111 protein-coding genes (2 of these 111 cut by a window edge) are annotated in these 111191 nt (G+C 74.3%); 65 read left to right on the forward strand and 46 right to left on the reverse strand.

All coding sequences use genetic code 11. The features are described from left to right. From RMN56_RS25515 to RMN56_RS25530, 4 genes are all read right to left on the reverse strand, one after another. Positions 1–647: the 5' portion of an ATP-binding protein gene (locus RMN56_RS25515; protein ID WP_313720106.1), read on the reverse strand. The gene continues 4813 nt to the left of window position 1, outside the view; the window shows 647 of its 5460 coding nt (coding positions 1–647); its start codon is at positions 645–647; its stop codon lies beyond the left edge, outside the window. A 156-nt stretch (positions 648–803) separates the two neighbouring features. Beyond that, positions 804–1604, reverse strand: coding sequence for an ABC transporter permease (locus RMN56_RS25520; protein WP_313720107.1), 801 nt, complete (start codon positions 1602–1604; stop codon positions 804–806). Next, positions 1601–3106 carry a DUF1349 domain-containing protein gene (locus RMN56_RS25525; protein WP_313720108.1) on the reverse strand — a complete coding sequence of 502 codons (1506 nt, stop codon included), beginning with the start codon at positions 3104–3106 and terminating at the stop codon, positions 1601–1603. Before RMN56_RS25525 ends, RMN56_RS25520 begins: the two co-directional genes overlap by 4 nt. Further along, entirely contained in the window at positions 3103–4047 is a 945-nt protein-coding gene (locus tag RMN56_RS25530; RefSeq protein ID WP_313720109.1) for an ATP-binding cassette domain-containing protein, read from the reverse strand. The genes RMN56_RS25525 and RMN56_RS25530 overlap by 4 nt, the downstream gene beginning before the upstream one ends. A 135-nt stretch (positions 4048–4182) precedes the next feature. On the opposite strand from RMN56_RS25530, the gene RMN56_RS25535 reads away from it, so the two are divergent. Together RMN56_RS25535 and RMN56_RS25540 are read left to right on the forward strand one after the other, a co-directional pair. Then, entirely contained in the window at positions 4183–5313 is a 1131-nt protein-coding gene (locus RMN56_RS25535; protein ID WP_313724856.1) for a sensor histidine kinase, read from the forward strand. Beyond that, the gene (locus RMN56_RS25540) at positions 5310–5975 is read left to right on the forward strand and encodes a response regulator (protein ID WP_313720110.1); all 666 of its coding nucleotides are present in this window, start codon (positions 5310–5312) and stop codon (positions 5973–5975) included. The genes RMN56_RS25535 and RMN56_RS25540 overlap by 4 nt, the downstream gene beginning before the upstream one ends. Before the next feature lie 3 nt (positions 5976–5978). Here RMN56_RS25540 and RMN56_RS25545 read toward each other — a convergent pair whose 3' ends face one another. Beyond that, the gene (locus tag RMN56_RS25545; protein ID WP_313724857.1) at positions 5979–7028 is read right to left on the reverse strand and encodes an LLM class flavin-dependent oxidoreductase; all 1050 of its coding nucleotides are present in this window, start codon (positions 7026–7028) and stop codon (positions 5979–5981) included. Positions 7029–7122: 94 nt separating this feature from the next. Between RMN56_RS25545 and RMN56_RS25550 the strand changes: the two genes are divergently transcribed. Beyond that, on the forward strand, positions 7123–7836 hold the full coding sequence (locus RMN56_RS25550; protein ID WP_313720111.1) for an NADPH-dependent F420 reductase: 714 nt from the start codon (positions 7123–7125) through the stop codon (positions 7834–7836). Then, complete coding sequence (locus tag RMN56_RS25555) at positions 7833–8879, forward strand: LLM class flavin-dependent oxidoreductase (protein WP_313720112.1); 1047 nt, start codon at positions 7833–7835, stop codon at positions 8877–8879. The genes RMN56_RS25550 and RMN56_RS25555 overlap by 4 nt, the downstream gene beginning before the upstream one ends. A gap of 76 nt (positions 8880–8955) precedes the next feature. On the opposite strand, the gene RMN56_RS25560 is transcribed toward RMN56_RS25555, so the two are convergent. After that, the gene (locus RMN56_RS25560; protein WP_313720113.1) at positions 8956–9420 is read right to left on the reverse strand and encodes a MarR family winged helix-turn-helix transcriptional regulator; all 465 of its coding nucleotides are present in this window, start codon (positions 9418–9420) and stop codon (positions 8956–8958) included. Between the two features lie 138 nt (positions 9421–9558). Between RMN56_RS25560 and RMN56_RS25565 the strand changes: the two genes are divergently transcribed. Continuing rightward, positions 9559–10119 (forward strand): NADPH-dependent FMN reductase, encoded by a 561-nt coding sequence (locus tag RMN56_RS25565; protein ID WP_313720114.1) that lies wholly within the window; start codon positions 9559–9561, stop codon positions 10117–10119. A 91-nt stretch (positions 10120–10210) separates the two neighbouring features. Here RMN56_RS25565 and RMN56_RS25570 read toward each other — a convergent pair whose 3' ends face one another. Beyond that, positions 10211–10966: a GAF and ANTAR domain-containing protein gene (locus tag RMN56_RS25570; protein ID WP_313720115.1), complete on the reverse strand. Its 756-nt coding sequence runs from the start codon at positions 10964–10966 to the stop codon at positions 10211–10213. Between the two features lie 220 nt (positions 10967–11186). On the opposite strand from RMN56_RS25570, the gene RMN56_RS25575 reads away from it, so the two are divergent. Beyond that, on the forward strand, positions 11187–11549 hold the full coding sequence (locus RMN56_RS25575; protein WP_313720116.1) for an STAS domain-containing protein: 363 nt from the start codon (positions 11187–11189) through the stop codon (positions 11547–11549). A gap of 87 nt (positions 11550–11636) precedes the next feature. Here RMN56_RS25575 and RMN56_RS25580 read toward each other — a convergent pair whose 3' ends face one another. The 8 genes from RMN56_RS25580 to RMN56_RS25615 are packed head-to-tail and all read right to left on the reverse strand — an operon-like array spanning position 11637 to position 19020. Continuing rightward, positions 11637–12932 carry a MalY/PatB family protein gene (locus tag RMN56_RS25580; protein ID WP_313720117.1) on the reverse strand — a complete coding sequence of 432 codons (1296 nt, stop codon included), beginning with the start codon at positions 12930–12932 and terminating at the stop codon, positions 11637–11639. Between the two features lie 10 nt (positions 12933–12942). Beyond that, a complete protein-coding gene (locus tag RMN56_RS25585) occupies positions 12943–14193 on the reverse strand; it encodes an acyl-CoA dehydrogenase family protein (protein ID WP_313720118.1) in 1251 nt (416 codons plus the stop codon). Continuing rightward, positions 14193–15221, reverse strand: coding sequence for a phosphotransferase family protein (locus tag RMN56_RS25590; protein ID WP_313720119.1), 1029 nt, complete (start codon positions 15219–15221; stop codon positions 14193–14195). Before RMN56_RS25590 ends, RMN56_RS25585 begins: the two co-directional genes overlap by 1 nt. Continuing rightward, on the reverse strand, positions 15218–15670 hold the full coding sequence (locus tag RMN56_RS25595; RefSeq protein ID WP_313720120.1) for a MaoC family dehydratase: 453 nt from the start codon (positions 15668–15670) through the stop codon (positions 15218–15220). The genes RMN56_RS25590 and RMN56_RS25595 overlap by 4 nt, the downstream gene beginning before the upstream one ends. A gap of 15 nt (positions 15671–15685) precedes the next feature. Then, on the reverse strand, positions 15686–16441 hold the full coding sequence (gene fabG, locus RMN56_RS25600; protein WP_313720121.1) for a 3-oxoacyl-ACP reductase FabG: 756 nt from the start codon (positions 16439–16441) through the stop codon (positions 15686–15688). A gap of 52 nt (positions 16442–16493) precedes the next feature. Then, entirely contained in the window at positions 16494–17477 is a 984-nt protein-coding gene (locus RMN56_RS25605; RefSeq protein WP_313720122.1) for an NADPH:quinone oxidoreductase family protein, read from the reverse strand. Beyond that, positions 17474–18256, reverse strand: a complete 783-nt coding sequence (locus RMN56_RS25610) for an SDR family oxidoreductase (RefSeq protein WP_313720123.1) — start codon at positions 18254–18256, stop codon at positions 17474–17476. Before RMN56_RS25610 ends, RMN56_RS25605 begins: the two co-directional genes overlap by 4 nt. Further along, positions 18256–19020: an SDR family oxidoreductase gene (locus RMN56_RS25615; protein ID WP_313720124.1), complete on the reverse strand. Its 765-nt coding sequence runs from the start codon at positions 19018–19020 to the stop codon at positions 18256–18258. Before RMN56_RS25615 ends, RMN56_RS25610 begins: the two co-directional genes overlap by 1 nt. 145 nt (positions 19021–19165) lie before the next feature. On the opposite strand from RMN56_RS25615, the gene RMN56_RS25620 reads away from it, so the two are divergent. Further along, positions 19166–19762 (forward strand): TetR-type transcription factor C-terminal domain-containing protein, encoded by a 597-nt coding sequence (locus tag RMN56_RS25620; RefSeq protein ID WP_313720125.1) that lies wholly within the window; start codon positions 19166–19168, stop codon positions 19760–19762. Between the two features lie 6 nt (positions 19763–19768). On the opposite strand, the gene RMN56_RS25625 is transcribed toward RMN56_RS25620, so the two are convergent. Next, positions 19769–20584 carry a hypothetical protein gene (locus tag RMN56_RS25625; RefSeq protein ID WP_313720126.1) on the reverse strand — a complete coding sequence of 272 codons (816 nt, stop codon included), beginning with the start codon at positions 20582–20584 and terminating at the stop codon, positions 19769–19771. A gap of 102 nt (positions 20585–20686) precedes the next feature. Between RMN56_RS25625 and RMN56_RS25630 the strand changes: the two genes are divergently transcribed. Further along, on the forward strand, positions 20687–20992 hold the full coding sequence (locus RMN56_RS25630) for a hypothetical protein (protein WP_313720127.1): 306 nt from the start codon (positions 20687–20689) through the stop codon (positions 20990–20992). Then, entirely contained in the window at positions 20986–21288 is a 303-nt protein-coding gene (locus RMN56_RS25635; protein ID WP_313720128.1) for a hypothetical protein, read from the forward strand. Before RMN56_RS25630 ends, RMN56_RS25635 begins: the two co-directional genes overlap by 7 nt. A gap of 13 nt (positions 21289–21301) precedes the next feature. Here the strand turns inward: RMN56_RS25635 and RMN56_RS25640 are convergent, their stop codons facing one another. Both RMN56_RS25640 and RMN56_RS25645 read right to left on the reverse strand, forming a co-directional pair. Beyond that, positions 21302–22930: an isovaleryl-CoA dehydrogenase gene (locus RMN56_RS25640; RefSeq protein ID WP_313720129.1), complete on the reverse strand. Its 1629-nt coding sequence runs from the start codon at positions 22928–22930 to the stop codon at positions 21302–21304. After that, complete coding sequence (locus RMN56_RS25645; RefSeq protein ID WP_313720130.1) at positions 22927–23526, reverse strand: TetR/AcrR family transcriptional regulator; 600 nt, start codon at positions 23524–23526, stop codon at positions 22927–22929. The genes RMN56_RS25640 and RMN56_RS25645 overlap by 4 nt, the downstream gene beginning before the upstream one ends. A gap of 213 nt (positions 23527–23739) precedes the next feature. Here RMN56_RS25645 and RMN56_RS25650 point away from each other — a divergent pair, with 213 nt between their 5' ends. From RMN56_RS25650 to RMN56_RS25665, 4 genes are all read left to right on the forward strand, one after another. Further along, positions 23740–24558 (forward strand): basic amino acid ABC transporter substrate-binding protein, encoded by an 819-nt coding sequence (locus RMN56_RS25650; protein WP_313720131.1) that lies wholly within the window; start codon positions 23740–23742, stop codon positions 24556–24558. A 79-nt stretch (positions 24559–24637) separates the two neighbouring features. Then, positions 24638–25432, forward strand: coding sequence for an amino acid ABC transporter permease (locus tag RMN56_RS25655; RefSeq protein WP_262281892.1), 795 nt, complete (start codon positions 24638–24640; stop codon positions 25430–25432). A gap of 4 nt (positions 25433–25436) precedes the next feature. Next, entirely contained in the window at positions 25437–26276 is an 840-nt protein-coding gene (locus RMN56_RS25660; RefSeq protein ID WP_313720132.1) for an amino acid ABC transporter ATP-binding protein, read from the forward strand. Between the two features lie 40 nt (positions 26277–26316). Beyond that, entirely contained in the window at positions 26317–26739 is a 423-nt protein-coding gene (locus tag RMN56_RS25665; RefSeq protein ID WP_313720133.1) for an acyl-CoA thioesterase, read from the forward strand. Between the two features lie 5 nt (positions 26740–26744). Here the strand turns inward: RMN56_RS25665 and RMN56_RS25670 are convergent, their stop codons facing one another. Both RMN56_RS25670 and RMN56_RS25675 read right to left on the reverse strand, forming a co-directional pair. Continuing rightward, the gene (locus RMN56_RS25670) at positions 26745–27404 is read right to left on the reverse strand and encodes a response regulator transcription factor (RefSeq protein WP_313720134.1); all 660 of its coding nucleotides are present in this window, start codon (positions 27402–27404) and stop codon (positions 26745–26747) included. Continuing rightward, positions 27392–28681, reverse strand: a complete 1290-nt coding sequence (locus RMN56_RS25675; protein WP_313720135.1) for a sensor histidine kinase — start codon at positions 28679–28681, stop codon at positions 27392–27394. The genes RMN56_RS25670 and RMN56_RS25675 overlap by 13 nt, the downstream gene beginning before the upstream one ends. 133 nt (positions 28682–28814) lie before the next feature. On the opposite strand from RMN56_RS25675, the gene RMN56_RS25680 reads away from it, so the two are divergent. The 6 genes from RMN56_RS25680 to RMN56_RS25705 all read left to right on the forward strand — a co-directional run bounded on the left by RMN56_RS25680 (position 28815) and on the right by RMN56_RS25705 (position 34382). Beyond that, a complete protein-coding gene (locus tag RMN56_RS25680; RefSeq protein WP_313720136.1) occupies positions 28815–29462 on the forward strand; it encodes a DUF998 domain-containing protein in 648 nt (215 codons plus the stop codon). A 4-nt stretch (positions 29463–29466) separates the two neighbouring features. Then, positions 29467–29754, forward strand: coding sequence for a DUF1905 domain-containing protein (locus RMN56_RS25685; protein ID WP_262281886.1), 288 nt, complete (start codon positions 29467–29469; stop codon positions 29752–29754). 87 nt (positions 29755–29841) lie between these two features. After that, positions 29842–30999, forward strand: a complete 1158-nt coding sequence (locus RMN56_RS25690; protein WP_313720137.1) for a low temperature requirement protein A — start codon at positions 29842–29844, stop codon at positions 30997–30999. Positions 31000–31150: 151 nt separating this feature from the next. Then, positions 31151–32503 (forward strand): type 2 periplasmic-binding domain-containing protein, encoded by a 1353-nt coding sequence (locus tag RMN56_RS25695; RefSeq protein WP_313720139.1) that lies wholly within the window; start codon positions 31151–31153, stop codon positions 32501–32503. An 8-nt stretch (positions 32504–32511) separates the two neighbouring features. Continuing rightward, positions 32512–33462: a carbohydrate ABC transporter permease gene (locus tag RMN56_RS25700; RefSeq protein WP_313720141.1), complete on the forward strand. Its 951-nt coding sequence runs from the start codon at positions 32512–32514 to the stop codon at positions 33460–33462. Beyond that, entirely contained in the window at positions 33459–34382 is a 924-nt protein-coding gene (locus RMN56_RS25705; protein ID WP_313720142.1) for a carbohydrate ABC transporter permease, read from the forward strand. Before RMN56_RS25700 ends, RMN56_RS25705 begins: the two co-directional genes overlap by 4 nt. Before the next feature lie 6 nt (positions 34383–34388). On the opposite strand, the gene RMN56_RS25710 is transcribed toward RMN56_RS25705, so the two are convergent. Further along, the gene (locus tag RMN56_RS25710; protein ID WP_313724858.1) at positions 34389–35186 is read right to left on the reverse strand and encodes an alpha/beta fold hydrolase; all 798 of its coding nucleotides are present in this window, start codon (positions 35184–35186) and stop codon (positions 34389–34391) included. Positions 35187–35344: 158 nt separating this feature from the next. Then, the gene (locus RMN56_RS25715; protein WP_313720143.1) at positions 35345–36109 is read right to left on the reverse strand and encodes a DUF427 domain-containing protein; all 765 of its coding nucleotides are present in this window, start codon (positions 36107–36109) and stop codon (positions 35345–35347) included. Between the two features lie 167 nt (positions 36110–36276). On the opposite strand from RMN56_RS25715, the gene RMN56_RS25720 reads away from it, so the two are divergent. Next, positions 36277–37500: a multidrug effflux MFS transporter gene (locus tag RMN56_RS25720; RefSeq protein WP_313724859.1), complete on the forward strand. Its 1224-nt coding sequence runs from the start codon at positions 36277–36279 to the stop codon at positions 37498–37500. 60 nt (positions 37501–37560) lie between these two features. After that, on the forward strand, positions 37561–38490 hold the full coding sequence (locus RMN56_RS25725) for a diacylglycerol/lipid kinase family protein (protein WP_313720144.1): 930 nt from the start codon (positions 37561–37563) through the stop codon (positions 38488–38490). Between the two features lie 4 nt (positions 38491–38494). Here RMN56_RS25725 and RMN56_RS25730 read toward each other — a convergent pair whose 3' ends face one another. From RMN56_RS25730 to RMN56_RS25745, 4 genes are all read right to left on the reverse strand, one after another. Continuing rightward, complete coding sequence (locus RMN56_RS25730; protein WP_313720145.1) at positions 38495–38764, reverse strand: hypothetical protein; 270 nt, start codon at positions 38762–38764, stop codon at positions 38495–38497. Positions 38765–38780: 16 nt separating this feature from the next. After that, a complete protein-coding gene (locus tag RMN56_RS25735) occupies positions 38781–39179 on the reverse strand; it encodes a DUF2267 domain-containing protein (protein WP_313720146.1) in 399 nt (132 codons plus the stop codon). Between the two features lie 101 nt (positions 39180–39280). Continuing rightward, entirely contained in the window at positions 39281–39985 is a 705-nt protein-coding gene (locus RMN56_RS25740; RefSeq protein ID WP_313720148.1) for a L,D-transpeptidase family protein, read from the reverse strand. A 126-nt stretch (positions 39986–40111) separates the two neighbouring features. Next, positions 40112–40444, reverse strand: a complete 333-nt coding sequence (locus tag RMN56_RS25745; protein ID WP_313720149.1) for a hypothetical protein — start codon at positions 40442–40444, stop codon at positions 40112–40114. 128 nt (positions 40445–40572) lie between these two features. Here RMN56_RS25745 and RMN56_RS25750 point away from each other — a divergent pair, with 128 nt between their 5' ends. The 4 genes from RMN56_RS25750 to RMN56_RS25765 all read left to right on the forward strand — a co-directional run bounded on the left by RMN56_RS25750 (position 40573) and on the right by RMN56_RS25765 (position 44198). Beyond that, entirely contained in the window at positions 40573–41325 is a 753-nt protein-coding gene (locus RMN56_RS25750) for a dienelactone hydrolase family protein (RefSeq protein WP_313720150.1), read from the forward strand. Between the two features lie 44 nt (positions 41326–41369). Continuing rightward, positions 41370–42005 (forward strand): maleylpyruvate isomerase family mycothiol-dependent enzyme, encoded by a 636-nt coding sequence (locus RMN56_RS25755; protein ID WP_313720152.1) that lies wholly within the window; start codon positions 41370–41372, stop codon positions 42003–42005. A 79-nt stretch (positions 42006–42084) separates the two neighbouring features. Next, positions 42085–43404: an FUSC family protein gene (locus RMN56_RS25760; protein WP_313720154.1), complete on the forward strand. Its 1320-nt coding sequence runs from the start codon at positions 42085–42087 to the stop codon at positions 43402–43404. A gap of 80 nt (positions 43405–43484) precedes the next feature. Continuing rightward, on the forward strand, positions 43485–44198 hold the full coding sequence (locus RMN56_RS25765; RefSeq protein WP_313720156.1) for an RraA family protein: 714 nt from the start codon (positions 43485–43487) through the stop codon (positions 44196–44198). Between the two features lie 13 nt (positions 44199–44211). Here RMN56_RS25765 and RMN56_RS25770 read toward each other — a convergent pair whose 3' ends face one another. From RMN56_RS25770 to RMN56_RS25835, 14 genes are all read right to left on the reverse strand, one after another. Then, positions 44212–44838 (reverse strand): response regulator, encoded by a 627-nt coding sequence (locus tag RMN56_RS25770; protein ID WP_313720157.1) that lies wholly within the window; start codon positions 44836–44838, stop codon positions 44212–44214. After that, the gene (locus tag RMN56_RS25775) at positions 44835–46097 is read right to left on the reverse strand and encodes a sensor histidine kinase (RefSeq protein WP_313720159.1); all 1263 of its coding nucleotides are present in this window, start codon (positions 46095–46097) and stop codon (positions 44835–44837) included. The genes RMN56_RS25770 and RMN56_RS25775 overlap by 4 nt, the downstream gene beginning before the upstream one ends. Before the next feature lie 95 nt (positions 46098–46192). Continuing rightward, on the reverse strand, positions 46193–47128 hold the full coding sequence (locus RMN56_RS25780; RefSeq protein WP_313720161.1) for a hypothetical protein: 936 nt from the start codon (positions 47126–47128) through the stop codon (positions 46193–46195). An 82-nt stretch (positions 47129–47210) separates the two neighbouring features. Continuing rightward, positions 47211–48020, reverse strand: coding sequence for a TIGR02452 family protein (locus RMN56_RS25785; RefSeq protein WP_313720163.1), 810 nt, complete (start codon positions 48018–48020; stop codon positions 47211–47213). After that, entirely contained in the window at positions 48017–48412 is a 396-nt protein-coding gene (locus RMN56_RS25790) for a VOC family protein (protein WP_313724860.1), read from the reverse strand. Before RMN56_RS25790 ends, RMN56_RS25785 begins: the two co-directional genes overlap by 4 nt. Before the next feature lie 21 nt (positions 48413–48433). Further along, on the reverse strand, positions 48434–49621 hold the full coding sequence (dinB, locus tag RMN56_RS25795) for a DNA polymerase IV (protein ID WP_313720165.1): 1188 nt from the start codon (positions 49619–49621) through the stop codon (positions 48434–48436). 38 nt (positions 49622–49659) lie between these two features. Then, a complete protein-coding gene (locus RMN56_RS25800) occupies positions 49660–50577 on the reverse strand; it encodes an NADP-dependent oxidoreductase (RefSeq protein ID WP_313720167.1) in 918 nt (305 codons plus the stop codon). Between the two features lie 99 nt (positions 50578–50676). After that, entirely contained in the window at positions 50677–51171 is a 495-nt protein-coding gene (locus RMN56_RS25805) for a DUF2231 domain-containing protein (RefSeq protein WP_313720169.1), read from the reverse strand. 54 nt (positions 51172–51225) lie between these two features. Next, complete coding sequence (locus tag RMN56_RS25810; RefSeq protein WP_313720171.1) at positions 51226–53376, reverse strand: amylo-alpha-1,6-glucosidase; 2151 nt, start codon at positions 53374–53376, stop codon at positions 51226–51228. 41 nt (positions 53377–53417) lie between these two features. After that, the gene (locus RMN56_RS25815; protein WP_313720173.1) at positions 53418–54164 is read right to left on the reverse strand and encodes an ABC transporter permease; all 747 of its coding nucleotides are present in this window, start codon (positions 54162–54164) and stop codon (positions 53418–53420) included. Between the two features lie 61 nt (positions 54165–54225). Next, positions 54226–57420, reverse strand: coding sequence for a penicillin acylase family protein (locus tag RMN56_RS25820; RefSeq protein WP_313720174.1), 3195 nt, complete (start codon positions 57418–57420; stop codon positions 54226–54228). 196 nt (positions 57421–57616) lie between these two features. Further along, positions 57617–58702, reverse strand: a complete 1086-nt coding sequence (locus tag RMN56_RS25825) for an endonuclease/exonuclease/phosphatase family protein (RefSeq protein ID WP_313720175.1) — start codon at positions 58700–58702, stop codon at positions 57617–57619. Positions 58703–58799: 97 nt separating this feature from the next. Then, a complete protein-coding gene (locus RMN56_RS25830) occupies positions 58800–59213 on the reverse strand; it encodes a VOC family protein (RefSeq protein ID WP_313720176.1) in 414 nt (137 codons plus the stop codon). Between the two features lie 154 nt (positions 59214–59367). Continuing rightward, complete coding sequence (locus RMN56_RS25835) at positions 59368–60501, reverse strand: peptidoglycan recognition protein family protein (RefSeq protein WP_313720177.1); 1134 nt, start codon at positions 60499–60501, stop codon at positions 59368–59370. Positions 60502–60777: 276 nt separating this feature from the next. Between RMN56_RS25835 and RMN56_RS25840 the strand changes: the two genes are divergently transcribed. The 11 genes from RMN56_RS25840 to RMN56_RS25890 are packed head-to-tail and all read left to right on the forward strand — an operon-like array spanning position 60778 to position 74550. Continuing rightward, positions 60778–61878, forward strand: a complete 1101-nt coding sequence (locus tag RMN56_RS25840; RefSeq protein ID WP_313720179.1) for a LacI family DNA-binding transcriptional regulator — start codon at positions 60778–60780, stop codon at positions 61876–61878. After that, positions 61875–62807, forward strand: a complete 933-nt coding sequence (locus RMN56_RS25845; protein ID WP_313720180.1) for a carbohydrate ABC transporter permease — start codon at positions 61875–61877, stop codon at positions 62805–62807. The genes RMN56_RS25840 and RMN56_RS25845 overlap by 4 nt, the downstream gene beginning before the upstream one ends. 1 nt (position 62808) lies before the next feature. Next, positions 62809–63648, forward strand: a complete 840-nt coding sequence (locus RMN56_RS25850) for a carbohydrate ABC transporter permease (RefSeq protein ID WP_254339735.1) — start codon at positions 62809–62811, stop codon at positions 63646–63648. Positions 63649–63688: 40 nt separating this feature from the next. Next, complete coding sequence (locus RMN56_RS25855; protein ID WP_313720182.1) at positions 63689–64984, forward strand: ABC transporter substrate-binding protein; 1296 nt, start codon at positions 63689–63691, stop codon at positions 64982–64984. A gap of 2 nt (positions 64985–64986) precedes the next feature. Further along, positions 64987–66120 (forward strand): ADP-ribosylglycohydrolase family protein, encoded by a 1134-nt coding sequence (locus RMN56_RS25860; RefSeq protein ID WP_313720184.1) that lies wholly within the window; start codon positions 64987–64989, stop codon positions 66118–66120. Further along, positions 66117–67520 carry an ADP-ribosylglycohydrolase family protein gene (locus RMN56_RS25865; RefSeq protein ID WP_313720186.1) on the forward strand — a complete coding sequence of 468 codons (1404 nt, stop codon included), beginning with the start codon at positions 66117–66119 and terminating at the stop codon, positions 67518–67520. The genes RMN56_RS25860 and RMN56_RS25865 overlap by 4 nt, the downstream gene beginning before the upstream one ends. Next, positions 67517–68449, forward strand: a complete 933-nt coding sequence (locus tag RMN56_RS25870) for a PfkB family carbohydrate kinase (protein ID WP_313720188.1) — start codon at positions 67517–67519, stop codon at positions 68447–68449. Before RMN56_RS25865 ends, RMN56_RS25870 begins: the two co-directional genes overlap by 4 nt. Beyond that, positions 68446–70395 (forward strand): SUMF1/EgtB/PvdO family nonheme iron enzyme, encoded by a 1950-nt coding sequence (locus RMN56_RS25875; protein ID WP_313720190.1) that lies wholly within the window; start codon positions 68446–68448, stop codon positions 70393–70395. The genes RMN56_RS25870 and RMN56_RS25875 overlap by 4 nt, the downstream gene beginning before the upstream one ends. Further along, positions 70392–72539, forward strand: a complete 2148-nt coding sequence (locus tag RMN56_RS25880; RefSeq protein WP_313720192.1) for an alpha/beta hydrolase-fold protein — start codon at positions 70392–70394, stop codon at positions 72537–72539. Before RMN56_RS25875 ends, RMN56_RS25880 begins: the two co-directional genes overlap by 4 nt. Next, a complete protein-coding gene (locus tag RMN56_RS25885; protein ID WP_313720194.1) occupies positions 72536–73729 on the forward strand; it encodes a CaiB/BaiF CoA transferase family protein in 1194 nt (397 codons plus the stop codon). The genes RMN56_RS25880 and RMN56_RS25885 overlap by 4 nt, the downstream gene beginning before the upstream one ends. Continuing rightward, on the forward strand, positions 73729–74550 hold the full coding sequence (locus tag RMN56_RS25890) for an HpcH/HpaI aldolase/citrate lyase family protein (RefSeq protein WP_313720196.1): 822 nt from the start codon (positions 73729–73731) through the stop codon (positions 74548–74550). Before RMN56_RS25885 ends, RMN56_RS25890 begins: the two co-directional genes overlap by 1 nt. Positions 74551–74570: 20 nt before the next feature. Here RMN56_RS25890 and RMN56_RS25895 read toward each other — a convergent pair whose 3' ends face one another. After that, positions 74571–74969, reverse strand: coding sequence for a nuclear transport factor 2 family protein (locus RMN56_RS25895; protein WP_313720198.1), 399 nt, complete (start codon positions 74967–74969; stop codon positions 74571–74573). A gap of 71 nt (positions 74970–75040) precedes the next feature. Here RMN56_RS25895 and RMN56_RS25900 point away from each other — a divergent pair, with 71 nt between their 5' ends. The 5 genes from RMN56_RS25900 to RMN56_RS25920 all read left to right on the forward strand — a co-directional run bounded on the left by RMN56_RS25900 (position 75041) and on the right by RMN56_RS25920 (position 80050). Then, entirely contained in the window at positions 75041–75631 is a 591-nt protein-coding gene (locus RMN56_RS25900; RefSeq protein WP_313720200.1) for a TetR/AcrR family transcriptional regulator, read from the forward strand. A gap of 87 nt (positions 75632–75718) precedes the next feature. Beyond that, positions 75719–77497 carry a hypothetical protein gene (locus RMN56_RS25905; RefSeq protein ID WP_313720202.1) on the forward strand — a complete coding sequence of 593 codons (1779 nt, stop codon included), beginning with the start codon at positions 75719–75721 and terminating at the stop codon, positions 77495–77497. Between the two features lie 175 nt (positions 77498–77672). Continuing rightward, positions 77673–78587 (forward strand): SPFH domain-containing protein, encoded by a 915-nt coding sequence (locus RMN56_RS25910; RefSeq protein WP_313720204.1) that lies wholly within the window; start codon positions 77673–77675, stop codon positions 78585–78587. A 42-nt stretch (positions 78588–78629) separates the two neighbouring features. Next, positions 78630–78977, forward strand: a complete 348-nt coding sequence (locus RMN56_RS25915) for a PadR family transcriptional regulator (RefSeq protein ID WP_313720206.1) — start codon at positions 78630–78632, stop codon at positions 78975–78977. Further along, entirely contained in the window at positions 78974–80050 is a 1077-nt protein-coding gene (locus RMN56_RS25920) for a hypothetical protein (protein WP_313720208.1), read from the forward strand. The genes RMN56_RS25915 and RMN56_RS25920 overlap by 4 nt, the downstream gene beginning before the upstream one ends. A 22-nt stretch (positions 80051–80072) precedes the next feature. Here the strand turns inward: RMN56_RS25920 and RMN56_RS25925 are convergent, their stop codons facing one another. From RMN56_RS25925 to shbA, 3 genes are read right to left on the reverse strand one after another with little or no spacing between them, the layout of a single operon-like run. Next, positions 80073–81683: a sensor histidine kinase gene (locus RMN56_RS25925; RefSeq protein WP_313720210.1), complete on the reverse strand. Its 1611-nt coding sequence runs from the start codon at positions 81681–81683 to the stop codon at positions 80073–80075. A gap of 32 nt (positions 81684–81715) precedes the next feature. Further along, the gene (locus RMN56_RS25930) at positions 81716–82552 is read right to left on the reverse strand and encodes an anti-sigma-D factor RsdA (RefSeq protein WP_313720212.1); all 837 of its coding nucleotides are present in this window, start codon (positions 82550–82552) and stop codon (positions 81716–81718) included. Then, positions 82549–83127, reverse strand: coding sequence for an RNA polymerase sigma factor ShbA (gene shbA / locus RMN56_RS25935; RefSeq protein WP_262281841.1), 579 nt, complete (start codon positions 83125–83127; stop codon positions 82549–82551). Before shbA ends, RMN56_RS25930 begins: the two co-directional genes overlap by 4 nt. A 165-nt stretch (positions 83128–83292) precedes the next feature. Between shbA and RMN56_RS25940 the strand changes: the two genes are divergently transcribed. The 18 genes from RMN56_RS25940 to RMN56_RS26025 all read left to right on the forward strand — a co-directional run bounded on the left by RMN56_RS25940 (position 83293) and on the right by RMN56_RS26025 (position 104256). Further along, positions 83293–84264: an ABC transporter ATP-binding protein gene (locus RMN56_RS25940; protein WP_313720213.1), complete on the forward strand. Its 972-nt coding sequence runs from the start codon at positions 83293–83295 to the stop codon at positions 84262–84264. Beyond that, positions 84261–85031 carry an MlaE family ABC transporter permease gene (locus RMN56_RS25945; protein ID WP_313720214.1) on the forward strand — a complete coding sequence of 257 codons (771 nt, stop codon included), beginning with the start codon at positions 84261–84263 and terminating at the stop codon, positions 85029–85031. The genes RMN56_RS25940 and RMN56_RS25945 overlap by 4 nt, the downstream gene beginning before the upstream one ends. Position 85032: 1 nt before the next feature. Beyond that, on the forward strand, positions 85033–85836 hold the full coding sequence (locus RMN56_RS25950; RefSeq protein ID WP_446685805.1) for an MlaE family ABC transporter permease: 804 nt from the start codon (positions 85033–85035) through the stop codon (positions 85834–85836). Between the two features lie 2 nt (positions 85837–85838). Then, positions 85839–87128 (forward strand): MCE family protein, encoded by a 1290-nt coding sequence (locus tag RMN56_RS25955; RefSeq protein ID WP_313720216.1) that lies wholly within the window; start codon positions 85839–85841, stop codon positions 87126–87128. Next, a complete protein-coding gene (locus RMN56_RS25960) occupies positions 87125–88159 on the forward strand; it encodes an MCE family protein (RefSeq protein ID WP_313720218.1) in 1035 nt (344 codons plus the stop codon). The genes RMN56_RS25955 and RMN56_RS25960 overlap by 4 nt, the downstream gene beginning before the upstream one ends. Beyond that, positions 88156–89142 carry an MCE family protein gene (locus RMN56_RS25965; RefSeq protein ID WP_313720220.1) on the forward strand — a complete coding sequence of 329 codons (987 nt, stop codon included), beginning with the start codon at positions 88156–88158 and terminating at the stop codon, positions 89140–89142. The genes RMN56_RS25960 and RMN56_RS25965 overlap by 4 nt, the downstream gene beginning before the upstream one ends. Continuing rightward, positions 89142–90386: an MCE family protein gene (locus RMN56_RS25970; RefSeq protein ID WP_313720222.1), complete on the forward strand. Its 1245-nt coding sequence runs from the start codon at positions 89142–89144 to the stop codon at positions 90384–90386. Before RMN56_RS25965 ends, RMN56_RS25970 begins: the two co-directional genes overlap by 1 nt. Beyond that, positions 90383–91825, forward strand: coding sequence for an MCE family protein (locus tag RMN56_RS25975; protein ID WP_313720224.1), 1443 nt, complete (start codon positions 90383–90385; stop codon positions 91823–91825). The genes RMN56_RS25970 and RMN56_RS25975 overlap by 4 nt, the downstream gene beginning before the upstream one ends. Beyond that, positions 91822–93060 carry an MCE family protein gene (locus RMN56_RS25980; RefSeq protein WP_313720226.1) on the forward strand — a complete coding sequence of 413 codons (1239 nt, stop codon included), beginning with the start codon at positions 91822–91824 and terminating at the stop codon, positions 93058–93060. The genes RMN56_RS25975 and RMN56_RS25980 overlap by 4 nt, the downstream gene beginning before the upstream one ends. Next, a complete protein-coding gene (locus RMN56_RS25985) occupies positions 93057–93851 on the forward strand; it encodes an Rv1363c family protein (RefSeq protein WP_313720228.1) in 795 nt (264 codons plus the stop codon). The genes RMN56_RS25980 and RMN56_RS25985 overlap by 4 nt, the downstream gene beginning before the upstream one ends. 17 nt (positions 93852–93868) lie before the next feature. Then, positions 93869–94369: a hypothetical protein gene (locus RMN56_RS25990; protein ID WP_313720230.1), complete on the forward strand. Its 501-nt coding sequence runs from the start codon at positions 93869–93871 to the stop codon at positions 94367–94369. Between the two features lie 115 nt (positions 94370–94484). Beyond that, positions 94485–95315 (forward strand): cupin domain-containing protein, encoded by an 831-nt coding sequence (locus RMN56_RS25995; RefSeq protein WP_313720231.1) that lies wholly within the window; start codon positions 94485–94487, stop codon positions 95313–95315. Positions 95316–95376: 61 nt separating this feature from the next. Continuing rightward, positions 95377–96699, forward strand: a complete 1323-nt coding sequence (locus RMN56_RS26000; protein ID WP_313720232.1) for a sugar phosphate isomerase/epimerase family protein — start codon at positions 95377–95379, stop codon at positions 96697–96699. 298 nt (positions 96700–96997) lie between these two features. Continuing rightward, the gene (locus RMN56_RS26005) at positions 96998–98638 is read left to right on the forward strand and encodes a serine/threonine-protein kinase (RefSeq protein ID WP_313720233.1); all 1641 of its coding nucleotides are present in this window, start codon (positions 96998–97000) and stop codon (positions 98636–98638) included. Between the two features lie 55 nt (positions 98639–98693). Continuing rightward, complete coding sequence (locus RMN56_RS26010) at positions 98694–99668, forward strand: hypothetical protein (RefSeq protein ID WP_313720234.1); 975 nt, start codon at positions 98694–98696, stop codon at positions 99666–99668. 73 nt (positions 99669–99741) lie between these two features. Then, positions 99742–100743, forward strand: coding sequence for a mechanosensitive ion channel family protein (locus tag RMN56_RS26015; protein ID WP_313720235.1), 1002 nt, complete (start codon positions 99742–99744; stop codon positions 100741–100743). 197 nt (positions 100744–100940) lie between these two features. Next, the gene (locus RMN56_RS26020; RefSeq protein ID WP_376787229.1) at positions 100941–102308 is read left to right on the forward strand and encodes an MFS transporter; all 1368 of its coding nucleotides are present in this window, start codon (positions 100941–100943) and stop codon (positions 102306–102308) included. 94 nt (positions 102309–102402) lie between these two features. Then, positions 102403–104256 (forward strand): transketolase, encoded by a 1854-nt coding sequence (locus RMN56_RS26025; RefSeq protein WP_313724862.1) that lies wholly within the window; start codon positions 102403–102405, stop codon positions 104254–104256. 40 nt (positions 104257–104296) lie between these two features. Here the strand turns inward: RMN56_RS26025 and ligD are convergent, their stop codons facing one another. Continuing rightward, entirely contained in the window at positions 104297–105250 is a 954-nt protein-coding gene (gene ligD / locus RMN56_RS26030; protein ID WP_313724863.1) for a non-homologous end-joining DNA ligase, read from the reverse strand. Positions 105251–105384: 134 nt separating this feature from the next. Between ligD and RMN56_RS26035 the strand changes: the two genes are divergently transcribed. Then, the gene (locus RMN56_RS26035) at positions 105385–105774 is read left to right on the forward strand and encodes a DUF2267 domain-containing protein (protein WP_313720237.1); all 390 of its coding nucleotides are present in this window, start codon (positions 105385–105387) and stop codon (positions 105772–105774) included. Positions 105775–105847: 73 nt separating this feature from the next. Then, positions 105848–106642, forward strand: a complete 795-nt coding sequence (locus tag RMN56_RS26040) for a maleylpyruvate isomerase family mycothiol-dependent enzyme (protein ID WP_313720238.1) — start codon at positions 105848–105850, stop codon at positions 106640–106642. A gap of 19 nt (positions 106643–106661) precedes the next feature. On the opposite strand, the gene RMN56_RS26045 is transcribed toward RMN56_RS26040, so the two are convergent. Beyond that, positions 106662–107396 (reverse strand): FadR/GntR family transcriptional regulator, encoded by a 735-nt coding sequence (locus tag RMN56_RS26045; protein ID WP_313720239.1) that lies wholly within the window; start codon positions 107394–107396, stop codon positions 106662–106664. A 185-nt stretch (positions 107397–107581) separates the two neighbouring features. Here RMN56_RS26045 and RMN56_RS26050 point away from each other — a divergent pair, with 185 nt between their 5' ends. From RMN56_RS26050 to dgoD, 4 genes are all read left to right on the forward strand, one after another. After that, positions 107582–108823, forward strand: a complete 1242-nt coding sequence (locus RMN56_RS26050) for an ABC transporter substrate-binding protein (protein WP_313720240.1) — start codon at positions 107582–107584, stop codon at positions 108821–108823. Between the two features lie 74 nt (positions 108824–108897). Further along, complete coding sequence (locus RMN56_RS26055) at positions 108898–109845, forward strand: carbohydrate ABC transporter permease (protein WP_313720242.1); 948 nt, start codon at positions 108898–108900, stop codon at positions 109843–109845. Then, complete coding sequence (locus tag RMN56_RS26060; protein WP_313720244.1) at positions 109842–110657, forward strand: carbohydrate ABC transporter permease; 816 nt, start codon at positions 109842–109844, stop codon at positions 110655–110657. Before RMN56_RS26055 ends, RMN56_RS26060 begins: the two co-directional genes overlap by 4 nt. 5 nt (positions 110658–110662) lie before the next feature. Next, on the forward strand, positions 110663–111191 hold the 5' portion of the coding sequence (gene dgoD, locus RMN56_RS26065; protein ID WP_313720246.1) for a galactonate dehydratase. It continues 620 nt past the right edge of the window; the window shows 529 of its 1149 coding nt (coding positions 1–529); the start codon lies at positions 110663–110665; its stop codon lies beyond the right edge, outside the window.

Consider the following 111191-nt stretch of genomic DNA (forward strand, 5'->3'; position numbering starts at 1 on the left):
ACCTCGACGTGCCGGGCGCCGGTGACCAGGCGCTCCAGGAACACGATGCCGCTGCCGAACGCCCGCGCCGCCTCCTGGCTGGTGCGCTCGTACGCGTCGACCAGCTCGGCCTCGTTCGTGACCACGCGGATGCCGCGCCCGCCGCCGCCGGCGGTGGCCTTCAGCATCAGCGGGTAGCCGATCTCGGCCGCCGCCGTCCGGGCGGCGTCCAGGGTCTCCACCGCGCCGCGGCTCCACGGCGCGACCGGCACGCCGACCTCCTCGGCGATCAGCTTCGCACCGATCTTGTCGCCGAGCTGGCGCATGGCGTCCGGGCTCGGCCCGACGAAGGTGACCCCGACCTTCTCGCACAGCTCGGCGAACGCCGGGTCCTCGGCCACGAAGCCCCAGCCGACCCAGGCGGCGTCCGCCCGGGTCTCCACCAACGCGCGCTCCAGCACCGTCAGGTTCAGGTACGGGCGCGCGGACGCGGGACCGAGATCGTAGGCGAGGTCCGCCTCCCGCACGAACGTGGCGTCCCGGTCGACGTCGGTGTGCAGGGCGACGGTCTCGATCCGGGTCCCGGTCTCCGCGGCCAGCTCCCGGACGGCGTGGATGAGCCGCATCGCGGCCTCCCCACGGTTGACGATGGCGATACGGCTGAACACCCGACCGACCCCTCCGTTGGACCCACGATGTACGCGCCGCGAGGCGACGGCCCCCGGCAGTGATCACCTTTCCGTCTGCGGGCGGGCGGCGCCATGTCGTAACCGCCGAAGCCTGGGCGGCGCCAGTTGTAGGAACCGAACAAAAGTTTTTGGCGGTCAGGGGGTGTCGCGGCGCTGGAACATCATCAACCCGGCGACGACCGCCGCGGCGGCGTACAGGGACAGGACGCCGAGCCCGGCCCAGGGACCGATGTGCGCGGCGGCGAGGTCGCGCGTCGACTGGATGCTCAGGCCGGCGTCCATGGGGGCGAACCGGTGGATGCGGTGCTGCCAGGTCGGGTCGGTGACGAACATGGCGACAACGGGCGAGCCGTAGAGCAGGGCCAGCGCCGCCGTCAGCGCACCGGCGGTGTCGCGCAGGAGCAGCCCGAGCCCCGCCGCCAGCAGGGTGACGAGCCCGGTGTAGAGCACCGTGCCGAGGGCCGCCCGCCGGGTGAGGTCGTCGGCCAGCGACAGCGCCGGGAAGCCGTGCGCCGGGTCGAACCCGTTGCCGGGCAGCATCGTCCGGCCGGCCGCCAGGGACCCGGCGGCCAGCAGCGCCCCGGCGGTCGTCCCGAGGACGGCCAGGGCGCCGAGCTTGCCCAGCACCACCAGGAACCGGCGTGGCACGGCCGTGAGCGTCGGCTGGATCGTCCCCGTGCTGTACTCCGCCGTCACCGCCAGGACCGCGAGGACCACGATCCCCACCTGGCCAAGGCGGACGCCCCCCAGCGCCAGCTTCGTGAGGTCGGGGGCGCAGGGCGGACCGCAGTGCGCGTGGTCCAGCGATCCGGTGACCGCGAACCCGACGCCCACCGTGCCGGCGACGGTGAGCAGCACCAGCCAGCCGGTGCTCGGCAGGGTCCTCAGCTTCGTCCACTCCGCCCGCAGGGCCCGGAGGGGCCGCCCCGCCGTCACGCGTCCCGCCGGCGCAGCTGCCACCAGGCGAGCCCGAGGGTGAGAGCGACCCACGCCGCGACCACACCGATCCCGGCCCACGGCCCGATCAGGGCCCACGGCTCGGCGAGCGTGACCGTCGGCGGTTTCGCCCGTTGGGTGGCCATGCCGCCCGCCAGCGTCGTGTACATGAGCCATCTCGGTGAGGTGCCCGGCAGGATCATGCCGACGATCAGCGGTCCGAGCACGAGGAGGACCGTGATCGTGATCGCGGCAGCGCTGTGCCGCAGCAGCACGCCGACGGCGAGGCCGACCACGGCGACACCGGCCAGGAACGCGGCGGTCAGCAGCAGCGCCCGCAGCACCGGAGGGTCGGTGAGGGACGGCCGGGGGAAGGCCGGCGTCGTGAAGCCGTGCTCGCGCAGGGCCGGGACGGCGAGCACGAACGAGCCGACCGCGCCCACCAGCCCCACGAGGAACGAGGTGGCGCCGAGGACGATCGCCTTCGCGGCGAGCACCCGGCCCCGGCGCGGGGTCGCGGCGAACGTCGTCCGGATCATGCCCCGCCGGTACTCCGACGTGGCGCAGAGGACCCCGATCGCGATGAGGGCCATGAGCCCGGCGATGACGCCGACCAGCGCGATCTCGACCATGTCGTCGTCCGGCGGGCGCGGGCCGACGGTGCCGGTGCCCACCACGGTGTAGCCGCCGCCGGTCTCGGTGACCTGGCCGCCGGCGCGGACGCCGCCCTTCCCGTCGAGCCGGTCCGCGCGGCCGACCGCCTCGCCGTGCCAGGTGCCCTCCGAGCTGAGCCGCACGTTGTCGAACGAGGCCCGGGCGCTGGTCGGGCGATCGCCGACCGACGAGCTGCCGCCGCCGCGCGACGTGTACACGGCCGCCGGCGACGAGACGTAGAAGCCGATCTCGACGGTGGACGGGAGGTTCTTCGGTGTCGCCGTACCGATCTTCTGCCACGTCGCGCCGTCGGCGGACTCGTACCCGGTGATCGCGGTGCCCGAGCGCACCAGTCGCAACCATCGGGCCCCGCCGGCCGCGCTGCCCCTGCGGTCCGCGTCGAAGTCCCACTGCAGGTGTACGCCCTGGCCGGCGGTCAGCATCAGCGAGGCGTACGACGAGCCGGGCCGGGTGCCGTCCTTGATCATGATGCCGGCCGCGGGCTGGGCGAACGGGCTCGGATCCGCGAGCCTGGTCATCCCGTCCAGGCCCGTCACCTCGCGCCCGAACGGTTCCGGTGCCAGCGAGGCGACCCGCACGGTGAGCGTCGCGTCGCCCGTGACCGGTTGGTGCACGAAGTAGAAGTCGTCGGCGACCGGCCCACCGTGCGGCCCGCTCACGAACTCGGCGTGCTCGTTGATGTTCGTCCTGCTGCTCGACGCGGCCAGGTAACTCAGGCCGACGGTCAACGCGGCCGCGCCGAGCAGCGTGACGACCCAGCGCCGCACCGAGCGCAGCTTGGTCCACTCGGCCAGTAGCAGGCCGGGGAACGACTCGCGGGCGGTCACCGCACGCTCCCCTCGGTCGTCGGCGCCCCGGTTTCCGGCGCGAACTCGATGGCGCCGCGCGTCAGGTCCATGTACGCCTCCTCCAGGGAGGCCCGGTGCCGGCGCAGCTCCGAGAACGCAACGGCGGACCCGGTCAGCAGCGCCGCCACCCGGTCGCCGGCCAGCCCGTCGACGACGACGGTGTCCGGACCGGCCACGGTGACGGTCGCGCCGCCGTTGGCCAGCACGGTCGTCGCCTCGGCCCGCTGCGTGGTGGTGACCTCGACGCGGTCCCGGGACGCGGCGGCCAGCAGGGCGGCCACGCTCGTGTCGGCGATCAGGCGGCCGCGGCCGACCGCGATCAGATGGTCGGCGGTGTCCTCCAGCTCGCTCATCAGGTGACTGGAGACCAGGACCGCCCGTCCCTCGGCGGCCAGGGACCGCATCAGGCCCCGGATCCACACGATGCCGTCCGGATCGAGGCCGTTGACCGGCTCGTCGAACATCAGCACCGGCGGGTCGCCGAGCAGGGCGGCGGCGATGCCCAGCCGCTGCCGCATGCCCAGCGAGAACCCCCCGGCCCGGCGGCGGGCGGCCGAGGCCAGGCCCACCTGGTCGAGCACCTCGGCGACCCGGCGCCGGCCGATGCCGTTGCTGTGGGCCAGCCAGAGCAGGTGGTCGCGGGCGCGCCGGCCGGGGTGCACCGCCGAGGCGTCGAGGAGCGCACCGACCTGGGTCAGCGGCGTCCGCAGCGACCGGTAGGGACGGCCGCTGACCAGGGCCTTGCCCCCGTCCGGCGCGTCGAGTCCGAGGATCAGCCGCATCGTCGTCGACTTCCCGGCCCCGTTCGGCCCGACGAAACCGGTCACCTCGCCCGCCCGGACGGTGAACGACAGCCCGTCCACCGCGACGGTGGCGCGGTAGCGCTTCTGGAGGGCGCGTACCTCGATCGTGGGTTCCATGCCAGGGACGCTAGGCGGCGGTGACCGCCCGGCGCGTCACGGCGCCGAGGGGTTTTCGGCCGGTGCCCGCCTCCCTCGTGCGGGGGAGGCCGGGTCCCCGCCGGGGGGACGACACCGGGGTCGCGGCCGGTGAGAATGGCGGGCGTGAAGGGGATCGGGCCGGCCTCCGCCACGGCCGCCCTCGGCGCCGTGGCGGTGCTCGAGGCGATGGCGGGCGCCTACCACCGCCGGCCGACCGCGATCGCGGTTCTCCTCGCGCTCGCCGTGGTCGCCCCCGTCGCCCTGGTCCGGCTCTGGCCCGCGACGGCGGCCGTCCTGTCCGCCGCGGCGGCGCTCTCCGGCCTGCTGATCTCCTATCCGGTCACCGTGGCCGGGGCCACCGCGCTGGCGGTGCTCTACGGGATCGCCGGCCACCGGCGTCCACTGAGCACGGTCGGCGCCCTGGTCCTTCCCCTCGCCGCGTACGCGGCCGCGCCGCTGTCGGGCGACCGGCCGGGCGGGCGGTCCCTGGCCCTGCTCCTGCTGGCCGTCGCGGTGGTGGCGACGGCCACCGGGGCGGCGGTGCGACTGCGGGACGAGCGGCGTCGCCGCCGGGCCGACGAGCAGTCGTCGGCGGCGACGCTGATGGAGTACGCGGCCCGCGGTGAACGGGCCCGCATCGCGCGGGAACTCCACGACGTGGTGGCGCACCACATCACCATGATCGCCCTGCAGGCCGAGGCGGCCCGCCTCGCGACACCGGGTCTGCCCCCGGAGGGGGCCCGACGGCTGACCGCCATCGGGGACACCGCGCGGGTCGCGCTGACGGAGATGCGGCGTCTGCTGGGCGTGCTCCGGGAGGACGTGGACGCCGAGCCGACCCGTCGCCCTCAACCCGGGCTCCGCGAGCTCAACGCCCTCCTCGACGAGGTACGCGACGCGGCGGTGGGCAGTGGCGTACGCCTGATCGTGAGCGGCTCGGTCGAGCCCCTCGATCCCGGCGTCGAGTTGACGGCGTACCGCATCGTGCAGGAGGCGCTGACGAACGCCCGCCGCCACGCCCCCGGCGCGGCCGTCGACGTCGAGCTGCACTACCGCGGCGAGGACCTCAGCGTGCGGGTCTACGACAACGGCCCCGGCCCCGCCCCGGCCGGCGACCGCGGGCACGGGCTGGCCGGGATGCGGGAACGGGCGGCCATGGTCGGTGGCCAGGTCACGGCCGGCGCCGCACCGGGCGCCGGATTCCTCGTCGAGGCCGTCCTGCCGACGAAGGGAGCCGTGCCGTGACGGCCACCCGGATCGTCGTGGTCGACGACCAGGACGTCGTGCGTGCCGCCTTCGAGGTCCTGCTGGCGACCCAGCCCGACTTCACGGTCGTCGGCTCGGCCGCCGACGGCGGGCAGGCCGTGCGGATCTGCCGGCAGGTGCGCCCCGACGTGGTGCTCATGGACATCCGGATGCCGGGGATGGACGGCATCGAGGCCACCCGGCGGCTGCTCGCCGACCCGGAGCCGCCCCGGGTGCTGATGCTGACGACGTTCGACCTCGACGAGCACGTGTACGACGCGCTCGGCGCCGGGGCGAGCGGTTTCCTCCTGAAGGACGCGACCGCGGAGCGCCTGTTCGACGCCGTCCGGATCGTCGCCGCGGGGGGGGCGCTGCTCGCCCCGACGGTGACCCGGCGGCTCGTCGCCGAGTTCGCCCGGCTGCGGGTACGCCGCCGGGAACCGGACGCGGCGCTCCGCACGCTCACCTCCCGGGAGACCGAGGTGCTGCGGCTGATCGCCGAGGGACTGTCGAACCCGGAGATCGCCGCCCGGCTGGTCGTGGGGGAGGAGACGGTGAAGTCCCACGTCAGCCGGGTGCTGGCCAAGCTCGGCCTGCGCGACCGCACCCAGGCCGTCGTCGTGGCGTACGAGTCCGGCCTGGTCGTCCCCGGGGACCGGTGACGGTCAGCGGGCGGCCAGGTGCTCGCGCACCCGTGGCGCGACCTCGGTGCCGAGCAGGCGGATGTTCTCCATGAGCACGGCGTGCGGCATGGGCCCCATGCCGTACTTCACGTCGAAGCGGGTGGCGTCGAGGGTGGTCATGGTCCGCGCGATGCGCGGGGCCACCGTGTCGGGCGAGCCCACGTAGAGCGAGCCGTACTCGACCTCGTGGTCGAAGTACGCGCGGGTGATCTCCGGGAAGCCCCGCTGCCGGCGGGCGTCCAGCATGAACGTCCGGTAGGTGGGCCAGTACTCCTCCCGGGCCTGCTCGTCGGTCGCCGCGACGTGCCCGGGGGAGTGCACCCCGATCGGCAGCGGACCGTGGCCCGCCTGCTCGGTGGCCGCCCGGTAGAGCGTGGAGAGGCGGGCGAAGCGCGCCGGATTGCCGCCGATGATGGCGAGCATCAGTCCGAGGCCGTGCCGGGCGGCCCGCACGACCGAGGCCGGGTTCCCGCCGACGCCCACCCAGGTCGGCAACGCGCCGCCGGCCGTACGCGGATAGACCGGCAGCCCCGGCAGGGCCGCCCGGGTGGTTCCGGACCAGGTGACCGGCTCCTCCGCGCGCAGCCGCGCGAACAGCTCCAGCTTCTCCTCGAACAGCCGGTCGTAGTCGGCCAGGTCGAACCCGAACAGCGGGAACGACTCGGTGCTGGAGCCGCGGCCCAGGATCACCTCGGCCCGGCCGGCGGAGAGCGCGTCCAGGGTCGCGTACCGCTGGTAGACGCGCACCGGGTCGTCCGAGCTCAGCACCGTGACGGCGGACCCCAGCCGGATCCGGGTGGTACGGGCGGCGATCGCGGCCAGCACCAGGTCGGGCGCGGACAGCGGCATCTCCTCGATGTGGTGCTCGCCCAGCCCGAAGAAGTCGAGCCCCGACTCCTCCGCGAGCACCCCCTCCGCGACCAGTTCGCGGATGTTCTGCGGCTGGCTCAGGAGCCGGCCGTCCGCGCCCAGCGTCATCTCGCCGAAGCTGTCGACCCCGATGACCGCCGGCCGCCCGTCGCGCATCTCCATCGTCACCACGCCCCCGAGACCGTGTGATCGAGATTTCCTTGACCAGTCAAGCATAGGAGATATGTTTGACCGGTCAAGGAAATGAGGTGCAGGTATGCGTGACGACGATCTCGCCGCGGCGGGCGTCGCCCCGGCAGCGACGACGTTGTCGTCCCGGCCGCGGGTGGCCGTGCTCGGCGCCGGGCACACCGGACCGGTGATCGCCCGGGTGGCGATGGCCGCCGGGTACCCGGTGACGATCGCGGCCTCCGGGGACCCTGCGAACATCGCCCTGATCACCGATGTGCTGGCTCCCGGCGCCGAGGCGCGCTGGGCGGCCGACGCCGTCGCGGACGCCGGGATCGTCGTGCTGGCCATACCGCTGCACCGGTTCCCGGACCTCGATCCCGCCCTGCTCGCCGGCCGGCTCGTCGTCGACACGATGAACTACTGGCCGCCCGTCGACGGCGTCCAGGAGATGTTCGACGACCCGGCGTACGGCAGCAGCGAGATCGTCCAGCGGCGGCTCGCCCGGTCGAGGGTCGTGAAGACCTTGAACCACATCGGCTACCACGAGCTCGAGGACGACCGCCGCCCGCCCGGAGCACCGGACCGCCGCGCGCTCGGCGTCGCCGGGGACGACCCCGCCGCCGTGCGGACCGTGGCCGACCTCATCGAACGCATCGGCTACGACGCCGTCCCGCTGGACGGCCTGCGCGTCGGCCGCCTGCTCCAACCCGGCGGCCCGGTCTTCGGCGTGTCCCTGGGCCGGACCGAGTTCACGCGGGCGCTCGCCCGCACCGACCACACAGACAGAGGCTCATCGTGACCACAGCGCCCGCCTTTCCCCTCGTGCTCGGCCTGGACACCTTCGGCGACGTCACCCACGACGCCGACGACCGGCCGCTCTCGCACGCCCGCACCATCCGCGACATCGTCGAGCAGGGCGTCCTCGCGGACCAGGTCGGCGTGGACTTCTTCGGCATCGGCGAGCACCACACCGACGACTTCCCGCTGTCCGCCGCCGACGTGGTGCTGGGCGCGATCGCCGCCCGCACCAGCCGGATCCGGCTCGGCTCGGCGGTCACGGTGCTCAGCTCCGACGACCCGGTACGGGTCTTCCAGCGCTACTCCACCCTCGACGCGGTCTCCGGCGGACGGGCCGAGGTGATCCTCGGCCGCGGGTCCAGCATCGACTCGTTCCCGCTGTTCGGCTACGACCTGGCCGACTACGAGCAGCTCTTCGAGGAGAAGGCGCAGCTCTTCGCCGAGCTGCGCAAGGGTGGACCGGTGACCTGGAAGGGCACCATGCGGGCGGCGCTGCACGAGCAGGACGTCGTGCCGCACACCGAATCCGGACCCTTCCCGGCCTGGATCGGCGTGGGCGGCAACCCGCAGTCGGTGATCCGGGCCGCCCGGTACGACTACGGCCTGATGCTCGCGATCATCGGCGGGTCGCCGGCCCGCTTCGCGCCCTTCTCCCGGCTGTTCCACCAGGCGCTCACGCAGCTCGGCAAGGATCCCCTGCCGATCGGCGTGCACTCGCCCGGGCACGTCGCCGCGACCGACGAGCAGGCCCGGGAGGAGTTCTTCCCCCGCTACCAGGAGATGATCCGCCGGGTGGCTCGGACCCGCGGCTTCGCCGTACCGACCCGGGAGTCCTTCCTGCGCGAGGTCGGGCCGCACGGCGCGCTGTACGTGGGGTCGCCCGAGACCGTCGCCCGGAAGATCGCCGCGAACCTCGTCGTGCTCGGCGCGAACCGCTTCGAGATGAAGTACGGCATGGGTGGGCTGTCGCACGAGGCCCTGATGACCGGCATCGAGCTCTACGGCACGCGGGTCGTCCCGCGCGTCCGGGAGCTGCTGAGCTGACCAACGCCCGGTCCGGCCGCCCGCGTCCGGTGGGCGGCCGGACCGGTCCGGGGCGCCGTGGTGGCCGCCCGTGGGCTCAGTCGGCGGTCCCGACGCGCCGGAACGCGCGGGCCAGTTGGACGAGGTCGATGCCCTCGAAGTGGTCGAGGAACCGCCGCCGCACGCTGGCCAGGTGACTCGGCCAGGACTCCTGGAGCCGGGCGAGACCGGCATCGGTGAGCACGGCGTTCCACCCGCGCGCGTCCTCGGCGCACTTGACCCGCTCGACCAGGCCCTGCGTCTCCAGCCGGCCGATGGTGCGGGTCATCCCGCTCAGGGAGAGCTGGCACGCCGCGGCGAGGTCGCTCATCCGCATCCGCCGGTCGTGCGCCTCGGAGAGGTGCATGAGCGCCGTGTACTCGGTGAGGGGCAGCTGGCGGTCGCCGACCATGTCGGCGTCGATGGCGCGGGGCAGCACGTGCATGATCCGGCCCAGCGAGCGGACCAGCGCCTCCTCCTCGGCGTCGAGGGGGCGCGGGGACTTCGGCGCGGCGGCGGACATGCCCCCAATCCTACTTGCTTGACCGAGCAATGACATCTCGGCACGGTGACCACCGCCACGGGCCCAGAGATTGCTTGACGAAGCAACAAACGGCTAGCTTACCTTGACCAGGCAAGTACTTTGGAAGGGCTTCCCGACATGACCAGGATCGGAATCATCCTCGGCAGCACCCGCCCGGGTCGCAACGGCGAGGCGGTCGCCCGCTGGGTGTTCGACGTCGCCAAGCAGCGCGGAGACGCGGAGTTCGAGCTCATCGACCTGCTCGACCACCAGCTGCCGCACCTGGACGAGGCGTACCCGCCGGCGATGGGCCAGTACACCCAGCCGCACACGCTGCGCTGGGCCAGCACCATCGCGTCGTTCGACGGGTTCGTGATGGTCACCCCGGAGTACAACCACTCCACCTCCGGCGCCCTGAAGAACGCCATCGACTTCCTCTACGCCGAGTGGAACAACAAGGCCGTCGGGTTCGTCAGCTACGGCTCCGCGGGCGGCACCCGGGCCGTGGAGCACCTGCGGCTGATCGCCGGCGAGCTGCAGATGGCCGACGTGCGGTCCCAGGTGGCGCTGTCGCTGTTCACCGACTTCGAGAACTTCAGCGTCTTCAAGCCCAGCCAGTTCCAGCGCGACGCGCTCACCACCACCCTCGACCAGGTCGTCGCCTGGAGCACGGCGCTCGCCCCGCTGCGCAATCGCTGAACACCCTCCGACACGGCGACGGCCGCGGGCATGGTCCGCGGCCGTCGCCGTACCCGGCGCCGGCCGGGCCGCGTCGCGACCCGGGCCTCCCTCAGGACTGCTGACGCGGCGGCACGAATTCCGGAGCCGGTTGCGGGGACTTGCCGCTGACCTGGGTGATGATCTCGGCGGCCAGGTCACGCAGCTTGCGGTTGCGGTGCTGCGACGCCTGCCGGAGCAGGGCGAACGCCTCCGCCGCGGTACACCGCTGCTGGCCCATGACCACCCCGAGGGCCTGGTCGATCACGCTGCGGGAGACCATCGCGTCGGTGAGCTGCCGATGCAGGAGGGCCTGGTCGGCCTGGCGGAGGATGACGCTCAGCGCCGCCGACCCCTGGTCCGTGAACGCCAGGGCCTGCCGCCGTGCCCGGTCGGTGAACGCGTGCGGCTCGGTGGCGTAGAGGTTCAACGCGCCGACGACCTCGCCGTCGACCGTCACGGGCAGCGACAGCGAGCTGGCGACGCCGAGGCGGAGCGCGTGTTCCCGGTAGTCGCACCAGCGGTCGTCCGTACGCAGGTCGAGCACCTCCACGACCTGCCCCTGGCGGAGGGCCTCGAGACAGGGGCCCTCGTCCGCCCCGTACTGGATCTCGTCGCCCTGCGCGGCGATGTCGCCGCTGCTCGCGACGGTGAACGCGCCGTCGTCCCGGCGCATCGTCAACCCGCAGCCCACCGCGGGAGCGACGACCTCTGTCGCCACCCGGACCAGCTGGTCCAGGAACACGTCGACGTGCGGCGAATCGCCGAGCAGCGTCAACAGCCGGCCGTAGGCCGAGGCCAGATGCCGGTCAGCAGCATCGGACGGCACCGCTACCTCCTGAAACTCCTGTGCCGGCTCCCTGCGGAGCCGTGACCACTGCCTTCCTTTGTCGGGGGGCAAATAATTTCCCCGATCGGCAGGGTGCCAATCGGGTGGGACGGGGCTAGGGTCGAGGTGGGTTCGGACATGAGCCCAGGACCAGTGCCCGGTCGCCGACGAGCGAACCGGGCATCGACCCGGTCCGCCACCCTCAGGCGAGGAGCAGCTCATGTCCGTCCATTACGCGCAGCACCCGGTGGCGCCGCAGATCACCCGCCGGCCGACCCTGTCCCTGGCGCTGGCCCGGGAAGGCCCGGCGGTCGTGGTGGAGGTCGGCGGCCCGGTCGACATGGCAACCGTCGACCCGCTCGTCCGCCTCGTCGACCGGCAGCTGTCCGGCCACGCGCCCCCGGTGCTGGTTCTCGACCTGAGCGCGGTGACCTTCTTCTGCGCCGCCGGTGTCAACGCGCTGCTGACGATCCGCGCGCGGGTCGGCTCCGCCGGGTGCACCCTGGTGCTGCGCAGGCCGTCGCGGATCACCGTGGCGGTCCTCGCCATCGTCGGCCTCACGGACGAATTCACCACCGAGTGACCCTGCCCTTCCCTCCACAGCGGTCGCGCACCGTGGCGGTCACCTCGGACCCCCACCGGCGGGCAGATCCCAGATACCCGAGGTGGATCAACCCGAAACGGCGGGACACCCGTGAGCCGAGCCACCGGCGGTTGCCTCCGCCGGCGCGGCGGGAACCGGTGGCGCGAGCGCGTCGACGGCCCGGCCCATCCGGGTGACGGCCTCGGTGAGGATCGCCGGGGAGGTGGCGAAGTTGAGGCGTACGAAGCCGGCTCCGCCGGTGCCGAACACGTGCCCCGAGCTGAGAGCGACCCGCGCCCGGTCGAGGAACATCTTCGCGGGCCCCGCGACGTCACTGGCCACCCCGGGCTCGCCGGGCGGCTGCTCGGTGGCGAGGCCCAGCGCGGTGCAGTCCAGCCAGGCGAGGTAGGTCCCTTCGGGACGGTGATGGGTGACCGCCGGGAGGTGCTTGGCGAGCAGGGTCTCCAGCAGGGCGCGGTTGGCGTCGAGGCCGTCGAGGAGCAGATCGAGCCACGGCCCGCCGGCACGGAACGCGGCGGTGTGCGCCAGGACGCCCAGGTGGCTGGGACCGTGACCGACCTCCTCCGGCATGCGGCGCAGGTCGGCGGCGGACCGTGGCCCGGCGACCGCGAGCGCCGCCTTGAGGCCGGCGAGGTTCCACGCCTTGGAGGCGGAGGTCAGCGCGAACGCGTCCTCGGCGCCGGCCACCGTGAGGTACGGGATGAAGCGCGCGCCGGGAAGCACCAGCGGAGCGTGGATCTCGTCGGAGACCACCCGGACGCCGTGCCGGGCGGCCAGGTCGGCCACGGCGTCGAGCTCGTCCCGGCGGTGCACCACGCCGGTCGGGTTGTGCGGGTTGCACAGCAGGAACGCGGGCCGGGGGCCGAGGGCCCGGGCCCGGCGGAACGCCTCGTCCAGGGCGGCGGGGTCCATCCGCAGGTCGGGTCCGAGCGGGGCCTCGACCACCTGCCGGCCGGCGTGGCCCACGAAGGCGTAGAACGGCGGGTAGACGGGGGAGCAGACCACCACGGCGTCCCCGGGGTCGGTCACCAGCCGGAGCACCTCGACGATGCCCATCATCACGTCGGGCACGACCGTGGTGTGGTCGACGCGGAAGCCGTGCCAGCCCCAGCGGTCGGCGGCGAACTCCCCGAGGGCCTCGGCGTACGCCGTCCCGTGCGGGTAACCGGTGTCACCCAGGTCGATCACCCGGCGCAGCGCGTCGGCCACCGGCGGAGCGAGGGGCACGTCCTGCTCGGCGACCCAGAGGGGGAGCACGTCCGGCGGGTGCATCCGCCACTTCACGCTGCTGCGCTGCCGGAGCTCGTCGAGGGTGAGCACGGTGAGCGGATTCCCGGCGGCGGAGGGGGTGGGGCCTGCCATGCCCACCACCCTAGGCCGTCGGCCCCCCGGCGTCGTTCCGCTGCCGCGCGGCGGCCTGGCGCCGCAGCTCCTGCCGCGCCAGGGCGTTGCGGTGCACCTCGTCGGGGCCGTCGGCGAACCGCAGGGTGCGGATACCGGCGTACGCCCGGGCCAGCGGGAAGTCCTGGGACAGGCCGGCGGCGCCGTACACCTGGATCGCCTTGTCCAGGATCCACTGCACGGTCGCCGGGGTGGCGATCTTGATGGCCTGGATCTCGGTGTGCGCGCCCTTGTTGCCGACCGTGTCCATCAGCCAGGCCGTCTTGAGCACGAGCAGGCGCAGCTGCTCGATGCGCACCCGCGACTCGGCGATCCACTCCCGGACCACGCCCTGCTCGGCCAGCGGCCGGCCGAACGCGACCCGCTGCTCGGCCCGGGCGCACATCAGCTCGACGGCCCGCTCGGCCAGGCCGATGGAGCGCATGCAGTGGTGGATGCGGCCGGGGCCGAGCCGGGCCTGCGCGATCGCGAAGCCGTCGCCCTCGCCGCCGATCAGGTTCTCCACCGGCACGCGCACGTCGTGGAACACCAGCTCGGCGTGCCCGCCGTGGTCGTGGTCGTCGTACCCGAACACCTCCATGCCGCGGACGATCTCCAGGCCGGGGGTGTCCCGCGGGACCAGCACCATGGACTGCTGGCGGTGCCGCTCGGCGGACGGATCGGTCTTGCCCATGACGATGAAGATCCGGGCGTTCGGGTTCATGGCGCCGGTGATCCACCACTTCCGGCCGTTGACCAGGTAGTGGTCGCCGTCCCGCTCGATCCGGGTGGCGATGTTCGTGGCGTCCGACGAGGCCACGTCGGGCTCGGTCATGGCGAACGACGACCGGATCGCACCGTCGAGCAGCGGCTCCAGCCACCGCTTGCGCTGCTCGCCGGTGCCGAACATCGCCAGCACCTCCATGTTGCCGGTGTCCGGGGCGGCGCAGTTCAGCACGGTGGGCGCCAGGTGGCTGCGCCCGGTGATCTCGGCGAGCGGGGCGTACTGGAGGTTGGTCAGGCCGGCGCCCTGCTCGCCCGGCAGGAACAGGTTCCAGAGACCGCGCTTGCGCGCGGCGGTGCGCAGCTGCGCGAGCACGGGCACCGAGTCCCAGGCCCAGCGGTCGCCGAGCTGACCGAGCTGCTCGTGGAAGACCGGCTCGGCCGGGTGGATCTGGCGGTCCATGAAGTCCAGGAGGTTGTCGCGCAGTCCCTCGGTCCGCGGGTCCAGCGAGAAGTCCATCAGTGCTCCTTCAGGTAGGTCAGGCCGGCGTCGAGGAGGAGCTCGGTGACCTCGCCGAGCTGCGCGAAGCCGGCGCCGACGGTCTGGCCACGCAGGTGGCGGAAGTGGATGCCCTCGAGGATCGCGGCCAGCTTGAAGGCCGCCAGGCCGAGGTGGAAACCGAGGGACGGGAGGTCCCGGCCGCTCGCCGTCGCGTACCGGCCGAGGATCTCGTCCTCGGTCAGGAAGCCGGGCGCGGACGACGCCTCGGCCACCGCCGTCCCGACGAGCCGGCCGAGACGCTGGTAGAGCACCAGCAGCGCCAGGTCGGTGAGGGGGTCGCCGAGCGTGGCCATCTCCCAGTCGATGACCCCGGCGAGGCGGTCGCGGTCGTCGACGAGCACATTGTCGAGGCGGTAGTCGCCGTGCACGATGCCCGGCGCCGAATCGGCCGGCACGGCGGACGCCAGGCGGGCGTACAGCTCGTCGGCGGCCGGCAGGTCCCGGCTGCGCGACGCGTCGAGCTGCTTCCGCCACCGCCGCACCTGCCGGCCCAGGAAACCGTCGGGCCGGCCGAAGTCGGCCAACCCGACGGCCGCCGGGTCGACCGCGTGCAGGGTGGCCAGCGTGTCGACCAGGCGGGTGGAGATGTCCCGGGTGCGTTCCGGGCCGAGGGGCTCCAGCTCGGCCGCGTGCCGGTACGCCGTGCCGGCGACCCGCTCCATGACGTAGAACGGCGCGCCCAGCACGCCGGCGTCCGGGCAGAGCGCGTACGTCGCCGGCACCGGCACGTCCGTGGCGCGCAGCGCCGACATGACCCGGTACTCCCGGGCCATGTCGTGCGCGGTCGACAGCACGTGCCCCAGCGGGGGCCGCCGCACGATCCACGCCGACCGCCCGTCACCGACCTCGTAGGTGAGGTTGGACTTCCCGCCGGTGACCAGCCGGGCGGTCGACAGCCGCGCCGCCCCCGGCACCTCGGCCGCGAACCAGTCGCCGAGCCGGGCCAGGTCGAGGCCGGGCGGGTCCTGCGGGGCCGGACCGGTCACGGGACGAGGATGCTGACGGTCTCGACGACGCAGGCCGGCTTCGCGGCGCCGGCCACCTCGACGGTCACCTTCGCGGTCAGCTGGTAGCCACCGCCGCCGGGCGCCAGCGACAGCAGCTCCACGCCGGCCCGCACCTCGGAGTCGACGGGGACCGGAGCGGGGAAGCGGAGCTTGTTGGCGCCGTAGTTCACGCCCATGCTCAACCCCTCCACCCGGTAGACCTGCCAGACCAGCATGGGCACCAGCGACAGCGTGAGGTAGCCGTGGGCGATGGTGCCGCCGAACGGGCTGCCCGCCGCCCGCACCGGGTCGACGTGGATCCACTGGTGGTCGCCGGTGGCCTCGGCGAAGGCGTCGATCTGCTGCTGCGTGATCCGGTGCCAGCCGGAGTGCCCGAGGTGGGTGCCGACCGCCCGCTCCAGCTCCTCGATGCCCTGGAAGACCTTCATCGTCGCCGCCTCCTCTCAGGCCTTCGGTCCGCCGGCCACGTACAGCACCTGGCCCGACACGAAGCCGGCCGCCTCGCTCACGAAGAAGGACACGGCGTGCGCGATGTCCTCCGGCGTGCCGGTGCGGGCGACCGGGATCTGCGCCGCGGCGGCCTGCTTGAACTCCTCGAACGGCACGCCGAGCCGGGCCGCGGTGGCGGCGGTCATCTCGGTCTCGATGAAACCCGGGGCGATCGCGTTCGCCGTCACCCCGAACTTCCCGAGTTCGAGGGCGAGGGTCTTCGTGAAGCCCTGCAGCCCCGCCTTCGCGGCCGCGTAGTTGGCCTGACCCCGGTTGCCCAGGGCGGAGGTGCTGGACAGGTTGACGATCCGCCCCCAACCGGCACCGGTCATGTGGGCCTGCACGGCGCGGGTCATGAGGAACGAGCCCCGCAGGTGCACGTTCACCACCGCGTCCCAGTCGTCGGTGGTCATCTTGAACAGCAGGTTGTCCCGGGTGATGCCGGCGTTGTTGACCAGGATCGTGGGCTCGCCCAGCTCCCCGGCGATCCGGTCCACGGCCGCCCGCACCGCCTCCTCGTCGGCGACGTCGGCGCCGACGGCCAGGGCCCGGCCGCCCGCGGTCCGGATCTCGTCGGCGACCGGCTCGGCGGCCGCCTCGTCCAGGTCGACGACGGCGACGGCGATGCCGTCGCGGGCCAGTCGCCTAGCGACGCCGGCCCCGATGCCGCGGGCCGCTCCGGTGACGACGGCGGTGCGGGTGATGGTCATGGCGGTCAACTCCTCGCTGGGTACGGACGGGACAGGTCGGCGCCGGGAACGGTCACGGGACGTACACCACCCGGCCGACGGTGGAGCCGTCGGCCAGCCGCTGCACCCCGTCGGCCACCTCGCCGAGCGGGAGGCGCTCGCTGACCAGGGGCCGTACGGCGCCCTGGGCGGCCAGCGCGGTGAGGGCACGGTGGCACTCGACGACGGCGGCCGGATCGTGGCGCTGGTAGAGACCCCAGTGCAGGCCGACGATCGAGTAGTTCTTCACCAGGGCGTGGTTGAGCGCGGCGGACTGGATCCGGCCACCGGCGAAGCCGACCACGAGGATCCGGCCCTCGAAGGCGACACACTTCGTCGAACGCTGGTAGGTGTCCCCGCCGACCGGGTCGTAGACGACGTCGGCGCCCCGGCCGCCGGTCTCGGCCTTGACCACCTCGACGAAGTCCTCGGCGCGCCGGTCCACCACCACGTCGGCGCCGAGGGCGCGGGCCACCTCCGCCTTCTCCGGGCCGCCCACCACCCCGATGACGCGGGCGCCGGCGGCCTTGCCGAGCTGGACCGCCGCGCTGCCGACGCCGCCGGCCGCGGCGTGCACCAGCAGCGTCTCGCCGGCGCGCAGCCCGGCCCGCCGGTGCAGGCCGAACCAGCCGGTCTGGTAGCCGATGTAGAGGGCCGCCGCCTCGGCGTCGTCGAGCGCCGCCGGCGCGGGGAACGTGCTCGCGGCCTCCAGCAGCGCGTACTCGGCGAACCCGCCGTGCGGCAGCGTCGCGCCGCCGAGCACCCGGTCGCCGACGGCGAACCCGGCCACCCCGGCGCCGAGGGCGACGACCTCGCCGCACAGCTCGACCCCCGGGGTGAACGGCAGTTCCGGCTTGACCTGGTATTCACCGCGGCACATCAGGACGTCGGGGAAGTTCGCCGGGCTGGCCAGCACCCGGACCACGAGCTGCCCCGGGCCCGGCGCCGGGTCCGCCACGTCGACGAGCCGCAGCACGTCGACCGGCTCGCCGAGCGCGGTCACCTGCCATGCCTTCATCGGAGGCCTCCCTGGTCCTCGATCTGCCGCTGGAGCTTGTTCATCCCGTCGAGCCAGCGGTCGGTGTCGGTGGCCCGGTGCCGGTAGTAGTCGGCCACCCGGGGGTGCGGCAGGACCAGGAACCGGTCGTCGTGCAGGGCCTGCCACGTCGCCTCGGCCACGTCCTCGGGGGTGAGCGCGCCGTCGCGGCTGATCAGGTCCCGCAGCGGTCCGCTGTTGTCGAGCATCCGGGTCCGTACGCCCTGGGGGCAGATGGCCTGCACCACGACCCCGCGATGCCGGTAGGTCGCCGACAGCCACTCGGCGAAGGCGACGCAGGCGTGCTTGCTGACCGCGTACGCCGGGTTTCCGAGCGTCGTGAGCAGGCCGGCCGCGGAGGCGGTCACCACGAAGCGGCCCGCGCCGCGCTCGACCCAGCCGGGGATCAGCAGTCGCGCGGCGCGTACGTGCGCCATGACGTTCACCTCGTGGCTCGCCGCCCACTCGGCCTCGGCGGCGTCCAGCCCGCGCCCGCGGTCGATCCCGGCGTTGCCGAACCATGCGTCGATGTGGCCCAGGTGGCCCCGGGCGGTCTCGACCAGCGCGGCGACGCCCTGCTCCCCGGCGGCGTCGCCGGGAGCCGCGAAGCCGCCGATCGCCTCGGCCACCCGCAGGGCCGCATCGGCGTCGAGGTCGTTGACCACGACCCGCGCGCCCCCGGCGGCGAGCCGGGCGGCCAGCGCGCGGCCGATGCCGTGCCCGGCGCCGGTGACGACGACGCCCCGGTCCCGCACCGGCATCAGACACCTCCGGTGAGGGTGAGGCCGCCGTCGACGACGAGCAGCTGGCCGGTGATCCAGGCGGCGTCCTCGGACAGCAGGAACGCGACGGCGCCGCCGACGTCGGTGGGGACGCCGAGCCGCCGGAGCGGGTACGCGGCCGCCACCTCCTCCTCGCGACCCTCGTAGAGGGCCGTGGCGAACCGCGTCTTCACCACGGCCGGGGCGACCGCGTTCACCCGGATGTCCGGGCCCAGCTCGACGGCGAGCTGCTGGGTGAGGTGGGTGAGCATCGCCTTGCTGGCGCCGTAGAAGCCGATGCCGGCAGCCGGCCGGACGCCGGCCACCGAGGAGACGTTGACGACCGCGCCGCCGTGCTCGCCCATCCACGCCCGGTGGACCTGCTGCACCCAGGACAGCGCGGCGAGGCAGTTCACCTCGAAGACCTTGCGGGCGGCGGCCAGGTCCAGGTCGACCAGCGGCCCGTACGCCGGGTTGATGCCGGTGTTGTTGACCAGGAGGTCCGCGCCGCCGAAGGCGTCGACCGCCCGGGCCACCACCTCGGCCTGGTGGTCGGGATCGTCGGCGTGGCCGGCGACGCCGACCGCCTGCCCGGCGCCCAGCCGGGCGACGGCCTCGTCCAACGCCGCCTGCTTGCGGCCCGTGATCACCACCCGGGCGCCCTCGGCGACCAACCGCTCGGCGACGGCCAGGCCGATGCCGCGGCTGGCACCGGTGACGATCGCCGTGCGGCCGGCGAATCTGCTCGACGGGGCCTCCGACACGGCCACCTCCTCCGACTTACTAAGCGCTTGCTTAGAATGTGTCTGAGGGAGTGTGCGACAGCCCGACGGGCCTCGTCAACAGGTCCACCCCGGCCGATTTGTGGTATCAATGCCGGCCGAGGCTCAGGAGGGAAGGACGGACGTGGTGACCGACAGCGCCGAGCAGTCCCGCGCCGACGCGACGCGCGCCCGGCTGCTGGACGCGGCCGTCAGCGCGTTCGCCGAGCGGGGCTTCCACGGCACGACCACCCGCGACATCGCGGCGGCGGCCGGGCTGAGCCCCGCCGCGCTCTACGTGCACCACCGGTCCAAGGAGGAGCTGCTCTACCTGATCTCGCGGTCGGGGCACGAGCACGTGCTGCGGCTGGTGCGGGAGGCGGTCGCCTCGTCCGCCGACCCGGCCACGGCGCTGCGGCGGGTGGTCCACGACTTCGTCGTGACGCACGCCCGCGACCACACCACCACCCGGGTGGTGAACTACGAGCTGGCGGCGCTCAGCCCCGCGCACCTGGCCGAGATCCGCGAGATCCGCCACCACATCGAGCAGGCGATCCGGCAGCTCGTGGAGGCGGGCGTCACGGCCGGGGTGTTCGAGACCCCGGACCCCCGGATGGCGGCCGCCGCGCTGCTGTCCCTCGGCGTCGACGTGGGCCGGTGGTACCGGGACGGCGGCGACCTGGTGCCCGAGTACATCGCCGCGCGGTACGCCGAGATGGCGCTGCGGATCGTCGGCGCCCGCTGACCGACCTCACCAGACGCAGGACCGGGGCAGGAACGCCCAGGCGATGCCGGCCGCGAACCGGTTCCCGCGCCACTTCGCCATGATCCACTGACGGTCCTTGGTGACGTAGCGGATGTCGATCTGCGCGCCGGCCGGAGCCGTGCCGAGCGGGTGGACGGCGACGGCCGGCCCCGACCCGTACGCCGCGGCGGCGCCGATGTTGCCGTACGCGGTGCAGGCCGTGCGGGCGGTGGTGGCCTTGAGCCCGCCGCCCTTGTTCTCGCTCCACACGCCGTACGGGCTGCACAGCGGGTCGACGCCGTTGGCCGTGCAGAAGACCTGCTCGGAATGCCACCAGCGCAGCTGGTCGGGGGAGCCGTCGGCGTTGCTGGAGCCGCTCACGGTGGGGCCGTTGGCGCAGCTCGACGACGAGAATCCGCTGCGCTCGATGGCGAACTTGCGCGTGCCGTAGGCGTAGGCGCACCCGTCGAAGCTGCCGCCGGCGAAGCCCCAGGGCCAGCGGGTGATGCCCTCGGTGTTGCCGGCGCCGGCGTCGCCGGTGTCGCGGATGTCCATGTGGTCGAAGCTGGACTTGACGGCGCCGTCGGCGAAGACGAAGTCACGGGCGAACAGGTAGCCGACCATCGGGCCGTTGGCCTTGTAGCTCAGCAGCACCCAGCCCGGGCCCATGCCGGTCTGCGCCCAGGGGTCCTCGGCGGCCGTCTGCACCCGGTTGACGCCGTATCCCCAGGCGGCGGCGGGGGACGGGGCGACCAGGGCGGTCACTGCCAGGGCGGCGACCAGCGCCGTCACGATCCGGGTCACGCCACGCCACCGAGCCATCGCCACTCCTCGATCCGGTTTGGCGAAAATCTACAGCGTTGTAGCGGGCCGTGGCAATCTGCTACGTTGCCCGCACCTCCAACGAGGGAGCTGAATATGCGAATGTCTGCCAAGGTGGCCGCGGCCGTGACGGCGCTGGGCATCGTGCTGGCGGCGCCTCCCGCCGCCCAGGCCTACGTGGTGCCGCGCCACGCCGTGAACATCTGCCAGAGCGCCAGCTTCTACGACAACTACGACTCGGCCTCGGGCCCCTACGGCCTCAAACGGGTGCTGGAGTACGGCAACAAGATCGGTCACACACCCGGTGCCCACCCGGTATACAACGGCTGGGCGGCGACGTTCGACTTCGGCCCCAACGACTGGGGCTATATGCGCCTCGAGTGCATCGGAGGGTACGACTCATGGTGACCCCGTCATCCCGGTCCACGCGGTTGGCCCGCGTGGTGGTCGCCACCGCGACGGCCGTCGCGCTGCTGGCGGTGTCGTCGCCGGCGCTGGCCGCCAACGGCACCATCGGCGTGCGGGAGACCGTGTGCGCCGAGTCGTTGTTCGTCCGCACCGAACCGCTGGGCGCCTGGATGGGCACCCTGTACGCCGGGCAGACCTTCCAGGTGAAGGGGCCCAGGAGCGGCGGCTACATCTACGGCTTCGCCTACGGCCACGTCAACCGCAACGGCTGGGTGCAGGACGGCTGGTTCTGCTGACCCGCGGTCCCGGTCAGCCCACCTTGGGCGCGGCCCGGGCGATGATCGCGGCGAAGTCGACACCGCTGGGCAGGGTGCCGAACGCCTGGCCGTGGTCGCCGCCGAGGCGGGAGGCGCAGAAGGCGTCGGCGACGGCCGGGTGGCCGTGCCGCACCAGCAGTGCGCCCTGCAGGACCAGGGCGAGCCGCTCGACGACCCGGCGGGCCCGCAGTTCGAGCTCGTCGTGGTCGGACAGGTCGGCCTGCACCTGGCGTAGCGCGGCGTCCAGCCGCGGGTCCGCGCCGGCGGCGGCGGTCACCTCGGCCCGGAACGCCTCCACGACCTCGGGCTCCTTCGCGACCGCGCGCAGCACGTCCAGCGCGGCCACGTTGCCGGAGCCCTCCCAGATCGAGTTCAGCGGCGACTCGCGGAACAGCCGCGGCATGCCCGACTCCTCGACGTAGCCGTTGCCGCCCAGGCATTCCAGGGCCTCGGCGGCATGCGCCGGCCAGCGCTTGCACACCCAGTACTTGCCCACGGCGAGGGCGAGCCGCTTGAAGGCCGTCTCCCCGGCGTCGCCGCGCGCCGACCGGTCGGTGGCTCCGGCGAGCCGCATCATGAGGACGGTGGCGGCCTCCGACTCGACCGCCAGGTCGGCGAGGACGTTGCGCATGAGCGGCTGGTCGACCAGGTAGCGGCCGAAGGTCCGCCGGTGGGTGGCGTGGTGGACGGCGGTGATCAGCCCCTGGCGCATCCCGGCCGCCGCGCCGATCACGCAGTCGAGGCGGGTCAGGTTGACCATGTCGATGATCGTGCGCACGCCCCGGCCCTCGTCGCCGACGCGCCAGGCGACGGCGTGCTCGTACTCGATCTCCGCCGAGGCGTTGGACCGGTTGCCGAGCTTGTCCTTGAGGCGCATGAGCCGCATCGGGTTGCGCGTGCCGTCCGGCAGAACGCGCGGGACCAGGAAGCAGGTGAGCCCGCCCGGCGCCTGGGCGAGGGTGAGGAAGACGTCGCACATCGGCGCCGACGTGAACCACTTGTGCCCGACGAGCCGGTAGGCGCCGTCCGGGTCGGGATGGGCGACGGTGGTGTTGGCGCGGACGTCCGACCCGCCCTGCTTCTCCGTCATCGACATGCCGGCCAGCAGGCCCCGCTTGGCCAGCGGGGGGCGCAGCCCGAAGTCGTACGCCGTCGCGGTGAGCAGCGGCTCGTACCGCGCGGCCAGGTCCGGGCTGTGCCGCAGCGCGGGCACGGCCGCGTAGGTCATCGAGATGGGGCAGCCGTGGCCGGCGTCGGGTCGCCACACGTAGAACTTGGCCGCCCGGGCCACGTGGGCGCCCGGCCGTTCGTCGGCCCACGGCGCGGCGTGCAGGCCGTGGCCGACGGCCGTGCGCATCAGCTCGTGCCAGGCCGGGTGGAACTCCACCTCGTCGATCCGGTGGCCGTAGCGGTCGTGGGTGCGCAGCACCGGCGGGTGCTCGTTCGCCAGCCGCCCGTGCTCGATCGCCGGCGCCGAGCCGCCGAGCCGGCCGAGCTCGTGCACCTCGGCGGCGGCCCAGCCGGCGCCCTCCCGGTCCAGCCCGTCGAGCAGCGCCGGGTCGTCCGCCGCGTCGTGGTCGGCCAGCGGGGGAACCTGGTTGAACACCTCGTGTGTCGTCACGGCGATACTCCCAGCGCGCGGTGGATGAACCGGATCAGGTCGGGGATGGTGCCCGGGCCGGCGACCCCGGCGGCCAGCGGGCCGACCATGGCCTCGGCCAGGGCGCCGACCAGCGCGGTCGCGGTCAACTCGGTGTCCTGCGCGGGCAGTTCGCCGCTCGCCACGCCCGCCGCCACGTGACCGGCGATCAGGTCGGCGTAGGCGCGGCGGAAGGTGAGCCGCTCGGCGTCGACCGCCGGGTCGACCGGCTCGGCGAGCAGCGCGTACGCCAGCCGGGGGGACTGCAGGGCGCGGCCGGCGAACGTCTCGACGACGGCCGACATCCGCGCGGCGACGGTGGCCCGCTGCGCCGCGGCGCGCGCCACGGCGTCCACCTCCCGCTGGGAGGCGGTGCGGAACACCTCGGCGAAGAGGTCGGCCTTGGTGGGGAAGTGGCGGTAGACGGTGCCCGTCGCGACGCCGGCCCGCTCGGCGACGGCCGCGACCGAGCAGCCCGCGTAGCCGTGGCCGGCCATGATCTCCAGCGCGGCCGTGATGATCCGCTGCCGGGAGGCGCTCAGCCGGGCCTTCACCCGCTCGGTGCTCCGGTACGCCACTGAAGAAGTGAACCATCATTCAATCCTTGTGCGCAAGGTCCGTCCGGTTGCGTCCCGCGTGCCGGGATCAGTCGGCCGAATCGGTCACAGCTTGGGCGCGGTCGCCCGTCATGATCTTGGTGTGACTCCACCGATCGGGTACCGTCCCCTGTCACACCGTCGTGCACCAGCCCTGGCTGGCTGTCATACCAGGGTCGAACGGAGGGAACTGCCGTGACGTTCCAGAGCGCAGTCCGCAGGGCTGGCATCGTCGTGGCGATCGCCGCCCTCGCGGCGAGCGCGGGATGCGCCAAGAAGGAGGACGGCGAGACCCAGGCGAGCGGGGTCAAGCTCGTCGAGAAGGGCAAGCTCACCGTCTGCACCCACCTGCCCTACGCGCCGTTCCAGTCCAAGGACGCGAGCGGCAAGGTGATCGGTTTCGACGTCGACCTCATGGACCTGGTCGCCAAGGACCTGGGCGTCGAGCAGAAGATCGTCGACACGCCGTTCGAGGGGATCAAGTCCGGCCAGGACCTGAACACCGGCAAGTGCGACGCCGCCGCCGCCGGCATGACGATCACCGAGGAACGGCAGAAGGTCATGAACTTCTCCGACCCGTACTTCGACGCGACCCAGGCCATGCTGGTCAAGACCGGCAAGGCGTACAAGACGCTCGACGACCTGCGGGGCAAGAAGCTCGGCGTCCAGGCCGCGACGACCGGCCGCGACTACGCCAAGAAGGTCGCCGAGGAGAAGGGCCTGCAGCTCGTCGAGTTCGAGGACCTCGCCGCCGAGCAGCAGGCGCTGGCCAACGGCCAGATCGAGGCCGCCATCAACGACCTGCCGGTCTGGACCGAGTACATCAAGGAGCACCAGGGCGGCTTCGAGGTGGCGGCCGAGTTCGACACCGGTGAGCAGTACGGCTTCTCGGTGAAGAAGGACGGCAACCCGGAGCTGCTCAAGAAGATCAACGACGCGCTCGCCAAGGCGAAGCAGGACGGCACCTACAACACGATCTACGAGAAGTGGATCGGGAAGAAGCCGACCGCCTGAGCCACCCACCCGGCCGGAGGGCGCGCCCGGCGCGCCCTCCGCCCCGGCACCCCTCCGCACCTCCCAAGGAGCGCCGAACGTGAAGCTGCGACGCCGCCAGCGAGAGCGGCTGTCCCTCTGGCTCCAGTACCTGGCCTTCGTGGCCGTCATCGCCGTGGTGATCCTCGCGGCGGACTGGGGCCGGCTGCGGGAGGCGTTCTTCCGCGTCGACATCATCGAGTCGATGTTCCCGACGGTCATCACCGTCGCGCTGCGCAACACGATCCTCTACACGCTGGGCGCGTTCGCCTTCGGCCTGGTCTTCGGCACCATCCTGGCGCTGATGCGGCTGTCCCGGGTCGCCCCGTACCGGTGGGTGGCGACCGCGTACATCGAGCTGTTCCGCGGCCTGCCCGCGCTGCTCGTGCTCTTCCTGGTCGGCTACGGCATCCCGATCGCCTTCCCCGAGCGGGAGATCCCCGGCGGCGTGTTCGGCTCGATCGCGATCGGCCTCGGGCTCACCGCGGCCGCGTACATGGCCGAGACCATCCGGGCCGGCATCCAGGCCGTGCCGAAGGGGCAGATGGAGGCCGCGCGCACCCTCGGCATGTCGCACTTCACGGCCATGCGCACGATCGTCATCCCGCAGGCGTTCCGGATCGTGATCCCGCCGCTGACCAACGAGCTGATCCTGCTCACCAAGGACTCGTCGCTGGCCTACGTGCTCGGCGTGACCGCGCAGACCATCGAGGTCACGAAGTTCGGCCGGGACACGCTCAACGACCGGGTGAACGCCACCCCGCTGCTGGTGGCCGGGCTCACCTACCTGATCATCACCCTGCCGCTCTCCCAGGTGGTGCGCCGCCTCGAACTCCGCTACGCCAAGGCTCGGTGACCCCATGACGTCCAGCCCGTCCCAGCCCGCCGTCGAGATCCGCGACCTGCACAAGTCCTTCGGGCCGCTCGAAGTCCTCAAGGGCATCGACTTCGAGGTCGGCCACGGCGAGGTGGTCTGCGTCATCGGCCCGTCCGGGTCCGGCAAGTCCACCCTGCTGCGGTGCGTCAACCTGCTGGAGGAGCCGACCGCCGGCCGGATCTGGGTGAACGGCACCGAGATGACCGACCCGGACGTCGAGATCGACGCCGTACGCCGCGGCATCGGCATGGTCTTCCAGTCGTTCAACCTCTTCCCGCACCTCACCGTGCTCGACAACCTCACCATCGCCCAGCGCCGGGTGCTGCGGCGCGGCCGCGCCGAGTCCGAGCGGGTCGCGCGGGCCAACCTGGACCGGGTCGGCCTGAGCGACAAGGCCGCCGCGTTCCCGGCCCAGCTCTCCGGTGGGCAGCAGCAGCGCGTGGCCATCGCCCGGTCGCTGTCGATGGACCCCGAGCTGATGCTCTTCGACGAGCCGACCTCCGCGCTCGACCCCGAGCTCGTCGGCGACGTCCTCACCGTCATGCGGAAGCTGGCCGAGGACGGCATGACCATGATGGTGGTGACCCACGAGATGGCGTTCGCCCGGGACGTCGCCGACCGGGTCGTGTTCATGGACGGTGGCGTCGTGGTGGAGCAGGGCCCGCCGGAGGAGGTGCTGGGCGCGCCGCGGCACGAGCGGACCCGCTCGTTCCTCTCCCGGGTCCTCGACCCGACCCACGTCGCGCAGCTCGGCCGGCCCGGCGAGTCCGCCGAGCCGCTCGAGGCGCCTGGCCTGCCGGCCGACGACCGCCACCAGCTGTGACCGCCGCGGCGGTGTCGTACCCCTGGCTAGGCTCGACCCCATGGGAGATCCGTTCCGGGTGCGCGTCACCGTCCGCGGCTACGAACTCGACACGCAGGGCCACCTGAACCAGGCCGTCTACCTCCAGTACGGCGAGCACGCCCGGTGGGAGTGCCTGCGGGCGGCCGGCATCCCGCAGGACCGGCTCCTCGCCGGCGGCGTGGGGCCGGTGGCCCTGGAGGTCACCCTGCGCTACCTGCGGGAGCTGCGCGGCGGCGACGAGGTGGACGTGTCCTGCGAGTTCCGCTGGGGCGAGGGGAAGACGTTCCAGATCGTGCAGGACCTGACCCGCCCGGACGGCACCCCCGTCGCCACCATCACCGGGGTGGGTGGCCTGCTGGACCTGGCCTCCCGGCGGCTGGTGCCCGACCCCCGTGTGCGGTTCCGCCAGCTGGCCAGCGACCCGGCGCCGCTGAACCTCTGAGCCGCCTAGCGGCCGGCCCGCAGGTAGGCGAGCACGGCCAGCACCCGCCGGTTGGTGTCGTCGGCGGGCGGCAGGTCGAGCTTGGTGAGGATGTTCCCGACGTGCTTGCCGACCGCCGCCTCGGTGACGTGCAGCCGCGCCGCGATCGCCCCGTTGGAGTGGCCCTCGGCGACCAGCGCCAGCACCTCCCGCTCCCGCGGCGACAGGGCCGCCAGGGGATCGCGGGGGCGGCGCAGCAGGTGCCGCACCACGTCGGGGTCGACCGCCGTGCCGCCGGCCGCCACCCGGCGCAGGGTGTCGGCGAACTCGGCGACGTCGGCGACCCGGTCCTTGAGCAGGTAGCCGACCCGCCGGCCGTCGCCGCTGTCGAGCAGCGCGGCCGCGTACCCGCTCTGCACGTGCTGGCTGAGCACCACCACGGCCAGGTCGGGTCGCTCCGCGCGCAGCGTGACGGCCGCGCGCAGCCCGTCGTCGCGGTGCTCGGGCGGCATGCGGATGTCGGTCACCAGCAGCTCCGGCCGGTGGGCGCGGGCCGCGTCGAGCAACTCGGGCGCCGTGCCCACGGCGGCGACCACGGCGAAGCCGAACCGGGTCAGCAGCCCGACCAGGCCCTCCCGCAGGAGGACCTCGTCCTCGGCGAGCACCACGCGGGTCACGGGCGGCACGGCAGCTCCACCCGGACGAGGGTAGGGCCACCGGGCGGGCTGGCGAGCAGCAACCGCCCGTCCACCGCGGCGACCCGGTCGGCCAGCCCGGTCAACCCGGTGCCCCGGGCCGGGTCGGCCCCGCCCCTGCCGTCGTCCTCCACCTCCACGACCAGGCGCCGGTCCGGGCGGGTGAGCCGCACCTCGGCGCGGGTGGCCCCGGCGTGCCGGGCGACGTTGCCCAGCGCCTCGGAGACCACGTACCAGGCGGTGGTCTCGACCAGCTCCGGGACTGGCCGGGTGAGCTCGGCGCGCACCGTGACCGGCACGGTGGCCCGGGCGGCCAGCTCGCCGACGGCGCCGGCCAGACCCAGCTCGGCGAGCTGCTGCGGGCGGATGCCCTGCACGATCCGCCGCAGCGTGACCATGAGCTCCTTGGCCTGCTCGTGGGCGATCGCCAGCGGCTTCGCGGCGGGGGAGTCCTCGGGCACGTCGAGCCGGGCCAGGCCGAGCTGGAGGGTGAGGCTGGTCAGCCGCGGCTGGGCCCCGTCGTGCACGTCCCGCTCGATCCGGCGGCGTTCCGCCTCGTACGCGCCGACCAGCCGGGCACGGGAGCGGGTGACCTCGCGCAGCGCCGGCCCGTCGGACGGGGCGCCGAGCAGCCAGCGGGCCACCCCGGCCTGGGCCGCGACGAGCAAACCCGCCAGATAGCCCAGCCCCGGCACGGCGAGCAGCGCCGCGACGGCGTACGGAACCGCCGCGCGCGGGCTGTCCACGGTGGTCCACCCGAGCACGATCCGGTCGGTGCCGCCGGCCACCCACGGACCCGCGAGCAGGAGGACGTCGAGCAGGACGAGCAGGGCGAACATCCCGTACGCCAGCGGCACGGCGCCGCCCAGCCAGGCCGCGTACGCCACCTCGCGCCACGCCGCGCCGGTGGTGTACCGGGCGGCCAGCCCGCGCACCCCGGGTCCCGGCAGCGGGCGCCCGTCGACCAGGCCCAGCCGCCAGCGGTCGACCACGGCCAGCGGGGCGCTCACCAGCGGGGCGACGGCCACCGCGGCCAGGGCGACGACGGTGAGCACGACGACGAGGGGGAGGGCCACGGGGCGGCCCCGCTGCGCCGCGGTCACCACCGCGAGCAGCGGCGCCCCCACCACGAACAACCCGACCGCGAGGACGCCGGCCAGCGGCACGGTGGTGACGGCGTACGCCAGCGCGCGCCACGGCCAGGCGGAGATCAGGTAGCGGCGCCGGCGCAGGGCCTCCGCCAGGTGCCGGGGTTCGTCCAAGGTCATGTCGTCACGCTAGCCAGGCGGCGTCCGCGCAGCCCAGCCGTCTGGACCCCCTCCCGGGGTAGGCCTGGCCCTACCCTCATCCGGCCCGTCACGCCCCGTGCGCCGGTCGCCCCCCGCACGCTGGACTGGACGCATGGATCGTGACCGTCTCGGCGCCGCCTGCTGGCTGCTCGCCGCACCCCTGTTCCTGGCCGCGAACGTGGTCGTCGGGCTGGCCTGGCGCCAGCCGCCGTTCAGCTGGGCCACCAACAACATCAGCGACCTCGGCAACGTGACCTGCGGGCTGTGGGACAGCACCCGGCCCCGCCCGGTCTGCTCGCCCTGGCACGGCGTGATGAACGGCGCGACGGCCGCCACCGCCGCCCTGCTCGCGCTCGGGGTGCTGCTCACCTGGCCGGCGCTCGGCCGCGGGGCCGCCGCCACGGCGTCGCGGCTGCTCACCCTCGCGGCCGCGGGCGGGTACGCCCTGGCCGCCGCCGCCCCGGCCGACGTCGACGAGAACCGGCACTTCCTGGCCGCACTGCTGATCTTCGTGCTGGGCAACCTCGGGATGCTGGTGGCGGCGCTGGCCCGGCGGTCGTCGGTGCTCGGCGGGATGCGGGCGGCCAGCCTGGTCCTCGGGTCCACCGGGGTGGCCGGCGTGGTGCTCTTCCTCGCGCAGGTCGACCTGGGCATCGGCGTCGGGGGCATGGAACGGGTGGCCGTCTTCCCGCTGCTGGTGTGGACCGTGCTGGTCGCCGTGCGGATGGTGCGGGCGGGGCGGGATCGACGCCTATCCTGAGCGGGTGGAGCTGGAGTTCAGCGGCGAGGTGTGGTTCTGGCGGGGGCCCGCGCCCTGGCACTTCGTCACGGTGCCCGACGAGCTGTGCGGGGAACTGGAGGCGGCCTCGGCGTCGGTCACCTACGGCTGGGGGATGATCCCGGTGACCGCGCGGATCGGCGGGACCGGATGGGCGACGTCGCTCTGGCCGAAGGACGGGCGCTACGTCGTGCCGGTGAAGACCGCGGTCCGCCGGGCCGAAGGGATCGCGCTGGGCGACCGGGTGGACGTCCACCTGACCGTCACCCGGTGACGGACGGCGACGGACGTGGCGCGGGACGGGGAACGGCGAGGTCCGGTCTGGCCACGCCCGCCCGCTCCGGCGCCGGCCGGGCGCCGGGTGACGCCGTTCGAGATCTTCTTCGACCTCGTCTTCGTCTTCGCCCTCACCCGCATCATGTCGCTGATCGGGCAGCGGCCCACCCCGACCACCATGGTGCAGGGGCTGATCCTGCTCGTGCTGCTCTGGATCGCCTGGTCCTCGTACACCTGGTTGGGCAACCACACGCGGGCCGAGGTCGGCGTGGTCCGCGGCGGGTTCCTGATCGCGATGGCGGCGCTGTTCGTGGCGGCGCTGGCCATGCCGGAGGCCTGGACACCGGGCCCGGGCCTGGACGGGCCGCTGCTCGTCGCGCTCGCCTACGTGGTGCTCCGCGTCGTCCACCTGGGGCTCTACCACTGGGCGGCGGCCGGTGTGCCGGGGCTGCGGGCGCGGATCCGGTTCTTCGCGGCGGTCAGCGCCGTCGGTTGGGTGCCGCTGCTGCTCGGCGCGCTGCTGAGCGGGACGGCGCACGCGGTGCTGTGGGTGATGGCCTTCGTCATCGAGATCGGCGGGCAACGTCTGTCGTACGCGCGCCGTGGCACCTGGCCGCTGCGCAGCGCCAGCCACTTCACCGAGCGGCACGGCCTGGTGCTGATCATCGCGCTCGGTGAGTCGCTGGTCGCCGCCGGGGTGGGCGCCGCGTCGGCGGTGACCGCGCTGCCGGTCCTCGGCGTGGCGCTGATCGGCTTCGTGGTCACCGCCTGCCTGTGGTGGCTGTACTTCGACCGGGCCGGGCCGGCCGCCGCCCGCGTCCTCGCCGCGGCGACGGGGGACCGGCGGGACCGGATCGCCTCGGACGCCTACAGCCAGACCCACCTGCTGCTGATCACCGGGGTCATCTACCTGGCCCTCGGCGTCGAGCAGGTGCTCGGCCTCGTCGCCGGGGTGCACGGCGGCGACGAGCACGGCGGCGCCACCAGGCTGACCTGGTCCGCCTCGGTCGCGCTGCACGGGGGCGCCGCGCTCTTCCTGGGCGGCCGGCTGCTCTTCCTGCGGCTCACCGGGCAGCCGGTCCCGCCGGCGCAGCCGGCCGTCGTCGTGCTGGTCGCGCTCCTGCTCCCACTCGGTGTGCTGCTGCCGCCCGCTGCGGCGCTCGGCGTGCTCGGCCTGCTCCTGCTCACCGCGGTCGCCGTCGAGCGGCTGTCCGGGCGGCGCGTCCCGTCCGCCGACTCCTGACGTACCGCCGCTCCGGCCGCGCGGAGCCGCCACCGGACGGCGGCCGGTACCGGTTGATCAACGACTTCTCCGCCCGGGTTTGAAATTCCCGCGAACCGGAGAAGTGCAGGTCGCGCGGGCAGGGTGGCCCGCGTGACTACGGGAGGTGGCCATGTCACGGAGACTGCGGGCGACCGCGTTGGCCGGGGCGCTGACCCTGGCGATGAGCGGCTGCGGCGGAGTGGGCGGCGGGGGCGACTCCGGCGGCGGCAGCAGCAAGGGCAGCGGCGCCCTGAGCACCATGGGATTCGGTTTCTCGGACGAGATCGCCAAGACGCGGGTGGACGCCTTCAAGAAGGACCACCCGGACGTCCAGCTGAGCATCACCGAGGGCGCCTTCGACGAACAGCAGTTCCTCTCCGCGGTGGCCTCGGGCAATCCGCCGGACCTCGTGTACATGGACCGCAAGCTGATCGGCACGTACGCCAAGCGCGGCTCGATCCAGCCACTGACCGACTGCGTCGAGAAGCAGCAGATCGACATGGGGCAGTACCGGCAGGCCGCCAAGGACCAGGTCACCCTCGACGGCACGGTCTACGGCATCCCCGAGTTCTCCCAGGTGCGGGTGCTCTACCTCAACGAGACGGTGCTCAAGCAGGCCGGCCTCACCGCTGACGACGTGAACCTCGCCGACTGGGCGAGCCTCCCGGCGGTCAACACGAAGCTCACCAAGGTCTCCGGCGGGCGGCTCAGCCGGATCGGCATCGACCCGAAGATCCCGGAGTTCCTGCCGATGTGGGCCAAGGCCGACGGCGCCGAGATGATCTCGGCGGACGGCGCCAAGGCCAACCTGACCGACCCGAAGGTGGTCGAGGCGCTGACCACCGGCATCAAGCTCATCCAGGACCAGGGCGGTTGGGGCAAGTTCAAGTCCTTCCGGGACACGTTCGACTTCTTCGGCGCCGAGAACCCGCTCGCCAAGAACCAGATCGCCGCGTGGCCCATGGAGGACTGGTTCCTCAACCAGGCCGCCAAGAACAGCCCCAAGGCCGAGCTGGTGGTGAAGCCCTTCGTGGACCGGCAGGGCAAGCCGCTGACCATGTCCTCCGGCCAGGCTTGGGTGCTCACCAAGGGGGCGAAGAACCCGGAGGCGGCCTGCGCCTTCGTCAAGCAGATGACCGCCACCGACACGTGGTTCGCCGCCGCCAAGGCGCGGGCCGAGGCGCGCAAGGCCGCCAACCTGCCGTTCACCGGCGTCTGGACCGGCAACACCGCCGCCGACAAGAAGATCTTCGACGAGCTGTACCGGCCGACCGGCAACAAGCGCTTCGACGACGCGGTGGCCACCATCCGGGCGGCCCAGGACACCGCGTTCGCCATCCCCGCTTCGCCGGCCGGCGCCGAGTTCGACAAGGCCTGGACCGACGCGGTGAACCGGGTGCTCTCCGGCCAGGCGCAGCCGGCCGAGGCGCTGGCCCGGGCCCAGCAGGAGGCGACCGCCGCGCTGGACAAGGCCGCGGGCTGAGCCCCGCCATGGCCACCACCGTCACCCCTTCCGTCCCGGGCCGGCGGCGCCGCACGCCGCTGGCCCGGCGGGAGGCCCGCTGGGCGTACGTCTTCCTGGCGCCCTGGATCGTCGGGTTCCTGGTGCTCACCGCCGGCCCGATGGTCGCGAGCCTCTGGCTCAGCTTCACCGAGTACGACGTCATCAACGCGCCGCGCTGGAGCGGGCTGGACAACTACCGGCAGCTCGTGTCGGACCCCCAGGTGGCCCGCAGCCTCGGCAACACCGTCTACTACACGGCGCTGCACGTGCCGCTGGTGATGCTGATCTCGCTGGGGCTGGCGCTGCTGCTCAAGCGGGTCGGCCGCTGGCAGGGCTTCTTCCGTACCGTGTTCTACCTGCCGGTGATGACCCCGGCGGTGGCGGTCGGCATCCTCTTCCTGCTGCTGCTCAACACCCAGGACGGCCTGATCAACCGCGGCCTGGCGCTGCTCGGGATCGACGGTCCGAGCTGGACCACCGACCCGGACTGGGTGATGCCCGGGATCGTGCTGATGAGCCTCTGGAGCCTCGGCTCCACGGTGATCATCTACCTGGCCGCGTTGCAGAACGTACCCCGGGACCTGTACGAGGCCGCCGACCTCGACGGGGCCGGCGCGTGGGCGCGGTTCCGCCACGTGACCCTGCCGATGATCTCCGGGTCGCTCTTCTTCACGTTGATCGTCAACACCATCGCCTCGCTGCAGATGTTCACCGAGGTCTACACCATGTACTTCGGGAACCGGCAGACCCAGAACTCGTTCGACAGCGACGCGGCCTCGTTCTACGTGATCTATCTGTTCCAGCAGGCGTTCCAGTTCCTGCACATGGGCTTCGCCTCGGCGATGGCCTGGCTGCTCTTCCTGATCATCCTGATCATCACGGCCGTGCAGGTGAAGCTGAGCAACCGGTTCGTCTACTACGAGGGGGAGGACCGGTGACCACGACGAGTCAGCCGGTGGGCACCGGCGTCACGAGCACGGTGGTGGCGCCGGTGGCGGCGCCCCGGCCGGCCGCCGAGGACGAGAGCGGGCGGCCGCGCTGGCAGCGGATCCTGTTCGTCGTCGCCCTGGTGGGCGCGGCGGTGATCTTCATGCTGCCGTTCGTCTGGCTGGTCAGTGCCTCGCTGCGCCCCCGGGAGTACGTCTTCGCCCCCGGCTTCCTGCCCACGCCGTTCGCCCCGGACAACTACGCCGAGGCCTGGCAGGCCATGCCGCTGCTCACCTGGCTGTTCAACAGCGTGGTCGTCGGTGTGGCGGCGGCCGCCGCGGCGACGCTGTCCAGCGCCTGGGTGGCGTTCGGGTTCGCGTACTTCCGCTTCCCCGGCCGGAACCTGCTCTTCGGCCTGGTACTCGCCACCATGATGCTGCCGTTCGCGGTCACCATGATCCCGACCTACCTGATCTGGAACCGCCTCGGCTTCATCGACACCCAGGTGCCGCTCTGGGCCGGCAACCTCTTCGGCTCGGCGTTCTACATCTTCCTGCTGCGGCAGTTCTTCCTGTCCCTGCCCCGGGAGTACTTCGAGGCGGCCCGGGTGGACGGGGCGAGCTACCCGCAGCTGTTCTGGCGGATGGCCTTCCCGCTGATCCGCCCGGCGCTGCTGGTGGCGTTCGTCTTCGAGTTCAAGGCGAGCTGGACGGACCTGATCAAGCCGCTCATCTACCTGCGCAACGAGCAGCTCTACACCCTGCCCCGCGGGCTCAAGGTGATCCTCGACCGGTTCGGGTACGGCGGCGAGCAGCAGTGGGAGATCGTCCTCGCCGGCAGCGTGATCGCCACCGTACCCATGATCGTTCTGTTCTTCCTGGCCCAGCGGCACTTCGTGGAGGGCATCGCCACCACCGGCCGCAAGGGATGACCGACCTCAGCCCGCCGGTTCGTCGAGGAACGCGAGGGTGACCGCGGCGAACAGCGGCGAGCTGAAGATGCTGTAGTGGGTCAGCCCGGGCAGGATGGCCAGCGCGTGCCCACCCTTGGGCCGGCCCTCGTTCCCCCAGCCGCCGTCGCGCAGGCCGCCGTCGAGCAGCTTGAAGACCTCCACGTAGTGGCTCGGCGGCGCCATGTCGGCGTCGGCGGCGACGATCAGCGTCGGCACCCGCAGGTTGCGGACCTCCTCGGTGAGGTCGAAGTCCTCCGCCATCAGCGCGCCGATCTTGTCGAGCAGCCGGGGGAAGTCCTCCGGGCGCGGCGCCACCCGCTGGTAGAGCTGGTACATCGGGGTGTCCTTCATGAACTCCGCGGCGGCGCCGGTCACCTGGCCCTGCTGCGCGCGCATCTCGGCGTAGATGGCGTCCGACCGGACGTGCGCGGACGCCGCGACGAGCCGGCCGAGCTTCTCCGGGTGGGCCACGGCGGCGCGCAGCGCCACCCCGCCGCCGAGCGAGTAGCCCACCAGGTCGGGCCGGTCCAGCCCGAGGTGGTCGATGAGCGCGGCGATGTCGTCGCCCATCGTCCGCAGGTCGAGCGGGCGGTCGACGTCGGCGGTGCGGCCGTGACCCTGCAGGTCGACGGCGATGACCTGGTGCCGGGCGGCCAGCGCGGGCAGCACCGGCCCGAACATCTCGCCCGACCCGAGCCCGCCGTGCAACAGGATCAGCGGGTGCCCGGTGCCGTGCGTCTCGTAGTAGAGGTTGATGCCGTTGACCTCGGCGTATTGGCCGATGCCCGCGGCGTCGGTGGTCCAGTCGGTGGCGGTCACGGTGGCGCTCCTCCCGTCCGGGGATGGTGGCGGGTGGACCCCGACGGCACCGGCCGCGAGGTCACGACTGCGGCCTCACCCTATGCAGCCGGAGCGGCCCCTCGCTGCCCCGCCGCGCCGGGTCAGGAGAAGTGCGTCCGCGGCCGGGCGAGGCGTTCCCCGTCCACGACCAGGTCGACCTTCTCGTTGTAGAAGGCCACCAGCCCGGCGATCGGCAGCAGTGCCGCGGTGGGGAAGTCGTACGACCAGGCCAGGTCCGGGTGGACCCGGTCCCCGGCGCGCACCGACCAGTAGCCGCTGGTGCGGCCCTTGTACGGGCAGGCCGTCCGGGTCTGCGACGGCACCAGGTGTCGGAAGCGCACGTCCGTGCGGCTCAGGTAGTAGCGGGTCGGCAGGCCGGTCTCGAAGACCAGCACCGGCGAGGTCGACTCGGCCAGCACCGTCCCGTCCAGTTCGACCCGGACGTGCCGGGTGGAGCGCAGCGCGTCCACCCGGGAGTACGGGCTGCGCGGGTGCACGAAGACCTCCTCGTCCTCCTCGAACCAGGCGTCCAGCGCCGACCAGTCGAAGCGGATCGTGTCCGCCAGCCCGGGCGGCGCGTCGGCGCCGTACCACCGGGCGCAGCCGGCCCGGGTGACCTCGCCGACCCGCAGTCCGTGCAGCCGCGCGGCGCCACGCCGGGTCTCCTCGGTGCGTCCCTCGTCGACCAGCAGGCCCGGGCGCACGTCGGCCGCCGGCACGTAGTACTGCGGATAGGGCGGCCACTCCCAGACGTACCGGGCGCGGGTGGTGTCCAGCACCAGCTCGCCGGCCAGGAAGGCGCGGATCCGGCGGGGCGCCGGCTCGATCCGGCCGACCTCGGCGGCCGGCCGCGGGTAGTCGGACACGGTGTCTCCTCCCGGTGAAAATGTGCGGCGGACGGTTCAACGAGCCGATGTGACCTGGGGCACCTTCGGTGGCGGCGGGAATGAGATCGGCCGTCGGGGATTTGCTGCCAGGTGTGACCACTGCGCAGTCCACACCCGCCCCGACCGTCGAGACACCCGGTGACCTGATGAGCCGCGGGCAGCAGCTGCGCCTCGTGCTGGTGCTCGGCTCACTCATCGCGATCGGGCCGCTGACCATCGACATGTACCTGCCCGCGCTGCCCGCCATCACCGCCGACCTGGAGACCACCTCGGCGGCCGTGCAGCTCACCCTCACCGGCACCCTCGCCGGGCTGGCCCTCGGTCAACTGCTGATCGGCCCGCTCTCCGACGCGGTGGGCCGGCGCCTGCCGCTGCTCGCCGGGATCGCGCTGCACATCCTGGCCTCGCTGCTCTGCGTGGTCGCGCCGACCGTCCAGGTGGTGGGCGTGCTCCGGGTGCTCCAGGGGCTGGGCGTGGCGGCCACCTCGGTGGTCGCGATGGCCGTGGTCCGCGACCTGTTCAGCGGCGCCGCCTTCGCCCGGCTGTTCTCCCGGCTCATGCTGGTGATGGGCGCGGCGCCGATCCTCGCGCCCACCCTCGGCTCCGCGCTGCTCCGCTGGTCGGACTGGCGGGGCGTGTTCGTGGCCCTCGCCGTCTTCGGGCTCCTGCTGGTCGTGGTCGCGGCGGTCGGGCTCCGGGAGACCCTGCCGCCGGAGCGCCGCCGGCACGGCGGCGTCGCCGCCGTCGGCCGGGACTACCGTGCGCTGCTGCGGGACCGGACGTTCGTCGGACTCGTGCTGGTCGCCGGGCTCGCCATGGCGGCGCTGTTCGCGTACGTGGCCGGGTCGTCGTTCGTCTTCCAGCAGCGGTACGGGCTGGACGAGCAGCAGTTCGGGCTGGCGTTCGGCGCCGGCGCGGTCGGGCTCATCACCGCCACCCAGCTCAACGTGCGACTGCTGCGCCGGTACACCCCGCAGCGGATCCTGGTCGCCGCGCTCACCGTCGGCACCGGGGCCGGGCTGGTGCTGGTGAGCTTCGCCGCCACCGGCGTCGGCGGCCTGCCGGCCGTGCTGGCCTCCCTCTGGGTGGTGCTCGCCGCGGCCGGACTCGCCATGCCGAACGCGCCGGCCCTGGCGCTGTCCCGGCACGGCGAGGCGGCCGGCACCGCCGCCGCGTTGCTGGGCGCCGTCCAGTTCGGCGTCGGCGCGCTCGCCGCTCCGCTGGTGGGGGTGCTCGGCACCGGCAGCGTGGCGATGGCCGCGGTGGTCGCCGGTGGCATGGCGGTGGCCCTGGTCGTGCTGCTCACCGTGGTCCGGCCGGCGCGCCTGGCCGAGATCGAGCCGGCTGCGGTCGCCGTCGCCGTGCACTGACCCCGAGCGGCGGCCCGCCGTTGCCACTGCGGCGGCGGGCCGACGGATAGGGTCGGGACCGTGCGGACCAAGCAGGAGCTGGGGGCGGCGATCCGGGAGCGGCGGCGGGCGGCGCTGGTCGTCAACGCGCACTCCCGCCGGGGCCGGCGGCTCTACGACACCGTCCACTCCCGACTGCTCGCGGCGGGCTTCGCACTGCTCGGCGCGTATCCGGTGCACCGGCCCGGCGAGCTGGACCGGGTGCTCGCCGAGGCCGCCGACCTCGGGCCGGACCTGCTGGTCGCGGGCGGCGGTGACGGCACCATCGGCGCGGCCGCCCGGCTGCTCGCCCACCGGGACATGGCGCTGGGCCTCCTGCCGCTGGGCACCACCAACAACTTCGCCCGCACCGTCGGCGTCCCGCTCGACCTCGACGCCGCCGTCGGCCTGTTCACCGACGGCAAGGTGATCGACGTCGACCTGGGGCTCATCGGCGACACCCGGTTCACCAACCACGTCGGGATCGGGCTGTCGGCCGACATCATGCTGACCGCGCCGCCCCGGCTGAAACGGGTGGTCGGGCGACTCGCGTACCCGCTGACCGCGCTGGGGCTGCTGGCCCGGCACCGGCCGCTGCGGGTCACCGTGCGCGCCGAGGGGCGGGAGCACGGCTTCGACACCCACCAGGTGTACGTCGCCAACGGCGGCTTCCACGCCGGCCGGCCGATCACCGCGGACGCCAACGCCGACGACCGGCTGCTGGTCGCGTACCCGGTGGGCGGGCCGACCCGGCGTGGCCTGCTGCGCGAGACGGCGCGCAACGCGGCCGCCGGGCACCGCCGGACCCTCGGTGACGAGCCGTTCCTGGCGGTCCGCCAGCTCTGGCTGGAGACGGACCGGCCCGCGCGGATCGAGGTCGACGGCGAGCCCTACGGTCAGACGCCGGTGCGCATCGGGCTCGACCCGAACGCGCTGCGCCTCATGGCCGCGGCGGACAGCCCGGACCACTGAACGGTCAGTCCCGGCGGTCCTCGTCCGGGGTCGGGATCTCCTGGTTCTGCTCCACCGCGTCGGCGGCCGTGAGGTCGCCGCGCACCGCGTCGGGCAGGCCGGTGGCGTCGCTGGGCGGGACCAGCACGCCCTGCTCGGCCAGGTCCGCCTCGGTCGCCTCGGGCACCGCGTCCGCGATCGTGTCCGGCGGGCCGACCACCGTCTCGTCCTGCCGCTGCTCCTGCGCGTCGGCCTCCGGGGGCCGGCGCAGCGGATCCTCGTCGCCGATGCTCATCGCGGTCCCCGGCCCGTCACCGGCTGCGCTGGACGTACGGCGCGGTCTGGTCGGCCACCTCGCCGTACTCGGTGGGAAGCTGGGCGACCACGTCCTCGTAGCCGGCGGGGTCGACGGCGTCGCGGAGCACGTCGAACACGGCGGTCACCCCGTCCTTGGCCCGGTCCACGTCGACGTCGGCGCGCTCGCTGACCCGCTCCACGAACGCGTCGAGCCCGAACCGCTCGCCGGTCTCGCTGCCGCCGAACGCGTACGCCCGCAGCGCCTCGGGGAGCCGGTCGGCCAGGTCCCGGGCCTCCCCGCCGTCGATCCGTTCCGCCAGTGTGGTCAACGTGGCTCTCGTGACGGCCGTGGCCTGCTCCGACGACATGCCGCAGCGCTTCGCCACCGCGCCGATGAACTCGTCCTGGTTCACCTCGACGCCTCCCTCTCGGCTGGAAGATGCCGTCTTCCCGCGCTCCGCCGCCGCAAACGATCCGGCGGCCCCGGCGCACCGGGGCCGCCGTCGACCGACCGTCAGCGGTAGACGTGCACCGGCGTGCCGATGCGGATGGTGGCCCAGAGCCGGTCCATCGCGGGGACGGGCACCCGGACGCACCCGTGGCTGGCCGGGTAGGTGGGCACGGAGGTGGCGCCGTGCACCGCGTAGCCCCGGTAGAAGTAGTTCGGCCGCCACAGCAGGCCGAGGTCGCTCTGCCGCCAGCCGTCGATGCGCCGCTGCACCGTCCAGTTGCCGGTCGGCGTGGGGGTGCTGGCCTTGCCGCTGGAGGCGTCCAGGATGCGGACCACCACCCCGTTCCTGGCCAGGTAGACCACCTGCCGGGCGAGGTTGGCCTCCACCGAGTAGCCGGGGTGGGTGTACTTCGGTTTCGGGACGACCGGACGGTCGAGCGCCGCCCAGGTGCGCGGCCCCACGATGCCGTCGCGGGCCAGGCCGTTGACCTTCTGGAAGGCGACGACCGCGTGGTGCGTGGACGGCCCGAAGATGCCGTCCACCCCGCCCACGTCGTAGCGCAGGGCGGTGAGCCGCGCCTGCAGCGTGGTGACCGCGGCGCCCCGGGAGCCCTGCCGCAGGGTCGGCCTGCTGGTGGCGGCGAGCGTGACGGCCGTGGCGGTGACCGGGGCGGCCGACGCGGCCGGGGCGGCCGACGCCGGGGCGGCGGTGGCCGGGCCGGCCGCGCCGGCCAGGCCGGCGGCGACCAGGAGGGCCGTCCCGAACACGGCGGGATGGCGGTGGCGCCTGGTGTGTGACGAGACGGGAATCATCGTCCCTCCCTTCCGAACTCCTACCCGGAAGGTAGTTCGCGGAAGGGGAAAAGTCTGCGCCTTCGTCCGGTTCCGGCCCGATCAGGCGACCCGGGGCGCCGGCAGGGACGGCAGGGCCACGCGCCGGGCCGTACCCGAGACGTCGCCCGTGCGTTCGACGGACGGCTCCGGGGCCACGCCCTCGACGGCGACCGTTCCCGGCCCGGCCGGGTCGCTCCCGTCGCCGGCGGCGCGGACGGCGGTGAGCAGCGCGACCAGCCGGTCCACGTCGTCGGCGGGCATCCGGAACGAGCCGCGGCACGTCGTGCCGCTCCACAGCGACAGCACCACGGCGCCACGGTCGGGGTGGTAGCTGACCCGCAGCGTCCGGTCCTCGCCGCGCAGGTCGGTGAACAGGTCCCCGAAGCTGGGCATCGGTCGCACCTCTCCCATCCACCCAGGATGCCCCGTCGCGGAGCCCGGTGGAAGGGCTCGCCGTGCCGGCCGCCGGGGGCGGGGGTAGCGTGCAGCGCGGAAACGCGCAGCGCAGGGAGGTCCGGACAGTGCAGACGACGACCGTGGACGTGCCGACCGGCGACGGGGTGGCGGACGCCCTCCTCGCCCGACCCGACGGGGACGGGCCCTTCCCGGCGGTCCTGATCTTCATGGACGCGTTCGGGCTCCGGCCCAGGATGGCCGAGATGGCCGAGACGATCGCCGCCCGCGGCTACGTGGTGCTGGTGCCGAACCTGTTCCACCGCTTCGGCCGCGCCCCGCTGGTCGACCTCTCCGGCCTGCACGACGAGAACCGGCGCGGCGAGCTGTTCGAGAAGATCTCCCCGATGATCGGCGCGCTGACTCCGGACGTCATCGCCCGGGACACCACCGCCTACCTGGACTTCCTCGCCGCGCAGCCCGGCGTCGCGCCCGGCCCCGCGGCCGTCACCGGCTACTGCATGGGCGGCACCAACGCCCTGCGGGCCGCCGAGGCGCATCCGGACCGGATCGCCGCGGTGGCCGCCTTCCACGCCGGGCGCGTGGTGACCGACGCCCCGGACAGCCCGCACCTGGGTGTCGGCGCGGTCACCGGCGAGCTGTACTTCGGCCACGCCGACCAGGACCCGTCGATGACCGCCGAGCAGATCGCCACCCTGGAGAAGGCCCTGGACGCGGCCGGCGTCACCTACCGCTCGGAGGTCTACGCCGGGGCTCGCCACGGCTACACCCAGGCCGACACGCCGATGTACGACGAGGCGGCCACCGAGCGGCACTGGGCCGCCCTGTTCGACCTGCTCGACCGCACCTTCCGGCGCTGACCCCGGCCGCCGGCGGGGTGGCGGCCGGCGGCCAGAATGGTGCGGTGGACACCGATCTGCTGCCGATGATCGCCGCCGAGCGGCGCCGGACCGCCGACCTGATCGACTCGCTCACTCCGGCGCAGCTGGACACCCCGAGCCTCTGCGGCTCGTGGACGGTGCGGGAGGTCGCCGGGCACCTGGTGTCGCCGCTTGTCGGGTCACCGTGGACGCTCCTGCCGCTGGTGCTGCGCGCCGGTTTCCGGCTGCACGTGGCCAACGCGCGGCTGGCCCAGCAGGTGGCCCGGAGACCCGCCGCCGAGCTGGCCGCGGCCCTCCGCGAGCACGCGGAGCACCGGTTCCGGCCGCCCGTCGTCGGATACTTCGGCCAGCTCACCGACCTCCAGGTGCACGGGCTCGACATCCGCCGGCCGCTCGGCCTCCCCGCCGACCTGGACCCCGACCGGGTGCGCACCTCGCTGGACTTCCTGGCCGGTGGCCGGGCGGTCGGCTTCGTCGACCGGCGCCGGGTGGCCGGGCTGCGGTTCGAGGCCACCGACCTGGGCTGGGCGTCCGGGACCGGGCCGGTGGTGCGGGGCACCGGCGAGGCGATGCTGCTGACGCTGACCGGTCGCCGGGTGGCCCTGCCGGAACTGGACGGTGACGGCGTCGCGGTGCTGGCCGGCCGCTGGGCCGGCTGACGACGCGCAGAACCGGCCGGCGGCGCACCCGCGCCGCAACGCGGACGATTCACCCGCGCCGCGCCGGGTAACCGCCGCCATGGCCGACGAGCGTCCCGACACCGCCCGCTCGCCTCTCGACCAGGCTGCCGAGCGCGCCGGGCGGGAGCTGGCCCACGTCCGCGCCGAGGGCTTCGCGGCGGGCCGGCAGCGGCTGCGCCAGTTGGAGGTCACCATCGTGATCGCCGTCCAGGCCGGGCTGGCCGCGGCGCTCGCCGCGCTGCTCGCCCAGCGCCTGCTCGGTCCCGGCGCGCACGTCTTCGCACCGGCCGCCGCGGTCGGCACCATCGCCACCGCCATCGGCCAGCGGGCCCGGCGCACCTTCGAGCTGCTGATCGGGGTGGGGCTCGGCATCGTGGTCGGCGACGTGCTGCGCGACCTGCTCGGCTCCGGGTACTGGCAGACCGGCCTGGTGGTGACCCTGGCCATCGCGACCGCGCTGCTGGTCGCCGGGCGCGGCGGCGCCCTGGTCGGCCAGGCCGGCGGTACGGCCGTGCTGATCGCCACCCTCGCCCCGGTCGAACCCGGTCTGGAGCTGCCCCGGATCTTCGACGCGCTGGTCGGCGGCCTGGTCGGCCTGTTCGTGGTGGCGCTGCTGCTGCCGGTCAACCCGCTGCGCGTGCTGGACCGGGCGACCGGGCCGGTCGTCACCGCGCTCACCACCGAACTCGACGCCGTCGCCCGGGCGCTGGCCACCCGGGACGCCGACGCGGCCGTCCGCTCGCTGGAGCGGATGCGGGGCCTCGACGCCGACGTGGGGCGGCTCAACGACGCGCTCAGCGGGGCCGAGGAGGTGGTCACCCTGGCGCCGGTCCGCTGGCGCCGGCGCGCCCAGTTCCACCGGTACGCGACCGCCGCGCAACACCTGGAGCGGGTGATCCTCTACGCCCGCTCGGTGGCCCGCCGCTCCGCCACCGCCCTGCAGTACGGCGAGCCCATCCCGCCGACCCTGGCCCACGCCGTGAGCCGCCTCAGCGAGGCCGTCCGCGTGATGCGCCGCGAGTGCCGGGACGGCGAGGACCTGACCGACACCCGCCGGCTGGTCCGGGAGAGCGCCGAGCTGGCCGGCCGGGCCTGGGCGCGGGGGGTCCGCTCCTACGGCGACGGTGTCGTCACCGACCTGCGTACCGCCGACAGCGAGGTGCTGCGGGCCACCGGGTGCGACCCGGACGACGCCAACCGGATGGTGCGCACGGCCGCCGGGGCGGGCGAGGCGGAACTGCGCCCGCCGCTGCGGGCCCGCATGGCCCGGGCGGTTCCCCGTGACGCGCGGGCCCGGCGGCGAACCCGGGTGGCCCGGCGTCGCCGTAACAACCCCGACGCGCTCCACCCGCCGACGCGCACACCCCACCCGACCTGATACCGACCTGCGGCGAACCGGAGCCACCGGCCGGGAAGTGGCCGCTCCCACGCACCGCTCCCGCTGGCTAGCGTCGGCCCATGAGCATCGACCGCGCAGAGCTGCCCCGGCGCTTCGCCGCGCTGACCACGGCCCACGTGGCCGACGCCTGCCTGCGGGCCTCCGTCCCGGTGCGCTGCGCACCGGCCGGCGTCCGTCCCGTGCTGTCCGGCGGCCGGCTGGCCGGCCGGGTGCTGCCGTCCCGGCACGTCGGCAGCGTCGACATCTTCCTCGAGGCGATCGATCGGGCCGCGCCTGGCGACGTGCTGGTGGTGGACAACGACGGGCGCACCGACGAGGCGTGCGTCGGCGACCTCGTGGTGCTGGAGGCGCGGGCCGCCGGGCTGGCCGGCCTGGTGGTCTGGGGCCTGCACCGGGACACCGCCGACATCCGGGCGGTCGGGCTGCCGGTGTTCAGCCTGGGCGCCACGCCCACCGGCCCACAGCGGCTGGACCCGCGGCCGGTCGAGGCGCTGGCCTCGGCGCGGGTCGGGCGGTGGACGGTCGACCCCGGCGACGTGGCCCTGGCCGACGAGGACGGGGTGCTGTTCGTGCCGGCCGGCCGGGCCGGCGAGCTGTTCGACCTCGCCGAGTCCATCCGGGACACCGAGCGGCGGCAGGCCGACCGGATCCGGGCCGGTGAGCCGCTGCGGGCGCAGGTCGGGTTCGGGGCGTACCTGGCGGGCCGGGCGGACAACCCGGTGCTGACCTTCCGGGAGCACCTGCGCGCGGTGGGCGGCGCCATCGAGGAGTGAGACCGGCCGGCGCTCAGGCGCCGCGGGCCCACAGGGCCAGGCGTACCCGGTTGGGGCTGTCCGTCTTGGTCATGAGGCTGGTGATGTGGGTCTTGACCGTGGTGACGCCGATGTGCAGCCGGTCGGCGATCTCGGTGTTGGACAGGCCCTCGGCCACCAGGTTCAGCACGTCCCGCTCGCGGGTGGTCAGGCCGTGCGCCGGCCGCGGCGCGTCGGCGCGGGCGTGCACCGCCCGCTGGACCAGCCGCCGCAGCACCTCCGGGCTGAACGGGCTGTCCCCGGCGGCCGCCCGGCGGATGCCGTCGAGCAGGTCGGCGGGGGGTGCGTCCTTGAGCAGGAACCCGCAGGCGCCCGCGGTCAGCGCGGGGTAGAGGTGGTCGTCGTCGCCGAACGTGGTGAGCACCAGCACCCGGGTGGCGGGACGCTCGGCGAGGATCCGGCTGGTCGCCGTGATGCCGTCGACACCGGGCATCCGCAGGTCCATCACGACCACGTCGGGCAGCAGCCGCGCGGCGAGGTTGATCGCGTCCCGGCCGTTGTCGGCCTCGCCGACCACCGCCAGGTCGGGCTGGGCGTCGCAGAGCATGCGCAGGCCGGCGCGGATGAGGTGCTGGTCGTCGACCAGCAGGACGCGGATCACGCCGGCTCCGGCGCGTGCGGGCCGGCGGGCCGCGGGCGGGGCGCCACCGGATCCGGCGGGCGGGCCGCTGAGTCGGGCGGCCCCTCCGGTGCGGGGACCCCGGCCGGCAGGACCGTCCGGACCCGCCAGCCGGCGCCGCTGGGGCCGGCCTCCAGCCGCCCGCCCAGCACCTCGACCCGTTCCCGCATCCCGGTGAGGCCGTGGCCGCCGCCGGCCGGCACCGCGGCGGGCGCCGGCCCCCGACCGTCGTCGGACACCTCCCAGTGGACGGCGCCGTCGACCACCGCCACGGTCAGCCGGGCCTGCGCCGCGGTGCCGGCGTGCTTGGCCACGTTGGTCAGCGCCTCCTGGGTCAGGCGCAGGACCGCCTGGCCGCGCACCGCGTCCAGCGTCCCGACCGCCGGGTCGACGTCGGCCTCGACGGTGACGCCCGCCTGCCGGGCCCGGTCCACCGCCGCGCCCAGCGCCGCCGGGACCGCCGACGGCTCGATCGCGGTCAGCGCGGCGTCGCGGACCCCGGCGGGGTCGCGCAGCACCGCCACCAGGCGCCGCAGGTCGTCCAGCGCGGCCGCCCCGGTGCCGTGCACGTCGTCGAACACCTCGCTCACCCGCGGATCCAGGTCCGGGAGCACGTGCCGGGCCACGCCGACCCGCAGCACCATCGACGCGACGTGGTGCGCCACCACGTCGTGCAGTTCCCGGGCGATGGCGCTGCGCTCGTCGGCGCGGGCGGCGCGGCTCTCCGACTCCCGGCGGCGCTGCTCCGCGGCGGCCCGCTCCTCGGCCTGCCGGGCCAGCTCCCGGCTGGTGCGGATGAGCAGGCCGAGAAGCAGCGGCACGCCGACCTCGACGGTCAGCCCGAACACCCCGGACAGCATCCGGCGGACCGGGTCACCGATCGAGTCGGTCAGGTCGACCGCGACCAGCAGCCCGGCCGCCAGCCAGATGGTGCGGGACCGCTCGGCCCGCATGACCAGCTCCAGCAGCGCCCAGCTGGCGCCGACCTGGTTGATCGTCGTGTCGTCGACCAGCGTGAAGGCGACCGCCAGCAGCGCGGCCTGCGCCACCAGGTTCACCAGCGGCCGACGGTGGAACAGCGGGGCGGCGGCGAACGCGGTCAGGGCCAGCGCCCACTGCGTGGTCGTCGGCGACTGGTGGCCCTGGGCGCCGACCACCAGGTAACCCAGGCCGCTGAGATCCAGCAGCAGCATCCGCGCGAGCGTGTCCCGCGTATCGAACAGCCGACTGACCGAGCCCACGACGCCAGCCTAGGCGGTGCGGCCGGCGGCCGGCGGGGCCGCCCGCCGGGCCCACGCGGCGCGCGGTCCGCGGCGGACGGCCGGGCCGGTGCCGGTCATGCGACCACCACCACCGGCTCCGGCCGGCGCTGCGCACGGGCCAGGACCGCGCCGGCGGCGGTCGCCGTCGCCGCCACCAGGGCCGCCGCAACGGCCAGGGTGAGCGCGTCCGGGCGCAGCAGCGGCTGGCCGCGCAGCGCCTGCCAGGTGAGCAGGAGCGTGGCCCCGCCGTACGCCACGCCGGCGACGAGCACCAGGCGGGCGCGGGCCCGCTCGTCCAGCCGGGTGCGGAGGAAGCGGTTGAGCAGGATGGCCAGCAGCGGCAGCGCCTGGAGGGCGTGCAGCCCGACGAAGTGCCCGATCCGCAGGTCACCGCCGGTGGTGCTCCAGCCGACCAGCGGCAGCCCCGGCCCGCCGTCCGCCACGCCGACGCTGTGCGCCCCGCTGATCCCCTCGGCCGCCGAGTCGGGCGTGCGGGTCACCATCGGCACGGCCACCAGCATGCCGAGCAGGGACAGGCCGAGGCCCAGCCGGACGGCGTACCCGGCGGCCCGGTCCGCCGCGCGTCCCAGGAGCGCCACGATCCCGATCACCAGCTGGGCGACGAAGAGCACCATGATCGCCGCGCCCATGGCCGAAAAAAGGGCGGCGTTCAGCGGGGTGGTGCCGTTGAAGTGGCTGGTGGTGCCGCGCAGCACCTGCATGACGATGATCGCCATCTCCACCACGGCCACCGCGACGATCAGGGTGGCCGCCCACTCGGCGACCCGGCTGCGGCGCGGCAGCAGGGTGAGCATCCAGGCGAGGGTGATGCCGTACAGCACGAACGAGACGGCGAACTTCAGGGGCTTGAGCCAGATCGGCGCGCCGGTGAGCACCCGCGGGTCGGCCACGACGCCGACCGCCGCGACGACGGTGAGCGCCGCCATCGCCACGACGAAGAGCACGAGGGGGCGGTGCCAGCGGGCCGCCCGGTTCAACACGGTAGTCATGCCTGTAGATGCTGGTGGCCCGGCCGCCCGGTCGCGCCCGACCGGAGGCCCCGATGCCGGCCGCAGGTCGGAGGCGCGCCTCCTACCCGGGGAGGAGGCGGCGCGCGAACGCCGCGTACGTGGGCCCGTCGGCCCGGTCGAGGACGGCGAAGGTGACCTGGTCGAACCAACCCGGCGCGTCGGCCAGGGCGGTCGCGAACGCGTCGGCCACGGTGCCGGGGTCGTTGCGGAACACCCCGCAGCCCCAGGCGCCGAGCACGAGCCGCCGGTGCCCGTGCGCGGCCGCGACGGCGAGCACCCGTCGTGCCCGGGTACGCAGCGCGGGCGCCACCCGGTCGGCGTCGGCGGGCTGCTGGCGCAGCAGGGCACCGCGGTTCGGCGCGGCCGCGATCAGGAACGACACCTCGTGGACGGCGTCGAGCAGTCGCCCCCGGTCGTCGCGGAACACCGGCACCCGGGGCGAATGGATCACCCGGTCGCTGTAGAGCAGGTCCCGCTGCTCCCGGTGGTACGCGTAGAACTCGGGGACGGCCGTCAGGCAGGGGTACAGCGCCGAGGCGCGGGCGACGCTCTCCTCCTGCGCCTGCGCCCCGGTGCGGAAGCCGCCGCCCGGGTTCTTCGCGGAGGCGAAGACCAGCGCGGCCACCGCGCCGTCGGCGGCCAGCCGGCGGGCGGCCGCGAGGGTGCTCTCGCCGGTCACCTCGACCTTCGGGGTGCCACCGCGGGGCGCGGGGGCGGGCAGCGGCTCGTCGGGCAGGTGCAGCCGGGTGCCGGCGACGGCGGCCCGCACCGGCTCGGCGAGCGGGACGGTCCGGCCCTGGCCGTCGACGTACCCGCCGGCGTCGAGGACGGCCAGCGTGTCCGCGGCGAGCGCCCGCAGCCGGGCGCTCACGCCGGGTCGGCGGGCAGGTGCTGGACGAGCTGGACCGGGTTGCCGTCCGGGTCGGCCGTCCAGGCGATGAGCAGCCGGCCCAGCCAGACGTGGGGGGCGGCGAGCGCCGGCGCGCCCGCGGCGGTCAGCGTCGCGTACGCGGCCGCGGTGTCGTCGGTCCAGAGGATCACGGCGGCGCGCTGCCCGCTCGGCACCGGGTCGAGCCCGTGGTCGTCGCGGGTGGACGCCACCGAGGCGATGCCGATCCGGTAGCGGTCCAGTGTCAGGTCGACGTGGATCGGCGTGCCTTCGGCGGGCACCCGGAATGTCTCGGTGAAGCCCAGCCCGGCGTAGAAGGCGGCGGCCCGGGGCACGTCCTCGCTGAACAGGATCACCTGCGGGGTGCGGAACATGGACACCGGTGGACCGTACCGTCAGTCGGGCAGCATGGGCATCTCCAATCCGGGGTCGCGGCCGAGCAGCACCCCGCGGGTCAGCGCCCGCGACCCGAACCGGTCCCGGACCGCGTCCACGGCGGCGTCCAACGCCGGCCCGGCGTCGCGGGCGAACGGCAGGGTGAGCTGCACGTGCCCGTCGTCCAGGTTGCCGACGGCGACCCCGATGAGGGTGACGCCCCGGGTCTCGATCTCCGGGAGCGCGGCCCGCAGCAGCGACCGGGCGGTGGCCCGCAGCGGCCCGGTCTGGGCGGTCGGCTTGTCCAGGGTGTGCGCGCGGGTGGCCCGCGTGTAGTCGGCGAACCGCAGCCGCAGGGTCACCGTGCGGCCGGTGCGCCGGGCCGCCCGCAGCCGCCCGGTCACCCGGTCGACCAGGCCGGCCAGCACGGCGTCCAGCTCGGCGGGGGAGTGCGGCTCCCGGCCCAGCGCGTGCTGCGCGCCCATCGAGGAGCGCCGCCGCCCGACCTGCACGGCGCGCGGGTCCCGGTTGTGGGCGAGGGCGTGCAGGTGGCGGCCGGCGCCAGCGCCGAGCAGCGACACCAGGGTCGGCTCGTCGAGGCGGGCCACCTGCCCGACGGTGCGCAGGCCCCGCTCGCGCAGCTTCGCGGCGGTGACCGGGCCGACGCCCCAGAGCCGCTCCACCGGCAGCGGGTGCAGGAAGGCCAGCTCGCCCTCGGGCGCGACGACCAGCAGCCCGTCCGGCTTGGCCACCCCGCTGGCCACCTTGGCGAGGAACTTGGTCCGGGCCACCCCGACGGTGATCGGCAGGCCGACCTGCCGGCGTACCTCCCGGCGCAGCTCGGCCGCGATCCCGGCGGGTGGGCCGACGAGCCGGCGCAGCCCGCCCACGTCGAGGAACGCCTCGTCGATGCTGAGCCCCTCGACCAGCGGCGTGGTGCGCCGGAAGATCTCGAACACCGCCCGGCTGGCCGCGGTGTAGGCCGCCATCCGGGGCGGCACCACGACGGCGTCCGGGCAGAGCCGCCGGGCCTGCCGGCCACCCATGGCGCTGTGCACCCCGCGCGCCTTGGCCTCGTAGCTGGCGGCGAGGACCACGCCGCCGCCGACGATCACCGGCCGGCCCCGCAGCCGGGGGTCGTCACGCTGCTCGACGGAGGCGTAGAACGCGTCCAGGTCGGCGTGCAGGATGGTGGCCTCGCTCGACACCAGCACATGTTCGCACAGATGTTCGAACGCCGGGCCGGTCAGGGCATGCTGACCGCGAGTTTGCCCAGGGCGCCGGAGAACTCGGTCAGGGCCCGGGGCGCCTCGTCCAGCTCGTAGCGGCGGTCGACCGGCATCCGGACCCGGCCGGCCAGCACGTCGTCGGCGAGCCGGTCGAGCGTCCCGCGCTCCGGCCTGCCGAAGATCGAGATGGCCGCCGGGTGCTGGTCGGGGCCGAAGCCGATGGTGGAGGCCAGCCGCCCGCCGGCGGCGAGCAGCCCCGCCAGCGGCGCGCCCTCGCCGGCCAGGTGCGCCACCGCCGAGACGCCGTCCGGGGCGAGCGCCCGCACCTGCCCGGTCAGGTCGCCGGTGTAGTCGACCACCTCGGCGGCGCCCAGGTCGCGGACGAAGTCGGTGGCCGGGCCCGGGCGGGCCGTCGCGACGACCCGGGCGCCGGCGAGCCGGGCGTACTGCACGGCCAGCGCGCCGACGCCCCCGGTCGCCCCGGCCACCAGCACCGTGTCGCCGGGCCGGACGGCCAGCGCGTCGAGCGTGTCGAGGGCGGTGGCGCCGGCCAGGCCGAGCACGCCCGCCGTGGCGAGCTCGATGCCGTCGGGGACGCGGGCGATGCCGTCCCCACCGCCGGCCGTCACGTACTCGGCCCAGGTGCCGTCGCCCAGGTAGGAGCGCATGAGCACCCCGAACACCGGGTCGCCGACCCGGAACTCGCTGGTGCCGCCAATCGCCTCGACCTCGCCGGCGAAATCCTTGCCGAGCACCACCGGGTACCGGTAGTCCATGGACCCGCGCAGCGCCCCGTCCGCCGCCTTGCGGTCGAAGCCGTTGACCGAGGACGCCCGCACCCGGATGAGCACCTCGTCCGGGCCGGGACTGGGCCGGGCCAGGTCGTCCCGGGCGGTCGGCGCCGCCCCGTCCCGGTCGAGAGTGATCGCCCGCATCGGCTCGTCCCTCCTCCGGCGCCCGTCGGCGCCCGTCGGCCGCCCCGGCCGGGGCGGGTCCCCGGCGCGCCGGCGGCTACACCCGGCCTGCGCGGCGGGTCAGGCCCCGCGGGCGCGGGGCCGGCGGGACAGCGAACTCGGCGCGTTCACGCCGGCGTCGTCACTCACGCTCATCCCCAGCCGCTCGACCAGCTCCCCGCCCAGCCAGCCGGTGAAGCCGGCCAGCACGATGCCGGCGAAGCTGCAGATCAACGCGCCGGCGTTCGGCTCCCAGTTGTCCGCTCCCAGGCGCAGCAGCCAGCTGATCGCGAACAGCACCACCACGACGACGTTGCCCAGGCCGTGCGTCGCGCCGACCCGCTTGGCGCGGGTGCCGGCCGGGATGGCCCGCCAGTCGATCAGGCCGAACACCGCCGCGACCAGCCCGCCGATGACGCCGGCGGCGATGGTGTACGCGGCGGAGACCTGGAAGCCCGTCCGGTCGGTGATCAGGTACAGGATGTCGAAGATCACCGCGGTGGCGAGCAGGCCGAGCGGGAACACGATCAGGGTGGGATGGATGGCGTGCCCCATCGCCTTCGCGCGACTCTCCATGCCGGTCCTTCCTTGTCGGCCCCAGGCGCGCCCGGTTTCCCCGTCCGGCGCCGCCTACACCTGCCGGCGGGCCAGTTCGATCGCCTGCCGGGACGGGCGGCGCACCACGGCGAGCCGGTCGCCCCGCACCCGCACGGAGGTACGCCCGCCGCGCCGCCGCCGCACCGTCAGGTCCACCGTCGCCCCGCCCACCCGTACGCCCTCCAGCCGCAGGTCGGGCAGCCACTCGGGCAGGTGCGGGTCGACGAGGACCGCGCGCAGCGGCGCGGCCGGGCGCAGCGCCAGCAGGGCCTGGACCAGGGCAACCACGGAGCTGGCCGACCAGGCCTGCGGGGAGCACGAGTTCGGGTAGACGCCCGGATGGGGGTGGGCCGCGTCCCGGGGCAGGCCGCTGAGCACCTCCGGCAGCCGGTGTTCGCTGAACGTCGCCGCGACGGCGAACATGCCCTCGGCCAGCCGGTGCAGGTGCGGCCAGCAGCCGTACCGGGCCAGCCCCAGGCCGATGGTCCCCGCCTCCACCGGCCAGACGCTGCCCCGGTGGTAGCTGAACGGGTTGTAGGCCGGGTGCTCCGCGGACAGGGTCCGCACCCCCCAGCCGCTGAACATGTCCGGGGCCAGCAGCCGGTCGGCCACCCGCTCGGCGACCCGGGCCGGCACGATGCCCGTGGCGAGCAGGTGACCGTCGTTGGAATTGGTCGACCGGACCGAGCGCCGGTCCGGCCCCAGCGCCATGGCGTAGCAGCCCCGGTCGGGCAGCCAGTACGCCCGGTGGAACCGCCGGCGCAGCGCCCGTGCCCGGGCCAGCAGGGCGGCGCCCCGCGCCGGGTGCCCGGTGACGGCGAAGACGACGGCGGCGTGCCGGAGGGCGGCGTACCAGTAGCCCTGCAGCTCGCTGCTGGCGATCGGGTCGGGCACCACCTCGCCCCGCTCGTCGACGATCGCCGTGTCCGAGTCCTTCCAGCCCTGGTTCTTCAGCCCGCCGGGGGAGCGGCAGTGGTAGTCGAGGAAGCCGTCGCCGTCCGGGTCGCCGTACCGGTCGATCCACTTCAGCGCCCGGCCCGCGGCGGGCAGCAGGTCGCGCACGGTGTCCAGGTCGCCGGTCCAGGCCAGGTACTGGCCGAGGAACACCAGGAAGTCCGGCGCCGTGGACCAGTCGCCGTAGTAGCCGCTGAAGGGGTTCAGCCCGAGCAGCGAGACCGGTCCCTGCCGGGCCTCGTGCAGTGGCTTGCCGGGTTCCTCGTCCCGCCAGTCGTCCAGCCGCCGGCCCAGGTGCTCGGCGTTGAGCCGAAGGCTGTCAGCCAGCATGGTGGGGCCGGCCAGCAGCGCCTGCCAGGAGGCGGTCATCGTGTCCCGGCCGAAGATCTCCTGGTAGATGGGGAGGCCGGCGATCGGCGCCGTCGGGCCGGCCGGCTCGCCGAGCGGCAGCACGGCCAGGTCGCGTACGGCGCACCGCCAGGCCGCGGTGACGTCGAAGTTGCTGCTGGACAGCCGGGCCAGCTCGGCGTCCAGCCGGGTCCGGGCCCGGGCGGCCGGGTCGTCGGGCTCGGCGAACGTGGCCGGCGGAGCGGGCAGCCGGGTCCCGTCGAAGACCGGCTCGACGAGCAGTTCGGCGCCGGCGCTGCCGCCCGGAGGCACCGCCAGCTCGACGGTGAACCCGCCCTCGTCGTACGCCACCGGGGCGTCGGCGCACAGCCGGACCGCCACGGCCCGGTCCAGGCCCTCGTGCCGGTAGGTGAGGAGCAACTCGGCCGAGTCCGGGTCCCACCCGGTGCGCACCTCGCCGACCTGGAGCCGGCGGCCCGCCTCGGCCTCGCTGGTGTCGGCGAAGTCCGCCTCGACCGTCAACCCCAGCCGGAACCGCAGCGTCCGGGCGGCGTAGCTGACCACGGTGAACCGGCTCCGCAGCCCGGGGCCGACGAACCGCTCGACGGTCAGGTACGCGGCGCGCGACGGCAGCACCTCCCCGTCGCCCAGCTCCGCGTAGGAGAGCTGGGCGTGCCCCCGCACGTTGGCGGTGGCGAACGGCACCGGCTCCCGGCCGTCCACGGTGATCCGCTCCCGGCTGAGCACCCGGGTGTTGCGGGCGAAAAAGCCCTGCGGGTCGGCCCCGGCGATCCGGCCCCGGACGTCGGTGACCAGGGTGCTCCACCCGCTCGCCACGTAGAGCAGGTCGGGCCGGACGCGCAGGTTGCGGACCCAGGTCATCCGCCCGCCGTTACCCGCTGGCGCTCCCGCTACGCCCCCGGTCAGGGCGCGGTGCGGGCGCGGTCCCGGACCAGCAGCTCGACGGCCACCGCGATGGCCACCGCCTCCACGGCCAGCAGGGTGAGCAGGATCAGCAGCTGGGTGGCCCCGGCGCGGACCGGCCCGGCGCCGCCGAGCAGCACCCCGACGAACGCGCCGGGCAGGGTGACCAGCCCGACCGTGCGGGTCTGGTCGAGCGCCGGGACGAGGGCCTGCCCGGCGGCCGGGCGGCAGATCTCCAGCGCGGCGTCGCGGGGGAGCAGCCCCAGGGCCAGCCCGGCCTCGTACTCGCCGTGCCGGATGCGCAGCTCGTCGAGGGTGCGCCGGCCGGCCAGGCTGGTCGCGGTCATCGCCCCGCCGATCAGGATGCCGGCGGTGGGCAGCACCACGAGCGGGGTCGCCGGCAGGGCCCGGCTCGCCAGGAGCACGGCCAGGCTGGGCGCCACCCCGGCCGCGATGGCCAGCGGCGCGACCCGGGCCGGCGCCTCCGCGCCGATCCGGCGGCGGGCGGTGAGCGCCGCGACGACGTACATGAGCAGGACGAACGCGGCGGTGCTCCACCAGGCGTGGAGCACCGCGACGATGACCACGGAGACGGCGCCGAGCTGGACGGTGGCCCGGGCGGCCGCGGTGAGCACGGTCCGGGCCCGGCCGAGCCCGGTGACCCGCAGCACGGCGGCGCCGGCCAGGGTGAGCGCGGTGAGCGCGACGACCAGAGCCGGGCCGATCGGTACGGTGCCGCCGCTCACCCGATGATCGTATGCCGGTGGCCGGCCGGCGGGTGCGGTCCCGCCGGCCGGCCGACCGGTGTCACCGGCCGTAGACCTCGAACTCGTAGAGCGAGAAGCCGTACGAGGTGGCCCGCTTGACGCCGTACACCCGCACGTAGCGGGCGGTGACCGGGGCGAGGGTCACGTTGTCCGTCCCGCCATTGCCGGCGGTGGTGCTGAACACCGGCTGCCAGGTGCCGCCGTCCGCGGAGACCTCGATCCGGTACGCGCTGCCGTACGCGGCCTCCCAGCGCAGCACCACCCGGCTCACGGTGCGGGCCGAGCCGAGGTCGACCCGGATCCACTGGTTGTCGTTGTAGCTGCTGGCCCAGCGGCTGCCCAGGCTGCCGTCGACCGCCTTGTCCGGGGTGTGGCTGGTGAGGAACTGCGTGCTCGACGCGGTCGCCGCGCGCCCCTGGGCCAGGTTGGTCACGTCGTCGCCGCGGCGCGCCGGGAACGAGACGACCTGCTGGTAGGTGGGGCGGTTCTGCCAGGCGATCAGCGGGTGGGTGATGCCGCCGAGCCCGGACTGGGCGATGGCGTCGGCGCACCACTGGTCGCCCGCCCCGCACGACTTGTCGCCGGGGTAGACGGTGGCGACCGGCACCGCGGCCACCTGCGCGAGGGTGTCGAGCAGGCTCTGCCGGCAGGCGCCGAGGTTGCCGTTGCCGCAGTACGGTCGGCCCAGCCCGCCGGCCACCGGGTCGCCGAGCACGGTGCGGATGTCCTTGTCGACGTAGCCCCACCAGCCGTACTGGAAGGAGGAGCCCTTGTGCGGCTGGCCCTGCAGGGCCCACACGGCGCTGCCGTCGCGGCCGCCGTTCTGGCCGCCCGACGGCGCCTCGTTGACCTCGATGGCGTCCACCAGCGCGGCGTAGAGGTCGGGGCCGAGGCCGGGCCGGAACTCCGCGGCGGCCAGCAGCGGCCACCAGGCGTCGAAGATCCGGATGGCGTCGGCGTGCTGGTAGACCTTGGAGCCCGGGGCGGTCTCCACCCGGCGGGCGCCGGCCTGCTGCCAGGCCCGCAGCTTGGTCACCGCGTCGGCCAGCGCCGGGTCGGTGACCGGCGCGCTGCCGAGCACCCGGAGCAGGTCGCCGAGGACCTGCTGGCTCCGCAGGTCGGTGACCGCCGCATCGGCCATGATCCGCACGACGTCGGCGCGGCCCAGCTTGCGCTGCGCGATCGCGGCGCGCACCGGGCCGTCGAGGAGCTGGGCCCGGTGCACCGCGCCGAAGCTGAAGTTGCCGTCGGCCGCGCCGAAGTCGCGGGCCTGCTTGTTGTTCCAGCTGACGTAGTAGTCCTGGTTCACCGACTGCGGGTGGGCGGCGGCCGGTGTGTAGGTGGCGGTGTTGGTGTCCGGGTTCCAGCCGACCCACTCGTTGGCCGCCTCGGCGCGGGTGGGCAGGTTGGGGTCGGCCGTCGACGGCCGGACCGGGTTGGACCCGGAGTTGAAGTAGGCGGCCTCGGTCGAGTTGACGTAGAACCAGTTGAACGCGTAGCCGACGTTCGCGGCGGACTGCTGGAACGCGGCCGCCGACCCCATCGCGGCCGGGTCGTTGTACGCCTGGAAGCCGATCGCCGAGTCGGCCTCGTGCCGGTAGGTCGAGCGCAGCTTGGTGAAGGCGGTCGGCTGCCCGTTCACCAGCCCCCGGTACGCGACCAGCCCGTAGCGGGTGCGCAGGGCGCGCAGCGTGTACGAGCCGGCCGGGGTGGAGTCGGCCAGCGTCGGCGACCAGGAGTTGCGGTGTTCGATGACCTCCATGGCCACGCACTGCCCGTGCCACAGGTAGCGGGTGGACGCGAGCGTCGGGGCGCTGCCGTCGGTGGTGCACAGCGGCACCGCGTACGTGTCGGTGAGGTCCTGGCTGGCGGAGGTGGCGCTCCACGCGTAGTCCTGGCCCCGGCCCAGCAGCACGTACAGGTTCAGCCCGGCGAAGGCGGCGCCGCGGGCGCTCACCCCCGGCCCCTGGAGTTCCTGGAGCATGAGCAGTTGCGGCGCGAAGTAGCCGGTCTGCGGGCCGAAGACGGCGATGGGGTTGCCGGTGGTGGTGTGCCGGCCGGAGACCACCACGGCGTTGGACATGCCGTGCGACCGCAGCCCGGCGAGGCCGCTGAGCAGCCCCTGGGTGGTGGCGCCGCTGGCGCCGGTCCGGGTGGCGGCGGCCCCGCCGGTCTGGTCGTAGGCGAGCGGCTCGGCGACGACGCTGCCGGCGTCGGGGAGCACGGCGCCGGTCGCGCCGGCCGGGGTGGCGCCGTACGGGAAGCTCTGTCCGTCGTGGAGGGTGAGCACGGTCTCCGGGTCGTTCTGGGACCGGAACGCCTGCCAGACCCGGTCGCCCTCGGCGGCGCCGAACTTCGCCCGGGCGGCCACCCGGACCAGGGCGGACTGGATCTCGGAGCCGCCGCCCCCGCCGAACAGGCCGCCGATGACGCCGGCCGTGGCGATCAGGTCGGTCATGGTGAAGTGCTTCGGTTTGCCGGCTCCGGCCAGCACGTACTCGCCGGGGTAGTTGTCGGCGCTGATGGACTGGTCGATGTAGGCGTTGACGCCGGCGATGTAGTCGGTGACGTCGTCGTAGAGCTGCTGGCCGCGGGCGCCCTTCTGGCGCAGCGCGTCGACCTGGGCCTGCAGGTCCGCCTCGGTGTAGGGCGAGTTGGCCCAGATGCTCTGCTCCAGCTCCCGGTTGCCGGGGGCGCCGCCGGCGAAGGAGGTGAGGGTGCCGCGGCCGGCGTGCCGCAGCAGGTCCATCACCCAGAGCCGGTCCTGGGCCCCGGCGTAGCCGGCGCCGAACATGGTGCCCGAGCGGGTGGTGCCGGTGACGTGCGGCACGCCGGTCGCCCGGTCGCGCACGATGGTGACGTCCGCGCGGGGCCGCACGGTGCTCTCCACCTGCCCGTCGGGCACGCCGAACGAGGCGTCGTTGTAGAACTGCGCGATCTGCTCGTCGGTGAGCCCGGCGTAGCCGTAGACCAGGTTCGCGTACTCGTCGAGCTGGTCGCTGGAGTGCGCGGGGCGGGTGCCGAGCGCCTGGTGGGCGAGGATCGCGGCGAGGGTGGCGTTGCCGTTCTCGCCGGGCGGCAGGATGTCGGCGCACTGGCCGAGGCAGTAGTCGTTGGGAGCGAACATGGTGGCGGCGAGCGCCGGTGACGGTGGGACGACCGTCAGGGCGCTCGCCGCCGCGGTGAGGGTCGCGGCGAGGGCCGCGAGCCGGGCACGGGTGGTGGGACGGGGCATGGCGGATCCTCCGGATGCGCGGAGTCGGGCCGGGACTGCGCCCGGCTACCGCTTGCCGACGTCTCGCCCTCCGTGCCCGGGCGTCACACCCGGAGGTGAGAGTGACTCATGTCTACCTCCGGGTAATGATTGATGGCGTTCCATGCGTGGGGATAGGTGCCGTTCACCACGCGCGAATGCCGACCTTTCGCCTCGATCACGGCAGCGCGAGCACGGCCTGGTGACCCAGGTGGTCCGACGCCCACCGGCCGGCTGGCGTCTGCCGCTCGGTGCCGAAGACCTCACTGGACACCGGCGCCACCGCGCCGCGGACCAGCACCATGTCGATCCGGTGCTCGACGCTGCCGGCCGGCTCGGTCAGGTCGTCGCCCAGCCCGGCGGTGTAGCCGGGGTCGCCGGGGTGCAGGATCGGCCAGGTGTCGACCATCCCGCCGGCGACGAGAGCGAGGTACGCGAGCCGGTTGGTCGGGTCGGGCAGCGCGGGACCGCTGTTCAGGTCACCGACGAGGATCAGCCGGCCGGGCACGCTCAGCGGGCCGCGCAGCAGCTCCTGCGCCTGCAGCAGACGGAAGCCCGGGTGGAACGCCTCCAGGTGGGTGTTGACGAACCGGAAGCCGCGGCCGCCCAGCGTGGCGTCCACCGCCGTCCAACCGCGCGTGCTCGTGGCGGTGCCGCCCGTGGCGGCGAGCGGGAAGACCAGGTTGTTGACGAAGTTGCCCGACGAGGTGGCGTGCACCTTGACCCGGCCGCCGTGCCGCACCAGGATCACGTCCCGCATGGTGAGCCGGACGTCCCGCAGGTGCGGCGCCCCGGCCGGGGCCTCCAGGTCCGCCTCGTCGCGCACCACGACGACGTCGTACCGGTGGCCGGATCCGGCCAGCTGCGCCATCAGCAGTGCCAGGTAGTCGTAGCGGACCTCGGTGGCCGGGGCCGGGTCGCCGAGCGGGCCGGTGCGCCAGAGTGCCACCTCCTGCAGGCCGACCAGGTCGGGCTTGCGCTCGCGGATCTCGTCGGCGATCAGCGCCGCCCGGGCCGGGAAATCGACCAGGTCCACGTGGCTCAGCAGGGCGGCGTTCGCGGCCAGGAACGCCGGCAGGGTCGGCGACCCGATCGACGGCGTGAGATCCCCGCCCAGGTAGAGGTTGCGGGTCAGCACGGACACCTTGGGCCCGGCTTCCGCGTGTGCCGGCGGGGCGACGAGCCCCAGGCCGGCCACCGCGAGTGCGGCCGCGGTGGCCAGCCTGGCCAGGTGTCTGAGGTGTGCGCGAAGGGTGCCGTCCATGACTGTCGTCCTTCCCGGCGGGATGCGTTGATCGGCGCAGGCTAACGCCGCTCACACCACCGTGGACACCGCCGTTCGGGCCACCTCCGCCCGGCGGTCAGGCCTGGGACCCCGCGATGTTGACCATCCAGCCGATGCCGAACCGGTCCACGCACATGCCGAACTCGTCGCCCCACATCTGCTTCTCCAGCGGGACCGCGACCGTGCCGCCCTCGGCGAGCTGCTGCCAGTAGCCGCGCAGCTCGTCGGCGTCGTCGCCGCTGAGGCTGATCGAGATGTTGGTGCCGGGCCGGTATTCCATCTCCGGCGGCGTGTCGGAGGCCATCAGCGTGAAGCCGCGGTCGGTCTCCAGTTGCGCGTGCATGACGTTGTCGGCGACCCCCGGATCCGGGTTGCCGAACTCGCCGAAGGTGCTCAGCGTCAGGTTGCCGCCGAACACCTTCTGGTAGAACTCCATGGCCTGCCGCGCGTTGTCGCGGAAGCTGATGTAGGGATTGAGCCGAGACGCCATTGTGCGACCCTCCTTCGTCCTTGGACGAGGGCCATCGTCGCAGCCAGGTAGGACAGCCACAACGACGCGTGACCGGTGAGTCGCAGCGGGTACGACGGCAGCGGTGGAGATGGCGCCGTTGCCACCTCCACCGCCTTTCCCCGCCGGTGCGCCGTCAGTTCTTCTGGAACGACTGGCGCACCACACCCCCCACCAGGGCGCACCAGGTGGTGGTGCTGACCTTGCCGTTCGGCGCCAGTCCGTGCAGGCGCTGCAGGTCCTGGAGGGCCGTCTTGGTCGGGTGGTCGTACACGCCGGTGATCGTCACGTCGGCGTAGCCCTTGAGGTTGAGCATGAACTGCACCGCCTGCACCGGGATGCCGGTGGCGTCCTTGTCCAGCTCGGGCGCGAGGGTCTCCCAGGTCGGCGCCGTGAGGGTGGCGTCGATGTCGACCGGGATGCCGTTGCGCGCCTGCCAGTCCGCCACGGCCGCCACGGTGGCGGCGTCGAACACGCCGGTGACCGGGACGGTGTAGCCGCGGAAGGTGAGCAGGTACTGCGCGACCTGCACCACCGGGCCGCCGACGAAGCGCCAGATGTCCGGCCAGCGGCGGGCCGGCACGTCGGCCAGGTCGGTGCCGAGCTTGGCGAAGACCCGGCGGCGCAGCCTCGGGAACTCGCGGTAGAACATCGCGCCCGGGCACTGCGTCGCCCGGAAGTCCCAGTGGCCGAAGATGTCGTGCGCGTGCAGCCCGTACTGCCGGCAGATGGTGGTGCAGAGCTTCACCAGCGAGTCGAACAGCTCCTCGGGCGGCGTCTCGGTGACGTAGGTACCCTCGTTCTCGATGCCGATGGCCCGGCCGTTCTCGCCGGGGCAGTGCGCCGAGATCATCTGCCGGTCGCCGGCCTGCAACCGCTCCAGGCTGCCGTGCCGGCCCTCCAGCACGTGGCCGCCCCGGCTGACCGTGAAGTGCTGCCCGGTGTCCGACCAGCCGTTGGTGTCCATGTGCAGGTCCTGGCAGTCGCGCGCGAGCTGCTTGGCGTGTTCCTCGGAGTAGTCCGTGCTGTTCGGGAACGCCATGTGGTGCACGATGATCTTGTTGGTCGCGATCGCGCTGATCGACAGCGGGTCCGCCGGCGGGCGGGCGCCCCACTCGTCGCAGCTGATGATCCAGTCGAGGTCCGCGCCCGGCGCGGCCTGCGCGGCGGCCGGGAAGGCGATCTCGCTCCCGACGACCGCGACCGCGGCGGCGCCGAGGCCGGCCCGCAGCAGGGTACGACGGTCCAGCTCAGGGTGGTCGAAGTGCATGGCATCTCCTCAATGGCCCGACGGGTGGGCGGGCATGTAAAGGAACTCCAACTGCTGCGCGCGAAGTGGAGAATATTGCCAGGGACGGTGGGAGCGCCAGAGGACAAATGCGACGACGGCCGATTGCCGGACCCGCGCCGATCGGCCCCCGGCCCGTCCGGCTCGGCCCGTCCGGCCCAGCTCAGCCCCGGTTGGAAACGTTTTCGTAACGAGCCCTTGACCGGACCGTCGGGACGGGCGCAGACTCCCGGAAACGTTTACAGCAAGCAGCTGGAGGTGCGGGGCGTGGGTCGTAAACGTTTACAGGAGTCGGCCGACGGCCGGCCCACCGTCCACACCGTCGCCGCCCGCGCCGGTGTCTCCATCGCCTCCGCCTCGCGCGTGCTCAACGGCGTCGGCGGCAGCCCGGAGACCGTGCGCAAGGTGCGCGAGGCGGCGGCCGAGGTCGGCTACGTGCCCAACGCCATCGCCCGCTCGCTCCAGTCGCAGCGCACCGGCCTCGTCGCGCTCGCCGTCGAGGACATCGGCAACCCGGTGTACGTCGAGATGATGCGCGCCATCGAGTCCGTGGTCGCCGCGTCCGGGCGGCAGCTCCTGGTGCACGCCACCGGCGGGCGGATCGACAACGAGACCGCGCTGCTGCGCCGGCTGGCCCACCGCTACGTCGACGGGATGATCGTCTCGCCGATCCGGGTCACCGGCGACCACCTCGCCGCGCTGGTCGACAGCCCGGTGCCGGTGGTCGTGGTCGGGCAGCTCCCCGCCGACGCGCCGGTGGACAACGTCCGCACCGACTCGCGTACCGGCGTGGGCCTGGCCGTCGACCACCTGGTCGCGGCCGGCCGGCGGCGGATCGGCTTCGTCAACGGCCCGCTGGACACGGTGCCCGGCGCGGCCCGCGACGCCGGCTTCCGGGCCGCCCTCGCCCGGCACGGCATCGCGCTCGACGAGCGCCTCGTCGAGGTCGGCGACTTCCGGTACGCGGCCGGCCGGGCCGCCACCGAGCGCCTCCTGGCCCGCGCCGAGCCCGACGCGCTGGTCTGCGCCAACGACCTGATCGCCGTCGGCGCGCTGCACGCCCTGCTCGCCGCCGGCCGGCGCGTCCCCGACGACGTGGCGCTGGTCGGTATGGACGACACCGAGCTGGCCCGGATGATGTTCCCGCAGCTCTCCAGCGTCTCCCTCGGCTCGGCCGAGCGCGGACGCCGCGCCGCCGAACTGCTGCTGTCGCGCATCGCCGACCCGAGCCTGCCGCCGCGCCGCGAGCAGGTCGCCCCCAGCCTCGCCGTGCGCGCCTCCAGCGCCACGACGCCGCTGTCCGTTCCCGCGCCGGCCGGGCCGGCGCCCGCGCCGCGTACCCCGGAGGTGACGGCATGACCACGGTGGCCGAACGGCCCGACGTCGGCCGCGCCGACGGGCCTCGCAAGGCCCGGTCCCGCTCCGACCGGCTGGGCATCTACCTGCTGCTGCTCCCGTCGCTGCTGCCCATCGTGGTGCTGTCCGTCTTCCCGCTGCTGCGGGGCATCTGGCTCGGCTTCACCGACGCCCGGGCCGGCCGCAACGTCGAGATCAGCTTCACCGGGCTGGAGAACTACCGGGAACTGCTCGGCGACGAGCTGTTCTGGAACTCGTTCAAGATCGGCCTGCTCTGGGCGGTCGGGGTGACCGTGCTCCAGTTCGTGCTCGCCCTGGGCCTCGCACTCCTGCTCAACCAGCAACTGCGCTTCCGCGGGCTGGCCCGAGTGCTGGCCGTGGTCCCCTGGGCGATGCCCCCCGTGGTGGTCGGCATCCTGTGGAAGCTGGTCTACCACCCGGACGCCGGCCTGCTGAACGAGTTCTTCCACCGGGTCGGCGCGGACGGGCTGCGCACCAACTGGCTCGGCGACTTCAGCACCGCCCTGCCCGCGGTCATCATCGTCGGCGTCTGGGCCGGCATGCCGCAGACCACCGTCGTGCTCCTCGCCGGACTGCAGGGCGTGCCCCGCGAGCTGCACGAGGCGGCCGCCGTGGACGGCGCGAGCACCTGGCACCGGTTCCGCAACGTCACGCTGCCCGCCATCGCGCCGGTCGTCGTGGCGATCACCTCGCTGGACTTCATCTGGAACTTCAACTCGTTCGGCCTGGTCTACGTGCTCACCGCGGGCGGGCCGGGCGGCAAGACCATGCTGCCGATGCTCTTCGCCTACGAGGAGGCGTTCCGCTACGGCAACTACGGCTACGCCGCCGCCCTCGGCAACGTCATGGTCGTGATCATCGTCGCGCTGCTCGCGGTCTACCTGCGGCGCCGACTCCGGGAGGCGAACTGACATGTTCGGAAAGCCGAGCCGCACCGGGCGGACCCTCCAGTACGTCGCGCTGACCGGCTACCTGATCTTCCTCGGGTTCCCGCTGGTCTGGCTGCTCTCCACCGCGTTCAAGCCGCCGCGCGAACTGGTGCGGCTGCACCCCACGCTCATCCCCAGCAACCCCACCGTGCAGAACTTCGTGCAGGCCTTCACCGAGCAGCAGCTCGGCCGGGCCGCGCTGAACAGCCTCCAGGTGTCGCTCGCCTCGGCGGTGCTCACCGTGCTGGTCGCGCTGCCCGCCTCGTACGCGCTCGCCCGGTTCCGGACCAAGCTGGGCACCGTGGCGCTGGGCTGGGTGCTGCTGTCGCAGCTCTTCCCGTTCGTGCTGCTGATCATCCCGATCTTCCTGATCCTGCGGCAGGTCGGGCTGGCCAACACGCACGCCGGCCTGGTGCTGATCTACGTGGTCTGGGCGCTGCCGTTCGCGCTGTGGATGCTGCAGGGCTTCGTCCGCAACATCCCGCGCGAGCTGGAGGAGGCGGCCAGCGTCGACGGCGCCAGCCGGCTGCAGGTGCTGCGTCGGGTGGTCTTCCCGCTGCTCGCGCCGGGCATCGTGGCGACCGCGCTGTTCTCCTTCATCTCCGCCTGGAACGAGTTCTTCTTCGCGCTGGTGCTGGTCAAGACGCCCGAGCTGGCGACCCTGCCGGTCGCCCTGGCCCGGTTCGTCGGCATCGAGGGCACCGCCCGCCTGGGTCCCCTGGCGGCCGGTTCGCTGCTGGCCACCCTGCCGAGCCTGATCTTCTTCGCGGTCATGCAACGCCGCCTCTCGTCCGGGTCGCTCGCCGGCGCGGTCAAGGGCTGACCACATCCCCCCCACAACCACCACCAAGGAGGAAACCCCCATGCTCCGTAGCAGGTTCCGCCGACTCGCCGCGGCCGCCGCGGTCGCGGTCGTCGGGCTCGGCGCCCTCACCGCGTGCGGTGACGGCGGCGGCGAGGACGAGAACTCGTCCGGTCCGGTCAAGCTGCGCTTCCTCAGCCTCGCCTGGCAGAAGGAGTCGCTGCAGGCGAACAAGGACCTGGTCGCCAAGTGGAACGCCGAGCACCCGGACATCCAGGTCGAGTACGTCCAGGGCGACTGGAACTCGATCCACGACCAGCTCGTCACCTCGTTCGAGGGCGGCGACGTGGCCGACATCGTGCACTACGAGGCCTCGGCGATCGGCGAGTTCAGCAAGCAGGGCTACCTGGCCGACGTCTCGAAGCTGCTGAGTGACGACTTCAAGGGCCAGATCGACCCGGGCGTCTGGGACACCGCCACCTTCGACGGCAAGGTCACCGGCGTGCCGTTCCTGCTGGAGTCGCAGGTCGTCATCGCCAACAAGAAGCTGCTCGACGCCGCCGGCGTCACCGTTCCGCCCGCCGACGGCGGCTGGACCTGGGACGAGTTCCAGGCCAACGCGCAGAAGCTCACCAAGCCCGGCCAGTACGGCGCCGCGTGGGCACTCAAGTCGCCCACCAACCGGGTGCTGAACCTGGCGCTGAACTACGACGGCAAGTTCTTCTACGGCGACGGCGGCAAGACCGAGGTCAAGGTCGGCGACGCGGAGAAGGAGGTGCCGAAGCGGATCCACGACATGATCTACACAACCAAGTCGGCCTCCCCGGAGGCGCTGGGCATGAGCGGCGCGGACACCCTGCCGGGCTTCTTCGGCGGCAAGTACGCGATGCTCCCCGGCTCGGTCTCGCTGCGCCAGCAGATGGTCGAGCAGGCCCCCGCCGGCTTCGAGTGGGTGACCCTCCCGCCGGTCAAGGGCCTCTCCGCCAAGCAGGCGGCCAACCCGCAGACCCTGTCCATCGCCGAGGACAGCAAGCACAAGAAGCAGGCCGCGCAGTTCCTGGAGTGGTTCCTGAACCCGACCAACATGGCCGCCCTGGCCAAGGGTGACTGGCTGGTGCCCACCGGCAAGCAGGCCAACCAGGAGCTGGTCAAGCTCACCGGCGGCAAGCAGGGCTGGGACGTCGCCGCGAACAGCGCCGCCGACCTGACCGTCGCCCCGTTCCAGAAGGCCGACGGCTACCCGGAGTGGAAGACCAAGTACGCCACCCCGGCCCTCCAGCAGTACTTCGCCAACAAGATCACCCTGGACCAGCTCGCCACGCAGCTGGTCGACGGTGGCAAGCAGGTTCTGAGGTAACCATGTCACTCTTGCTCGACACGTCGGTCGGTTGCCTGGTCGGCGCCGCGGTGGGCGACGCCCTCGGCGGGGCCACCGAGACGGCACTCCCGGAGCAGATCCGCGCCCGCTTCGGCGGCTGGGTCGAGGGGATCGTCCCCCCGTACCACGCCGACTGGGCCACCGCGCGGCCACTCGCGCCGTACCACAAGGGCGACGGGCACATCACCGACGACACGTTGATGACCCACGCGCTGGTGCGGGCGTACGCGGCCAAGCGGGACCACCTCGACGCGTACGACGTGGTGGAACTGCTCGTCCCCGACCTGATCGAGCGGGTGGTGTACATCCCGGACCTGGAGCGGGAGGGGGTGACCTTCCACCGCCTGGCCGCGGCCGAGCGGTGGTTGGTCACCCGCCTGCACCACGCCCACGCCGACCCGCGCGAGGCGGGCGTGGGCAACATCGTGAACTGCGGCGCCGCCATGTACATGGCCCCGGTCGGCATCGTCAACGCCGGCGACCCGGCCGGCGCGTACGCCGAGGCCGTGGAGATCGCCGGGGCGCACCAGCACAGCTACGGGCGGGAGGCCGCGGCGGTGTTCGCCGCCGCGGTCGCCGCGGCCGCGACCCCCGGCGCGAGCGTCGACGACGTCGTGGCCGCCGCCCTGGACCTGGCCCGCGACGGCACCCGCGCCGCCATCGACGCGGTGGTCAAGGAGGCCCGCGGGCACGACGACTGGAAGGCCGCCATTCCGGCGCTGCGCGCCGCCGTGGCCCCCTACGACACGGTGGGGGAGGAGTACCGCAGCCCCGGGCTGGGCGCCCGCCGCCCGAGCCGGCTGCACGCCATCGAGGAGCTGCCGGTGGCGCTGGGCATGCTCGTGGTGGCCGGCGGCGACTACCGGGCGGCCGTGCTCGGCTCGGTCAACTACGGCCGGGACGCCGACTCCACGGCCACGATGGCCGGCGCGATCGCCGGGGCGCTCGGCGGCGCGGCCGCGGTGCCGGCCGAGTGGTCGGAGGTGGTCGCCACCGCGTCCCGCACCGACCTGGTCGAACCCGCCCGGGTCCTCGCCCGGGTCGCCACCGAGGTGTTCGACCGCGACCGGGAGCGCTTCGCCCGGCGCGCCGAACGGTTCGGCGGGCTGGCATGAGCGCTGCGGGCGCCGTGGCCGCCGGCCGGCCGAGGGGGACGGCCGGCGGACTGCGGCTGACCTGGGTGCAGCCGGAGGACCTGCTGCCGCACGAGCTGGCCGCCAGCGGCGACGAGGGCCGCGACGTCACCGCCCTGGCCGACCGCTGGGCGGCGGCGGGCGGCGACGTCACGGCACCGGTCAGCGGGGCGTCGCCGGTGCCGGCGCCGCCGGCGCTGCGGGCCCTCGCCGTCGACCTGCTCGACGCCGCCGACGCGCTGCCCGGACCGGACAGCGCGGACGAGCCCGACGACCTCGACGCGGTCCGCGCGACCTGGCCGAGCGCCTGGGACCTGCCGACCACCGTCGAGCGGGACCGGCTGCACGGCGCCTGGCTCGGCCGGGCGGCCGGCTGCCTGCTCGGCAAGCCGGTGGAGAAGATTCCCCGCCACGGGATCCGGGAGATCCTCACCGCCACCGGCCGGTGGCCGCTGCGCGACTGGTTCACGGCGCGCGGTCTGCCGGCCGACGTGGCCGCCCGCTGGCCGTGGAACCGGCGCAGCGCCCCGACCAGCCTCGCCGAGAACATCGCCGGCATGCCGGAGGACGACGACCTCAACTTCCCGCTGCTGGCGCTGCGCGTCCTGGAGACCCACGGACCCGGCTTCACCAGCGCCCACGTGGCCCAGGCGTGGCTGGACTGGCTGCCCGCCGGGCGGGTCTTCACCGCCGAGCGGGTCGCCTACCGCAACCTGCTGCTCGGCCTCACCCCGCCGGACACCGCCCGCCGGCACAACCCGTTCCGGGAGTGGATCGGCGCGCAGATCCGCGCCGACGTGTACGGCTGGACCAACCCCGGCCGCCCCGACCGGGCCGCCGAGGCCGCCTGGCGCGACGCGGCCGTGAGCCACGTCCGGGCCGGCGCGTACGGGGCGATCTGGGTGGCCGCCATGGCCGCGGCCGCACCGGTGGCCGGCGACGTCGACGCGGTGCTGGACGCGGGCGAGTCGGTGCTGCCCCCGGGCAGCCGGTTCACCGCGGCCGTCCGCGAGGCGCGCGCCCTCGGCGCCGCCGGTGACGACTGGGAGAGCATCGTGGACACCCTCTACGCGCGGCACGGCCACCTGCACTGGGTGCACGTCCGCAACAACGCCGCCCTGGTCGCGGCGGCCCTGGCGTACGGGCGGGGCGACCTGGAACGCTCCATCTGCGCGGTCGTCGCCGGCGGCTGGGACACCGACTCCAACGGCGCCACCGTCGGCGCGGTCACCGGGGCGCTCACCGGCGCCGCCCGGCTGCCCGGCCGCTGGGTCGCGCCGCTGCGCAACCGGCTGGCCAGCAGCATCGCCGGCTTCGACGGCATCGGCTTCGACGAGCTGGCCGACCGTACCCTCGCTCTGGCCCACGGGAGCCTGGCATGAGCGCCCGCGTGGCGGTGGTCGGCAGCGCCAACCTGGACCTCGTGGTGACCGCGCCGCAGCTGCCCCGCCCCGGCGAGACGGTGCTCGGCGACGACTTCCGGATGGTGCCCGGCGGCAAGGGCGCCAACCAGGCGGTCGCCGCCGCCCGGGCCGGCGCCGACTGCGCCTTCGTGGGCGCCATCGGCGGCGACGGGTTCGGCGGGCTGCTGCGGGACAACCTGGCCGCGGCCGGCGTCGACGTCGCCGGCCTGCGCACGGTCGACGGGCCGTCCGGGGTCGCGCTGATCGCGGTGGACCACGCGGCGGAGAACTGCATCGTGGTCGCCCCCGGCGCGAACGGCGCGCTGACCCTCGACGACGCCGACCGCGACGCGGTGGCGGCGGCCGGCGTGCTGCTGCTGCAACTGGAGGTGCCGCTGTCGGAGGTGACCCGGGCCGCCGGCTGGGCCCGGGCCGGCGGCGCCGCCGTGGTGCTCAACGCCGCCCCGGCCCGGCCGCTGCCCACCGAGCTGCTCGACCTGGTCGACGTGCTGGTGGTCAACGAGCACGAGGCCGCCGTCGTCGCCGGGGTGTTCACCGACGAGCCGGCGGCCCTGCTCGACGCGCTGGTCGGCCTGGTGCCGCGGGTGGTACTCACCCTCGGCGCGCGCGGCGCCGCCTACGCCGACCGGGACGGCGCCCGGATCGAGGTGCCGGCCCCGACGATCGACGCGGTGGACACCACGGCCGCCGGCGACGCGTTCACCGGCGCGCTCGCGGTCGCCCTGGCCGAACGCGGCGGGCTCACCGGCGACACCGCCACCGGCGTGCTGCGCTGGGCGTGCGCCGCCGGCGCGGCCTGCGCCCAACGCCCCGGCGCGTCCACCGCCCTGCCCGAGCGGGACGCCATCGACGCGCTCGCCGCCGCCACCTACGGAGAGGTCCAGTGAGCTTCAACCCGTACGTGCCGCGGCCGATCGACCGGCCCACCGAGGTCCCGCTCGGCGGGCACGCCGACCTGACCAGCCTGGACGAGGCGAAGATCTTCGCCGCCCCCGACGACCCGGCCGACTGGCCGGCCTGGCGGGAGCAGCTCACCCGGTGGCGGGCCGACGCCCGCACCCGGCTCGGCTACACCGGCGCGCACTACGACGAGATCGCCGGCGACTGTTTCAGCGTCTGCCTCGCCTGGCTCTGGGACGAGACGCTGTACGACCACGACCGCGGCGTGTTCACCGTCGAGGCGTTCCTCGACGGGGCGCGGCGCGACTTCGGCGGCTTCGACGGCGTGGTGCTCTGGCACGCGTACCCGGTCATCGGCGTGGACGAGCGCAACCAGTTCGACTGGTACCGGGACGTGCCCGAGCTGCCCGAGGTGGTCCGCGCGTTCCAGGCCGCCGGGGTCCGGGTGTTCGTCGACTACAACCCGTGGGACACCGGCACACGGCGGGAGGCCGGCGCGGACGCCGAGGAGGTCGCCGCGCTGGCCGGCCGGCTCGGCGTCGACGGGGTCTTCCTGGACACCCTGAAGGAGGGCGCCGGCGAGCTGCGCAAGGCCCTCGACGCGGTCCGCCCCGGCCTGGTCCTGGAGGGGGAGAGCCGGGTGCCGCTGGCCCGGATCGCCGACCACGCCATGTCCTGGGCGCAGTGGTTCGCCGACTCGGACACCCCCGGCGTGCTGCGCGCCAAGTGGTTCGAACGCCGGCACGTCCTGCACCACACCCGCCGCTGGCACCGCGACCACCTCGACGAGCTGCACTCCGCCTGGCTCAACGGCTGCGGCGTGCTGGTCTGGGAGAGCGTCTTCGGTGTCTGGGTCGGCTGGAACGAGCGGGACCGGGCCGTGCTGCGGGCCATGCGTCGGGTGCAGGCCAGCCACGCCGCCTGGCTGCGCGCCGAGGACTGGGTCCCGCTCGCCGACCACCCCGGCGCCGGTCAGGTGTACGCGTCCCGCTGGACCCACGACGACCAGCCGCTGTGGACGGTGGTCAACCGGGGCGCCGACCACGACGGCCCCTGGCTGCTCACCGACGCCCGGCCGGGGCGCTTCGTCGACCTGGTCACCGGCGCCGAGCTGACCGTCACCGAACTCGAGGACGGCCGGGTGGCCGTCGGCGGGCCGCTGCCCGCCGGGGCGATCGCCGCCGTGGTCGCCACCGAGGCGCCGGCGCCCCGCCACGAGCCGCCGACCGGGGACCCGTCGTTCCCGGCCCGCGTCGCCGTGCGCGCCCGCACCCCGTGGTCACCCCTCGCGGCCCTGCCCGACGGCATGGTGACCATGGAGGGTGGCCGGCACGAGCTGACCGTGCGCCACCGGGTCCGGGAGACCGGCCTCTACGGCGAGGCCCCGTACGTCGACGAGTGGAAGCCGCTGCCGCCGCGCCTGCACCACACCGGCACGCTGCGCCGCCAGGTCCGGCTCGGCCGCTTCGCCATCGACACCCACGAGGTCACCCACGGCGAGTACGCGCGTTTCCTCGCCGCCACCGGCTACCGGCCGGTCCGGGCGGAACGGTTCACCGCCGGGCAGGGCCCCGCCGACGCCCCGGTCACCGGGGTCGACCTCGCCGACGCCCGCGCGTACGCCGACTGGGCCGGGCTGCGGCTGCCTACCGAGGACGAGTGGCAGGTGGCCGCCGAGGCGGGCCTGCTGGTCCGGCGGGAACCGCTGGTGTGGAACCTGACCGAGAGCGAGCACTCCGACGGGCGCACCCGCTTCGTCATCCTCAAGGGCGGCTGCGCCTACCGCGCGGAGGGCTCCGACTGGTACTTCGACGGCGGCCCGCAGCCGCCGGACGTGTCGGTGAAGCTGCTGCTCACCGGCGCCGGCCTGACCCGCTCCACCTCGATCGGTTTCCGCTGCGCCGCCGACCTGCCCGAAGGAGCCCTCCGATGAGAAGAGCGTGGCGCCCCGGCGCCGCCCTGGTCGCCCTGCTGACCGCCGTCGGGCTCGCCGGCCTCGCCCCGGAGACCGCCGTCGCCGGCCGGGAGCGGTCCGGCACCCTCGCCACCGCGACCGCACCCTCGCCGGCCCTCGGCGCCGCCATCGACTACACCGTCTACCTCCCGTACGGCTACGGCGACGCGGCGAACGCCGGCACCCGCTACCCGGTGCTGTACCTGCTGCACGGGCGCGGCGACACCATGCAGGCGTGGACCCGGGTGAAGAGCGACCTGGACCGGCTCATCGCCGACGGCGAGGTGCCGCCGGTGATCGCCGTGCTGCCCGACGCGCCGTGGAGCGAGCGCGGCAACTGGTACGTCGACTCCGCGTACACCGGCGCCGACCGCCCGGGCCGGCCGGTGGAGACCGCGCTGACCCGCGACCTCGTCGCGCACGTCGACGCCACGTACCGCACCGCCCCGCACCGCAACGCCCGGCTGGTCGGCGGTTACTCGATGGGCGGGGCCGGCGCGCTGCGCTACGCGCTGGCCCACCAGGACCTCTTCGCCAACGCGCTGGTGCTCAGCCCGGCCGTCTACCGGCCGCTGCCACCGGCCGACTCGTCGGCCCGCGAGTTCGGCGCGTTCGGCGACGGCGACGAACCCTTCTCCGACGAGGTGTACCAGCGGCTGAACTACCCGGCCCTGCTCCCCGGCCTCGACGCCGAGTCGCCGGTGCGGATGTTCATCGCCGTCGGCGACGACGAGTGGGCCAACCCCGACCCGGCCGACGCCGCGCACGACCTCGACTACGAGGCCGCCACCCTCTACAACACGGTGCGCCGGGCGGACGGCGTCGCCGCCGAGTTCCGTGTCCTGGACGGCGGGCACGACTGGGACGTCTGGCGGCCCGCGTTCGTCGACGGCCTGAAGCACCTGGCCGCCACGCTGAGCGTCACCCCGCCGGCCGGGCTGCCCGCCCCGCTGCACGGCACGGCCGGCGCCGACTGGGCCGGCGGGGTCGCCGCCCACCCGGACGGCGACGTCACCCTCGGCTACGCGGCCTCGGGCGCCGTCGCCGGCCAGCCGTACGCCGGCGGCCTGGACGCCGTGGTCACCCGGCTCGCCGCCGACCGCACGGTCCGCTGGACCAGCCAGTTCGGCACCACCGCCAACGACCGGCTCTACGGGACCGTGCCGCTGCCCGACGGCGGCGTGCTCACCGCCGGATACACCCGCGGCGACCTCGACGGCCGGCACCCGGCCAGCCCCGCCGACGACGCGTTCGTGGCGAAGCTGACCGCCGCCGGGCAGCGGGCCTGGCTCACCCAGGCCGGCGACCCCGGCAAGGCCGACCGGTTCTACGCGATCACCGCCGCCCCCGACGGGGGCGCGTACGTCGCCGGCTACACCAGCGGCGCCTTCGGCGGGACCAGCGCCGGCGACAAGGACGCCGTCCTCGCCCGGATCGCCCCGGACGGCACGCTGGCCTGGACCCGGCAGTTCGGCGGCCCCGGCGAGGACAAGGCGTACGCCGTGGCGGCCGACGCGAACGGGGTCTACGTGGCCGGTGGCACCTCCGGGGCGCTGCCCGGCACCACGCCGCTCGGCGGCGCCGACGGCTGGCTCGCCCGGTTCACCCCGGACGGCACCCGCGACTGGCTCACCGTGGCCGGCGGCACGGGCGACGATCTGCTCGGCGGCGTCACGGTCACCGGCTCCGGCCAGGTGGTGGCCACCGGCGCCACGGCCGGGGACGTGCTCACCGTGGCGTACACGGCCACGGGCGCGCAGCGCTGGCGGACCGTCACCGGCGGGCGCGGCGCGGACGCCGGCACCGACGTGCTGGCCCTCGCCGACGGCACCGTCGCGGTGGTCGGCTTCACGGGCAGCACCCTCGGCGTGCCGGCCGGCGGCGCGGACGTGCTCACCCTGCGCCTCGACGGCAAGGGCCGGCAGGTCGCCGTCGCCCAGTACGGCACCGCCCGCGACGACGCCGCCGACCCGTTCGGCGAGGAGAACGTCTACGCCACCGTGGGGCCCGGCGGCCGGCTGCTGGTCAGCGGCCGTACCGCCGGCACGCCCGACGGCGGCGCCGCGCTCGGCGACGGGGACGTGTTCCTCGCCGCCGTCGACCCGGTGAAGGGGACGCCATGACCACGACCGCCCCGCTGCACGGCGTCAAGGTGGTCGACCTGGCCACCCTCTTCGCCGGCCCGCTGGCCGCCGCGTTCCTCGGCGACTTCGGCGCCGACGTGGTCAAGGTGGAGCATCCCGCCAAGCCGGACCCGTCCCGGGGCCACGGCCCCGCGAAGGACGGCGTCGGCCTGTGGTGGAAGGTGCTCGGCCGCAACAAGCGGACCGTCACGCTCAACCTCTCCCGGCCGGAGGGCGCGGACCTGCTGCGCCGGCTGCTCGCCGACGCCGACGTGCTGGTGGAGAACTTCCGCCCCGGCACCCTGGAGCGCTGGGGTCTCGGCCCGGACGAGCTGCACGCGGTCAACCCGCGGCTGGTGATCGCCCGGATCAGCGGCTTCGGGCAGGTCGGCCCGTACGCGCCCCGGCCCGGGTTCGGCACCCTGGCCGAGGCGATGAGCGGCTTCGCGGCGGCCACCGGGGAGCCCGACGGGCCGCCGACCCTGCCCCCGTTCGGGCTGGCCGACTCGGTCACCGCGCTCGCCGCCGCGTACGCGGTCATGCTGGCCCTGCGCGGCCGCGACCTGACCGGCCGGGGCCAGGTGGTCGACCTGGCCATCATCGAGCCGATCATGGCGATGCTCGGCCCGCAGATCACCTGGTACGACCAGCTCGGCTACGTCCAGCCCCGGCTGGGCAACCGGTCCAACAACAACGCGCCCCGCAACACCTACCGGTGCGCCGACGGGCGGTGGGTGGCCGTGTCCACCAGCGCGCAGAGCATCGCCGAGCGGGTGGTCCGGCTCGTCGGCCGCCCGGAACTCGTGGACGAGCCGTGGTTCGCCACCGGCAGCGGCCGGGCCGCGCACGCCGACGAACTCGACGCGGCGGTCGGCGCGTGGGTGGGCAAGCGGGACCGGGACGAGGTGGTGGCCGCGTTCGAGGCGGCCCAGGCCGCCGTGGCCCCCGTCTACGACGTGCGCGACATCCTGGCCGACCCGCAGTACGCGGCGCTCGGCACCGTGGTCACCGTGCCCGACGAGGAGTTGGGGGAGGTGCGGATGCAGAACGTGCCGTTCCGGATGTCGGACAGCCCGGGGGAGATCCGGCACGCCGGCCGCCGCCACGGCCAGGACACCGACGCGGTGCTCGGCGCGCTCGGCCTGACCGCCGACGAGCTTTCCGCACTGCGCGAGCGCGGGGTGATCTGATGCTGCTCACCTGGCTCTACGTGCCCGGCGACCGGCCCGACCGGTTCGCCAAGGCGGTCGCGGCCGGCGCCGACGCGGTCATCCTCGACCTGGAGGACGCCGTGGTGGCCGGTCGCAAGGCGTACGCCCGCGACGCCGTCGCCGAGTTCCTCGCCGACCCGCAGCCACTGCCCGTGCAGGTGCGGGTCACCGAGCTGACCGGCCCGGACCTCGACGTCGACCTGGCCGCCGTCGCGGGCCGGCCGGGGCTGGCCGGGCTGCGACTGCCCAAGGTGGAGTCACCGGCGACGGTGGCCGCGGTGGCCGCCCGGGTCGACACCCCGCTGCACCCGCTGGTCGAGTCGGCCGTCGGGCTGGAGTCCGCGTACGCCATCGCGGCCGCCCACCCGGCGGTGGCCTCGCTCGGGCTCGGCGAGGCCGACCTCCGCTCCGACCTGGGCGTCGCCGACGACGACGGCCTGCTCTGGGCGCGCGGCCGGATCGTGGTCGCGGCCCGCGCGGCCGGCCTGCCGCCGCCGGCCATGTCGGTGTACGCCGACGTGGCCGACCTCGACGGCCTGGCGGCCTCCTGCGCGGCCGGCCGGCGGCTCGGCTTCCTGGGCCGGGCCGCCATCCACCCGCGCCAGCTGCCGGTGATCACCGACGCGTTCCGCCCCGGCGACCGCGAGGTGGACCGGGCCCGCGAGCTGCTCGCCGCGGTCGCCGACGCGCACACCCGCGACTCCGGCACGGTGGTGCTGCCCGACGGGCGGTTCGCCGACCGGGCCATGGTGGCCGCCGCCCGGCGGGTCGTCGACCTCGCCGCCCGCTACGCCGCCTGACGCCGCGCCCGGCGGCTGTCCTACCGCTGTGCGGTGGCGGGTGGGGTGCGGGTGAGTTGGTCGATCCGGCGCAGCCGGCCGTCGGGCGCCAGCCGGCCGAACATGTGGATCTCGGTGACGATCGTGCGGCCGCGGGTCACCGCCGTCATGGTGTAGCGGGCGGCGACCCGGTCGCCGCAGATCAGGGTGTCGTGGACGTGGAGGTCGCACCGGGTCACGTTCCGGCGGGCCGGGCGCGCGTGCGCGATCAGGCGCGCCCGGTCAAGGTGCAGTCCGTCGGTGAGCCAGGCGATGTCGGGCGTGTGGTAACGATCCATCACCAGGTCCGGATCCTCGTCGCCGAAGGCCATCTCCTGCACGTACGACCGCAGGTAGTGGGCCAGGTCGTCGCGGGGAGTGGGACGTGCCTCGCTATGCATGGGGTCCTCCGATCCCGGCTAGCTCTGACATTGCTGTCAAGGTTACGGACCCTTAGGTATCCTTGACAATCGTGTCTGAGCAAAGCCCCCCGGAGCGGCGCCGCCGGATGCGTGCCGAGGCCCGCCGGAGCGTCGCCGCGATCCTCGACGCCGCGATCCAGGTGCTCGGGGAACGGCCGCAGGCCACCATGGAGGACATCGCCGCCGCCGCCGGCCTGTCCCGGCAGACCGTCTACGCGCACTTCCCGTCGCGGGACGCGCTGGTCGCCGCCGTGTTCCGCCGGATGACGGACGAGGTCCTCGCCGCGATGGACGCGGCCCGGCTCGACGAGGGGCCCGCGCCGGCGGCGTTGCTGCGCCTGTTGGACGTGAGCTGGCGGACCATCGACCGGTACCCGCCGCTCCCCGCGCCCGCCGCCGCCGACGACGACGAGCTGCACGAGCCGATCTTCGGCCCGCTCACCCGGCTGATCGTCCGCGGACAGCGGGCCGGTGAGTTCGACCGGGACGCCGCCCCGGGCTGGCTCATCGCCGCCACCGTCGCGCTCGGCCATGCCGCCTGGGCGCAGGTCACCACCGGCCGGATGCCCGCCACCGAGGCGCGGGCCGCGCTGCGGGTCGGCGTGCTGCGGCTGTACGGCGCGCAACCGCCCGCCGGCTGACCGGATCGACCGGCACGATCGCCGGATCCCGGGCCGGCGCCGCCGCCCGTACGCTGGCCCGGGCCGGCACGGGAGCGGGGGAGCGGCATGGGCGATCGGGCGCGGCTGGACCGGCGGAGCCTGCTCGCCGCCGCCGGTGGCCTCGTGGTCGCCGGGATCGGCGTGCCGGTCGGCCTGGCCGCCACCAGCGATTCGCCGCCCCCGGGGCGCGGACGGCGGCCGATCAGCATGGCCATGCACCTGCACGCCTCGTTCAGCGAGGGGATCGCCAGCTACGCCGCCCACCTCGACCAGGCCCGCCGCAACGCCGTCGACGTGCTCTGGTGGACCGACCACGACTTCCGCGTGGCCGCCCACGACCACCGCCGCACCGTCCACTTCGACGGCCCCGAGGAGCCGGAGGGCGGCCTGGCCTGGACCTGGACGGCGTCCACCGAGGGCGCGCTCACCGCGTCCGCCGCCGACTTCGTCGCCGCCCCCGCCGACGACCCCGGCCGGGCGCTGCGGCTCACCGCCGCCGGCGCCGGCACCCTCTGGTATGCCGGCAAGGCGTGGAACTGGACGCACACCGGGAACATCTCCGACACGACCCTGCACCTCGACGTGCTGCCCGAGGCCGCCGGCCCGGACGCCACGCTGATCGTCGAGATCGCGCTGTCCCACCACCCGGCCGGCGCCGGCCGCCCCGCCGGCCAGCTCGTGCTGCGGTACCGCCTCGGGTCGGCGGCCGAGACCCGGCACCGCGCCGACGGCCGGCACGGCACCGTCGACCTGCCCGCCCCGCCCGGCGCCTGGCGGCGGCACACCCTCGACCTGCTCGCCGATGTGCGGCGGCTCTGGCCGGACCTGGTCGCCGGGGACAACTCGCTGCGCGGGCTGCGCCTCGGGGTGCAGGTCGCGGCCGGTGCCCGCGGCGCGTACGTGGTCGACCGGCTGGTCTTCGACCGGGCCCGGCGGGCCGGACAGGCCGGCGAGGAACTGCGCACCGAGGTGCTGCGCGGCTACGCCGGGGCGTACCCGGAGGTCACCCACCACCGCGCGTACGAGGTGTCGATGGTCCGGCACCTCAACTGGTTCGGCGGCGACCAGACGCTGCCGAGCTTCCCGTCCCCGCCGTACCGGGACAACGACGCCGGGGCGACCGAGCGGATGGTCGAGTTCCTGCACGGCCACGGCGGGTTGGTCTGCTGGAACCACCCGCTCGACGTGGAACGGCGCGAGTCCCTGGCCCGGCTGCTGGTGGAGCGGTACGCACTGGGCGTCGACCTGATCGAGATCGGTCGGAATCCGGTCGACGACCACCTCTGGGCGTACGACGTGGCGGCCCGCAACGCGATCCCGCTCACCGCCGTCGGGGTGACCGACGACCACGACGGCACCGACTGGCGCGCCGGGCGGGACCGGCACGTCACGTACGTCTGGGCGGCCTCCACGGGCCGCGATGACCTGGTGGCGGCGCTGCGCGCCGGGCAGGCCTGGTTCACCGACCTGGCCCGCTACCGGGGCGCCCTCGACCTGGAGATCGGCGGCCGCAGCGCGATGGGCGCCGTGGTGACCACCGACGCCACCGACCTGACCGTGCGGCTGCGCGCCACCGACCTCCCGGCCGGCACGACCCTTGAGGTGGTCACCGGGCCGGTCGACCTGGCGGGCGTCGCAGACCCGACACCGGCGATCAGGACCGGACAGGTCCCGTGGCGGCAGTTCCGCCAGGGCTGGCACGACCTGCCGGTGGAGGTCGGCGCCGGAACGTATCTGCGCACCCAGGTCCGGGGGCGGGACGGCGTGATCATCGGGGCCGGCAACCCGGTCTGGCTGCTGCGTAAGGCCCCACCGCGCGGCATCCCTCCGGCCCGCCGCTTCTGACCCGACGTCGCCGAGCTTCGGGCGCGGTCTCAGATCTTGGCGAGTTTCCGTTCGTCGCTGACGCCAATTCGCCAAGATCTGCCGCCTGTGGTCGCCGAGGCCGACAGGCGTGAAGGGCGGCGGAGCGGGTAGGCGCGCGGCCGGGAGGCGGGCGCCTCCGGGATCGAGGGGGACCATGGCAGCCGCCGTCGTCGTCGTGCTGGTCATCGTCGTCGCGCTCGTGGTGCTCGTGGCGTCGCTGAGCATCCGGCTGGTGCAGCAGTACCAGCGCGGTGTGGTGTTCCGCTTCGGCCGGGTGCTGGAGCACATCCGGCAGCCCGGCTTCCAGGTCATCATCCCGGTGGCCGACCGGATGGTGCGGGTGAGCATGCAGACCACGGTGATCGGGGTCCCCGCGCAGGGCGTGATCACCCGGGACAACGTCACGCTCACCGTCGACGCGGTCGTCTACTACCGGGTGGTCGACCCGGTGAAGGCCCTGGTGAACGTCCGTGACTACCCGTCGGCGGTGCTGCAGGTCGCGCAGACCGCGCTGCGGTCGGTGATCGGCAAGGCGGACCTGGACACGCTGCTGCGCGACCGGGACCGGATCAACGCGGAGCTGAAGACGGTCATCGACGCGCCCACCGAGAAGCCGTGGGGCCTGCTCATCGAGCGGGTGGAGGTCAAGGACGTGGCGCTGCCGGAGGGGATGAAGCGGTCGATGTCCCGGCAGGCCGAGGCGGAGCGGGAACGCCGGGCCCGGGTGATCGCGGCGGACGGCGAGTTCCAGGCGTCGCGGCGGCTCGCCGACGCCTCGCGGGCGATGGCGAACACGCCGGGGGCGTACCAGCTGCGGCTGCTCCAGACCGTGGTGGACGTGGCGGCGGAGAAGAACAGCACCCTGGTCATGCCGTTCCCGGTGGAACTGCTGCGCTTCTTCGACCGGCTCGCCGGCGGGGGCACCGAGCAGGCCGCACCGGCCGGGCCGGGCGCGACGGAGCAGGCCGTACCGGGCCCGGCGGAGCAGGCGGGTCCGGCGCTCGGGCCGGTCACGGAGGGCGTCGCCGCGGCCGCCGCCGACGGGGAGGGGCGGCGGCCGGCGCCATGACGGTACTCCGTATATACCGATAGCCGGTATATGCTCGCCGGCATGACAGAGAGCCCCCTACGGGAACCGACGTTCCTGGTCCTCACCGCGCTGGCCGAGACACCCCGGCACGGCTACGCGGTCATCGAGGACGTGCTGCGCATCTCCGACGGGCGGGTCCGGTTGCGGGCCGGCACCCTCTACGCCGCCCTCGACCGGCTGCGCGCCGACGGCCTCATCGAGGTCGAGCGCGAGGAGGTCGTGCAGTCCCGGCTGCGCCGCTACTACCGACTCACCGCGCTGGGCGCGACCCGGCTCGCCGACGAGGTGGCCCGGCTGCGCCGCAACGCCGACACCGCGGGCCGCCGCCTGCGCGCCGCCGGCCTGCTGCCCGAGGGAGGGGTGGCGTGAGCGCCGCCGAGCTGGAGCGCCGCTACCGCCGGCTGCTCGCCGTCCACCCCTGGGAACACCGCCGGGTGTACGAGGAGGAGATGGTGGCCGTCCTCCTGGCCGGTGCCCGGCCCGGGCAGACCCGGCCGGGGCTGCGGGACACGGTCGACCTGATCGGCGCCGGCCTGCGGGCCCGGCTGCGGGTGGGCGCACGGGGGTTCACCGAGCCGGCCTGGGCCGACGCCGCCGCCGTCACCGGCGTCCTCGTGGCGCTGGTGCTCTGCGCCGCGGCCGGGCGCAGCCTGCTCGACCAGCTTCTGGTCGACCCGTCCCTGCCGCCACCGGTGCGCCCGGCCGGCCCCGACCTGGTCGACTGGCTGCGGGTGGCCGGCTGGGCGGCGGTGGCGGTGACCGCCCTGGCCGGGTTGCCCCGCGTGGCCGCCGGCCTGGCCTGGACCGGCGTCGCCGGGTGGCTCGTGCTGGTCGGGCCGGGGGTGACCGACCAGCCGACGTACGTGGTCGACACCCTGCCCCAGTTCGCCCTCGCCGTGGTGGCGGCCGCCGCGCTCACCGTGCCCGCCCCGGCCCGCCGGGCCGTCGCGGTCCTCGGCGTGCGCCGGCTCGTGGTGCTGGTGGCCGCCGGCCTCGCGGTGGTGTCGGTCCTGGCGGTCAGCCGGCTGGCCCGGCCACCCTTCCAGGTCGCCGCCGACAGCCGCCCCGTCTACGTCCTCTACGACCTGGAAGCCCGCAGCGAGCTGGTGATCTGGCTCTACGTCGCCGGGCTCGCCGCCGCGGCCCTGGCCGCCGTCGCCGCCCTGGCGACCCTGGACCGGCCGGTCCGCCGGCGGGTCGCCGTCCTGCTGGCGCCGGTCGCCGCGCTGGCCCTGGTCATCGACACCGCGCTGGCCGGCTGGGCGGTGTCCACCGTGCACATGGGACACGCCATCGCGCTGGTGCCGGCCCAGTGGCTCCTGCTGGTGCTGGTCCCGCCGGTCACCTTCCTGGCCGGGGTGCTGCTGGTGCGTCGGCGCGAGGAGACGCTGCGGATGGTGGCGCTGGGCCGGGCCGCCGACCGGGAACGTCCCGCCAGCTGAGCCGCCGTCGGTGGCCTCGCGCTCAGGCCGGGGCCACCGGCGTCCGCTCGCCCGCCTGCTCCGGCACGGCGGCCGTGGCGACCGGCCCCGGCAGGGTGAAGACGAACCGGGCGCCGTCGGCGTAAGCGTCGTCCAGCCGGAGCGTGCCGCCGTGGTACTCGACGATCTTCTTGCAGATGGCCAGCCCGATGCCGGTGCCGTCGTAGGTGCCCCGGGCGTGCAGCCGCTGGAAGATCAGGAAGATCTTGTCGGCGTACCGGGGGTCGATGCCGATGCCGTTGTCCGCCACGGCGAACTCACAGCCGGCGTCGTCCCCGGTGACCGCCACCCGGATCCGGGGCGCCCGGTCGGGGTGCCGGAACTTGACGGCGTTGCCGAGCAGGTTCTGCCAGAGCATGGTGAGCAGCGTCGGGTCGCCGTGCACCACGGGCAGCGGGTCCGCCACGATCTCGGCGCCGGCCTCGGCGATCCGGTCGGAGAGGTTCGACTCGGCCTGGGCGAGTACGGCGGCCAGGTCCACCTCCCGGTCCTCGCCGTAGACCCGGCCGATCCGGGAGAACGCCAGCAGGTCGTTGATCAGGCTCTGCATCCGGGTCGCCCCGTCCACCGCGTACCCGATGTACTGCCGGGCCCGGTCGTCGAGCTGGTCGGCGTAGCGGCGGTGCAGCATCTGGCAGAACGACGCGACCTTGCGCAGCGGCTCCTGGAGGTCGTGCGAGGCCACGTAGGCGAACTGCTCCAGGTCCTCGTTGGACCGGCGCAGCTCGGCCGCCTGCTGTTCGAGGGCGTCCCGGTGCCGGCGGCTGGTGTGCAGCGCGTCGACCATCCGCTGCCGCATGGTCTCCACGTCAGCGGTGAGCCGGGCGATGTCGGCCGGCCCCTCCGCGGTGAGGCGGTGCTCGAAGTCGCCGCCGGCCACCCGGCGCACCGAGGCGCCCAGCCGGTCCAGCGGGCTTAGCACCGTGGTGCGGACCAGCACCGAGATGACGATGCTGGACAGCAGCAGGGTGGCCAGGATCGCCACGAACAGGAGGTCGCGCAGCGCGCGGGCGTTGTCGAGGTCGGCCCGGCCGGCCGCCTGTTCCCGGTCCAGCCGGGCCTCCAGGCCGGTCAGCGCGGCCTGCGCGGCGTCGAACGCGACCCCGCCCTGCCGCACCACCGGCGCCAGCTCCGCCGCGCCCGCGCCGGCCCGCCGCGCGGCGATCAGCCGGGCCGGGTACTCGGCCCGCCAGCGTTCCGCGAGGGCCAGCGCGCCGTCCAGCTCACGGCGCGCGTCCGGCTCACCGGTGAGCAGGTCGCCGGCGCGCCGCGCGGTCGCGCGCTCGGCGGCCACCCCGTCCTCGTACCGGCGCAGCAGCTCCGGGTCGCCGGTCACCATGTACCCGCGGACCGCCGCCACCTGCTCCAGCAGGCCGCTCTCCAGCCGGCTCACCGCGGTGCGGGCCGGGGAGATGTGGTCGGCCAGCCGGTTGGAGACCGCGGCGGTGTGGGACAGGGCCGCCGCGCCGATCCCGCCGCCGGCGAGGACCAGCACCGTCATCCCGAGCATCATGACGCTCAGCCGCCGGCTCGTGGTCATCCCCGCCCGGCGTCCCTTGGTGACGGTCGTGGCCGCCGTCGCTGCGCTGCTCACGGCAGCACATTAACCGAGTCGCGCGGACGCGCTCAGTCGAGCAGCCCGCCCCCGGTGGGCAGCGGCAGCTCGGGCAGCGGCAGCCCGGACACCGACACCGACGGCAGCGGCAGCGGCAGCCGGGGCAGCGGCAGCAGGGGACTGCCGGCCGGGCTGGGCGGACGGCTCGACCCGGCCCTCGGCGTGCCGCCCGAGGTGGCGGGGGCCGGCCGGGGCGTACCGGTGACGGTGGGCCTCGGGACGGCGGTGGGCGCGGGGGTGTCCGGGGCCGTGGCGGGCGGCGCGCCGGTCGGCGGCGCGGTCGCCGCGCGGGCGGCCGCCAGGTCGCGGGCCAGCACGTCGAGAGCGGCGCCCAGCCGGGTGACCGCCGCCGGGTCCTCGACCCGGGCGAGGTCGCGGCGGCCCTGCGCGACCAGCGCCTCGGCGTCGTCGAGCCGGCCGGCGTCCAGGGCCGCGCGCGCCTTGTCGACGGTGTCCTCGATGCCGCGCACCTCGGCCTGCTGCGGGTGCAGCAGCCGCGTCAGCGACCAGAGCGGGCTGCCCGGTCCGGCGTCGCGGCTGCCGATGCCGACCCCCGAGACCAGGGCCAGCAGCGCCACGGCGGCGGCCGCCAGCCGCAGCGTCCAGGGGCGCGGGCGGCGGACCGGCCGTCGCGCGGGCGCCTCGCCGGCGGGTTCCGGCGCGCCGGGGCGGACCGCGGTGGCCGGCTCGTCGGCGAGTTCGGCTCGCCAGAGGGCGAGCACCCCGGCGAGCGCGTCGCCCTCGGGTGCGGCCTCGCCGCGGCCGAGCGCGTCGAGCAGCGCGTCGTCGCGCGCGATGGTCCCCAGGTCCATCGCGTCGTCGCCGTCGCCCGGCATCCGCCCGGTCATGCCGCCACCTCGTCCAGTGAGCCCCCGGCCAGGGTACGGAGCCGCGTCAGGGCCCGGGACTGGGCCATGCGGACCGCGGCCGCGGACATGCCCACGATGCCGCCGACCTCCTCGGCGGACAGTCCCGCCGCGACCCGCAGCAGGATGATCTCCCGCTGCACGTCGGGGAGCCGGTCGAGCAGCGCGGAGAGCCGCCGGGCCAGGTCGCTCGCCACGGCCTGCTGCTCGGGACCGGGGGCGGCGTCCGGCCGGTCGACGGGACTGTCGGTGGGGGTGACCGCGGCGTCGCGGACGGCCGAGCGCTGGGCGTCGGCCACCTTGTGCGCGGCGATGCCGTAGACGAACGCGGCGAACGGGACGCCCTGCTCGCGGTAGCGGGGGAGGGCGCGCAGCACGGCCACGCACACCTCCTGGGCCACGTCGTCGGCGGTGGTGTACGCCCCGCCCACCCGGCCCAGCCGCGCCCGGCAGTAGCGGACCAGCCCCGGCCGTACGCCGACGAGCAGCTCCTCGACCGCCGCCGGGTCGCCCGCGGCGGCCCGACGGACGAGCTCGGATTCGATCACTGTCGTCATGGCGTTCGTGGAACATCCTCATCGCCGGCCGGTTTCCGGCACGTTATCGACACCTCCGGGGTTTTGCATAGCTCGCCGGTCGTCCCCGAACCGTGACGGAAAGTAGTTGTTGCGTCCGGTCGACCCCGCCCGATGTCCCAGATGAGACACGAAGGGAGGGGAACGATGGGCGTCGAGGTCGCGGTACGCGGACTGACCAAGTCCTTCGGCGGGCACCCGGTCTGGTCGGACCTCACCCTGACCCTGCCCGCCGGGGAGATCTCCGTCCTGTTGGGACCCTCCGGCACGGGCAAGTCGGTGTTCCTCAAGACGCTGGTCGGTCTGCTGAGGCCCGACCGGGGCTCCGTCCTCATCGAGGGCCGGGACCTGCCGAAGCTCTCCGAACGCGAGCTGTACGAGGTGCGCAAGCTGTTCGGCGTGCTGTTCCAGGACGGCGCGCTGTTCGGCTCGATGACCATCTACGACAACGTGGCGTTCCCGCTGCGCGAGCACACCCGTCGCTCGGAGTCGGAGATCCGGGCCGTGGTCACCGAGAAGCTGGAGATGGTCGGCCTGGTGGGGGCCGAGCACAAGCTGCCCGGCGAGATCTCCGGCGGGATGCGCAAGCGGGCCGGGCTGGCCCGGGCGCTCGTCCTCGACCCCGAGATCATCCTCTTCGACGAGCCGGACTCCGGGCTGGACCCGGTGCGCACCGCCTACCTGAACCAGCTCATCGTCGACCTCAACCAGCGCACCGGGGCGACCTTCCTGATCGTCACCCACGACATCAACACCGCCCGGACCGTGCCGGACAACATCGGCCTGATCTACCACGGGCACCTGGCCATGTTCGGGCCGCGGGAGATGCTGCTGTCCAGCACCGAGCCGGTGGTCCGGCAGTTCCTCAACGCCCAGCGGATCGGCCCGATCGGCATGGCCGAGGAAAAGGACGCCGAGGAGCTCGCGGCCGAGGCGCAGGCCGGCGTGGAACTCCCGCCGCTGCCGCCGATCCCGCTGCAACTGCCCCCGTCGGACGGGCGGCCGCGCCGGGCCGAGCGCCCGCCGGGCCAGTGGTGCCGCGAGCACGGCGTCACCCCGCCGCCCGGGTCGTTCGAGGGCCGCTGGGCGGCCGACCCGAGCGAGGAGGTGGCCGTGTGAGCGTCCCCGCCGCCGCCGTCCGGAACACCGGCGAGTTCTTCGCGTTCTGCCTGGACACCCTGCGCGGGCTGGGCCGCCGGCCGGTGCAGGTCCGCGAGTTCGTGCAGCAGGCCTGGTTCATCAGCTCGGTGTCCATCCTGCCCGCCGCGCTGGTCGCCATCCCGTTCGGCGCGGTCATCGCGCTCCAGCTGGGCTCGCTGGTCCGCCAGCTCGGCGCGCAGTCGTTCACCGGCGCCGCCTCCGTGCTCGCCGTGGTCCGCGAGGCCGGGCCCATCGTCACCGCGCTCATCATCGCCGGCGCGGGCGGCTCGGCCATCTGCGCCGACCTCGGCGCCCGGAAGATCCGCGAGGAGCTGGACGCCATGCAGGTGCTCGGGATCGACCCGATCCACCGCCTCGTGGTGCCCCGGGTGCTCGCCTCGATGCTGGTCGCGGTGCTGCTCAACGGGCTGGTCAGCGTCGTCGGGGTGACCGGCGGGTACGCGTTCAACGTGGTGCTCCAGGGCGGTACGCCCGGGGCGTACCTGGCCAGCTTCCAGGCCCTCGGCCAGCTGCCCGACCTGCTGGTCGGCGAGATCAAGGCGCTGCTGTTCGGTGCCGCCGCCGCGCTGGTCGCCAGCCACCAGGGGATGACCGCCAAGGGCGGGCCGAAGGGCGTCGGCGACGCGGTCAACCGCAGCGTGGTGATCACCTTCATGCTGCTGTTCGCGCTGAACTTCGTGGTCACGGCCGTGTACTTCCAGGTCGTCCCGCAGAAGGGGAGCTGACGTGACGGTCCTGCGGTATCTCGACGACCTGGGCGGGCAGCTCGCCTTCCACCTGCGCGCCCTGGCCTGGGCGCCGCGCACCCTGCGCCGCTACCGGCGCGAGGTGGTCCGGCTGCTGGCCGAGGTCAGCTTCGGCACCGGCGCGCTCGCCGTGCTCGGCGGCACCGTCGGCGTCATCTGCTTCCTCACCTTCTTCACCGGCACCGAGGTCGGGCTCCAGGGCTACCAGGCGCTCGACCAGATCGGCAGCAGCGCCTTCACGGGCTTCGTCTCGGCGTACTTCAACACCCGCGAGATCTCGCCGCTGGTCGCCGCGCTGGCGCTGTCGGCCACCGTCGGCTGCGGCTTCACGGCCCAGCTGGGCGCCATGCGGATCTCCGAGGAGGTCGACGCGCTGGAGGTGATGGGCGTGCCCTCGCTGCCGTTCCTGGTCACCACCCGCATGATCGCCGGCTTCGTCGCCGTCATCCCGCTGTACGTGGTCGGCCTGCTCGCCAGCTACCTGGCCACCCGCACCATCGCGGTCGGCTACTTCGGACAGTCCGCCGGCACCTACGACTACTACTTCCACCTGTTCCTGCCACCCGAGGACGTGCTCTGGTCCTTCGGCAAGGTGCTGGTGTTCAGCGTGATCGTGGTGCTCGTGCACTGCTGGTACGGCTACACCGCCCAGGGCGGACCGGCCGCGGTCGGGGTCGCCGTCGGCCGTGCCGTGCGGACCGCGATCGTCGCGGTCAACGTCGTCGACTTCTTCCTGTCCCTGGCCATCTGGGGCGCCACGACCACCGTCCGGATCGCGGGGTGACCATGCGACACCGTCTTCTCGGCCTCGTCTTCGTCGCCCTGCTCACCGCGGCGCTGACCGCCGCCGTGCTCCAGTACCGCGGGGCGTTCACCCCGGTCGACCGGGTCACCCTCCGCGCCGACCGCGCCGGCCTGCACCTCCTGGAAGGCGCCGACGTGAAGGTACGCGGGGTGGTGGTCGGCGCCGTCCGCTCGGTGCGCAGCGACGGCCACGGCGCGGCGATCGGGTTGGCCCTCGACCCGGCCACCACCGGCCGGATCCCCGCCGACGTGACGGCCCGGCTGCTGCCCAAGACCCTCTTCGGCGAGCGGTACGTGGAACTCGTTCCGCCGCCGGGCAGCACCGCCGGGCCGATCCGCGACGGCGCGGTCATCACCCAGGACCGCAGCCGCACGGCCGTCGAGCTGGAACGGGTGCTCGACGAGGCGCTGCCGCTGCTCCAGTCCGTCCGCCCCGACCAGCTCGCCACGACCCTCGGCGCGATCACCACCGCCCTGGAGGGTCGCGGCGACCGGCTCGGCGCGAACCTGGCCCGGCTCGGCGCGTACCTGCGGCAGGTCAACCCGCAGCTGCCGACCCTCACCGAGGACCTGCGCCAGCTCGCCACGGTGCTGGACAGCTACGACGCGGCGCTGCCCGACCTGCTCGCCCTGCTGCGCGACGTGACCGTCACCGCCCGCACCATCGGCGACCAGCGCGACCAGCTCGCCGCGTTCCTCGCCGACACGACCGACACGGCCGACACCGCCCGCGGCTTCCTGGACCGGCACGGCGACCAGCTCATCCGGCTCGGCCAGGTCAGCCGCCCGGTGCTCGAACTGCTGGCCGCCTACGCGCCGGAGTACCCGTGCCTGGTGCACGGGCTGGTCGACCTGCAACCGCGGGTCGAGGAGGTCTTCGACGGCGGCCGCATGCACATCACCCTGGAGGTGACCCGCGACGGCGGCCCGTACGAGCGGGGCCGCGACGAGCCCGTCTACGCCGCCCACGACGGCCCGGACTGCCGCGGCCTGCCGAAGCCCAAGGTGCCCGCGCCGGAGGTGGCCGTCGCCGACGGCTACGACTACGGCGCCACCCGTACCCCGAAGCCCCTGCCCGTGGGTGTGCCGGCCGGCGGGGCGCCCGCGGCGCCGGCCTCCCCGGAGATGGGCCGGGCCGGCACCGGCGAGGAGCGGGCCCTCGTGAAGCCGCTCGTCGGCGGGCTCACCGGGACACCACCCGCCGAGGTGCCCGACATCGCGATGCTGCTGTGGGGCCCGCTGCTGCGTGGCGCGGTGGTGACCTCCCGATGACCGGGAAGACGACCCCCGCGCTGGTCAAGCTGCTGGTGTTCGCGGCGATCACGCTGCTGGCCACCGGGCTGCTCGCGCAGACCCTCGGCGCGTTCCCGCCCGACGGCACCACCTACCGGGCCCGGTTCACCGACGTGACCGGCCTGCTGGCCGGCGACGACGTGCGGATCGCCGGCGTACGGGTGGGCAAGGTGGCCGACATCCGGGTGGTCGACGACACGACCGCCGAGGTGGCCTTCACCGTCGACCGGACGGTGCCGGTGGCCGTCGGCGTCCGCGCCGCCGTCCGCTACCGCAACCTCGTCGGCCAGCGCTACCTGGCGCTGACCGAGGGCCCCGGCGACCCCCGCCCGCTGCGCCCCGACGGCCTCATCCCGCTCAGCCAGACCACGCCCGCGCTCGACCTGACCGTGCTGTTCAACGGCTTCCGGCCGCTGTTCACCGCGCTCGACCCCGCCGAGGTCAACAAGCTGGCGTACGAGATCGTCCAGGTGCTCCAGGGCGAGGGCGGCACGGTGGCCAGCCTGTTGCGGCGTACCGCCTCGCTGACCAGCACCCTCGCCGACCGGGACGCGGTGATCGGCCGGGTGGTCACCAACCTCAACCAGGTGCTGGGCACCCTGGCCGGCCACGACCGGGAGCTGGACCAGAGCGTCACCCAGCTCCAGCAGTTCGTCTCCGGGCTCTCCGCCGACCGCACCGCCATCGGCGAGGCGCTGGTCAGCCTCGGCGAGCTGACCGACACCACCGCCGGGCTGCTGCGCCAGACCCGTCCGCCGCTCGCCGCCGACGTCCGCGCCCTCGACGAGCTGGCCGGCACGCTGAACCGCAACTCCGCGGTCATCGACGCCACCCTGGGCCGGCTGCCGCAGCGCTACGAGTCGCTGACCCGGGTCGCCTCCTACGGCTCCTGGTTCAACTTCTACCTCTGCGACTTCGACGGCCGGCTCGCCGTCGACGGCCACGCGCCGCTCACCGTGCCCGGCGTCGACGCCACCGCCGCCCGCTGCGCCACCGGAGGTGCCCGGTGAGACCGTTCCGCGAACGCAACCCGGTGATCGTCGGCGCGGTCGGGCTGACCGTGCTCGTCGCCGCCCTGCTCGGCGCGTTCCAGCTCGACCGGATCGCCGCGCTCACCGGCCGGTCGTACGCGGCCGCGTTCCACGACGCCAGCGGCCTGTCCACCGGCAACGAGGTGCGGGTGGCCGGGGTGCGGGTCGGGGTGGTCACCGCCGTGGAACTCGCCCGCGAGCCGCGGCCGTACGTGCGGGTCGGGTTCCGGGTCGACGACGACGGCGTGCGCCTCGGCCGGGACACCGGCGCGACCATCCGGATCAAGACGATGCTCGGGCAGAAGTACCTGGCCCTCGCCCCGGCCGGTCCCGGGAAGCTGCCCGAGCGCGGGCAGATCCCGCTGGACCGCACGGCCGCCCCGTTCGACGTGGTGCAGGCCGTCACCGGCCTCGCCGACACCCTCGACAAGGTCGACACCGACCAGCTCGCCCGCGCGTTCACCACCCTGTCGGAGACCTTCGCCGACACCCCGTCCAGCGTGCACACCTCGTTGACCGGGCTGTCCCGGCTGTCCCGCACTGTCTCCTCCCGCGACGCGGAGCTGCGCACCCTGCTGTCCCGGGCGCGCGGTGTCACAGGCGTGCTCGCCGAACGGGACGAGGAGTTCCGCAAGCTGGTCACCGACGGGGAGAAGCTGCTCACCGAGGTCAGCCGGCGCCGGGACGCCATCCACCAGCTCCTGGTCGGCACCGACCAGCTCGCCACCCAGCTCTCCGGGCTGGTCGCCGACAACCGCACCCGGCTGCAGCCCGCGCTGCGCAAGCTGCGCGAGGTGGTCGCCGTGCTGCAACGCAACCGCGACGACCTGGAGCAGACCATCCGCCGGATGGGCCCGTTCGTCACCGCGTTCGCCAACGTCGTCGGCAACGGGCGCTGGTTCGACTCGTACGTGGACGGACTGCTCCAGCCGTACCTGCCCGCCGCCACCGGAGGTCGCTGATGCCCGGTCGGATCCAGCGCTGGCGGCGACCGCTCGCCGCGGCCACCGTGCTGCTCACCGCCGTCGCCGTCGGGACGGCCGTGTGGCGCCACCAACCACCCGACCGGCGGGTGGTCGCCTACTTCACCCGCGCGGTCGGCGTCTACGCCGGCTCCGACGTGCGGATCCTCGGCGTCCGCGTCGGCGAGGTGGAGAAGGTGGTCCCGCAGGGGCGGGTGGTCCGGGTCGAGATGCGCTACGACCCGGAGCTGCGGCTGCCGGCCGGCGCGCAGGCGCTCATCGTCCCGCCCAGCGTGGTCAGCGACCGGTACGTGCAGCTCACCCCCGCGTACACCGGCGGCGCCGAACTGGGCGACGGCGCCCAGATCCCGGTCGACCGGACCGCCGCGCCCATGGAGATCGACGACATCTACGCCGCGCTCGACGAGTTCAACCGGACCCTCGGCCCGAACGGCGCCAACGCCGACGGCGCCCTGTCCGACCTGGTCGCCACGGGCCGGGCCAACCTGGACGGCAACGGCGCCGACCTGCACGACACCCTCGACGGTGCCTCCCGCGCGCTGAGCACCCTGTCCGCCGGGCGCGGCGACCTCTTCGGCACGGTGGCCAACCTGCAACGCTTCACCACCACCCTGGCCCGCAGCGACCAGCAGGTACGCCGCTTCCAGCAGCAGCTCGCCGACGTCGCGGAGCAGCTCGCCGGGGAGAAGGAGGAGCTGGCCCGGGCGCTGCGCAACCTGGCCGCCGCGCTCGACGACGTGACCACCTTCGTGCGGCAGAACCGGACCGCTCTGACCTCGAACGTCACCGCGCTGGCCGACATCACGAAGGTTCTGGTCAACCAGCAGCGGGCGGTCATCCAGATCCTCGACGTGGCGCCGCTCGCCATCGGCAACCTCAACCTCGCCTACAACCCCCGCTCCGGCACCCTGGACACCCGGGACAACCCGCTCGGCCCGTACGACCCGGCCACCTTCGCCTGCTCCCTGATGGTCGACCAGCTTCCCGTCGCCCAGGTGCCGGCGATCTGCACCAAGCTCGCGCAGACCCTGCGCCAGCGCGGGCTGCCCCTCACCGACCAGCTGCGCAAGCTGCTCAAGCTGCCGCCCGGCGCCCCGGCGGGAGGCGGGTCCTCACCGGGATCCATCAGCTCCCCCGGTGCGCCGACCGCCGACGAGGCGCCGGGCGGCCCCTCCATCCCGAGCGACCCCACGCTCGGCGGCATCCTGCGGGGCCCGGCGTGAGCGCCTGGCCGGCCCGCGCGCGGGCGGCGGCCCGGCTGCTGGCCGGCGCGCTGGCCGTGGCCCTGCTGCCCGCCGGGTGCGGTCTGCCCGAGGTGGCCGACCTGCCGCTGCCCGGCGGGCGTCCGACCGGACCCGGCTACACGGTCACCGCGGAGTTCACCGACGTGCTGGACCTGGTGCCCCGGGCCGCCGTCAAGGTCGACGACGTCACCGTCGGCAGCGTCGAGAAGATCTCGCTGGACGGCTGGCACGCCCGGGTCCGGCTGCGCGTCGACCGGGCGGTGCGGCTGCCGGCGAACGCCACCGCCGCCGTCCGGCAGAGCAGCCTGCTCGGCGAGAAGTACGTGGCCCTGGCCCCGCCACCGGCCGAGCCGGCCCGGGGCGACCTCGCCGACGGCGACCTCATCCCGCTGTCCCGGACCACCCGCGGCGCCGAGGTGGAGGAGGTCCTCGCTGCCCTGGGCCTGCTGCTCAACGGCGGCGGCCTGGCCCAGCTGCGCACCATCAACGCCGAGCTGAACCGGGCCCTCGCCGGCCGCGAACCGGCGCTGCGGGACACCCTCACCCAGCTGGACACCTTCCTCGGCGGGCTGGACCGGCAGAAGGCCGACATCGTCCGCGCGATCGACGCCCTCGACCGGCTCAGCGGCCGGCTGGCCCGGCAGCGGCAGGTCGTCGGCGACGCCCTGGACTCCCTGGCCCCGGGCCTGACCGTCCTGGCCCGGCAACGGGCCCAGCTCACCGGCGCGCTCACCGCGCTGGGCCGGCTCGGCACCGTGGGCACCCGGGTGGTGGAGCGCAGCCGAGCGGACACCGTGGCCGCCGTGACGTCCCTGCAACCGATCCTGGAGCAGCTCGCCCGGGCCGGTGACGACCTGCCCAAGTCGCTGGACTTCATGCTCTCGTACCCGTTCCCGCCGAACGTGAGCGGCGCGATCGTCGGCGATTTCGTCAACCTGTCGATCACGGCCGACCTGGACGCCGCCACCATCCTGGCCAACCTGGTGGCCGCCGCGCCCGCGCCGGCGCCGCGGACCGCGCGGCCGGCGACCCCGAACGCGCCCCGGCCGCCCGCCGCCGGAGGCGACGGCCCGAATCGGCCCGGCACCAGGCCCGGCGGCGGCGTCCTGCCCGATCTGCCCGACCTGCCGCTGCTCAAGTGCCTGCCGGACCTGAAGGACTTCCCGGCCATCTTCACGCCGCCGAAGGAGTGCGACCTGCCGGAGGGCTGCAAGCTGCTCAAACCCGGCTCCACCGTGCCGCTCGGCGGGCTGCTGCTGCCCAAGGGCCTTGTGCCGCCCGGCACCGCGTTCCCCGCCGGCACCGAACTGCCCGACGGCACCGTGCTCACCAAGGAGTGCGTGCTCCCGCTGACCGGCGCCGTCACCGGCCAGATCGGCGACCTGACCGACGTGCTCGGGGGAGGGCTGATCCCGTGATCGGACGCACCGTGAAGCTCCAGGTGCTCGCCTTCGTGCTGGTGAGCATCCTCGGCGTCGGCTACGTCGGCGTCCGCTACGTCGGCCTCGGCGACCGGCTGCTGCACGCCGGCTACGTCGTCCACGTCGACCTGGCCCGCGCCGGAGGGCTGTTCGCCAACGCCCCGGTCACCTACCGCGGCGTGCCCGTCGGCCGGGTCACCGCGGTGGCCCTGCGCGGCGACGGGGTCCGCGCCGACCTGCGCCTCGACCGGGACGTCCGGGTCCCCGACGCGCTGCGCGCCGTGGTCGCCCAGCGCTCCGCCGTCGGCGAGCAGTACCTCGACCTGCGGCCCGAGCGCGACGGCGGGCCGTACCTGGCCGACGGGGCGGTCATCCCGGCCGACCGGACCGGCCTCCCGCTGGCCCCGGAGACCCTGCTGACCAACCTGGACGCGCTGGTCCGCTCGGTCGACCCGGACGATCTGACCGTGCTCGTCACCGAGCTGGGCACCGCGTTCGAGGGCAACGAGCAGGCCCTGGCCCGGATCCTCGACGCCGGGGACGCCCTGCTCACCGAGGCGGACCGGCGGCTGCCCGAGACGCTCGCGCTGATCCGCGACGCCCGGACCGTGCTGACCACCCAGGCCGAGTCCACCGAGGCGCTGCGCCGCTGGTCGGCCGGGCTGGCCCAGCTCGCCGCCACGGTCCGCTCCGCCGACCCGGACCTGCGGCGGCTGCTTGCCGGCGGACCGCCCGCCGGCACCGAGCTGCGGGCGCTGCTGCGCGGCCTGGAACCCGACGTCGGCGTGCTGCTCGGCAACCTGGTCACCGTCAACGGGATCGCCGCCCGGCGGCTGCCCGGCATCGAGCAACTGCTGGTGGTGTACCCGATCGCGGTGGCCGGCGGCTACACCGTCACCCCCGGCGACGGCACCGCCCACCTCGGCCTGGTGGTCAACCTAAGCAACCCGCCGTCCTGCGTCTACCGCGGGGGCGCCACCGCCTGCGACGCCGCCGAGCGCGCCGCCGGGGCGAGCGTGCGCGGCGCCGGGAACGCGCCCCGGCCCTCCGGCGCCGACCCCGCGCCACCGCCCGAGGCCGACGGGGGTGGCGACCCCGGGTACGACCCCGCCACCGGCCTGGTGCTCGGCGCCGACGGCCGCCCGTTGCAGTTCGGCGGCACCGGCGGCCAGTACCGCACCGCCGGGGCCCAGTCCTGGAAACAGCTGTTGCTCGCCGGGGTGACCCCGTGACCGACGTACCCGAGGAGGTGGCGGTGCCCAGCCGCAGGAACACCACGTTGAAGGTCATCAAGGGCGCGAAGGCGGGCGGCCCGACCGTGCCGCGCCGCCGCCTGGTCAACCGGGCGGTCCCCACTTCCGACGAGCCGATCGAGCGGGTGCTGGAACGGCTCGACCGGGAACCGGTCGAGGACCCCATCGAGGCCGGGGACCTCACCGTCGTCGGCGACCCGGCCGAGGTCGAGGACCTGCCCGAGCCCGACCCGGAGCCCGCCGAGCCGGACGCCGACGCCGAGCCGGCCGACACCGCCCCGCCCCGGCGGCGCCGGGCGCTCGTCGCGCTGCTCGTGCTGCTGCTGGCCGCGGCCGTGGCCGGCGCCGGCGTGCAGGGCCACCGCTGGTACGTCGACCGGGCCACCGACCAGGCCCGCCGGGAGGCCGTAGCCGCCGCCCGGCAGGCCGCGGTCAACTTCGTCTCGGTCAGCGCCGCCAGCGTCGACCGGGACCTGAGCCGGATCACCGCCGGCGCCACCGGGGACTTCAAGGACGAGTTCACCCGCGGCCAGGCCCAGGTCCGCGCCGCCGTCGTGGAGAACAAGGTCCAGTCCCAGGGGACCGTGCTGCGCGCCGGGCTCGTCTCCGGCGACCGGCGGCACGCGGTCGTGCTGGTGGCGGTCGACGCCACCGTCCGCAACGTCAAGTCGCCCGACGGGCGGCCGTCGCACTACCGGATCCAGCTCGACCTGGTCCGGGACCGGGACTCGGGGGACTGGCTCGTGACCAAGCTCCAGTTCGTCGGATGACCGACAGGAGGAGACCGATGCGCCTACCGACCGTCCTGCGTCGACCCCGGCCGCGGCCCGTGCCGCTGCTCGTCGTCGCGCTGTTGCTGGCCGCCGCCGTGGCGGTGGCCGGCTGGACCGCCGACCGCCGCGCCGACCAGCGCGACCAGGCTGTACGCCAGGCCCTGGCCACCGCCCCGGCCGCCGCCAAGGCCCTCTTCTCCTACGACTACCGCACCTTCGACGACAGCGTCGCCAACGGCCGCACCTTCGCCACCGGCGCGTTCGCCGACGAGTACGCGCAGACCACCACGGCGCTCAAGGCGACCGCCGCGAAGCAGCAGGCCGTGGTGCTCGCCGAGGTGTCCGCCACCGGCGTGGTCGACGCCCGGCCGGACCGGGTGGAGCTGCTGCTCTACCTCAACCAGTACCGGCGCAACGTCACCACGGCGGGGGAGAAGGTCGACCAGAACCGGGTGGTGCTCACCCTGGTCCCGGTGCATGGCGAGTGGAAGGTCGTCCAAGCCACCGCCATCTGACCGCGGCGGAGGCCGGCGGGGCGGTAGGGCAATTGGGAGCCGGCGGTTGACGGCCGAGAGGCCCGACACTAGCGTCAGGACTCGTAGGAAAGCCCTTTCCCGCAGGGAGGTGGCCATGACCGGACTGGCGCGCCGGGCTGGTTCCAGCCGGCATCAGCCCACCGGAAGCGAGCCCCGTCCCGTGCGCGAGGACACCCCACCGGTGACAGCGCCCGGCGATCGATCGGCGCCCCTCGGACCGCTTCCCGGCGGGGTCGGCGTCTCCCGGCTCCGCGTCTACGACACGGCGGCCCCGGACGGCGAGGTCGGCGGCACGCCGCACCTGCACCTGTGCTGCGCGGAGGCGTACGTGGTGACGGCCGGTTCGGGACGTGTGCAGACCCTCGCGCTCTCCGGGTACCGGGAGACGCCGCTGCGCCCCGGTGCCGTCGTCTGGTTCCCGCCGGGCACGATCCACCGGCTGGTCAACGACGGCGGCCTGGAGATCATCGTTCTCATGCAGAACAGTGGCCTGCCGGAGGCGGGCGACGCGGTGCTGACTCTCCCGCCGGAATTGCTGACCGATCCGGCGACGTACGCGGCCGCCGTGGCGCTGCCCGGCGGGGGCGCGCCCGGTACCGACCCGGCCGCCGCCTACGGCCGGCGTGACCTCGCCGTACGCGGCTTCGAGCGGCTACGGGCCACAGTGGTGGCCGGCGACCTCACCCCGCTGCGCGAGTTCCACGCCGCGGCGGTCCGCCTCGTCCAACCACATCTGGACAGCTGGCGGCAGCGATGGCGCGATGGCGCCGCGCGGGCCGTCGATGAGACCCGACTGCAGCTTGACGCGCTCGCCCGCGGCGAGGCGCCGCACTTCGCCGAGGCGGAGGTTCACCGGATCGCCGAGCCGCACGACCGTGGCCGGCTCGGCATGTGCGGCCTGCTCGACACCTATCCGGTGAGCTGACGCCGACCGGTGCGCGGATGTCCCAGCCAGATGCCGACGACCCAAAGAGGAGGGGATCCGCATGACGTGGCGATCCCGCCACACGTTCCTGTCCACCATGCTCGCAGCCGTCCTGACGATGACCGCGCTGGCCGCGCCGCCGGCCGTGGCTGCGAGCCCGGACGATTCGCGACCCGAGCAGGGACGGTACTACACCGGTGACTTCAAGATCAGCCTCAATCTCTACAGCTTCAACATCAACATGCAGGCGTGGCTGAAGAATCGGAAGACCGCCCCACCGATCGACACGCTGCAGGCGATCAGGTTCGCGAAGGAGGCCGGCTTCGACGCGGTCGACGTCACCTCCTACTACATCCCGGGGTTCGACTTCTACGAGATGCCCACCAAGCCGCGCGACGAGATCATGGACTACGCCCGGCAGATCAGGTCGCTCTGCGAGGAACTGGACATCGACATCAGCGGCACCGGCGCATCGAACGACTTCGCCAGCGCCGATCCGGCCCGCCGGGCCCTCGACCTCGAGCGGGTCAAGTTCTGGATCGACGTCGCCGCGGAGATGGGCGCACCTGTCATGCGCGTGTTCTCCGGCGTCGTCCCCGAGGACATCGACCAACTGGGCTGGGCCGGTGTCGCACAGCAGCGGGTCGTGCCTGCCCTTCAGGAACTGGCCGACTACGGCGCCGCGCGAGGGGTCGACCTCGGCCTGCAGAACCACGGTGACATGACCGCGACCGCCGAACAGACCATCCAGATCATGCAGTGGGTGAATCGGCCGAACATCGGAATCATCGACGACACCGGCTACTTCCGTCCGTTCGGCAGCGCCACGGGGCTGGACTACGACTGGTACGGCGACATCGCCAAGGTGCTGCCGCACACCAACAACTTCCAACTGAAGAAGAAGCCGGCCGGGGCGGAGACCGACGAGCTCATGGACCTGGAGCGCGTCTTCACGGACCTCCGGCTGAGCAGCTACCGCGGCTACGTTCCGCTGGAACTGCTGTGGGTGAAGGGGGAACCAGGCTATCCACGAGACCTCGACGAGCCGCCGTTCGCGCAGATCGAGGAGTTCTTCGCTCAGGTCAAGGACGCGATGCACGCCACACAGGATCCACCGTTCGACGGGATCCGTACCGAGCTCGACGTGCTCCGGCAATCGGGGGACCTGCAGCAGCCTGCCTACGCGTTGCTGACAAACACGACTCGACAGGCGGAGCACCAGTTCACGTCCGGGCACTCCAGCCAGTCGATCAGGTCACTGGAGGACTTCCTCCGGCGTCTCGACTCGGCAGCCTCGCGTGGTCAGGCCACCCCGACCGCCCGACAGCAGCTGGCTCACCGCGTGACCGCCCTGCACGACTCGTTCGTCGACGTGTTCTCCTGATCGCGTCGTCGAGGACGGTGCACGGCGAGTGGAAGGTCGTCCAGGCGACCGCCATCTGACCGGCGCGCTTGCCGGCGTCTGCTAGCAGTGGCGGTGTGTCCGTTCTCGACCATCCGCCCGCCGGCCCGCCCGGCCCACGCACGACCGACCCCGGAACCGGCCCGCACCCCGGTTCCGGGGTCGCCGTCCGGCGCGGGGAAGCAGCCGTTGCGCCGATGGACTCCTGCGCCGGCGCGACCAGAATGACCAGCGAGGCGGAGGCCGACACCCGCCCCTGGAACGCCGTGGAGGCCGTCGCATGAGCGGCTGGCAGCTGTCCGGCTACACGCCGGTCCGTCGGCTCGGCGCCGGTGCGTCGGGCAGCGTCGTGCTCGCCACCCACGACGCCACCGGCACCCCGGTCGCCATCAAGTACCTGGTCCGCGACATCGGCGCGGACTCCTCCTTCCGGACCGCGTTCCGGACGGAGGCGCGGCTCCTCGGCGAGATCGACGAACGGCATGTCAGCCGCCTCTACGAGTACGTCGAGTCCCCGCACGGCGCGGCCATCGTGATGGAGCTGGTCAACGGGGTCTCGCTGCGCCAGATGCTGCGGGCGCACGGCCCCACCACCCCCGAGGCGGCGCTGTGCGTGTTGAAGGGCTCGCTCACCGGCCTCGCCGCCGCGCACGCCCGCGGCGTGGTGCACCGGGACTACAAGCCGGAGAACGTGCTGGTCACCGGGGAAGGGCTGAGCAAGCTGGCCGACTTCGGCATCGCCATGCCGGTCGGCCAGGGCTCGGACACCACCGTCTCGGGCACCCCCCGCTACATGGCTCCCGAGCAGTGGACGGGCGCGCCGGCCAGCCCGGCGTGCGACATCTACGCGGCCACCGCCACCTTCTTCGAGTGCCTCACCGGCCGGCCCCCGTACGAGGGGCCGGACCTGTTCGCCCTGCGCGAGCAGCACGCCTCCGCGCCGATCCCGACCGACCCGGCCCCCGCGCCCGTGCACGAGCTGCTCTGGCACGGCATGGCCAAGCGTCCCGACGAGCGGCCCCAGCCCGCCCAGGTGTTCCTGGAGATCCTCGACCGGGTGGCCGGCGCCGGATACGGCGGGGAGTGGGAGGAGCGCGGGCTGCGCGAGCTGGCCCGCCGGGCCGCCCTGCTCGCCGCGCTCTGGCCGTTCCCCGACGGCGCGGGCGGCGCCACCAGCCTGGCCAGCACCACGCTCGGCGCGACGGCGGGACGCGGCGGCCGGTTCCGCCGGGGCCGCGCGCGGACCGCGCTGGCGGGTGTCGGCCTGGTCGCCGCCCTGCTGGCCGGCGGGGCCGGCTACAGCTACGCCGCCCACGACGACCCGGTCACCGCCGACGGCCCGACCGGCCCGGCCGTCGCCGGTGCCACGACCACCGACCCGGGCGGCGGCACCCCGACCGACCCGCCGGCACCGTCCGCGAGCGCCACCCCGTCCGCGTCGGCCACCCCGCCGGCGACGCCGAGCGCCAGCCCGAGCGGCTCCCGGTCCGCGACCCCCACCCGCCCACCGGTACGCACCAGCGCGCCCGCCCCGAGCCCGTCGACCAGCACCTCGCCGCCGCCACCCGACGTCACCGCTCCGGCCGTCGGCGGCGTCGCCGCCGATCCCGGGCAGCTCGAACCGGACGGCTGCCGGTACGGGTACAAGACCAGCACGGTCACGGCCACCGTCACCGACGACCGCAGCGGCCCGGCCGCCCTCAAGGTCACCTTCCGCTACACCCTGAGAGGCGCCACCGGCACGGGGTCGATGGCCTCGGCCGGGCGCGGCGTGTTCCGGGGCACCCTCGGCCCGCTGCCGGCGCCGAAGCAGAGCACCCGCATCCCGATCCAGGTCACCGCCGTCGACGGCGCCGGCAACGCGTCCACCTCGGCGTCCCCGGTGTACGTGACGCTCTACAACTACTGCACCCCCGGCTAGGAGTGGTGACCGTGCCCGCTGCCCAGACCCGCGCCGTGACCCGGGGACGGCCGTCGTGACCCGCCCCGAGGAGCCGACCGAGGCGCTGCCCACCCGGGCGCTGCCCACCGATCCCGGCGCGACCGTCGACCTGGGCCGCGGCGGCGCCGTGGATCCGGCCGACGCCACCGTTCACCTCGGCCCGGCGGACCGGACGGTGCACCTCGGCGCGGCGGAGCAGATCGCGCCGTTCGGCGTTCCGACCGTCGGCCCGCCGGGCGACCCGACCGTGCACTTCGGAGCGATGCCGGACCGGACCGCACAGTTTGGCGCCCCGGGCGCCGCCGAGCCGACCCTGCACTTCGGAGCGACGCCGGACCGGACCGGGCGGTTCGGCGCCCCGGGTGCCGCCGAGCCGACCGGGCACCACACCGCGTGGCCCCGGCAGCACCCGACCGGGCCGGCCACGGCGGCCGGTGGCGGGTCGACCGCCGGGGCGTACCGGGAGGCGACGGTGGACGCGCGGGCGGCGGGCGGGGCGCCGGCGCCCGGCGGGGAGCTGCGCTTCGGGCCTGGTGTCCCGGCCACCCCGCCGCCGGCCCCGGCCTGGCCGGCGATGCCTCCGGCGCGGCCGTCCCGCCCGGTCTGGCGCCGGGTCGTCTCGGTGCTGTCCACCCTGCTCACCGCGGCGCTGCTGGTGGTGGTCGGGCTCTACCTGTGGCAGCGGCTGCGCCCGCTGGAGGTCGAGGCAGTCACCGTGGCGGTGCCCCGGCCGCCCGGCGTGGCCTGCGACGTCACCGTCGACGTGGTGGCGACCGTACGGACCAACGGGCGCGGCGGCGTGATCCGCTACCAGTGGTTCCGCTCGGACGCCCCGCCGGGCGGCCTGCTCACCGAGCGGGTCGGCCGCGGCCAGCGGACCGCCACCCTCACTCTCCGGTGGACGATCAGCGGAGCCGGCGCGACCGTCGAGAGCGCCACCGTCAACATCGTCGAACCGTCGCCCCTGCAAGCCAGCACACAGATCCGCTACCGCTGCCCCGGGGGCTGACCGCGTTTCCCCGACGGCTGGTCAGGGTAGCTCGAGGCGAACCGACCCTGACTGTGTGCGTGGAGGCCCTTCGATGAGAGACAACTTCGGGGACGCGGTGGGCGACGCGTTCCGCTCGGTGATGCTGTTCCTGCCCAAGGCGGTCGCCTTCATCGCCATCCTGATCGTGGGCTGGCTGGTGGCGAAGGCCGTGCTGAAGATCGTGGACAAGGTCCTGGAGCGGGTCCACTTCGACCGGGCCGTCGAGCGCGGCGGCATCAAGACCGCCCTCGCGCGCTCGAAGTACGACGCCAGCGACATCGTCGCCAAGCTGGCCTACTACGCGGTGCTGCTGGTCACCCTCCAGCTCGCCTTCGGCATCTGGGGGCCGAACCCGATCTCCGACCTGATCGCCGGCGTCGTCGCCTGGCTGCCCCGGGCGTTCGTCGCCATCGTCATCGTGGTGGTGGCCGCGGCCATCGCCCGGGCGGTGAAGGACATCATCTCCAGCGCCCTCGGGGGTCTCTCCTACGGCCGGGTGCTCGCCAACATCGCCTCGGTGTTCATCCTCGGCCTCGGCGTCATCGCCGCGCTCAACCAGATCGGCGTCGCCACCACGGTGACCACCCCGGTGCTGATCGCCGTGCTCGCCACCGTGGGCGGCATCCTGGTCGTCGGGGTGGGCGGCGGTCTGGTCCGCCCGATGCAGAGCCGCTGGGAGACCTGGCTGGCCCGGGCCGAGGAGGAGTCGCGGACCATCGCCACCCACGCCCGGGCGTACCAGGCCGGGCGGCGGGACGTCGAGGCACGGTTCGGCGGGACGCCCGGCCCGTACGCCGAGGCCGAGCTGACCCGGCCGGTGGCCGGCGAGAGCGAGGCGGACCGGACCCAGCCGGTCGCCCCGTACGGGGCTGCGGAGCCGACCCAGCCGGTCGCCCCGCACGGCGCGGCGGAGCCGACCCAGCCGGTGCCGGCGTACGCCGACCCGGACCGCACCCAGCCGACCACCCCGCGGCAGCCGACGGCCGAGCAGGCCGCGGACAACGAGGCCACGATGGTCATCCCGCAGGCGGACGTGGACCGGTCCCGCCGCTGACCGACCGACCTCCGACCGGGGTGGGGCCCTTCCGGGTCCCACCCCGGTCCGTGTGCGTGGGGCGGCGCGGGGGCCGGGCGCCCGGTTACGATCGGCACGTGCACTGGCGACATTGATGCCCTGCCGAGGGTCGAGCCCGCGGGCCACCGCGGACACCGCACATCCGGTGTCCGTCACGTCCCCGTGGGAAGGTCCCCATGCTCGCCGTCTCCGCGCGCGTGCCCGCCGAGCGCCGGCTCGCCGTCACGCTCTACGCCTACGCGTTCCTCACCGACCTGGTCCTGCTCTACCCGGTCTACACGCTGCTCTTCGCCGACACCGGGCTGTCGGTCGGGCAGATCTCCTCGCTCTTCGTCCTCTGGTCGGCCGCCGGCATCCTGCTGGAGGTGCCCTCGGGCGCCTGGGCCGACGCGGTCTCGCGGCGGCTGCTGCTGTGCCTCGCCCCGCTGCTGACCGCCGCCGGCTTCGCTCTCTGGGTGCTCGTCCCGTCCTACCCGGCGTTCGCCGCCGGCTTCCTGCTCTGGGGCGCGGGCGGCGCACTGCGCTCCGGCGCCCTGGAGGCGCTGGTCTGGACCGAGCTGGACCGGCTCGGCGCCGCCGGCCGGTACGCCCGGCTGGCCGGCCGGGCGAGGACCGCCGAGCTGCTCGGGGTGGTCGGCGCCATGGGGCTGGCCGCGCCGGTGCTGGCCCTCGGCGGCTACCCGGCCGTGGGTGCCGCGAGCGTGGCGGCGTGCCTGGCCGCCGCGGCGGTCGCCACCCGGTTCCCCGAGCACCGGGCGCCGGGAGCGGTGCGTCACCGCCAGCCCGGCACGCAGCAGGCCGCCGGCGACCGGCCCGGCACGGGCCAGGCCGGCACGGACCAGCCCGGCTTGCAGCAGCCCGGCGGCGACCGGCCCGGCACGGGCCAGGCCGGCGGCGACCGGCGCGACGCGGACGAGCCCGGCTGGCTGGGCAGCCTTCGCGGCGGGCTGGCCGAGGCCCGCGCCGACCGGTCGGTGCGGGCGGCGCTGCTGCTGGTGCCGGCGGTCGCCGCCGTGTGGGGCGGCCTGGACGAGTACACGCCGCTGCTGGCCCGCGACACCGGGGTCTCGGCGGCCACCGTGCCGCTGCTGCTCCTGCTGGTCTGGGCCGGCACCACCGTGGGCGGGCTGCTGGCGCCGGTGGGGGAGCGGCTGACCGACCGGGGCTTCGCCGCGCTGCTGGCCGGCGCCGCGCTGGCCCTGGCCGCGGGCGCCCTGCTCCGTCACCCGGCCGGGTTCGTCCTGGTGGGCGTCGCGTTCGCGGCGTTCCAGCTCGCCACCGTGCTGGCCGACGTCCGGCTGCAGGCCCGGATCAGCGGGCCCGACCGGGCGACGGTCACCTCGGTGGCGGGGATGGCCACCGACGTGACGATCATCGCGGTCTACGCCGGGTACGGCCTCGTGGCGGGCGCCGCCGGCCACGCGGTGGCGTTCGCGGTGGCCGTGCTGCCCTACCTGCTGCTGGCCGGCCGCCTGGCCAGCCGCGGTCCCGCCCGCCAAATCCGGGCGAATAGGTCGTTGCCCGAAAATACCGGTGTTTCCTGATTACGGTATGGGCGGAAGTGGCCGGCGCCGGTCGTCCCCGGGCGGCCTGGCGATCGGCGTGGGCTGGTCGGGACGGAGGCGACGCGGCGTGACGATGGAAGCAGAGCGCACCCTGCGCGACGAGGAGCTGGCCGGGCTGGCCGACCTCGCCGCCCAGCTCCGGATCGACTCGATCCGGTGCAGCACCCGGGCCGGCTCGGGCCACCCCACGTCGAGCCTGTCCGCGGCCGACCTGCTCGCGGTGCTGATCTCCCGCCACCTGCGCTACGACTGGTCCTACCCGGGCAACCGGGCCAACGACCACCTGATCTTCTCCAAGGGCCACGCCTCGCCGCTGCTGTACGCGGTCTTCCGGGCGACCGGCGCGATCAGCGAGCAGGAGCTGCTGGAGTGCTACCGCCAGTCCGGCTCCCGCCTCCAGGGTCACCCCACCCCGGCCCTGCCCTGGGTGGACGTCGCGACCGGCTCGCTCGGCCAGGGGCTGCCGGTCGGCGTCGGCGTCGCCCTGGCCGGGCGGTACCTGGACAAGCTGCCGTTCCACGTCTGGGTGCTCTGCGGCGACAGCGAGACGGCCGAGGGCTCCATCTGGGAGGCCCTGGACAAGGCCGGCCACTTCGGGCTGCGCAACCTCACCGCGATCGTGGACGTGAACCGGTTCGGCCAGCGCGGGCCGACCGAGCTGGAGTGGGACCTGGACACCTACCGCCGGCGCGTCGAGGCGTTCGGCTGCCGTCCCATCGTGGTCGACGGGCACGACCTGGCCGCGATCGACGAGGCGTTCGGGCAGGCCCGGGAGGCGACCGGCCCGACGGTGGTGCTGGCCCGGACCGTCAAGGGCAAGGGCGTGCCGGAGATCGAGAACCGGCCGGACTGGCACGGCAAGGCCCTCGAAGCGGACCAGGCCGAGCGGGCCGTCCAGGCCCTCGGCGGGGTGCGGCAGATCCGGGTCGCCGGACCGCGGCCCGCCGCCGCGCCGCCGGCCCCCGCCGCCGCCGGGCCGCCACCGGAGCTGCCCCGGTACGAGAAGGGGACGAAGGTGGCCACCCGCAACGCGTACGGGGACGCGCTGCGCGCGCTGGGCGTCCGGCCGGACGTGGTGGTCCTCGACGGCGAGGTCAGCGACTCGACCCGGGCGGACAAGTTCGCCGAGGCGTACCCGGACCGCTTCTTCGAGATGTTCATCGCCGAGCAGCAGCTGGTCGCGGCCGCGGTGGGCCTGCGGGTCCGTGGTTACCGGCCGTTCGCGGCCACCTTCGCCGCGTTCCTGTCCCGCGCCTACGACTTCATCCGGATGGCCGGCATCTCGCGGGCCGACATCGCCCTCGCCGGCTCGCACGCGGGGGTGGAGATCGGCCCGGACGGTCCCTCCCAGATGGGGCTGGAGGACCTCGCCGCCCTGCGCGCCGTGCACGGGTCGACGGTGCTCTACCCGAGCGACGCCGTCTCCTGCGCGGCCCTGGTCGCCGCCATGGCCGACCGGGAGGGCGTCAGCTACCTGCGCACGACCCGCGGCAAGTACCCGGTGCTCTACGACAACGGGGAGGACTTCCCGGTCGGCGGCAGCAAGGTGCTGCGCGACGGGACCGACGTGGCGCTCATCGGCGCCGGGGTGACCGTGCACAACTGCCTGGCGGCCGCCGACGAGCTGGCCCGCGAGGGCATCGACGCCCGGGTGATCGACCTCTACTCGGTGAAGCCGGTCGACCGGCAGCGGCTGCTCGACGCCGTGCGGGACACCGGCGGCCGGTTGGTGGTGGTCGAGGACCACTACCCGCAGGGCGGGCTGGGTTCCGCCGTGCTGGAGGAGCTGGCCGACCTGGCCGAGCCGGTGCGGGTCAGCCACCTGGCCGTACGCGGGCTGCCCGGCTCCGGAACCCCGGCCCAGCAGATGGACCGGGCGGGCATCGGCGCCTTCGCCATCGTCGGCGCGGCGCGCGCCCTGGCCTGACGGCTCCCCGGCGCGTGAACCGGCCGCGCCGGCCTCCGGCTCACCGTCGCAGCCGGATCTCGGCCGGATCGCGGTCGCTGCGCAGGCCCTTCCAGGAGGGGTGGCGCAGTCGGCCGTCGGGTGTCCACGACCGGAAGGTGACGTCACCGACCAGCACGGGGTCGACCCAGATGGCGTGCCGGGCGTGCTCGCGCGGCACCGGGGCGGCGAAGGGCGGGTCCGGCCGGGTCAGCGGCTCCAGGCGGCCGGCCAGGTCGCGCAGCACGGCCTGGGTGAAGCCGGTCCCCACCTGCCCGATGTAGTGCAGCCGGTCGTGCTCGTCGTACCCGCCGAGCAGCAGGGATCCGATGGCGCCGGACCGCCGGCCGGAGCCCGGCTTCCAGCCGCCCACGATCACCTCGACAGTCTCGTTGAGCGGCACCTTGACCCACGCCGCGCCCCGCCGGCCCGGCTCGTACGGCGACCGGAGCTGCTTGGCGACCACCCCTTCCAGTCCGAGGTCGGCCGCCGCCGTGGCCAGGTCCCGGCCGGCCTCGCCGGTCCAGTAGGGCGGCGTCTCGACGGTCTCGCCGCTGAGCCCCAGCCCCTCCAGCGCGGCGCGCCGCTCGGTGTACGGCAGAACGGTGGTGTCCCGACCGTCGAGGTGCAGCAGGTCGAACAGGTAGTACCGGACCGGGGTCGAGGCGACCAGCGCGGCGGCCGGCGCCCGGACGTGCATCCGTCGCTGGAGCGCGGAGAAGCTGGGCCGGCCGCCGGCGTCGAGCGCCACGATCTCGCCGTCGAGCACCGCCCGCCGGCCGGCCAGGAGGTCGGCGAGCTCGCCCAGCTCCGGGTACGCCCGGGTGACGTCCCGGTCGTTGCGGCTGAGCAGCCGCAGCCCACGGTTGACGTACGCGACCGCCCGCACGCCGTCCCACTTGAACTCGTAGGCCCAGCCGGGCCCGGTGGGCAGCGCGCCGAGCCCGGCGAGCATCGGCGGCACGAGCGTCGGCATCCTGGCGGCCACGTCCCGATCCTGGCCGTCGCGGCCCGGCGCGACGCCGGTTTCCCGGCTTTCGCCTGAACGGCGGTCGTTTGTGGTGGTCGCCTGCGGGTAGCCACGCGGTCTCCGGGACGGAAGGACCGACGATGGCGGAGCTGGAGTTCGTGGCGAAGGTGGCCGCTCGGGCGGGCCTCCCGGCCGACACCGCGCGATCCCTGACCGAGGCCACCCTGCGCACCCTCGCCGAGCGGATCAGCGGCGGCGAGGCGGCGGACCTGGCCGACCACGTGGCGCACGAGCTGCGACCGCTGCTGGCCCGGGCCCGTCCCGAGGAGCCGGAGGCCTTCGGGTACGACGAGTTCCTGCGCCGGGTGGCCGACCGTGCCGGCACGGCGCCGGATCTGGCCGAGCGCGGCGCGCGGGCCGTGCTGCAGACCCTGCACCGGGTGGTCGGGCACGTCGAGTTCGAGCAGGCCCTGGCCGAGCTGCCGCGGGAGATCGGGGCGCTGGCCCAGCCGGTGCCCCGCACGCCCTGACCGGGTCAGTGCGGGACGAAACACGCGCCGGTGGCTCCACCGGGGGCGGCCGGCCGGCCACTACCGTGGGCTGATGGCCGCCCTGAGCTTCGACCGCCACCGCGCCGAGATCGTCGCCCAGAGCGACCTGCTCCGTACCCACCTCGACCGCGCCGACCTCACCACGCCCGTCGCCTCCTGCCCGGGCTGGAACGTCGGCCAGCTGGCCCGGCACCTCGGCGGCGGTCAACGCTGGGCGGCCGAGGTGGTGCGCACGCGTGCCGAGCGGCCGCCGTCGGACACCCACTTCCGCGACCTGTCCCCGTACGCCGACGAGGAGCCGGCGGTGGTCGGCCCCTGGCTGGTGGAGGGCGCCGCCGCGCTGGCCGACGCGCTCGGTGCGGCGGGGCCCGACGTGGCCACCTGGACGCCGCTGGCGGTGCCGGCCGCGGGGGTGTTCTGGGCGCGGCGGTTCGCCAACGAGACGCTGCTGCACCGCGCCGACGCCGCCCTCGCGCTGGGCGTGGACTTCGCCGTCGACCCGGCGGTGGCGGTCGACGCGCTGGACGAGTGGCTGGAGCTGGGCTCCCTGCCGCAGATGCTGGACTTCTACCCGCACCGGCGCGACCTGCTCGGCCCCGGGCGCACCCTGCACCTGCACGCCACCGACGTGCCCGCCGAGCTGGGCGCCGAGTGGCTGGTGGACCTCACGGGGGACACCCTCGCGTGGCGGCGGGCGCACGAGAAGGCGACCGTGGCGGTCCGCGGCCCGGTGACCGAGCTGCTGCTGATGGTCTACCGGCGGCGACCGGTCGACCCGGCGGTGGTCGAGGTCCTCGGCGACGGGAAGCTGCTGGACCTCTGGCTGGATCGGGTCGCGTTCGGCTGAGCGTCGGGCGGGTGTCAGCTCAGCCGACGGGTTCGGTGGTCTGCTCCCACAGCGACTTCATCTCGTCGAACGCCTGCTCCATGATCTGCACCATGGCCCGGCGGGCCGCGTCGCCGTCGCGGCGCTGCAGCGCCGAGGCCACGTCGGCGTGCAGCTGCAACGCCTGCTGGTCCGGGTGGTGCGGCATGAGGTGGTAGTGGTGCCGGCCGGTGAGCACCTCGGCGACCAGTTCCCGGAGCTTGCCGAACATCTCGTTGCCGGAGGCGGCGAGGATCCGCCGGTGGAACTCGATGTCCAGGCGCAGGAAGCGGTCCTCGTCCCCGGCCTGCCCGGCGGCCCACATCTTCGCCGCGATCCCGACCAGGTCGCTGGCGTCGTCGGGGGAGATCCGGACGGCGGCCAGCCAGGCGGCGTGCGGCTCGACCGCGGTCCGCAGCTCGGTGATCGAGCGGAGCTGGGCCATCCGGCCGGCGGAGGCGAGCCGCCAGCGGATCACCTGCGGGTCGAAGACGTTCCACGCCTCGGCGGGACGGATCAGGACGCCGACCCGGCGGCGCGTCTCGATGAGGCCCATCGACGCGAGCACCCGGAGGACCTCGCGGATCACCGACCGGGAGACCGCGTACCGCTCGACGAGTTCGTCGATGTTGAGCACGGAGCCGGCGGCCAGCTCGCCGCCGCAGACGGCCGTGCCGAGTTCGTCGAGCACGCGGGCGTGCAGCCCGGTCTCGCCCCCGGAGGAGGAGTGATCCACGCGTCGGAGCATATCAGTTGGTGATCAACCCTTGAATAAGTCAGCTTATTCGACCTAGCATCCCGTGGTTAAGCGGACGTTACAGCGTTGTGGCGCTCTTCCCCCGGGGCGGCGACCACGAGAAAAGGAGAGATGACGTGCGACGTCGATCGATATTCGGTACGTCTCTGGCCGTGGTTGCCGCCATGGGTCTGGCCGCCTGTGGCGGCGGTGGCGACGACAGCGGCGCGTCCAAGACGGTGCGCGTGACCCTGGCGAACCACGTCTGGACGGAGAACATCAAGGCGGCCCTGCCCGAGTTCGAGAAGCAGACCGGGCTCAAGGTCGAGATCACCCAGCTCGGCGAGGACCAGCTCTCCGACCAGTACAACGTCAAGCTCAACGCCGGCTCGTCCGACCTCGACGTGATGATGTACCGCCCCCTCCAGGAGGGGAAGCTCTTCGCCAAGAACAAGTACCTGGCCGACCTGTCCGACCAGGTCAAGTCCAACAAGGACTGGGACTACTCCGACTTCCAGCCCAGCCCGGTCGAGGCCACCACGTACGAGGACAAGCCGGTGGGCGTGCCGATCATCACCGAGCAGGAGGTCCTGTACTACCGCAAGGACCTGCTCGCCAAGGCCGGCCTGAGCGCCCCGCCGAAGACCCTCGACGAGCTGAAGGCCGCCGCCGCGAAGATCAAGGCCAGCGTTCCGGGCACCGCGGGCTTCGTGGCCCGGACCGGCAAGTCGCCGGCGGTCACCCAGTTCTCCAGCTTCCTCTACAGCTTCGGCGGTGACTTCGTCGACGGCAGCGGCAAGGCGACGGTCAACAGCGACGCCGCCAAGCAGGCGTACGCCTTCTACGGCGGCCTGATCAAGGACTCGGGCCCGGCCAACGTCAGCACCGACATGAGCTGGCCCGAGGCGATGGCCATCTTCACCCAGGGCAAGGCCGCCTTCTACACCGAGGCCAACTCGCTCTACAAGAACGCCACCGACCCGGCCAAGTCCAAGGTGTCCGACACCGTCGGCTTCGCGCCGTTCCCGGCCGGCCCGGCCGGCTCCAAGCCGTACAACATCCCCTCCTGGGCGCTGGGCGTGAACGACGCCTCGAAGAACAAGAGCAACGCCTGGAAGTTCATCGAGTGGGCCACCGGCAAGGAGCAGACCCTCGCTCAGCAGAAGGCCGGCGTGCCGGGCGCGCGCACCTCGGTCTGGGCCAACCCGGAGGGCACCGCGAACTACCCGAAGGACCTGGTCGAGGCCATCGCCGCGAGCACCAAGGACGGCGTCGCCCACGACCGGCCCGTGGTCGTGAAGGTGGGCCAGGCCCGCGAGCTCGTCGGTCAGCCGATCGTCGACGCGATCACCGGCAAGGACGCGGCGGCCGCCGCCGACACCGCCAACGAGGCCTTCCAGAAGTTCCTGGACGACGAGGCCAAGTAGCACGCGCGCGGGTGGTGGGGCGGCCCGCCCCGCCACCCGCGTACCCCTGTCGGTCCGCCCACCCCGGAGATCTCATGGCAACCGTCACCACCACCCGCCGCGCGCCCGGCGGCGCCGGCGTCATGCCGGACACGCCCGGCTGGGCGCGTTGGGCCAACGACCACCGCAAGTGGCTCTTCGCCGCGCCGGCGATGATCTTCGTCGCCGCGCTGATCGTGATTCCGTTGGGCTGGACCGCCTGGCTCAGCCTCACCGACGCCGAGGGGTCCGTCCGCGCCGAGAGCGAGTTCGTGGGCTTCCAGAACTACCTCGACGTGCTGTCGGACACCGACCGGTTCTGGCCGGCCGTCGGCCGGACCGCCGCCTTCACCGTCGTCGCGCTGCTGTTCGAGGTGGTGCTCGGGATGGCCGTGGCGCTCCTGCTCTGGCGGCCCTTCAAGGGCCAGAAGTGGGTCCGGGTCGCCATCCTCATGCCGCTGGTCGCCACCCCGGTCGCGGTCGGCATGATGTGGCGGCTCATCTTCGACCCGAACATCGGCCTGGCCAACCAGGTGCTCGGCTGGTTCGGCATCGGCCCGCAGCCGTGGCTCGCCGGCCAGCACTCCGCGCTGCCCACCACCATCTTCATCGACGTGTGGCAGTGGACGCCGATGGTGGTGCTGATCCTGCTCGCCGGTCTGACCTCGCTCTCCGACGAACCGCAGGAGGCGGCCCGGATCGACGGCGCCAGCACCTGGCAGCGGTTCCGGCACGTCACCCTGCCGCTGCTGATGCCCACGGTGATCGTCGCGATCCTGCTGCGCGGCATCGACGCGCTGAAGACCTTCGACATCCTCTACGCCACCAAGGGCCGCGGCGGCGGCTCCTTCCACGAGGTGGAGACCCTCAACGTGTACGCCTACGGGCTGAGCTTCGACTACAACGAGTACGGCGTCTCCTCCACCGTCCTCATCCTCTTCTTCCTGATCATCATCGGGGCGATGTGGGCCCTGACCGCGCGGCGCAAGGGGGCCAGGCGATGAAGGCCAGTCCGTCGTACCGGGTGTTCCGGGTGGTGGCCCTCGTCGTCGTGGTGCTGGCGCTGGTCACGCCGCTGTTCTGGATGATCGCCGCGTCGTTCAAGACCAACGTGGACATCTACGACACCGGCAAGGCGCTGGTCTTCTCGCCCACCCTGGACAACTACGCGACCGTGCTCAAGCAGTCGCACTACGTCCAGTTCATCGGCAACAGCCTGTGGGTGGCGTTCGCCGCCACCGTGCTGTCGCTGCTGCTCGGCGTGCCGGCCGCGTACTCGATGAGCCGGTTCAACATGCGGAAGTCGGCCCTCGTGGTGCTGATGGCCCGGGTCATCCCCGGCGTCTCGCTGCTGGTGCCCTGGTACTACGTCTTCTCGAACCTGCAGCTGGTCGGCGGCTTCACCGTGCTGATCCTCAGCCACATGTTCGTCTCGCTGCCGTTGATCGTCTACATCATGATGGGCTTCTTCGACGGCCTGCCGCAGGAACTGGAGGAGGCGGCGCTGGTCGACGGGCTCACCCACATCGGCGCGTTCCGCCGGGTCACCCTGCCGCTGTCCGTGCCGGGCATCGCCACGGCCGGCATCCTGTCCTTCATCTTCTCCTGGAACAACTTCATGTTCGCCCTGGTCCTCTCCGGCGCGGACACCAAGACCCTGCCCGTGGCGATCTTCGACTTCGTCGGCTACGCCAGCATCGACTGGGGCGGCCTCATGGCCGCGGCCACCGTGGTCACCCTGCCGATCATGGTGATCGCCCTGTTCGTGCAGAAGTACGTGGTCTCCGGCCTGACCGCCGGCGCGACGAAGGGCTGAGCACCGTGACCACCATCGCGCGCGTCGAGACCTTCCTGGTGGCGCCCCGCTGGCTCTTCGTCCGGGTGGAGACCGACTCCGGGATCGTCGGCTGGGGCGAGGCCACCTGCGAGGGCCGCTCGGAGACCGTCCGCGCCGCGGTCGAGCAGCTCGCCGAACTGCTGGTCGGCCGCGACGCCCTGCGCATCGAGGACCACTGGCAGGTGCTGACGAAGGGGTCGTTCTACCGGGGCGGGCCGATCCTGGCCAGCGCCGTGGCCGGCCTCGACCAGGCGCTCTGGGACATCGCCGGCAAGCACTGGGGCGCGCCCGTGCACCAGCTGCTCGGCGGCCCGGTCCGGGACCGGATCCGGGTGTACGGCTGGGTCGGCGGCGACGAGCCCGGCGAGGTCCGTGACCAGATCGGCGCCGCCCTCGACACCGGACTGACCGCGGTCAAGATGAACGCCTCCGGCCGGATGAGCGCCGTGGCCTCGGTGGCCGAGATCGACGCCGTGGTCCAGCGGGTGGCCGCCGCCCGCGAGGTGCTCGGCG

Origin of the sequence: Micromonospora halotolerans (assembly GCF_032108445.1) — a bacterium.
Lineage (GTDB): Bacteria > Actinomycetota > Actinomycetes > Mycobacteriales > Micromonosporaceae > Micromonospora > Micromonospora halotolerans.

What these genes read in the sequence shown, in the direction of transcription:
- RMN56_RS26000 (WP_313720232.1), top strand. Translation starts at nt 95,377, where the DNA reads ATGACGTGGCGATCCCGCCACACGTTCCTGTCCACCATGCTCGCAGCC.
- RMN56_RS25930 (WP_313720212.1), bottom strand. Translation starts at nt 82,552, where the DNA reads ATGACCGGGCGGATGCCGGGCGACGGCGACGACGCGATGGACCTGGGG.
- RMN56_RS25635 (WP_313720128.1), top strand. Translation starts at nt 20,986, where the DNA reads ATGGTGACCCCGTCATCCCGGTCCACGCGGTTGGCCCGCGTGGTGGTC.
- RMN56_RS25850 (WP_254339735.1), top strand. Translation starts at nt 62,809, where the DNA reads ATGTTCGGAAAGCCGAGCCGCACCGGGCGGACCCTCCAGTACGTCGCG.
- RMN56_RS25660 (WP_313720132.1), top strand. Translation starts at nt 25,437, where the DNA reads ATGACGTCCAGCCCGTCCCAGCCCGCCGTCGAGATCCGCGACCTGCAC.
- RMN56_RS25625 (WP_313720126.1), bottom strand. Translation starts at nt 20,584, where the DNA reads ATGGCTCGGTGGCGTGGCGTGACCCGGATCGTGACGGCGCTGGTCGCC.
- RMN56_RS25990 (WP_313720230.1), top strand. Translation starts at nt 93,869, where the DNA reads ATGCGCCTACCGACCGTCCTGCGTCGACCCCGGCCGCGGCCCGTGCCG.
- RMN56_RS26060 (WP_313720244.1), top strand. Translation starts at nt 109,842, where the DNA reads ATGAAGGCCAGTCCGTCGTACCGGGTGTTCCGGGTGGTGGCCCTCGTC.
- RMN56_RS25575 (WP_313720116.1), top strand. Translation starts at nt 11,187, where the DNA reads ATGTCCGTCCATTACGCGCAGCACCCGGTGGCGCCGCAGATCACCCGC.
- RMN56_RS25730 (WP_313720145.1), bottom strand. Translation starts at nt 38,764, where the DNA reads ATGAGCATCGGCGACGAGGATCCGCTGCGCCGGCCCCCGGAGGCCGAC.
- RMN56_RS25995 (WP_313720231.1), top strand. Translation starts at nt 94,485, where the DNA reads ATGACCGGACTGGCGCGCCGGGCTGGTTCCAGCCGGCATCAGCCCACC.
- RMN56_RS25810 (WP_313720171.1), bottom strand. Translation starts at nt 53,376, where the DNA reads ATGACCTGGGTCCGCAACCTGCGCGTCCGGCCCGACCTGCTCTACGTG.
- RMN56_RS25805 (WP_313720169.1), bottom strand. Translation starts at nt 51,171, where the DNA reads ATGGAGAGTCGCGCGAAGGCGATGGGGCACGCCATCCATCCCACCCTG.
- ligD (WP_313724863.1), bottom strand. Translation starts at nt 105,250, where the DNA reads ATGCCGACGCTCGTGCCGCCGATGCTCGCCGGGCTCGGCGCGCTGCCC.
- RMN56_RS25675 (WP_313720135.1), bottom strand. Translation starts at nt 28,681, where the DNA reads ATGACCTTGGACGAACCCCGGCACCTGGCGGAGGCCCTGCGCCGGCGC.
- RMN56_RS25865 (WP_313720186.1), top strand. Translation starts at nt 66,117, where the DNA reads ATGAGCGCTGCGGGCGCCGTGGCCGCCGGCCGGCCGAGGGGGACGGCC.
- fabG (WP_313720121.1), bottom strand. Translation starts at nt 16,441, where the DNA reads ATGACCATCACCCGCACCGCCGTCGTCACCGGAGCGGCCCGCGGCATC.
- RMN56_RS25610 (WP_313720123.1), bottom strand. Translation starts at nt 18,256, where the DNA reads ATGCCGGTGCGGGACCGGGGCGTCGTCGTCACCGGCGCCGGGCACGGC.
- RMN56_RS25550 (WP_313720111.1), top strand. Translation starts at nt 7,123, where the DNA reads ATGCGTGACGACGATCTCGCCGCGGCGGGCGTCGCCCCGGCAGCGACG.
- RMN56_RS25560 (WP_313720113.1), bottom strand. Translation starts at nt 9,420, where the DNA reads ATGTCCGCCGCCGCGCCGAAGTCCCCGCGCCCCCTCGACGCCGAGGAG.
- RMN56_RS25535 (WP_313724856.1), top strand. Translation starts at nt 4,183, where the DNA reads ATGGCGGGCGTGAAGGGGATCGGGCCGGCCTCCGCCACGGCCGCCCTC.
- RMN56_RS25910 (WP_313720204.1), top strand. Translation starts at nt 77,673, where the DNA reads ATGGCAGCCGCCGTCGTCGTCGTGCTGGTCATCGTCGTCGCGCTCGTG.
- RMN56_RS25845 (WP_313720180.1), top strand. Translation starts at nt 61,875, where the DNA reads ATGACCACGGTGGCCGAACGGCCCGACGTCGGCCGCGCCGACGGGCCT.
- RMN56_RS25860 (WP_313720184.1), top strand. Translation starts at nt 64,987, where the DNA reads ATGTCACTCTTGCTCGACACGTCGGTCGGTTGCCTGGTCGGCGCCGCG.
- RMN56_RS25545 (WP_313724857.1), bottom strand. Translation starts at nt 7,028, where the DNA reads ATGGAGATGCGCGACGGGCGGCCGGCGGTCATCGGGGTCGACAGCTTC.
- RMN56_RS25835 (WP_313720177.1), bottom strand. Translation starts at nt 60,501, where the DNA reads ATGCACTTCGACCACCCTGAGCTGGACCGTCGTACCCTGCTGCGGGCC.
- RMN56_RS25580 (WP_313720117.1), bottom strand. Translation starts at nt 12,932, where the DNA reads ATGGCAGGCCCCACCCCCTCCGCCGCCGGGAATCCGCTCACCGTGCTC.
- RMN56_RS25880 (WP_313720192.1), top strand. Translation starts at nt 70,392, where the DNA reads ATGAGAAGAGCGTGGCGCCCCGGCGCCGCCCTGGTCGCCCTGCTGACC.
- RMN56_RS26005 (WP_313720233.1), top strand. Translation starts at nt 96,998, where the DNA reads ATGAGCGGCTGGCAGCTGTCCGGCTACACGCCGGTCCGTCGGCTCGGC.
- RMN56_RS25595 (WP_313720120.1), bottom strand. Translation starts at nt 15,670, where the DNA reads ATGAAGGTCTTCCAGGGCATCGAGGAGCTGGAGCGGGCGGTCGGCACC.
- RMN56_RS25830 (WP_313720176.1), bottom strand. Translation starts at nt 59,213, where the DNA reads ATGGCGTCTCGGCTCAATCCCTACATCAGCTTCCGCGACAACGCGCGG.
- RMN56_RS25895 (WP_313720198.1), bottom strand. Translation starts at nt 74,969, where the DNA reads ATGCATAGCGAGGCACGTCCCACTCCCCGCGACGACCTGGCCCACTAC.
- RMN56_RS25720 (WP_313724859.1), top strand. Translation starts at nt 36,277, where the DNA reads ATGAGCCGCGGGCAGCAGCTGCGCCTCGTGCTGGTGCTCGGCTCACTC.
- RMN56_RS25970 (WP_313720222.1), top strand. Translation starts at nt 89,142, where the DNA reads ATGCCCGGTCGGATCCAGCGCTGGCGGCGACCGCTCGCCGCGGCCACC.
- RMN56_RS25665 (WP_313720133.1), top strand. Translation starts at nt 26,317, where the DNA reads ATGGGAGATCCGTTCCGGGTGCGCGTCACCGTCCGCGGCTACGAACTC.
- RMN56_RS26050 (WP_313720240.1), top strand. Translation starts at nt 107,582, where the DNA reads ATGGGTCTGGCCGCCTGTGGCGGCGGTGGCGACGACAGCGGCGCGTCC.
- RMN56_RS25855 (WP_313720182.1), top strand. Translation starts at nt 63,689, where the DNA reads ATGCTCCGTAGCAGGTTCCGCCGACTCGCCGCGGCCGCCGCGGTCGCG.
- RMN56_RS25960 (WP_313720218.1), top strand. Translation starts at nt 87,125, where the DNA reads ATGACCGGGAAGACGACCCCCGCGCTGGTCAAGCTGCTGGTGTTCGCG.
- RMN56_RS25790 (WP_313724860.1), bottom strand. Translation starts at nt 48,412, where the DNA reads ATGTTCCGCACCCCGCAGGTGATCCTGTTCAGCGAGGACGTGCCCCGG.
- RMN56_RS25890 (WP_313720196.1), top strand. Translation starts at nt 73,729, where the DNA reads ATGCTGCTCACCTGGCTCTACGTGCCCGGCGACCGGCCCGACCGGTTC.
- RMN56_RS25825 (WP_313720175.1), bottom strand. Translation starts at nt 58,702, where the DNA reads ATGGACGGCACCCTTCGCGCACACCTCAGACACCTGGCCAGGCTGGCC.
- RMN56_RS25765 (WP_313720156.1), top strand. Translation starts at nt 43,485, where the DNA reads ATGAGCATCGACCGCGCAGAGCTGCCCCGGCGCTTCGCCGCGCTGACC.
- RMN56_RS26055 (WP_313720242.1), top strand. Translation starts at nt 108,898, where the DNA reads ATGGCAACCGTCACCACCACCCGCCGCGCGCCCGGCGGCGCCGGCGTC.
- RMN56_RS25820 (WP_313720174.1), bottom strand. Translation starts at nt 57,420, where the DNA reads ATGCCCCGTCCCACCACCCGTGCCCGGCTCGCGGCCCTCGCCGCGACC.
- RMN56_RS25630 (WP_313720127.1), top strand. Translation starts at nt 20,687, where the DNA reads ATGTCTGCCAAGGTGGCCGCGGCCGTGACGGCGCTGGGCATCGTGCTG.
- RMN56_RS25885 (WP_313720194.1), top strand. Translation starts at nt 72,536, where the DNA reads ATGACCACGACCGCCCCGCTGCACGGCGTCAAGGTGGTCGACCTGGCC.
- RMN56_RS26020 (WP_376787229.1), top strand. Translation starts at nt 100,941, where the DNA reads ATGCTCGCCGTCTCCGCGCGCGTGCCCGCCGAGCGCCGGCTCGCCGTC.
- RMN56_RS25605 (WP_313720122.1), bottom strand. Translation starts at nt 17,477, where the DNA reads ATGAAGGCATGGCAGGTGACCGCGCTCGGCGAGCCGGTCGACGTGCTG.
- RMN56_RS25745 (WP_313720149.1), bottom strand. Translation starts at nt 40,444, where the DNA reads ATGCCCAGCTTCGGGGACCTGTTCACCGACCTGCGCGGCGAGGACCGG.
- RMN56_RS25680 (WP_313720136.1), top strand. Translation starts at nt 28,815, where the DNA reads ATGGATCGTGACCGTCTCGGCGCCGCCTGCTGGCTGCTCGCCGCACCC.
- RMN56_RS25955 (WP_313720216.1), top strand. Translation starts at nt 85,839, where the DNA reads ATGCGACACCGTCTTCTCGGCCTCGTCTTCGTCGCCCTGCTCACCGCG.
- RMN56_RS25800 (WP_313720167.1), bottom strand. Translation starts at nt 50,577, where the DNA reads ATGCGGGCGATCACTCTCGACCGGGACGGGGCGGCGCCGACCGCCCGG.
- RMN56_RS25760 (WP_313720154.1), top strand. Translation starts at nt 42,085, where the DNA reads ATGGCCGACGAGCGTCCCGACACCGCCCGCTCGCCTCTCGACCAGGCT.
- RMN56_RS25905 (WP_313720202.1), top strand. Translation starts at nt 75,719, where the DNA reads ATGGGCGATCGGGCGCGGCTGGACCGGCGGAGCCTGCTCGCCGCCGCC.
- RMN56_RS25530 (WP_313720109.1), bottom strand. Translation starts at nt 4,047, where the DNA reads ATGGAACCCACGATCGAGGTACGCGCCCTCCAGAAGCGCTACCGCGCC.
- RMN56_RS25565 (WP_313720114.1), top strand. Translation starts at nt 9,559, where the DNA reads ATGACCAGGATCGGAATCATCCTCGGCAGCACCCGCCCGGGTCGCAAC.
- RMN56_RS25870 (WP_313720188.1), top strand. Translation starts at nt 67,517, where the DNA reads ATGAGCGCCCGCGTGGCGGTGGTCGGCAGCGCCAACCTGGACCTCGTG.
- RMN56_RS26025 (WP_313724862.1), top strand. Translation starts at nt 102,403, where the DNA reads ATGGAAGCAGAGCGCACCCTGCGCGACGAGGAGCTGGCCGGGCTGGCC.
- RMN56_RS26035 (WP_313720237.1), top strand. Translation starts at nt 105,385, where the DNA reads ATGGCGGAGCTGGAGTTCGTGGCGAAGGTGGCCGCTCGGGCGGGCCTC.
- RMN56_RS25780 (WP_313720161.1), bottom strand. Translation starts at nt 47,128, where the DNA reads ATGACTACCGTGTTGAACCGGGCGGCCCGCTGGCACCGCCCCCTCGTG.
- RMN56_RS25585 (WP_313720118.1), bottom strand. Translation starts at nt 14,193, where the DNA reads ATGGACTTCTCGCTGGACCCGCGGACCGAGGGACTGCGCGACAACCTC.
- RMN56_RS25940 (WP_313720213.1), top strand. Translation starts at nt 83,293, where the DNA reads ATGGGCGTCGAGGTCGCGGTACGCGGACTGACCAAGTCCTTCGGCGGG.
- RMN56_RS26015 (WP_313720235.1), top strand. Translation starts at nt 99,742, where the DNA reads ATGAGAGACAACTTCGGGGACGCGGTGGGCGACGCGTTCCGCTCGGTG.
- RMN56_RS25700 (WP_313720141.1), top strand. Translation starts at nt 32,512, where the DNA reads ATGGCCACCACCGTCACCCCTTCCGTCCCGGGCCGGCGGCGCCGCACG.
- RMN56_RS25695 (WP_313720139.1), top strand. Translation starts at nt 31,151, where the DNA reads ATGTCACGGAGACTGCGGGCGACCGCGTTGGCCGGGGCGCTGACCCTG.
- RMN56_RS26040 (WP_313720238.1), top strand. Translation starts at nt 105,848, where the DNA reads ATGGCCGCCCTGAGCTTCGACCGCCACCGCGCCGAGATCGTCGCCCAG.
- shbA (WP_262281841.1), bottom strand. Translation starts at nt 83,127, where the DNA reads ATGACGACAGTGATCGAATCCGAGCTCGTCCGTCGGGCCGCCGCGGGC.
- RMN56_RS25915 (WP_313720206.1), top strand. Translation starts at nt 78,630, where the DNA reads ATGACAGAGAGCCCCCTACGGGAACCGACGTTCCTGGTCCTCACCGCG.